Annotated in this window: 102 protein-coding genes (1 of these 102 cut by a window edge); 67 read left to right on the top strand and 35 right to left on the bottom strand. The window is 73.2% G+C overall.

Features of this window, described 5'->3' with window-relative positions; translation table 11 throughout:
- From ACGF13_RS14450 to ACGF13_RS14425, 6 genes are all read left to right on the top strand, one after another.
- Positions 1–281: the end of a DUF4190 domain-containing protein gene (locus ACGF13_RS14450; protein WP_392873683.1), read on the top strand. It extends 1,150 nt beyond the left edge of the window; only the last 281 of its 1,431 coding nucleotides appear in the window; the start codon falls outside the window, past its left edge; the stop codon is at positions 279–281.
- Between the two features lie 158 nt (positions 282–439).
- Positions 440–631 carry an SPOR domain-containing protein gene (locus tag ACGF13_RS14445; protein ID WP_392873680.1) on the top strand — a complete coding sequence of 64 codons (192 nt, stop codon included), beginning with the start codon at positions 440–442 and terminating at the stop codon, positions 629–631.
- A gap of 18 nt (positions 632–649) precedes the next feature.
- Complete coding sequence (locus ACGF13_RS14440; protein ID WP_392873677.1) at positions 650–1,150, top strand: NUDIX domain-containing protein; 501 nt, start codon at positions 650–652, stop codon at positions 1,148–1,150.
- A 139-nt stretch (positions 1,151–1,289) separates the two neighbouring features.
- Positions 1,290–4,052, top strand: a complete 2,763-nt coding sequence (locus ACGF13_RS14435; RefSeq protein ID WP_392873675.1) for a SpoIIE family protein phosphatase — start codon at positions 1,290–1,292, stop codon at positions 4,050–4,052.
- 228 nt (positions 4,053–4,280) lie between these two features.
- Positions 4,281–6,881, top strand: a complete 2,601-nt coding sequence (locus tag ACGF13_RS14430) for a SpoIIE family protein phosphatase (protein ID WP_392873672.1) — start codon at positions 4,281–4,283, stop codon at positions 6,879–6,881.
- 93 nt (positions 6,882–6,974) lie between these two features.
- Entirely contained in the window at positions 6,975–8,804 is a 1,830-nt protein-coding gene (locus ACGF13_RS14425) for an ABC transporter family substrate-binding protein (RefSeq protein ID WP_392873669.1), read from the top strand.
- Here the strand turns inward: ACGF13_RS14425 and ACGF13_RS14420 are convergent.
- The gene (locus ACGF13_RS14420; RefSeq protein WP_392873667.1) at positions 8,801–9,520 is read right to left on the bottom strand and encodes an alpha/beta fold hydrolase; all 720 of its coding nucleotides are present in this window, start codon (positions 9,518–9,520) and stop codon (positions 8,801–8,803) included. The genes ACGF13_RS14425 and ACGF13_RS14420 overlap by 4 nt on opposite strands.
- Positions 9,521–9,854: 334 nt before the next feature.
- Between ACGF13_RS14420 and typA the strand changes: the two genes are divergently transcribed.
- The 12 genes from typA (at position 9,855) to ACGF13_RS14360 (ending at position 25,197) form a co-directional block, all read left to right on the top strand.
- Complete coding sequence (gene typA / locus ACGF13_RS14415) at positions 9,855–11,762, top strand: translational GTPase TypA (RefSeq protein ID WP_392873664.1); 1,908 nt, start codon at positions 9,855–9,857, stop codon at positions 11,760–11,762.
- Between the two features lie 431 nt (positions 11,763–12,193).
- On the top strand, positions 12,194–13,828 hold the full coding sequence (locus ACGF13_RS14410; RefSeq protein WP_392873661.1) for an ABC transporter substrate-binding protein: 1,635 nt from the start codon (positions 12,194–12,196) through the stop codon (positions 13,826–13,828).
- Positions 13,829–13,968: 140 nt separating this feature from the next.
- Positions 13,969–14,895 carry an ABC transporter permease gene (locus ACGF13_RS14405; protein ID WP_392873658.1) on the top strand — a complete coding sequence of 309 codons (927 nt, stop codon included), beginning with the start codon at positions 13,969–13,971 and terminating at the stop codon, positions 14,893–14,895.
- Positions 14,888–15,832, top strand: coding sequence for an ABC transporter permease (locus tag ACGF13_RS14400; protein WP_392873655.1), 945 nt, complete (start codon positions 14,888–14,890; stop codon positions 15,830–15,832). Before ACGF13_RS14405 ends, ACGF13_RS14400 begins: the two co-directional genes overlap by 8 nt.
- A gap of 19 nt (positions 15,833–15,851) precedes the next feature.
- Positions 15,852–16,901, top strand: coding sequence for an ABC transporter ATP-binding protein (locus tag ACGF13_RS14395; RefSeq protein ID WP_392873652.1), 1,050 nt, complete (start codon positions 15,852–15,854; stop codon positions 16,899–16,901).
- Complete coding sequence (locus tag ACGF13_RS14390; RefSeq protein ID WP_392873649.1) at positions 16,894–17,913, top strand: ABC transporter ATP-binding protein; 1,020 nt, start codon at positions 16,894–16,896, stop codon at positions 17,911–17,913. The genes ACGF13_RS14395 and ACGF13_RS14390 overlap by 8 nt, the downstream gene beginning before the upstream one ends.
- A gap of 179 nt (positions 17,914–18,092) precedes the next feature.
- Complete coding sequence (locus ACGF13_RS14385; protein ID WP_392873646.1) at positions 18,093–19,718, top strand: ABC transporter substrate-binding protein; 1,626 nt, start codon at positions 18,093–18,095, stop codon at positions 19,716–19,718.
- 162 nt (positions 19,719–19,880) lie between these two features.
- Positions 19,881–20,807 carry an ABC transporter permease gene (locus tag ACGF13_RS14380; protein WP_392873644.1) on the top strand — a complete coding sequence of 309 codons (927 nt, stop codon included), beginning with the start codon at positions 19,881–19,883 and terminating at the stop codon, positions 20,805–20,807.
- Positions 20,800–21,804, top strand: a complete 1,005-nt coding sequence (locus tag ACGF13_RS14375; protein WP_392873641.1) for an ABC transporter permease — start codon at positions 20,800–20,802, stop codon at positions 21,802–21,804. The genes ACGF13_RS14380 and ACGF13_RS14375 overlap by 8 nt, the downstream gene beginning before the upstream one ends.
- Before the next feature lie 16 nt (positions 21,805–21,820).
- Positions 21,821–22,879: an ABC transporter ATP-binding protein gene (locus ACGF13_RS14370; RefSeq protein WP_392873638.1), complete on the top strand. Its 1,059-nt coding sequence runs from the start codon at positions 21,821–21,823 to the stop codon at positions 22,877–22,879.
- Complete coding sequence (locus tag ACGF13_RS14365; protein WP_392873635.1) at positions 22,863–23,990, top strand: ABC transporter ATP-binding protein; 1,128 nt, start codon at positions 22,863–22,865, stop codon at positions 23,988–23,990. The genes ACGF13_RS14370 and ACGF13_RS14365 overlap by 17 nt, the downstream gene beginning before the upstream one ends.
- A 157-nt stretch (positions 23,991–24,147) precedes the next feature.
- Positions 24,148–25,197 carry an ABC transporter ATP-binding protein gene (locus tag ACGF13_RS14360; protein WP_392873632.1) on the top strand — a complete coding sequence of 350 codons (1,050 nt, stop codon included), beginning with the start codon at positions 24,148–24,150 and terminating at the stop codon, positions 25,195–25,197.
- Positions 25,198–25,232: 35 nt separating this feature from the next.
- On the opposite strand, the gene ACGF13_RS14355 is transcribed toward ACGF13_RS14360, so the two are convergent.
- From ACGF13_RS14355 to ACGF13_RS14335, 5 genes are all read right to left on the bottom strand, one after another.
- Entirely contained in the window at positions 25,233–26,951 is a 1,719-nt protein-coding gene (locus ACGF13_RS14355) for an ABC transporter family substrate-binding protein (RefSeq protein ID WP_392873629.1), read from the bottom strand.
- A gap of 211 nt (positions 26,952–27,162) precedes the next feature.
- Positions 27,163–29,544, bottom strand: coding sequence for a peptidoglycan binding domain-containing protein (locus ACGF13_RS14350; RefSeq protein ID WP_392873626.1), 2,382 nt, complete (start codon positions 29,542–29,544; stop codon positions 27,163–27,165).
- 244 nt (positions 29,545–29,788) lie between these two features.
- Positions 29,789–30,247: a DUF6113 family protein gene (locus tag ACGF13_RS14345; RefSeq protein ID WP_392873623.1), complete on the bottom strand. Its 459-nt coding sequence runs from the start codon at positions 30,245–30,247 to the stop codon at positions 29,789–29,791.
- A complete protein-coding gene (gene mshB, locus ACGF13_RS14340) occupies positions 30,244–31,152 on the bottom strand; it encodes an N-acetyl-1-D-myo-inositol-2-amino-2-deoxy-alpha-D-glucopyranoside deacetylase (protein ID WP_392873621.1) in 909 nt (302 codons plus the stop codon). The genes ACGF13_RS14345 and mshB overlap by 4 nt, the downstream gene beginning before the upstream one ends.
- A gap of 30 nt (positions 31,153–31,182) precedes the next feature.
- A complete protein-coding gene (locus tag ACGF13_RS14335) occupies positions 31,183–31,377 on the bottom strand; it encodes a DUF2304 domain-containing protein (RefSeq protein ID WP_392873618.1) in 195 nt (64 codons plus the stop codon).
- 313 nt (positions 31,378–31,690) lie between these two features.
- Here ACGF13_RS14335 and ACGF13_RS14330 point away from each other — a divergent pair, with 313 nt between their 5' ends.
- The 4 genes from ACGF13_RS14330 to ACGF13_RS14315 all read left to right on the top strand — a co-directional run bounded on the left by ACGF13_RS14330 (position 31,691) and on the right by ACGF13_RS14315 (position 36,979).
- Positions 31,691–33,844, top strand: a complete 2,154-nt coding sequence (locus tag ACGF13_RS14330; RefSeq protein WP_392873615.1) for an alpha/beta fold hydrolase — start codon at positions 31,691–31,693, stop codon at positions 33,842–33,844.
- Between the two features lie 182 nt (positions 33,845–34,026).
- On the top strand, positions 34,027–35,001 hold the full coding sequence (locus tag ACGF13_RS14325; RefSeq protein ID WP_392873612.1) for an ABC transporter ATP-binding protein: 975 nt from the start codon (positions 34,027–34,029) through the stop codon (positions 34,999–35,001).
- The gene (locus ACGF13_RS14320) at positions 34,998–35,720 is read left to right on the top strand and encodes an ABC transporter permease (protein WP_392873609.1); all 723 of its coding nucleotides are present in this window, start codon (positions 34,998–35,000) and stop codon (positions 35,718–35,720) included. Before ACGF13_RS14325 ends, ACGF13_RS14320 begins: the two co-directional genes overlap by 4 nt.
- 8 nt (positions 35,721–35,728) lie before the next feature.
- Positions 35,729–36,979: a sensor histidine kinase gene (locus ACGF13_RS14315; RefSeq protein WP_392873606.1), complete on the top strand. Its 1,251-nt coding sequence runs from the start codon at positions 35,729–35,731 to the stop codon at positions 36,977–36,979.
- A gap of 85 nt (positions 36,980–37,064) precedes the next feature.
- On the opposite strand, the gene ACGF13_RS14310 is transcribed toward ACGF13_RS14315, so the two are convergent.
- Complete coding sequence (locus ACGF13_RS14310) at positions 37,065–37,556, bottom strand: GNAT family N-acetyltransferase (RefSeq protein WP_392873603.1); 492 nt, start codon at positions 37,554–37,556, stop codon at positions 37,065–37,067.
- A 193-nt stretch (positions 37,557–37,749) separates the two neighbouring features.
- On the opposite strand from ACGF13_RS14310, the gene ACGF13_RS14305 reads away from it, so the two are divergent.
- From ACGF13_RS14305 to ACGF13_RS14280, 6 genes are all read left to right on the top strand, one after another.
- The gene (locus ACGF13_RS14305) at positions 37,750–39,339 is read left to right on the top strand and encodes a recombinase family protein (protein ID WP_392873600.1); all 1,590 of its coding nucleotides are present in this window, start codon (positions 37,750–37,752) and stop codon (positions 39,337–39,339) included.
- Between the two features lie 481 nt (positions 39,340–39,820).
- A complete protein-coding gene (locus ACGF13_RS14300; protein WP_392873597.1) occupies positions 39,821–40,096 on the top strand; it encodes a hypothetical protein in 276 nt (91 codons plus the stop codon).
- A 90-nt stretch (positions 40,097–40,186) separates the two neighbouring features.
- A complete protein-coding gene (locus ACGF13_RS14295) occupies positions 40,187–40,435 on the top strand; it encodes a hypothetical protein (protein ID WP_392873594.1) in 249 nt (82 codons plus the stop codon).
- A gap of 2 nt (positions 40,436–40,437) precedes the next feature.
- Positions 40,438–40,935: a hypothetical protein gene (locus ACGF13_RS14290; protein ID WP_392873591.1), complete on the top strand. Its 498-nt coding sequence runs from the start codon at positions 40,438–40,440 to the stop codon at positions 40,933–40,935.
- Between the two features lies 1 nt (position 40,936).
- Complete coding sequence (locus ACGF13_RS14285; protein WP_392873588.1) at positions 40,937–41,194, top strand: hypothetical protein; 258 nt, start codon at positions 40,937–40,939, stop codon at positions 41,192–41,194.
- A gap of 336 nt (positions 41,195–41,530) precedes the next feature.
- The gene (locus ACGF13_RS14280; RefSeq protein ID WP_392873585.1) at positions 41,531–41,686 is read left to right on the top strand and encodes an HNH endonuclease; all 156 of its coding nucleotides are present in this window, start codon (positions 41,531–41,533) and stop codon (positions 41,684–41,686) included.
- Between the two features lie 11 nt (positions 41,687–41,697).
- Here ACGF13_RS14280 and ACGF13_RS14275 read toward each other — a convergent pair whose 3' ends face one another.
- From ACGF13_RS14275 to ACGF13_RS14265, 3 genes are all read right to left on the bottom strand, one after another.
- Entirely contained in the window at positions 41,698–41,952 is a 255-nt protein-coding gene (locus ACGF13_RS14275) for a hypothetical protein (RefSeq protein ID WP_392873581.1), read from the bottom strand.
- Positions 41,953–41,991: 39 nt separating this feature from the next.
- Entirely contained in the window at positions 41,992–42,675 is a 684-nt protein-coding gene (locus ACGF13_RS14270) for a hypothetical protein (RefSeq protein WP_392873578.1), read from the bottom strand.
- Positions 42,676–43,372: 697 nt separating this feature from the next.
- A complete protein-coding gene (locus ACGF13_RS14265) occupies positions 43,373–44,101 on the bottom strand; it encodes a GntR family transcriptional regulator (RefSeq protein WP_392873575.1) in 729 nt (242 codons plus the stop codon).
- A gap of 154 nt (positions 44,102–44,255) precedes the next feature.
- Between ACGF13_RS14265 and ACGF13_RS14260 the strand changes: the two genes are divergently transcribed.
- The 4 genes from ACGF13_RS14260 to ACGF13_RS14245 all read left to right on the top strand — a co-directional run bounded on the left by ACGF13_RS14260 (position 44,256) and on the right by ACGF13_RS14245 (position 46,418).
- Complete coding sequence (locus ACGF13_RS14260) at positions 44,256–44,468, top strand: hypothetical protein (RefSeq protein WP_392873572.1); 213 nt, start codon at positions 44,256–44,258, stop codon at positions 44,466–44,468.
- Between the two features lie 762 nt (positions 44,469–45,230).
- Positions 45,231–45,713, top strand: a complete 483-nt coding sequence (locus ACGF13_RS14255; RefSeq protein WP_392873569.1) for a hypothetical protein — start codon at positions 45,231–45,233, stop codon at positions 45,711–45,713.
- Positions 45,714–45,784: 71 nt separating this feature from the next.
- Entirely contained in the window at positions 45,785–46,051 is a 267-nt protein-coding gene (locus ACGF13_RS14250) for a hypothetical protein (RefSeq protein WP_392874262.1), read from the top strand.
- 169 nt (positions 46,052–46,220) lie between these two features.
- A complete protein-coding gene (locus ACGF13_RS14245; RefSeq protein ID WP_392873566.1) occupies positions 46,221–46,418 on the top strand; it encodes a hypothetical protein in 198 nt (65 codons plus the stop codon).
- A 1-nt stretch (position 46,419) separates the two neighbouring features.
- On the opposite strand, the gene ACGF13_RS14240 is transcribed toward ACGF13_RS14245, so the two are convergent.
- Complete coding sequence (locus ACGF13_RS14240) at positions 46,420–46,677, bottom strand: GntR family transcriptional regulator (RefSeq protein ID WP_392873563.1); 258 nt, start codon at positions 46,675–46,677, stop codon at positions 46,420–46,422.
- A gap of 168 nt (positions 46,678–46,845) precedes the next feature.
- Between ACGF13_RS14240 and ACGF13_RS14235 the strand changes: the two genes are divergently transcribed.
- Both ACGF13_RS14235 and ACGF13_RS14230 read left to right on the top strand, forming a co-directional pair.
- A complete protein-coding gene (locus ACGF13_RS14235; RefSeq protein ID WP_392873560.1) occupies positions 46,846–47,304 on the top strand; it encodes a hypothetical protein in 459 nt (152 codons plus the stop codon).
- A 315-nt stretch (positions 47,305–47,619) separates the two neighbouring features.
- A complete protein-coding gene (locus ACGF13_RS14230) occupies positions 47,620–48,258 on the top strand; it encodes a response regulator (RefSeq protein WP_392873557.1) in 639 nt (212 codons plus the stop codon).
- A 6-nt stretch (positions 48,259–48,264) separates the two neighbouring features.
- Here ACGF13_RS14230 and ACGF13_RS14225 read toward each other — a convergent pair whose 3' ends face one another.
- Together ACGF13_RS14225 and ACGF13_RS14220 are read right to left on the bottom strand one after the other, a co-directional pair.
- Positions 48,265–49,137 (bottom strand): transglutaminase family protein, encoded by an 873-nt coding sequence (locus ACGF13_RS14225; protein ID WP_392874259.1) that lies wholly within the window; start codon positions 49,135–49,137, stop codon positions 48,265–48,267.
- An 85-nt stretch (positions 49,138–49,222) separates the two neighbouring features.
- Positions 49,223–50,077, bottom strand: a complete 855-nt coding sequence (locus tag ACGF13_RS14220; protein ID WP_392873554.1) for a GNAT family N-acetyltransferase — start codon at positions 50,075–50,077, stop codon at positions 49,223–49,225.
- Between the two features lie 289 nt (positions 50,078–50,366).
- Here ACGF13_RS14220 and fdxA point away from each other — a divergent pair, with 289 nt between their 5' ends.
- Both fdxA and dapC read left to right on the top strand, forming a co-directional pair.
- Positions 50,367–50,693, top strand: coding sequence for a ferredoxin (gene fdxA / locus ACGF13_RS14215; protein WP_030061559.1), 327 nt, complete (start codon positions 50,367–50,369; stop codon positions 50,691–50,693).
- A gap of 20 nt (positions 50,694–50,713) precedes the next feature.
- Positions 50,714–51,862, top strand: a complete 1,149-nt coding sequence (gene dapC, locus ACGF13_RS14210) for a succinyldiaminopimelate transaminase (RefSeq protein WP_392873552.1) — start codon at positions 50,714–50,716, stop codon at positions 51,860–51,862.
- Between the two features lie 104 nt (positions 51,863–51,966).
- On the opposite strand, the gene ACGF13_RS14205 is transcribed toward dapC, so the two are convergent.
- Complete coding sequence (locus ACGF13_RS14205) at positions 51,967–52,770, bottom strand: hypothetical protein (protein ID WP_392873549.1); 804 nt, start codon at positions 52,768–52,770, stop codon at positions 51,967–51,969.
- A gap of 305 nt (positions 52,771–53,075) precedes the next feature.
- Complete coding sequence (locus ACGF13_RS14200) at positions 53,076–54,146, bottom strand: hypothetical protein (RefSeq protein WP_392873546.1); 1,071 nt, start codon at positions 54,144–54,146, stop codon at positions 53,076–53,078.
- A gap of 176 nt (positions 54,147–54,322) precedes the next feature.
- On the opposite strand from ACGF13_RS14200, the gene dapE reads away from it, so the two are divergent.
- Both dapE and ACGF13_RS14190 read left to right on the top strand, forming a co-directional pair.
- Positions 54,323–55,399: a succinyl-diaminopimelate desuccinylase gene (gene dapE / locus ACGF13_RS14195; RefSeq protein ID WP_392873544.1), complete on the top strand. Its 1,077-nt coding sequence runs from the start codon at positions 54,323–54,325 to the stop codon at positions 55,397–55,399.
- Between the two features lie 111 nt (positions 55,400–55,510).
- On the top strand, positions 55,511–56,320 hold the full coding sequence (locus tag ACGF13_RS14190) for a TIGR00730 family Rossman fold protein (protein WP_392873541.1): 810 nt from the start codon (positions 55,511–55,513) through the stop codon (positions 56,318–56,320).
- 40 nt (positions 56,321–56,360) lie between these two features.
- On the opposite strand, the gene folP is transcribed toward ACGF13_RS14190, so the two are convergent.
- Positions 56,361–57,173 carry a dihydropteroate synthase gene (gene folP / locus ACGF13_RS14185; protein WP_392874256.1) on the bottom strand — a complete coding sequence of 271 codons (813 nt, stop codon included), beginning with the start codon at positions 57,171–57,173 and terminating at the stop codon, positions 56,361–56,363.
- Positions 57,174–57,353: 180 nt separating this feature from the next.
- On the opposite strand from folP, the gene ACGF13_RS14180 reads away from it, so the two are divergent.
- The gene (locus ACGF13_RS14180; RefSeq protein WP_392873538.1) at positions 57,354–57,794 is read left to right on the top strand and encodes a DivIVA domain-containing protein; all 441 of its coding nucleotides are present in this window, start codon (positions 57,354–57,356) and stop codon (positions 57,792–57,794) included.
- On the top strand, positions 57,791–58,378 hold the full coding sequence (locus ACGF13_RS14175) for a DNA-3-methyladenine glycosylase I (RefSeq protein WP_392873535.1): 588 nt from the start codon (positions 57,791–57,793) through the stop codon (positions 58,376–58,378). The genes ACGF13_RS14180 and ACGF13_RS14175 overlap by 4 nt, the downstream gene beginning before the upstream one ends.
- Before the next feature lie 57 nt (positions 58,379–58,435).
- Here the strand turns inward: ACGF13_RS14175 and ACGF13_RS14170 are convergent, their stop codons facing one another.
- The gene (locus tag ACGF13_RS14170) at positions 58,436–59,236 is read right to left on the bottom strand and encodes an enoyl-CoA hydratase-related protein (RefSeq protein WP_392873532.1); all 801 of its coding nucleotides are present in this window, start codon (positions 59,234–59,236) and stop codon (positions 58,436–58,438) included.
- Positions 59,237–59,533: 297 nt separating this feature from the next.
- Between ACGF13_RS14170 and ACGF13_RS14165 the strand changes: the two genes are divergently transcribed.
- On the top strand, positions 59,534–59,701 hold the full coding sequence (locus tag ACGF13_RS14165; protein ID WP_380552276.1) for a DUF3117 domain-containing protein: 168 nt from the start codon (positions 59,534–59,536) through the stop codon (positions 59,699–59,701).
- A gap of 136 nt (positions 59,702–59,837) precedes the next feature.
- On the opposite strand, the gene ACGF13_RS14160 is transcribed toward ACGF13_RS14165, so the two are convergent.
- On the bottom strand, positions 59,838–60,470 hold the full coding sequence (locus ACGF13_RS14160; protein WP_392874254.1) for an O-methyltransferase: 633 nt from the start codon (positions 60,468–60,470) through the stop codon (positions 59,838–59,840).
- A gap of 288 nt (positions 60,471–60,758) precedes the next feature.
- Here ACGF13_RS14160 and sigE point away from each other — a divergent pair, with 288 nt between their 5' ends.
- The 4 genes from sigE to ACGF13_RS14140 all read left to right on the top strand — a co-directional run bounded on the left by sigE (position 60,759) and on the right by ACGF13_RS14140 (position 63,971).
- Entirely contained in the window at positions 60,759–61,496 is a 738-nt protein-coding gene (gene sigE / locus ACGF13_RS14155) for an RNA polymerase sigma factor SigE (protein WP_392874251.1), read from the top strand.
- Complete coding sequence (locus ACGF13_RS14150; RefSeq protein WP_392873528.1) at positions 61,493–62,500, top strand: zf-HC2 domain-containing protein; 1,008 nt, start codon at positions 61,493–61,495, stop codon at positions 62,498–62,500. The genes sigE and ACGF13_RS14150 overlap by 4 nt, the downstream gene beginning before the upstream one ends.
- A 146-nt stretch (positions 62,501–62,646) precedes the next feature.
- A complete protein-coding gene (locus ACGF13_RS14145) occupies positions 62,647–63,081 on the top strand; it encodes a sec-independent translocase (RefSeq protein WP_392873525.1) in 435 nt (144 codons plus the stop codon).
- A 221-nt stretch (positions 63,082–63,302) separates the two neighbouring features.
- Positions 63,303–63,971: a hypothetical protein gene (locus tag ACGF13_RS14140; RefSeq protein ID WP_392873523.1), complete on the top strand. Its 669-nt coding sequence runs from the start codon at positions 63,303–63,305 to the stop codon at positions 63,969–63,971.
- A 74-nt stretch (positions 63,972–64,045) separates the two neighbouring features.
- Here the strand turns inward: ACGF13_RS14140 and ACGF13_RS14135 are convergent, their stop codons facing one another.
- The 4 genes from ACGF13_RS14135 to ACGF13_RS14120 all read right to left on the bottom strand — a co-directional run bounded on the left by ACGF13_RS14135 (position 64,046) and on the right by ACGF13_RS14120 (position 67,854).
- Positions 64,046–65,206, bottom strand: coding sequence for an Mrp/NBP35 family ATP-binding protein (locus ACGF13_RS14135; RefSeq protein ID WP_392873521.1), 1,161 nt, complete (start codon positions 65,204–65,206; stop codon positions 64,046–64,048).
- 56 nt (positions 65,207–65,262) lie between these two features.
- Positions 65,263–65,811 (bottom strand): DUF1003 domain-containing protein, encoded by a 549-nt coding sequence (locus ACGF13_RS14130; RefSeq protein ID WP_392874248.1) that lies wholly within the window; start codon positions 65,809–65,811, stop codon positions 65,263–65,265.
- 76 nt (positions 65,812–65,887) lie between these two features.
- Positions 65,888–67,186, bottom strand: coding sequence for a magnesium transporter MgtE N-terminal domain-containing protein (locus ACGF13_RS14125; RefSeq protein WP_392873518.1), 1,299 nt, complete (start codon positions 67,184–67,186; stop codon positions 65,888–65,890).
- Positions 67,187–67,314: 128 nt separating this feature from the next.
- Positions 67,315–67,854 carry a hypothetical protein gene (locus tag ACGF13_RS14120; RefSeq protein ID WP_392873515.1) on the bottom strand — a complete coding sequence of 180 codons (540 nt, stop codon included), beginning with the start codon at positions 67,852–67,854 and terminating at the stop codon, positions 67,315–67,317.
- A gap of 142 nt (positions 67,855–67,996) precedes the next feature.
- On the opposite strand from ACGF13_RS14120, the gene ACGF13_RS14115 reads away from it, so the two are divergent.
- Complete coding sequence (locus ACGF13_RS14115; RefSeq protein ID WP_392873512.1) at positions 67,997–68,941, top strand: DMT family transporter; 945 nt, start codon at positions 67,997–67,999, stop codon at positions 68,939–68,941.
- Between the two features lie 3 nt (positions 68,942–68,944).
- Here ACGF13_RS14115 and corA read toward each other — a convergent pair whose 3' ends face one another.
- A complete protein-coding gene (gene corA, locus ACGF13_RS14110; protein WP_392873509.1) occupies positions 68,945–70,066 on the bottom strand; it encodes a magnesium/cobalt transporter CorA in 1,122 nt (373 codons plus the stop codon).
- A 473-nt stretch (positions 70,067–70,539) separates the two neighbouring features.
- Between corA and ACGF13_RS14105 the strand changes: the two genes are divergently transcribed.
- The gene (locus tag ACGF13_RS14105) at positions 70,540–71,181 is read left to right on the top strand and encodes a suppressor of fused domain protein (RefSeq protein ID WP_392873506.1); all 642 of its coding nucleotides are present in this window, start codon (positions 70,540–70,542) and stop codon (positions 71,179–71,181) included.
- 138 nt (positions 71,182–71,319) lie between these two features.
- On the opposite strand, the gene ACGF13_RS14100 is transcribed toward ACGF13_RS14105, so the two are convergent.
- The 5 genes from ACGF13_RS14100 to ACGF13_RS14080 form a co-directional block, all read right to left on the bottom strand.
- On the bottom strand, positions 71,320–72,180 hold the full coding sequence (locus ACGF13_RS14100; protein ID WP_392873503.1) for a PHP domain-containing protein: 861 nt from the start codon (positions 72,178–72,180) through the stop codon (positions 71,320–71,322).
- Positions 72,181–72,277: 97 nt separating this feature from the next.
- Positions 72,278–72,916: a DUF6758 family protein gene (locus ACGF13_RS14095; protein WP_392873500.1), complete on the bottom strand. Its 639-nt coding sequence runs from the start codon at positions 72,914–72,916 to the stop codon at positions 72,278–72,280.
- 307 nt (positions 72,917–73,223) lie between these two features.
- Positions 73,224–73,382 carry a hypothetical protein gene (locus tag ACGF13_RS14090; RefSeq protein ID WP_392874295.1) on the bottom strand — a complete coding sequence of 53 codons (159 nt, stop codon included), beginning with the start codon at positions 73,380–73,382 and terminating at the stop codon, positions 73,224–73,226.
- A gap of 425 nt (positions 73,383–73,807) precedes the next feature.
- Entirely contained in the window at positions 73,808–74,683 is an 876-nt protein-coding gene (locus ACGF13_RS14085; RefSeq protein ID WP_392873497.1) for an alpha/beta fold hydrolase, read from the bottom strand.
- 142 nt (positions 74,684–74,825) lie between these two features.
- On the bottom strand, positions 74,826–76,907 hold the full coding sequence (locus ACGF13_RS14080) for a DEAD/DEAH box helicase (RefSeq protein ID WP_392873494.1): 2,082 nt from the start codon (positions 76,905–76,907) through the stop codon (positions 74,826–74,828).
- 689 nt (positions 76,908–77,596) lie between these two features.
- Between ACGF13_RS14080 and ACGF13_RS14075 the strand changes: the two genes are divergently transcribed.
- Positions 77,597–78,325, top strand: a complete 729-nt coding sequence (locus ACGF13_RS14075; RefSeq protein WP_392873491.1) for a ferritin-like fold-containing protein — start codon at positions 77,597–77,599, stop codon at positions 78,323–78,325.
- 19 nt (positions 78,326–78,344) lie between these two features.
- Here the strand turns inward: ACGF13_RS14075 and ACGF13_RS14070 are convergent, their stop codons facing one another.
- The 3 genes from ACGF13_RS14070 to ACGF13_RS14060 all read right to left on the bottom strand — a co-directional run bounded on the left by ACGF13_RS14070 (position 78,345) and on the right by ACGF13_RS14060 (position 79,835).
- Positions 78,345–78,671 (bottom strand): hypothetical protein, encoded by a 327-nt coding sequence (locus ACGF13_RS14070; RefSeq protein ID WP_392873488.1) that lies wholly within the window; start codon positions 78,669–78,671, stop codon positions 78,345–78,347.
- Between the two features lie 142 nt (positions 78,672–78,813).
- Entirely contained in the window at positions 78,814–79,041 is a 228-nt protein-coding gene (locus ACGF13_RS14065; RefSeq protein ID WP_049660675.1) for a DUF3107 domain-containing protein, read from the bottom strand.
- Between the two features lie 131 nt (positions 79,042–79,172).
- Complete coding sequence (locus ACGF13_RS14060) at positions 79,173–79,835, bottom strand: TetR/AcrR family transcriptional regulator (RefSeq protein WP_392873485.1); 663 nt, start codon at positions 79,833–79,835, stop codon at positions 79,173–79,175.
- Positions 79,836–80,057: 222 nt separating this feature from the next.
- Between ACGF13_RS14060 and ACGF13_RS14055 the strand changes: the two genes are divergently transcribed.
- From ACGF13_RS14055 to moeZ, 5 genes are all read left to right on the top strand, one after another.
- Positions 80,058–80,960, top strand: coding sequence for an alpha/beta fold hydrolase (locus ACGF13_RS14055; RefSeq protein ID WP_392873482.1), 903 nt, complete (start codon positions 80,058–80,060; stop codon positions 80,958–80,960).
- Positions 80,961–81,490: 530 nt separating this feature from the next.
- A complete protein-coding gene (locus ACGF13_RS14050; RefSeq protein WP_392873479.1) occupies positions 81,491–83,131 on the top strand; it encodes a DUF3492 domain-containing protein in 1,641 nt (546 codons plus the stop codon).
- Positions 83,131–84,183 (top strand): hypothetical protein, encoded by a 1,053-nt coding sequence (locus tag ACGF13_RS14045; protein ID WP_392873477.1) that lies wholly within the window; start codon positions 83,131–83,133, stop codon positions 84,181–84,183. The genes ACGF13_RS14050 and ACGF13_RS14045 overlap by 1 nt, the downstream gene beginning before the upstream one ends.
- A gap of 162 nt (positions 84,184–84,345) precedes the next feature.
- A complete protein-coding gene (locus ACGF13_RS14040) occupies positions 84,346–85,335 on the top strand; it encodes an NAD-dependent epimerase/dehydratase family protein (RefSeq protein ID WP_392873474.1) in 990 nt (329 codons plus the stop codon).
- A gap of 228 nt (positions 85,336–85,563) precedes the next feature.
- Positions 85,564–86,742, top strand: coding sequence for an adenylyltransferase/sulfurtransferase MoeZ (gene moeZ / locus ACGF13_RS14035; RefSeq protein WP_392873471.1), 1,179 nt, complete (start codon positions 85,564–85,566; stop codon positions 86,740–86,742).
- 58 nt (positions 86,743–86,800) lie between these two features.
- Here moeZ and ACGF13_RS14030 read toward each other — a convergent pair whose 3' ends face one another.
- A complete protein-coding gene (locus ACGF13_RS14030) occupies positions 86,801–89,557 on the bottom strand; it encodes a flippase-like domain-containing protein (RefSeq protein ID WP_392873468.1) in 2,757 nt (918 codons plus the stop codon).
- A 136-nt stretch (positions 89,558–89,693) separates the two neighbouring features.
- Here ACGF13_RS14030 and ACGF13_RS14025 point away from each other — a divergent pair, with 136 nt between their 5' ends.
- The 4 genes from ACGF13_RS14025 (at position 89,694) to ACGF13_RS14010 (ending at position 98,295) form a co-directional block, all read left to right on the top strand.
- On the top strand, positions 89,694–90,047 hold the full coding sequence (locus ACGF13_RS14025) for an MGMT family protein (protein ID WP_392873465.1): 354 nt from the start codon (positions 89,694–89,696) through the stop codon (positions 90,045–90,047).
- Positions 90,048–90,156: 109 nt separating this feature from the next.
- Positions 90,157–93,489: an ATP-dependent helicase gene (locus ACGF13_RS14020; protein ID WP_392873463.1), complete on the top strand. Its 3,333-nt coding sequence runs from the start codon at positions 90,157–90,159 to the stop codon at positions 93,487–93,489.
- Between the two features lie 91 nt (positions 93,490–93,580).
- Positions 93,581–96,889, top strand: coding sequence for a UvrD-helicase domain-containing protein (locus tag ACGF13_RS14015; RefSeq protein WP_392873460.1), 3,309 nt, complete (start codon positions 93,581–93,583; stop codon positions 96,887–96,889).
- Between the two features lie 191 nt (positions 96,890–97,080).
- On the top strand, positions 97,081–98,295 hold the full coding sequence (locus tag ACGF13_RS14010) for a PP2C family protein-serine/threonine phosphatase (RefSeq protein WP_392873457.1): 1,215 nt from the start codon (positions 97,081–97,083) through the stop codon (positions 98,293–98,295).
- A 15-nt stretch (positions 98,296–98,310) separates the two neighbouring features.
- On the opposite strand, the gene ACGF13_RS14005 is transcribed toward ACGF13_RS14010, so the two are convergent.
- Entirely contained in the window at positions 98,311–99,282 is a 972-nt protein-coding gene (locus tag ACGF13_RS14005) for an endonuclease/exonuclease/phosphatase family protein (RefSeq protein ID WP_392873454.1), read from the bottom strand.
- A gap of 78 nt (positions 99,283–99,360) precedes the next feature.
- On the opposite strand from ACGF13_RS14005, the gene ACGF13_RS14000 reads away from it, so the two are divergent.
- The 6 genes from ACGF13_RS14000 to ACGF13_RS13975 all read left to right on the top strand — a co-directional run bounded on the left by ACGF13_RS14000 (position 99,361) and on the right by ACGF13_RS13975 (position 107,426).
- Positions 99,361–99,990, top strand: coding sequence for a PadR family transcriptional regulator (locus tag ACGF13_RS14000; protein ID WP_392873451.1), 630 nt, complete (start codon positions 99,361–99,363; stop codon positions 99,988–99,990).
- A 70-nt stretch (positions 99,991–100,060) separates the two neighbouring features.
- Complete coding sequence (locus tag ACGF13_RS13995; RefSeq protein WP_392873448.1) at positions 100,061–100,825, top strand: ABC transporter ATP-binding protein; 765 nt, start codon at positions 100,061–100,063, stop codon at positions 100,823–100,825.
- Positions 100,822–103,665, top strand: coding sequence for an FtsX-like permease family protein (locus tag ACGF13_RS13990; protein WP_392873445.1), 2,844 nt, complete (start codon positions 100,822–100,824; stop codon positions 103,663–103,665). The genes ACGF13_RS13995 and ACGF13_RS13990 overlap by 4 nt, the downstream gene beginning before the upstream one ends.
- A gap of 146 nt (positions 103,666–103,811) precedes the next feature.
- Positions 103,812–105,215 (top strand): dipeptidase, encoded by a 1,404-nt coding sequence (locus tag ACGF13_RS13985; protein ID WP_392873442.1) that lies wholly within the window; start codon positions 103,812–103,814, stop codon positions 105,213–105,215.
- A 151-nt stretch (positions 105,216–105,366) separates the two neighbouring features.
- The gene (gene nudC / locus ACGF13_RS13980) at positions 105,367–106,308 is read left to right on the top strand and encodes an NAD(+) diphosphatase (protein WP_392873439.1); all 942 of its coding nucleotides are present in this window, start codon (positions 105,367–105,369) and stop codon (positions 106,306–106,308) included.
- Positions 106,309–106,586: 278 nt separating this feature from the next.
- Positions 106,587–107,426, top strand: coding sequence for a GntR family transcriptional regulator (locus ACGF13_RS13975; RefSeq protein ID WP_392873436.1), 840 nt, complete (start codon positions 106,587–106,589; stop codon positions 107,424–107,426).
- A 96-nt stretch (positions 107,427–107,522) separates the two neighbouring features.
- Here ACGF13_RS13975 and ACGF13_RS13970 read toward each other — a convergent pair whose 3' ends face one another.
- On the bottom strand, positions 107,523–107,780 hold the full coding sequence (locus tag ACGF13_RS13970; RefSeq protein WP_355268016.1) for a mycoredoxin: 258 nt from the start codon (positions 107,778–107,780) through the stop codon (positions 107,523–107,525).
- Between the two features lie 164 nt (positions 107,781–107,944).
- Between ACGF13_RS13970 and ACGF13_RS13965 the strand changes: the two genes are divergently transcribed.
- From ACGF13_RS13965 to ACGF13_RS13950, 4 genes are all read left to right on the top strand, one after another.
- Positions 107,945–110,212: an ATP-dependent DNA helicase UvrD2 gene (locus tag ACGF13_RS13965; protein ID WP_392873432.1), complete on the top strand. Its 2,268-nt coding sequence runs from the start codon at positions 107,945–107,947 to the stop codon at positions 110,210–110,212.
- Positions 110,213–110,503: 291 nt separating this feature from the next.
- On the top strand, positions 110,504–110,950 hold the full coding sequence (locus ACGF13_RS13960) for a hypothetical protein (RefSeq protein WP_392873429.1): 447 nt from the start codon (positions 110,504–110,506) through the stop codon (positions 110,948–110,950).
- A gap of 171 nt (positions 110,951–111,121) precedes the next feature.
- Complete coding sequence (locus ACGF13_RS13955) at positions 111,122–111,490, top strand: WhiB family transcriptional regulator (protein WP_392873426.1); 369 nt, start codon at positions 111,122–111,124, stop codon at positions 111,488–111,490.
- Positions 111,487–111,885: a hypothetical protein gene (locus ACGF13_RS13950; RefSeq protein ID WP_392873423.1), complete on the top strand. Its 399-nt coding sequence runs from the start codon at positions 111,487–111,489 to the stop codon at positions 111,883–111,885. Before ACGF13_RS13955 ends, ACGF13_RS13950 begins: the two co-directional genes overlap by 4 nt.
- A 119-nt stretch (positions 111,886–112,004) precedes the next feature.
- Here ACGF13_RS13950 and ACGF13_RS13945 read toward each other — a convergent pair whose 3' ends face one another.
- Positions 112,005–113,489, bottom strand: coding sequence for an ABC1 kinase family protein (locus tag ACGF13_RS13945; protein ID WP_392873420.1), 1,485 nt, complete (start codon positions 113,487–113,489; stop codon positions 112,005–112,007).
- Between the last annotated feature and the right edge of the window lie 483 nt (positions 113,490–113,972).

Below are 113,972 nucleotides of genomic sequence, written 5' to 3'. Positions count from 1 at the left end.
CCTGGGCCCGCCGGGTGGCCTCCGCCTCCCGGACCCAGGCAGCGGTGCTGGGCCAGACGGGGGTGGCCTGGCCGCTCGACGTCCAGCCGATGATCGCCAAGCTGGCCGAGGCCAAGGCGCAGGCGGCCGCCGCCTGGGACGCCGCGGCCTCCGGCACCGACCTGGCGGGTGACCTCCGCCGGGCCAGGGCGGCAGAGGCCAGGTCGGCCCCGACGATCCTGGAGATCCGCCGCGGGCTGGGCCTGTCGACCGGCGAGCAGGTGCCCGACCTGCGGGTCTGAGCGGCCGCGCATCCGGTTACCGGGCGTTGACCTCGCCCGTACCTGCCGGTAACCCGCCGACCGTACGGTCGTGAGCGCGTCCACGGCGCGTCCCCGGCCCGACCCCCACGCGAGCCGGGGACCGTCCCGTCCCGGGATGGTCCCGGTACCCTCCCGCCATGGGCACCCACCGGGTCATGCGGCAGGACGACAACGGCAACCGCTTCGTGGTCGCCAAGGGCCTCGACCCGGCCGAGGCCCGACGGCTGGTCGCCGAGTTCGAGGCCCGCGGCCACAAGCAGATGTACTGGGTCGAAGCGGACGGGGAGGCCCGGCCGGAAGCGGCGGACGGGACGGTCCGCAACGCCTGAACCCGTAGGGTCGGGGCCATGGACGCGACCCACGCCAGTCACCCCGCCCCCGGCGGCTCCGACACCCCCGCCGCGCCCCGGATCGTGGTCGGCGGCGCGCTGGTGCGCGGCGGCCGGGTGCTCGCCGCCCGGCGCAGCGCGCCCGAGTCGGTGGCCGGCCGGTGGGAGTTCCCCGGCGGGAAGGCCGAGCCCGGCGAGACCGAGGCGCAGGCGCTGGAGCGGGAGCTGCTGGAGGAGCTCGGCGTCCGGGCGCGCGCGCTGACCCGGCTGCCGGGCGCGTGGGCCGTGCGCCCCGGCCTGGAGCTGCACTTCTGGGCCGCCGAATTGCTGGCCGGTGAGCCGAGCGCACTGGAGGACCACGACGCGCTGCGCTGGCTGGGCCCGGAGGAACTGGACGCCGTGGACTGGATCGACCACGACCGTGACGTGCTGCCGCACGTCGCACGGCTGCTCACGGGTGCCCCGGCGCGGGCCGTGGACGGCGTGTCGGCGGTCGGCGACGCGCCGTCCTCCGAGTAGGTCAATCGGACAAGACGACCTAGGCGCCGGGATAGCCTGGGTGCTGCTGGGTATGTCACTTTTCGGCACTATTCGTCACCATCGGTGAGCCGTCCCCAGCCGGCGACGCCGATCCCGACCAGAGCCGGAGGCCCCGTCGGTGTCGAGTTCCGGGAACGGCGGCGGGGGAGAGCGGCGGGCAGGCTCCGCGGGGAGCGCCGCCGCCCGCGCCCGACTGCGCCGCGCCGCCCGTCCTGCCGCCCCCCAGCCTCCGGCCGGCCGCCGCCGCGGCGGCACCGTCGAGGCCGCCGGCACCGCCACCCCCACCGCCGCGCGGCCCCACCAGCCGGCCCCGACCCTGGCGGTGGCCGAGCCGGCCCCCCGGCCCGGCGGCCTGCGCAGCCGTCCCGGACGGCCGTTCCCCGGCGGGTCCGCCGACGCCCCCGGGGGCTCCGGCACGCCGGCCGAGGGCCTGCTGGACATGCTCAAGGTCGCCATCGCGATCCTGGACACCGCGGGCCGGGTGGTGCTCTGGAGCCCGGCCGCCGAGGAACTGCTGGGCTGGCCGAACGAGCTGCTGGTCGGCCGCCGGATCGACGAGCTGATCCCCGACCGGGAGCAGGTCGCCCGGATCCGGGCCGCGATCCAGTCCACCCTGCGGGACGGCCGCTGGGCTGGCCACGCCGAACTGCTCGACCGGGACGGCCTGGCCGTCGCCATGGACGCCCGGATCTCCCTCCTGGTGGACGGCGACGGCACCCCGTTCCTCCAGGTCAACATGGCCGAGGTGGCCGCCGTCCAGGCCGTCGAGCGGGACCTCGCGGTGCGCGACGCGCTGTTCGAACAGTCCCCGCTGGGCATCGCCATCATGGACACCGACCTGCGCTACACCGCCGTCAACCGGACCCTCGCCGAGATGAACGGCGTCGCCCCGGACGGCCACGTCGGCCGGACCACCGGCGAGACCCTGCCGGAGCGGGCGGCCGACGAGATCACCGCCATCCAGCGCCAGGTGCTGGCCACCGGCGAGCCGGTCATCGACGTCACCCTGGCCTCCCCGGTCACCACCCGGGCCGGCTACCGCTCGATCTCCTACAGCCGGATGACCGACCGCTCCGGCCGGGTGCTCGGCATCTCCGGCACCGTGATGGACGTGACCGAGCGTTACCGGGCGGTGGCCAAGGTCGAGCACGCCCGGCGCCGGCTCTCGCTGCTCAACGAGTTCGGCTCCCGGGTCGGCGACCTGCTGGACGCCTCCCGGATCGCCCAGGAGCTGGCCGGCTCGGTCGTCCCCCGGCTGTCCGACCACTCGGCGGTGATCCTGCTCCAGGCCGTCGCGCACGGTGACGACCTGCCCCGGCACGGCCACGACCGGCGCACCTCGCTGCTCCAGCTCGGCACCGCCTCCGTCCAGGACGGCCCCGAGGTGGACGTGATGCTGCGCCGCGGCGCCCGGATCACCTTCGCCGAGGACTCCGTCTGCGGCCGGGTGCTGCGCACCGGCGTGCCCGAGCTGGTCTCCGGCGCCGACCAGTTGGACGACGTCACCTACCCGGGCGACCCGAAGATGCAGGCCGCCCGGGACCTCGGCGTGCACTCGATGCTGGTCGTGCCGCTGCGCGCCCGCGGCATCGTGATCGGCCTGCTGCTGGTCAGCCGGGCCGGCTACCGCGAGGGCTTCGACCGGGACGACCTGGCCTTCACCGTCGAGCTGGCCGACCGGGCCGGCAGCTCACTGGACAACGCCCGCCTCTACGCCCGCGAGCGCACCGCCGCGCTCACCCTCCAGCGCACCCTGCTCCCGCAGCAGGTCCCGCAGCCCACCGGCGTCGAGGTCGCCTACCGGTACGTGCCCGGCAGCAGCGGCACCGAGGTCGGCGGCGACTGGTTCGACGTCATCCCGCTGCCCGGCGACCGCACCGCGCTGGTGGTCGGCGACGTGATGGGCCACGGCCTGCGGGCCGCCGCCACGATGGGGCGGCTGCGCACCGCCGTCCGGGTGCTGGCCGCCCTCGACCTGCCGCCGGACGTCCTGCTGCGGCACGTCCACGAGCTGGCCGACGACCTCGCCCAGGGCCCGGACGAGGCGCTGCTGGCGACCTGCGTCTACGCGGTGTTCGACCCGGCGACGGCCCGGCTCACCGTCGCCAAGGCCGGCCACATCCCGCCGGTGCTGGTGGCGCCGGGCGGGGACGCCGCGGAGCCGACCCGCACCGGCGGCCCGCTGCCCGGCGGCGTCGGCCACATCCTCGACCTGCCCTCCGGCGCCCCGCTCGGGGTGGGTGGAGTCCCGTTCGAGTCGGTCGAACTGAAGATCCCCGAGGGCAGCCTGCTGGCGCTGTGCACCGACGGCCTGGTGGAGTCCCGGGACAAGGACCTGGACGTCGGCCTCGGCCGGCTGGTCACCGTGCTCCAGGAGCCGCACGCCTCCATCCAGGCCGCCTGCGAGGCGGTGCTGGACACCATGGAGCAGGGCCGGGAGCCGGACGACGTCGCCCTGCTGCTGGCCCGGCTCGGCCACGGCCAGGCCGGCACCCCGACGGCGGGCTGGACCCTCCCGGCCGAGCCCACCGCCGTCTCCCGGGCCCGCCGGCTGGTCCGCGCCACGCTCCTCGAGTGGGGCGTCGAGGAGCTCACCGACATCGCCGAGCTGCTGGTCAGCGAGCTGGTCACGAACGCCGTCCGGTACGCCAGCGCCCCCATCGGGGTGCGGCTGACGCTCGGTGAGACGCTGCTGGTCGAGATCTCCGACCCACTGCCCGACCCGCCCCGGGAGCGGCACGCGGCCGTCGCCGACGAGGGAGGACGCGGCATCGAACTGGTCCACCGGCTGGCACTGCGCTGGGGCGCCCGGGCCGAGGGCGTCGGCAAGGTGGTCTGGTTCGAGCAGGCGCTGCCGGGTAGTGAGCCGGATGGATCGTGATCGGAGCGAACAGCAGGGGAGCGGTGTCGAACATGCCATCGGGCGCCCGGGGGGAGCGCGCGCTCCGGAAGGGGGTGCGAGCGTGGCATTGTGGTTGCGCGGGCGGTAGGACAAAAACCTTCGCCCGATCTGATGTTGTGATGTTGAGGGCGTGTGAACGTACCCCTCGATGATGAATACTCGGTCTTCTCGACATCCGGACGGTCGCGGGTTGGAGGGGTCGGTCCGTTGAACAGCACTCCGGCGCGGAGCGCGTCGCCGAGCAGCAGCGGTCATGCCGCCGTGCCCGGACAGGCCGGGTCCGCGCACCTGCCCGTACGGGACGGCGCGGCCGCGGGCCGCGGCCACCGCCCCGCCGACCGGGACCGGTCCTGGGGCGGCAACGACCCCGGCTCGATCTACGACTACATCCGGGTCGCCACCTTCGCGATCGGCCCCGACGGGCGGATCAGCCAGTGGAGCGAGCGCGCCGCCGAGTTCTTCGGCGTCCCGGCCGCCGAGGCCGTCGGAGCCGACCCGATCGCCACCTTCGTCCCCCGCGAGCTCTGGCAGCGCGGTCGCGCCCGGCTGGAGCGCACCCTGGCGGGCGAGGAGTGGGTCGGCACCACCCCGTACCGGGACGCCGACGGCGGCGAGGGCCTCGCCGAGCTCTACCTGATGCCGGACAGCTCGCTGCCCACCGCGGGCGCCACCTGTCTGGCCGTCGACCTCGGGCGGCTGCGCCGGATCGAGACCGACCTGGCCGCCTCCGAGGCCGTCTTCGGGCAGACGCCCACCGGCTTCGTGCTGTTCGACGACCGGCTGCGGCTGCAGCGGGTCAACGACGCCTTCGCCTCCGGGATGGGCCTGGTCCCCACCGACCTGGAGGGCCTCACCCCGCACGACCTCTTCCCGCCGTCCGAGGCCGACCGGCTCACCGCCGCCCTGCGCAAGGTCCTGGCCACCGGTGAGCCCGTCTTCGACCTGCGCTTCCACGGCGCCGTCCCGACCCGCGAGGGCAACCGGCTCTGGGCCGTCTCGCTGTACCGCCTGAACGGCGTCGCCGGGCAGACCATGGGCGTCGCCGGGCAGGTCTCCGACGTCACCAGCCGGCACGTCGCCGAGCGCGAGGCCGACGGCGTGCGCCGCAACCTGGCCCTGCTCAACGAGGCCAGCGCGCACATCGGCTCCACGCTCGACCTGGAGACCACCGCCAAGGAGCTGCTGGACGTCGTCGTCCCGCCGTTCTGCGACCTCGCCACCGTCGACCTGTACACCGCGCTGCTCTCCGGCGAGACCGTGCCCAGCGCGGGCCGACTCGGCGACACCGTGCTCACCGACGGCAGCGGCGAACTGCGCCGGGTCGCCGTCTCCAGCGTGGTCGGCGGCGCCTCCTCGGTGCTCGGCTCGGTCACCGGCCTGCCGATCGCCGAGGCCGGCGGCACCCTCTGCTACCCGCGCCGCTCCCCGCACGCCCGGGCGCTGCGCACCGGCCGCAGCGTCGTCCCCGAGCCAGGGCGCGACCCGCTGCTGCGCTCCACCCTGATCGTCCCGCTGGTCGCCCGCGACCAGGTGCTCGGACTCGTCCAGCTCTCCCGGGCGATCGGCAGCGAGCCCTTCGACGCCCGCGACGTCGCGATCGCCGAGGAGCTGGTCGCCCGCGCCGCCGTCTGCATCGACAACGCCCGGCTCTACCGGCGCGAGCACGAGCGGGCGCTGATCCTCCAGCGCAGCCTGCTGCCCCCGGGCAACCCGGCCGCCAGCGGCCTGGAGATCGCCTGCCGCTACCTGCCCAGCAACAACAACACCGAGGTCGGCGGCGACTGGTTCGACGTCATCCCGCTGCCCGGCAACCGCACCGCGCTGGTCATCGGCGACGTGATGGGCCGCGGTCTGCGCGCCGCCGTCGCGATGGGCCAGCTGCGCACCGCCGTCCGCACCCTGGCGATGCTCGACCTCGACCCGGCCGAGGTGCTCACCGCCCTGGACGAGATCGCCCGCGGCCTCGGCGACGACTCGGTCCCGGCCGGCCCGCCCACCCCGTACGGGCGGCTCACCTCGACCGCCGACGAGGAGGCCCGTGAGGTCTACCTCGCGACCTGCGTCTACGCGGTCTACGACGCCGTCACCCGCCGCTGCCTCTTCGCCAACGCCGGCCACCTGCCGCCCGTGCTGCTCAGCCCCGGCGAGGGCTCCCGGATGCTCGACGTGCCGCCCGGCCTGCCGCTCGGCGTCGGCGGCGAGCCCTTCGAGGAGGTCGAGCTGACCCTCCCGGACGGCGCCGTGCTCGCCCTCTACACCGACGGCCTGGTGGAGAGCCGCAAGCACCAGCTGGACGAGGGCCTGCGGGCCTTCCGCTCCGCGCTCTCCGACGAGGGCAAGGGGCTGGAGGACCTCTGCGACCACGTGCTCGGCGAGCTCAACCCGCACCACGGCGAGGACGACATCGCCCTGCTGATGGCCAAGGTGCACGCCTTCCCCGACGACGCCGTCGGCAACTGGTTCCTGCCGCCCGAGCCCACCTCGGTGGCCAAGGCCCGGGAGCTGGCGTGCAGCTGGCTGCTCTCCCGGGGGCTGGAGGAGCTGGTCGACACCACCGAGCTGCTGGTCAGCGAGCTGGTCACCAACGCGCTCAAGCACGGCCGGGGCGAGATCCGGCTGCGGCTGCTGCGCGAGCGCAGCCTGGTCTGCGAGGTCTGGGACGACGGCTACGCCCAGCCCCGGCAGCGGCGCGCCCAGGAGACCGACGAGGGCGGGCGCGGCCTGCAGCTGGTCAGCCTGCTGGCCGAGCGCTGGGGCAGCCGGCGCACGCCCAAGGGCAAGATCGTCTGGTTCGAGCTGGCGCTGTAGTCATCGGAAACGGTGGGCCGGACGGGTGCAGTCGCCCGGCGGCCCGCCGTGTCGGCACGGTCCCGGGGCCCCGGGCGGCGTTCGATGGCCGCCATGCGCGTCCGCCAGCTCACCGCCGCAGCCGCCGCGCTGCTGCTCGCCGCCGGTCTCGGCGGCTGCTCCGACGACTCGGGGCCCGCCCACACACCCGCCCCCGTGCCCGTCCCGGCCGATCCCACCGCCACCACCGGGGACGTCGGGCCCGCCGACCGTGCCGCCGTCCGGGACGGCGGCACGCTGCGCTGGGCCGTGGACGGTGTCCCGGCCACGCTGAACGTCTACCAGGGCACGGCCAACGCCGACTCGGCGCTGCTCGCCCACGCCCTGTACCCCTCGCTGTTCCGGCCCGACGAGCACGGCCGGCTCGTCCCCGACCCGGACTACCTGGCCGGAGCCGAGTCCACCCCGCCCGGGCCGGGCCCGCAGGTGGTGACGTACCGGCTCAACCCGAACGCCGTCTGGAACGACGGCACCCCGGTCTCGGCCGCCGACCTCGACGCCCAGCGGACCGCGCTGTCCGGCCTGGACCCGGCGTACGGGGGCGCGCGGGCGGTCGGGTACGACGCCATCGACTCGGTCACCCAGGGCGCCGACCCGTCCGAGGTGCGGGTGACCTTCCGGCGGCCGTACGCCGACTGGCGCTCGCTGTTCGGCCCGCTCTACCCGGCCGCCGAGACGGCCACCCCGGCCGCGTTCGGCCGACCGCTGACCGGAGGCGGGCCGAGCGCCGGGCCGTACACCGTCGCCCGGTACGACGCCGAGGACGGGACGGTCAGTGTGGTGCGCAGCCCGCTCTGGTGGGGCGACCCGCCGAAGGCCGACCGGATCGACTTCCTCGCCGCGCCGCCCGAGCAGCGACTGGACGCGCTGGACCAGGACCGGCTGGACATCGCCCCGCTCACCGCGGCCGTGGACCGGGCGGTCCCGGTCCCGGCCGCCGACGCCACCGCCGCCGCCGCCGCCTCGGCCTCCCCCTCCGTCGCGCCGCCGCCTGCGGCCGCGCCCGAGGCGGCGGCACTGGCACTGCACCGGGCCGAATCGCTGCCCGGCGTCACCGTGCACCGGGCCGCCGCGGCCTCGCTCACCCAGCTCACCCTCAACGCCGCGCGCGGCCCGCTGACCGACCCGCTGGTGCGCCGTGCCCTCACCCGGGCCGTCGACCGGCAGCGGATCGCCGACGCCGCGCTCACCCCGCTCGGCCTGCCCGCCGCGCCGCTGGGCAGCCACCTGCTCGCGGGTGACCAGGAGGGCTACCGGGACAACAGCGGCGCGGCCGGTCCGGGGGACCCGGGCCGGCTGCTGGACGAGGCGGGCTGGAAGCGGCCCGGCGGCGGGGGCACCCGGACCAAGGGCGGCAAGCCGCTCTCCCTCTCGATGCTCGTCCCGGCCGGTTCGGCGACCGCCAAGCGCACCGCCGACGCGCTCACCGCCGGCCTCGCGGACGCCGGGATCGCGGTGCAGCAGGTGCCCGCGCCCGCCGACTCCTTCGTCGGGGAGCACCTGGCCGCCGGGGACTACGACCTCGCGCTGCTCACCTGGCCGGCCGGCCCCAGCCCGGCGATCGAACAGCGCCCCGCCTACGCCAAGCCCCGGCCCGACCCCGACGGGGTGCCCGAGCCGGGCGGCAACTTCGGCCGCAGCGGCACCGAGGAGATCGACCGACTGTTCGAACGGGCGGCCACCGAGTCGGACCAGGCGGCCCGGCTGGACCTGCTCCAGCAGGCGGACGTACGGATCTGGGAGCTCGGGCACTCGGTGCCGCTCTACCAGCGGCCGGAGCTGGTCGGGGTCAGGACCGGGGTGCTCGGCGCGGGCGCGTACGGCTTCGGGTGGCCGCGCTTCCAGGACGTGGGCTGGAGCGAACCGGACACCGGGCAGGACTAGGGCCGCAGCTCCCGGGCGAAGCGGCGCAGGGCGTCGGTGAAGGCCTCCGGGGCGTCGAAGTTGGCGAGGTGCCGGGCCCGGGGTACCAGCTCGATCCGGGCCCGCCCGTGCGAGTGGGCGGCGGCGAAGGCGCGCTCGCCGGAGCGGAAGGCCGAGTCCTTCTCCCCGTTCAGGATCAGCACCGGGGCCTCGACCCGGCGCAGGACGCCGGGCTCGAAGCGGCCCAGCACCGAGGCCCAGGCGGCGGGCAGGGCCTCGAAGCCGTACCCGGCGCGGATCGTCTCCGCGACCACCCGCGCCGGGTAGAGCCGGCGCAGCAGCCCGTCGTTCCACCGGGACAGCCGCGCGGCCGGGACGCGCGGCACCAGCGCGCCGACCGCCCGGTACGGGACCGCCCAGCGCCCCCGGGTGTCGGCGCTCGCGCCGGCCAGCACCAGCCCGCGCAGCAGTTCGGGCCTGCGCAGGGCGAACTCCAGCGCGACGTACCCGCCCAGCGAGTGCCCGACCACCAGCGCGGGCCCGCCGCCCAGCTCCTCCACCCCCGCGGCGACGCTCGCGCAGGCGGCCGTCAGGCTCCACGGCTCGCCGCGCCGGGTGCCGTGCCCCGGCAGGTCGACGGCCACCACCGGGAACTCCTCCCGCAGCGCCGCCAGCTGCGGGCTCCACTGCCCCGCGCTGAAGCGGGTGCCGTGCACCAGGACGATCGGGACACTCATCGGGCCACCTCCGCGGGCTCCGGCATGCGTTCGACATCGGAGATCCGGCGCAGCCGGGCCCCGGGCCGTCGGATCACGAACGGAAGACTGTCGGAGCACGGCCGGTCGGTGAAGGGTGTGTGACCCACCTGTGATCTTGATCCCGCCGGACCAGCTCGTTTCCGCCCACCTCCGCCCTTCCCCGTACGATAGGAGGAAGCCGCGGCATGGCCATGTGCCCGGCGGGTGGACCGGTAGTAGCAGGCGGAACGGGCGGCGGCGATCGACAGGGATCGCAAGTGCGCGTCACGCAGCCGGGCGCCGCAACCCACGATTCCGGGAGAATCCGCAAGGCATGCCCACGCGCAACGACATCCGTAACGTCGCCATCGTCGCCCACGTCGACCACGGCAAGACCACGCTGGTCGACGCCATGCTCAAGCAGGCCGGCGCCTTCGCCGCCCACCAGCAGCTCGATGACCGGATGATGGACTCCAACGACCTGGAGCGCGAGAAGGGCATCACCATTCTCGCGAAGAACACCGCGGTCAAGTACCACCCCAAGGATGGTGGCGCGCCGATCACCATCAACATCATCGACACCCCGGGCCACGCCGACTTCGGTGGCGAGGTCGAGCGCGGTCTGTCGATGGTGGACGCGGTCGTCCTGCTGGTCGACGCCTCCGAGGGCCCGCTGCCGCAGACCCGCTTCGTGCTGCGCAAGGCGCTCTCCCAGCGCCTGCCGGTCATCCTCTGCATCAACAAGACCGACCGTCCGGACTCCCGGATCGACGAGGTCATCAACGAGACCTACGACCTGTTCCTGGACCTGGACGCGGACGAGGAGCAGATCGAGTTCCCGATCGTCTACGCCTGCGCGCGTGACGGCGTCGCCTCGCTGACCAAGCCGGAGAACGGCACCGTTCCCGCGGACAGCACCAACCTGGAGCCGTTCTTCTCCACCCTGCTGGAGCACGTCCCGGCCCCCAGCTACGACGAGGACGCCCCGCTCCAGGCCCACGTCACCAACCTGGACGCCGACAACTTCCTCGGCCGCATCGCGCTGCTCCGCGTCGAGCAGGGCGAGCTGCGCAAGGGCCAGACCGTGGCCTGGATCAAGCGCGACGGCTCGATCCAGAACGTCCGCATCTCCGAGCTGCTGATGACCGAGGCGCTCACCCGCAAGCCGGCCGAGGTGGCCGGCCCCGGTGACATCTGCGCCGTCGCCGGTATCTCCGACATCATGATCGGCGAGACCCTGGCCGACCCGGAGAACCCGATCGCGCTGCCGCTGATCACGGTGGACGAGCCGGCCATCTCGATGACCATCGGCACCAACACCTCCCCGCTGGTCGGCCGTGGCGGCAGCGGCAAGGGCGCGGACGCCAAGTCCGGCGCGGGCAAGGTCGACCGCAAGGTCACCGCCCGCCAGGTGAAGGACCGCCTGGACCGCGAGCTGATCGGTAACGTCTCGCTGCGCGTGCTGGACACCGAGCGTCCGGACGCCTGGGAGGTGCAGGGCCGCGGTGAGCTGGCGCTGGCCATCCTGATCGAGACCATGCGCCGCGAGGGCTTCGAGCTGACCGTCGGCAAGCCGCAGGTGGTCACCAAGGAGGTCAACGGCAAGACCCACGAGCCGGTCGAGCGCCTCACCGTGGACGTGCCCGAGGAGCACATGGGTGCCGTCACCCAGCTCATGGGCGTCCGCAAGGGCCGCATGGACAACATGTCCAACCACGGCTCGGGCTGGGTCCGGATGGAGTTCGTCGTCCCGTCCCGCGGCCTGATCGGCTTCCGGACCGAGTTCCTCACCAACACCCGCGGCACCGGCATCGCCCACTCGATCCACGAGGGCCACGAGCCGTGGTTCGGCCAGCTGACCACCCGCAACAACGGCTCGCTGGTCGCCGACCGCTCCGGTGTGGTCACCGCCTTCGCGATGACCAACCTCCAGGAGCGCGGCGTGCTCTTCTGCGACCCGGGCACCGAGGTGTACGAGGGCATGATCGTCGGTGAGAACTCGCGCTCCGACGACATGGACGTGAACATCACCAAGGAGAAGAAGCTCACCAACATGCGTTCCTCGAACGCGGACGTGGCCGAGTCGATCGTCCCGCCGCGCAAGCTCTCGCTGGAGCAGTCGCTGGAGTTCTGCCGCGAGGACGAGTGCATCGAGGTGACCCCGGAGACGGTTCGCATCCGTAAGGTCGTTCTCGACGCGAAGGACCGCGGCCGCACCGCCTCGCGCGCCAAGAAGGTGTGATCCGGACGCACTGAACGGCCATTGGCCGGAATGATTCGCCCCCCTTTCCCATGGAGAGGGGGGCGAACTTTTTCAACTACTCCAAGTTGTCGGGGCCGCTATTCACGGAATAGCGCTCATCACACCCGGGTGTCCGCTGAGCGGACGTGACAGTTCGTCATCCGTGACGACTGTCCGTTTGGTGCCTGTCTGGCTATGTCTCAAATGTCCGGTTTTCGAAACTTACCGACTGTTCATGTGACCTAATTGAGATCGTCACTGGTCACTTTCGTGTCCGTGCGTGACGGATAGTGGGTGCAGTCAGGCTCGGGTCAAGGGTGAACGCGCAGGGGTGCGCGCCGAAACCACGAGCGCGGACGGCACAGCGGGCCCGGTGACCACCGTTCCGCGATGCCCTCCTCGTTGCAACGTCGAATTCAGGAGGCACACCGATGCGCGGTGCGAGCCAGGCCAAGTGGGTTGTCGCAGCTGTTGCTGTCGCCCTCGCTGCGACTGCGTGCAGCAGCAGCGACTCCTCCGGGGGTAGCTCCGAGGGCGGTGCGGTCAACGCCGCCGCCAGCTTCAGCTACCAGAGCGGTGAGCCGCAGCGTCCGCTCCAGCCGGCCAACGCCAATGAGAACATCGGCGGCCGTATCGTCAAGGAGCTCTTCAAGGGCCTCGTCGACTACGACCCCGCGACCGGTGCGCTGCGCAACCAGGTGGCCGACAAGATCGAGACCACCGACGCCAAGAACTACACCGTCACGCTGAAGTCCGGCTGGACCTTCCACGACGGCACCCCGGTCACCGCCGCGTCCTTCGTCAAGGCCTGGAACTGGTCGGCCAACACGAAGAACAACCAGATCAACTCGTCCTGGTTCTCCGACATCGTCGGCTACGACGCCGTCCACCCGGAGAAGGGCGACCCGACGGCCACCGAGATGTCCGGCCTGAAGATCGTCGACGACACCCACTTCACCATCGAACTGACCAGCCCCGTCTCGTACTTCACGTACAAGCTCGGCTACGCGGCCTTCTCCCCGCTGCCCGAGGGCTTCTTCTCCGACCCGGCCGGCTACGGCCAGAAGCCGGTCGGCAACGGCCCCTACAAGTTCGTCTCGTGGGAGCACAACAAGGCCATCACCGTCCAGACCTTCGACAAGTACGCGGGCACGGACAAGCCGAAGAACGGCGGAATCGTCTTCCGCAACTACAGCGCCGGTGAGGCCGCGTACAAGGACCTGATGTCCGACACCCTGGACGTCCTGGACCAGGTCGACTCGACCGACCTCCCGAAGTACAAGGACGACCTGGGCAAGCGCGCCGTCGACCAGGCTCAGGGCGCCATCCAGAACGTCGGCTTCGCGCTGTACCAGGGCGACTGGAACGCCCCGGGCAAGGAGAAGGTCCGTCAGGGCATCTCGATGGCGATCGACCGCGACACCATCACCAAGACCGTGCTGAACGGCAACCGCCTCCCCGCCGACTCGTGGGTCGCCCCGGGCGTCATGGGCTACAAGGCCGGCACCTGCGGTGAGTTCTGCAAGTTCAACCCGGAGAAGGCCAAGCAGCTGATCCAGGAGGGCGGCGGCGTCCCCGGCGGCAAGGTCACCATCCTGTACAACGCCGACGGCAGCCACAAGGAGTGGGTGGACGCGGTCTGCAACTCCATCCGCCAGTCGACCGGCGTGGACTGCACCGGTGACCCGAAGCCGGACTTCAAGACCGTGCGTGACGTCGTCACCAACAAGCAGGTCCAGAGCATGATGCGTACCGGCTGGGTGCAGGACTACCCGCTGAACGCCAACTTCCTGCGTGACGTCTACGGCACCGGCGCCTCGTCGAACGACAACCAGTACTCCAGCCCGGAGTTCGACCGCCTGGCCAAGGAGGCGGACGCCGCCACCTCGGTCGAGAAGACCGCCGAGCTGTACCAGCAGGCCGAGGCCCAGCTGGCCAAGGACATGCCGTCCATCCCGCTCTGGTACTACAAGACCAGCTCCGGCTACTCCAAGAACGTCCAGAACGTGAAGTTCGACTCCTTCGGCGACCCGGTCTTCACCGACGTCGAGGTCAAGAAGAAGTAATCGGTCGGCACCGCCTGACCCGGTGACAACGGCCGGTGCCCGTCCATCCCCACAAGGGCGAGGACTGGCACCGGCCGTTGGCACGCCGACTTATCTCTTGCCGGGTTGACGGGCCCGGCAGAGCCATACATGGAGGCACGATGGGGCGCTTTGTCGCGAGGCGACTGCTCCAGATGATCCCGGTCTTCTTCGGAACGACCTTGCTCATCTTTGTCATGGTGCACGCGCTGCCGGGTGATCCGGTGGCCGCGATGTGGGGCGACAAGGCGCCGGACCCGGCCCAGGTTGCCGCCCTGAAGCACCAAATGGGTTTCGACAAGCCGATGTTGCAGCAGTACTTCCACTACATGGGGGGCCTGCTCACCGGTGACTTCGGGACCACCCTGGCCAACCGGCCGGTGCTCGACGTGATCACCGAGGCGCTGCCGGTCACGCTCCGGCTGGCGCTGTTCGCGTTCGCCATCGAGATCGTGCTGGGCATCGGCATCGGCCTGTTCGCCGGCCTGCGCCGCGGCAAGGCGTTCGACAAGGGCGCCCTGATCTTCACCCTGCTGCTGATCTCGATCCCGGTCCCGGTGCTCGGCTTCATCTTCCAGACGATCTTCGCGGACGACCTGAAGTGGGTCACGCCGACCGTCCAGGACTCGAACGACATCACCCAGCTGGTGCTGCCGGCCATCGTGCTCGGCTCGGTGTCGCTGGCCTTCGTGGCGCGTCTCACCCGCACCTCCATAGCCGAGAACATCAAGGCCGACTACGTCCGCACCGCGGTGGCCAAGGGCCTGCCGCGGCGCAGGGTGATCGGCACCCACCTGCTGCGCAACTCGCTGATCCCGGTGGTCACGTTCCTCGGCACCGACCTGGGCGCCCTGATGGGTGGCGCGATCGTCACCGAAGGCATCTTCAACGTCAAGGGTGTCGGCAACGCGCTCTTCCACGCGATCAACCTGAAGGAGGGCTCGACGGTCTCCGGCTTCGTCGCCTTCCTGGTGATCGTGTACCTGGTTGCCGGCCTGATCGTCGACCTGCTTTACGCGGTCCTGGACCCGAGGATCCGTTATGCCTGACCTGACCGAGAAGAAGACGGCCGGGGAGACCCCGGCCCCGGCCGCTGCCGCCGCCGCGGTCGCCAAGCCGGAGAAGGCGCGCAGCCTCGGCTCCGACGCCTGGCACGACCTGCGCCGCAAGCCGATCTTCGTGATCTCCGCGCTGCTCATCGTGCTGCTGATCGTCATCGCGATCGCGCCGGGCCTGTTCACCTCGGTGGACCCGCGGGCCGGCGACCTGCGCAACCACTACCTGTCGAAGCCGAACTACAGTCACTTCTTCCAGCCCGACTGGTTCGGCTACGACCTCCAGGGCCGCAGCATCTACGCCCGCGTCATCTACGGCGCCCGCGCCTCGGTCGTGGTCGGCATCTGCGTCACCGTGGGTGTGACCGTCATCGGCGGCATCGCCGGTATGCTCGCCGGTTACTTCGGCGGCTGGATCGACACGATCATCTCCCGGGTCACCGACATCTTCTTCGGTATCCCGCTGCTGCTCGGCTCGCTGGTGGTCCTGAACGCCTTCACCTCGCGCACCGTGTGGAGCGTGGTCTTCGCGCTGGTCGCCCTGGGCTGGACCCAGATGACCCGTGTCATGCGCGGCTCGGTGATCACGGTGAAGCAGGCCGACTTCGTGACGGCGGCCAGGGCCCTCGGCGCCGGCACCACCCGGATCATGTTCAAGCACATCCTGCCGAACGCGATCGCCCCGGTGATCGTCGTCGCGACCATCGCCCTCGGCGGCTACATCGCCACCGAGGCGACGCTGAGCTTCCTCGGCATCGGTCTGCAGGACCCGACCATCTCCTGGGGTATCGACATCAACTCGGCCCAGAAGGTGATCCGTACGGCGCCGTTCGCCCTGTTCTTCCCCGCCGGCATGCTGAGCCTCACCGTGCTGGCGTTCATCATGCTCGGCGACGCGGTGCGCGACGCCCTCGACCCGAAGCTCCGCTGAGAGAAGAGGTGACGACCCGATGACCACCGTGATCGAGAACAACCAGAAGAACGATCGTCTCGAAGTTGGCACCCCTCTCCTGGAGGTGAAGGACCTCCACGTGGAGTTCCACACCCGGGACGGGATCGCCAAGGCCGTGAACGGCGTCAACTACTCCGTCGCGGCCGGCGAGACGCTCGCCGTGCTCGGCGAGTCCGGCTCCGGCAAGTCCGTGACGGCGCAGACCATCATGGGCATCCTGGACATGCCCCCGGGCAAGGTGACCCAGGGCGAGATCCTGTACCGCGGCCAGGACATGCTCAAGATGAGCAACGAGGAGCGGCGGCAGGTCCGCGGCCGGAAGATCGCGATGATCTTCCAGGACGCGCTGTCCGCGCTGAACCCGGTGCTCAGCGTCGGCTACCAGCTCGGCGAGATGTTCCGCGTGCACCAGGGCGCCTCCAAGAAGGAGGCGAGGGAGAAGTCCATCGAGCTGATGGACCGGGTGCGCATCCCCGCCGCCCGGCAGCGGGTGGACGACTACCCGCACCAGTTCTCCGGCGGTATGCGCCAGCGCATCATGATCGCCATGGCGCTGTCGCTCCAGCCCGACCTGATCATCGCGGACGAGCCCACCACCGCCCTGGACGTGACCGTCCAGGCCCAGGTGATGGACCTGCTCGCCGAGCTGCAGGCCGAGTACAACATGGGCCTGATCCTGATCACCCACGACCTCGGCGTGGTCGCCGACGTCGCGGACAAGATCGCCGTGATGTACGCGGGCCGGATCGTGGAGACCGCCCCGGTGCACGAGCTGTACGCGAACCCCGCGCACCCGTACACCAAGGGCCTGCTCCGCTCCATCCCGCGCCTGGACCAGAAGGGCCAGGAGCTGTACGCGATCAAGGGCCTGCCCCCGAACCTGCTGAAGGTCCCGACCGGCTGCGCGTTCAACCCCCGCTGCGACGTCGCCACCGACCTGTGCCGCACCGAGATCCCGGCGCTGCACCACGTGACGGACAAGGACGGCAAGGAGCTCGCCGGCCGCCGCAGCGCGTGCCACCTCTGGAAGGAGACCCTCCATGGCTGAGAACATCCTGGAGGTCAAGGACCTGCACAAGCACTACCCGCTGACCCAGGGCATCCTCTTCAAGAAGCAGGTCGGTGCGGTCAAGGCGGTCGACGGCATCTCCTTCGAGCTGAAGAAGGGCGAGACCCTCGGCATCGTCGGTGAGTCCGGCTGTGGCAAGTCCACGCTGGCCAAGGTGCTGATGAACCTGGAGCGGGCCACCTCCGGCCAGGTGCTGTTCAAGGGCGAGGACATCTCCCGGCTGTCCGGCGCGGCGCTCAAGTCCGTCCGCCGCAACATCCAGATGGTGTTCCAGGACCCGTACACCTCGCTCAACCCGCGCATGACGGTCGGCGACATCATCGGCGAGCCGTTCGAGATCCACCCCGAGGTGGCGCCCAAGGGCGACCGCCGCAAGGCCGTCCAGGACCTGCTGGACGTCGTGGGTCTGAACCCGGAGTACATCAACCGGTACCCGCACCAGTTCTCCGGCGGCCAGCGTCAGCGCATCGGCATCGCCCGCGGCCTCGCGCTCAAGCCCGAGATCATCATCTGCGACGAGCCGGTCTCCGCCCTGGACGTGTCCGTCCAGGCGCAGGTGATCAACCTGCTGGAGCAGCTGCAGGGCGAGTTCGGCCTCTCCTACATGTTCATCGCGCACGACCTCTCCATCGTCCGGCACATCTCCGACCGCGTCGGCGTGATGTATCTGGGCAAGATGGTCGAGATCGGCTCGGACGAGGAGATCTACGAGAACGCCACCCACCCGTACACCCAGGCGCTGCTCTCCGCGGTGCCGGTGCCGGACCCGACGGCGCGCGAGTCCCGCGAGCGGATCATCCTCAGCGGTGACATCCCCTCGCCGGCCAACCCGCCGTCCGGCTGCCGCTTCCGCACCCGCTGCTGGAAGGCGGAGGAGAAGTGCTCCGAGGAGATCCCGCTGCTCGCGGTCCCCTCGCTGCTGAAGGGCCCGGCCGCGCACGAGTCGGCCTGCCACTTCCCCGAGGTCCGGGAGCAGGCCGCAGCGGCCTGATCCCCCGGTGGTCCCAGGAAGGGCCCGTGGCGTTCGCGCCGCGGGCCCTTCCGGCGTTCCGGCGCCGCGTCAACTCGACGGGAGGTCACCGCACCCGTCCGGGTGCTCCTGACTCGCGCCGTCGCCGGGGCGCGCTTCTCATGGGGTGTGATGCGACAACACCCTGAGGAGGAACCTCCATGCCCGTAGCCGCCCGTGCTCGCTGGGTCCTCGCCGTCGCGACGTCCGTGGTCCTGGTGGCCACCGGGTGCAGCAACAACGACGGCGGAGGAGGCAGCGGCTCGTCGGACGCCAGCAAGTCCTTCAGCTACCAGAGCAACGAGCCGCAGAACCCGTTGCAGCCCGCCAACGCGAACGAGGTCGGCGGCGGTCGCATCATCCAGAACCTCTTCAAGGGGCTGGTCGACTACGACCCGGGCAACGCCCAGATCCGGATGCAGGTCGCCGAGAAGATCGACACCAGTGACTCGCAGACCTTCGAGATCACGCTGAAGGACGGCTGGAAGTTCCACGACGGCACCCCGGTGCACGCCCGGAACTTCGTCGACGCCTGGAACTGGGGGGCCAACCCCGCCAACAACCAGATCAACAGCTCCTGGTTCTCCGACATCGAGGGCTACGAGGACGTCCACCCGGCCTCCGGCCAGCCCACCTCGGACAAGATGTCCGGGCTGACCGTCACCGACGACCTCCACTTCACCGCCAAGCTCAGCCACAAGGTCTCGTACTTCGAGTACAAGCTCGGCTACATCGCCTTCTCGCCACTGCCCGAGGGCTTCTACTCCGACCCGGCCGGGTACGGGCAGAAGCCGGTGGGCAACGGCCCGTACCAGTTCGTCAGCTGGTCGCACAACAGCAACGTGACGACCAAGGCCTTCCCCGACTACCAGGGCGTGGACAAGCCGAAGAACGGCGGCATCGTCTTCAAGATGTACACCACGTCCGAGGCCGCCTACGCCGACCTCCAGTCCAACAACCTGGACGTGATGGACCAGGTGCCGCCGTCCGCGCTGGCCACGTACAAGAGCGACCTCGGCGACCGCGCGGTGGACGAGCCGCAGGGCGCCATCCAGAACATCGGCTTCACGCTCTACCAGGCCGACTGGGCCCCGCCGGAGAAGGCCAAGGTGCGCCAGGGCCTGTCGATGGCGATCGACCGCGCCACCATCACCAAGACGGTGCTCCAGGGCTCCCGCAAGCCCGCCACCGCCTGGGTGGCCGAGGGCGTCGAGGGCTACAAGTCCGGTACCTGCGGCGACTTCTGCACGTTCGACGCGGCCAAGGCCAAGCAGCTGATCCAGGATGGCGGCGGCGTCCCCGGCAACAAACTGATGATCACCTACAACGCGGACGGCGGCCACAAGGAGTGGGTCGACGCGGTCTGCAACTCGATCCGGCAGAGCACCGGGGTCGACTGCCTGGGCGACCCGAAGCCCGACTTCAAGACCGCGCGGGCCGCGATCACCGGGCACACCGTCAACGGCGCCTTCCGCACCGGCTGGGTGCAGGACTACCCGCTGAACGCCAACTTCCTGGCCGACGTGTACCGCACCGGCGCCGCGTCCAACGACTTCGGCTACAGCAGCCCCCAGTTCGACGAGGCGGCCACCCGGGCCGACGAGGCCGCCAGCGTCGCCGACACGGTGACCGGCTACCAGCAGGCCGAAGCGGTGCTGCCGAGCGGGATGCCGGCCATCCCGCTCTGGTACTACCGCACCAACTCGGGCTACTCGACCAAGGTGCAGAACGTGAAGTTCGACTCCTTCGGCAACCCGGCCTGGACCCAGGTCGAGGTCAAGGGCTGAGCCCCGACTCCTCGCACCGGCCCCGCCCTCCCCGCACGGAGGGCGGGGCGCGGTCTCTCGGCCGACCGGCCCGGTCGGCCGGGCACCCCGACCGGACAGCCGGCCGGACACCCGGTCGGAACCCGGCCGGAACCCGCTCGGACACCTAGGAAGGAGGCTCGGATGGGCAGTTACGTGCTGCGGCGGGTGCTGCAGATGATCCCGGTGTTCTTCGGCACCACGCTGCTGATCTTCCTGATGGTCTACACGCTGCCGGGCGACCCGGTCGCGGCGCTGTTCGGCGAGAAGGCCGCCGACCCGGCCGTGGTCGCCAGCATCAAGCACACGTACTACCTGGACCAGCCGATCTGGAAGCAGTACCTGCACTACATGGGGAACCTCTTCCAGGGGGACTTCGGCACCAGCTTCACCGGCCGTCCGGTCACCGACATCATGGCGGACGCCTTCCCGGTCACCATCCGGCTCGCCCTGATGGCGTTCGTCTTCGAGATGGTCGTGGGCCTCGCCCTGGGCCTGGTCTCCGGACTGCGGCGCGGCAGCATCCCGGACACCCTGGTGCTGATCCTGACCCTGGTGGTCATCTCGATCCCGGTCTTCGTGCTGGCCTACATCGCGCAGACGGTGTTCGCCACCAACCTGGGCTGGGTCACGCCGACGGTGCAGGACAGCTACGACCTGACCCAGCTGATCCTGCCGGCGATCGTGCTGGGCTCGCTCTCGCTCGCGTACGTCGCCCGGCTCACCCGGACGTCGATCGGCGAGAACCTGCGGGCCGACTACATGCGCACCGCGGTCGCCAAGGGCCTGCCCCGGCGCACCATCACCTCCCGCCACCTGCTGCGCAACTCGCTGATCCCGGTGGTCACCTTCCTCGGCACCGACCTCGGCGCGCTGATGGGCGGGGCCATCGTCACCGAGGGCATCTTCAACGTGCAGGGCATCGGCAACGTCCTGTACCGGGCGATCAACCAGAAGGAGGGCCCTACCGTGGTCGGCATCGTGACCGTCCTGGTGATCGTCTACCTGGTCGCCAGCCTGCTCGTCGACCTGCTCTACGCGGTCCTGGACCCGAGGATCCGCTATGCCTGAGCCCGACATCCACGACGAGGAGTCGTACGAACCGCACCCCAAGCCGGGGGTCGTGCGCCTCGACTACGCGGGCGAGCAGGGCATGGCCGTCGAGCAGGAGACTTTAGTCGAACCCGACGTGGAGAAGCGCGAGGCGGCCCGCAGCCTGTGGGGCGACGCCTGGCGGGACCTGCGCCGGCGGCCGATCTTCCTGCTCTCGGCGCTGCTGATCCTGCTGCTGGTGATCATGGCGATCTTCCCCGGGGCGTTCACCGACGCGGACCCGCGCGCGGCCGACCTGGTGAACAACTACCTCAGGCGGCCGGACTGGAGCGACTTCTTCGGGGCCGGCTGGTTCGGCTACGACGCGCAGGGCCGCTCCATCTACGCCCGGGTGGTGTACGGCGCCAGGGCCTCGATCACCGTCGGCATCTTCGTGACCGCCGCCGTCACCCTGCTCGGCGGGCTGACCGGGATGGCGGCCGGCTACTTCGGCGGCTGGATCGACGCGCTGCTCTCCCGGATCACCGACATCTTCTTCGGTATCCCGCTGCTGCTCGGCGCGCTGGTGCTGCTGAACGCCTTCGCCACCCGCACGGTGTGGACCGTGGTCGTCGCGCTGGGCGTGCTCGGCTGGACCCAGATCGCCCGCGTCATGCGCGGGGCGGTGCTGACCGTCAAGCAGTCCGACTACGTGGTGGCCGGCCGGGCGCTCGGGGCCGGGACGGGCCGGCTGATGTTCCGGCACATCCTGCCGAACGCGATCGCCCCGGTGATCGTGGTGGCGACCATCGCCCTCGGCGGCTACATCGCCACCGAGGCGACGCTGAGCTTCCTCGGCATCGGTCTGCAGGACCCGACCATCTCCTGGGGCATCGACATCGCCTCCGCCCAGAAGGTGATCCGGACCGCGCCGTACGTGCTGTTCTTCCCGGCCACGGCGCTCTCGATCACCGTGCTGGCCTTCATCATGCTGGGCGACGCGGTGCGCGACGCCCTCGATCCGAAGCTTCGCTGAGCGAGGGGAGCGCATCGTGAGTACAGCGGTGGACACCGCCGGGCGCGAGCAGGAGGCGCCGTACCAGGGGCCGCTGCTCGACGTCCGCGACCTGCACGTCGAGTTCGTCACCCGGGACGGCGTCGCCCGGGCGGTGAACGGCGTCAACTACTCCGTCGCGGCGGGGGAGACGCTGGCGGTGCTGGGGGAGTCCGGTTCGGGCAAGTCGGTGACGGCGCAGGCGATCATGGGCATCCTGGACATGCCGCCCGCCCGGATCCCGCGCGGCGAGATCCTCTACCGGGGCCGGGACATGCTCAAGCTGGGCAAGGAGGAGCGGCGGCGGATCCGCGGCCAGAAGATCGCGATGATCTTCCAGGACGCGCTGTCCGCGCTGAACCCGGTGCTCAGCGTGGGCTACCAGCTGGGCGAGATGTTCCGCTCGCACCGGAAGGTCTCCCGCAAGGAGGCCAAGGAGAAGGCCGTCGAGCTGATGGAGCGGGTGCGCATCCCCGCCGCCCGGCAGCGGGTGAACGACTACCCGCACCAGTTCTCCGGCGGCATGCGGCAGCGGATCATGATCGCGATGGCGTTGGCCCTGGAGCCGGACCTGATCATCGCGGACGAGCCCACCACGGCCCTGGACGTGACGGTGCAGGCGCAGGTGATGGACCTGCTGGCGGAGCTGCAGGCCGAGTTCAACATGGGGCTGATCCTGATCACCCACGACCTGGGCGTGGTCGCGGACGTCGCGGACAAGATCGCCGTGATGTACGCGGGGCGGATCGTGGAGACCGCCCCGGTGCACGAGCTGTACGCGCGGCCCGCGCACCCGTACACCAGGGGACTGCTGGACTCGATCCCCCGGCTGGACCAGAAGGGCCAGGAGCTCTACGCCATCAAGGGGTTGCCGCCCAACCTGCTGCGCATCCCCAAGGGCTGTGCCTTCAACCCGCGGTGCCCGCGCGCCCAGGACGTCTGCCGGGTCGAGGTGCCGGAGCTGTTCCCGGTCACCGAGGAGGACGGGACGCCGCTGGAGGGGCGCGGCAGCGCCTGCTTCTTCTGGAAGGAGACGCTCCATGACCACGACCGCTGACGGGGCCGGCGCGCTGGGTGGCGCGGCGCTGCCGGAGGAGGTCGTCTTCGCGCAGGAGGTGCCGCGCGGCGAGCCGATCCTCGAAGTCCGGGACCTGGTCAAGCACTTCCCGCTCACCAGGGGCGTCCTGTTCAGGAAGCAGGTCGGCGCGGTGAAGGCGGTCGACGGGGTCAGCTTCGACCTGATGCAGGGCGAGACGCTCGGCGTCGTCGGCGAGTCCGGCTGCGGGAAGTCCACGCTGGCCAAGGTGCTGATGAACCTGGAGCCGGCCACCTCGGGATCGGTCCGCTACAAGGGGGAGGAGATCTCCCGGCTGTCCGGGGCGGGGCTGAGGGCCGTCCGGCGGAACATCCAGATGGTGTTCCAGGATCCGTACACCTCGCTCAACCCGCGCATGACGGTCGGCGACATCATCGGCGAGCCGTTCGAGATCCACCCCGAGGTGGCGCCCAGGGGCGAGCGCCGCAAGGCCGTCCAGGACCTGCTGGACGTGGTCGGGCTCAACCCCGAGTACATCAACCGCTATCCGCACCAGTTCTCCGGCGGCCAGCGCCAACGCATCGGCATCGCCCGGGGGTTGGCGCTCAAGCCGGAGATCATCATCTGCGACGAGCCGGTCTCCGCCCTGGACGTCTCGGTGCAGGCGCAGGTGATCAACCTGCTGGAGCAGCTGCAGGGCGAGTTCAACCTGTCGTACATGTTCATCGCGCACGACCTCTCGATCGTCCGGCACATCTCCGACCGGGTCGGGGTGATGTACCTGGGGAAGATGGTCGAGATCGGCAGCGACGCGGAGATCTACGACCACGCGACGCACCCGTACACCCAGGCGCTGCTCTCGGCGGTGCCGGTGCCGGACCCGAGGGCGCGGGAGACGCGCGACCGGATCGTGCTCACCGGCGACGTGCCCTCGCCGGCCAACCCGCCGTCCGGCTGCCGGTTCCGCACCCGCTGCTGGAAGGCGCAGCAGCGGTGCGAGGTCGAGGAGCCGCTGCTGGCCGCGCCGTCCTGGCTGGACGGGGCGGCGCGGCACGACTCGGCGTGCCACTTCGCGGCGGAGAGGGGGGCCGATCAGGCGGAGGCGGGGGCGGACGGGCAGGGCTCCGGCTGACCCGGGTCCGATGTCAGGGCGCGTCCCCGCAGGTGGGGGCGCGCCCTTTCCCGTGACGGAAAAGAGATCTGCCGCAGGCTCGCCAAGTGCGGCCCGTTCCTTGATAGTTGCTCTGCGCCCGGCGGTGGACGCGGGGACGCCGAGGAGGGCTGCGCAGATGGACGCGGTGGAGGTGATCGGCGGCGGTCGGGGGAGCCTGGAGCCCGGGACGCCGCTGCTGGAGGTCGAGGACCTGCACGTGGAGTTCCACACCCGGGACGGCGTCGCCAAGGCCGTCAACGGGGTGAGCTACTCCGTCGCGGCGGGGGAGACGCTGGCGGTGCTGGGGGAGTCCGGTTCGGGCAAGTCGGTGACGGCGCAGGCGATCATGGGCATTTTGGACATGCCGCCGGGGCGGATCGCCTCGGGGCGGATCCTGTTCCGCGGCGAGGACCTGCTGACCATGGGCGGCGATGCCCGGCGGTCCATCCGGGGCCGGCACATCGCGATGATCTTCCAGGACGCGCTGTCCGCGCTGAACCCGGTGCTCAGCGTGGGCTACCAGCTGGGCGAGATGTTCCGCTCGCACCGGGGCGTCTCCCGCAGGGAGGCCCGGGAGAAGGCCGTCGAGCTGATGGAGCGGGTGCGCATCCCGGCCGCGAAGCAGCGCGTCGGGGACTTCCCGCACCAGTTCTCCGGCGGCATGCGGCAGCGGATCATGATCGCGATGGCGCTGGCCCTGGAGCCGGACCTGATCATCGCGGACGAGCCCACCACGGCCCTGGACGTGACGGTGCAGGCGCAGGTGATGGACCTGCTGGCGGAACTGCAGGCCGAGTTCAACATGGGGCTGATCCTGATCACCCACGACCTGGGCGTGGTCGCGGACGTCGCGGACAAGATCGCCGTGATGTACGCGGGGAGGATCGTGGAGACCGCCCCGGTGCACGAGCTGTACGCGCGGCCCGCGCACCCGTACACCAGGGGACTGCTGGACTCGATCCCCCGGCTGGACCAGAAGGGCCAGGACCTGCACGCCATCAAGGGGCTGCCGCCGAGCCTGCTGAGCCTCCCGGAGGGCTGCGCGTTCAACCCGCGCTGCAACCGCGCCCAGGACCGCTGCCGTACCGAACTCCCGCCGCTGACACCGGTCACCGGCGAGCACGGGACGGAGTTGGCGGGCCGGCGCAGCGCCTGCCACTACTGGCGCGAGACGCTGCACGGCTGAGGCCCGCCCCGGACCCGCCCCGCGCCGGCGGGCGGCTACTTCACGAAGCCGACGTTCTCCCAGACGATGTCGGACAGGCCCGGCGCGCCGATGTTGGCGAGGTCGGCGCGGGCCCCGAACAGCTGCGGGCGCTGGTAGAGCGGCAGGACGCCGGCCACCTTCCAGAGCTCGCCGTCGGCCTGGTTGATCGCCTCGGAGGCGGTGGCGGCGTCGCTCGCGGCGGCGGCCCGGTCGAGCGCGGCGTCCACCGCCGGGCTGCCCGCGCCGACGTGGTTGGTGCCGCCGCTCTGGACGAAGTTGGCGCGGTTGCCGCTGGCCGGGAAGGGGGTGCCGATCAGCGAGTAGGCGGCGATGTCGAAGTCGTTGCGGTTGACGTACTTCTCGAAGAACTCGTTGGCGGGGGCGGTCACCGTGGTGACCTTGATGCCGACGTCCTTGAGCATCCTGGTGGTGTTGGCGGCCTCGGCCTGGGCCGGGGTGACGCCGGCCGGGACGACCATCCGCAGGTTCAGCTCCCGGCCGTCCTTCTTCCGTACGTCGCCGTCCGGCTTCCAGCCCGCGGAGTCCAGCTTGCGGGCGGCCTCGGCGGGGTCGTAGCGGGCCAGGCCGAGGGAGTTGTCGCGGTAGCCGTTCTGGTTGGTGACCAGCAGGTGGTTGTTGAGGGGGACGGCCGGCCAGTCCAGGCCGCTGAGGTCGGAGCGGATCACCACGTCCCGGTTGATCGCCTGGAAGACGGCCTGACGGACGGTCGCGTCGCTGAGCGCGGGGGTGCGGGCGTTCAGGGTGAGCTGGCGGAAGTCGGGCCCGCCGGCGCGGCGCACCACGGCGCCCCTGGTGTTCTTGACGGCCTGGTAACCGGCCACGTCCGGGCCGATGTTGACGAGGTCGATCCCGCCCTTGGCGAAGGTGGCGGCCATCGCGTCGGGCAGCATCGCGTGGAAGACGATCCGGTCCAGCATGGGCTTGTCGCCCCACCAGGCGGGATCGGCGACCAGGGTGACGGTCTGGGCGGCGCGGTCCAGCTGCTCGACCTTGAACGGGCCGGCGGTGACCGGGAACCCGTCCAGGTAGGAGGTGTTGAAGAGCTCCGGGGTGGAGATCCGGCTCGCGGGCAGCAGCGGGGCGTTGCCGGCGCTGTTGAACATCGACTGCCACTCGGAGAACGGGCGGTCGAAGGTCATCACGGCCTGGTAGTCGTCCTTGCCGCGCTCGACCGCGGAGACCAGCTCGAAACCGGTGCTGCTGGAGGACTTGTAGGCCGGGTCCTTCCCGTTCAGGGCGCGCCAGTTGGCCTCGATGTCGCGCCAGGTGATCGGGGTGCCGTCGGACCAGTGGGCCTTCGGGTTGAGCGTCCAGGTGACCACCTGCCGGCCGTCCCTGAACTCGGCGTGCGCCTCCTGAAGGTAGGCGGGGTTGGGGGTCTGGGTGCCGGCCGCGTCCGAGCGGAAGAAGGTCGGCAGCAGCGGCTTGCTGACCATGACGGTCGAGGAGTCGCTGCCGTCGGCGTGGATCGGCGACCACTGGCGGGAGAACTGGGCGGCCGCCAGGTTGAGGGTGCCGCCCTGGCGCAGCTGGGCCCGGTCGTGGGGGTTGATGTCGATCGAGGTCAGCTTGGGCGAGGCGAGGGCGGACGGCAGGGCGTCGGCGGCGGTGTCGTCCTGGCCCGAGGTGCACGAGCAGAGTGCCAGCGAGAGCGTGAGGGCGGTGAGACCGGCGAGCAGGGCCGTCCCGTGGTGCTGGAGGCGGCGGCGCATCGGCGTGCTCCCCGGGGTGGATGTGGCGGATGGTGTGGCGTCACATCTTGCTGACCGGGAGGGGCGTTGTCGAGGGGCGGGCCCGGATGGGGCCCGCCCCTCGGGGCGCGGGTTCGTCGGACGCCACGGCGTCCGGCCGCTACGGCGTCCGACCGCGACGGGTTCCGACCGCGACGGGTTCCGACCGCGACGGGTTCCGACCGTGAACGTGTCAGACCGCGAACTTGAAGGTGCGGTCCTTGTCGCCGGTCTTGTCGAACACCGAGGTGATGCCGTCCGCGACGTCCTGCGGGGTGATCGCGGCGAGCTGGCCGTTCTTCTTGACCTTCACCTTGTCGAACGCGGTGCCCAGCTGGCCGGTGAGCGCGTCGAGGTCCCACTTGGGCACGATCTTGCCGGAGGCGTCCGGGACGAGGGTGAGCGCCTTGGCGGCGGTCTTCGGGCCGAAGTCCCAGGTCTTGGCGCCGGCCGTGACGTGCACCTTGCCGGAGGCCACCTGCTTGCCGAGGCTGTCGGCGGCGGCCTGGAGGGCCTGGGTGGAGATCTTCGGCTGGGCGGCTGTGACGGCCAGGGCGATCGGCTGGTCGGGCTTGCCGTCGGCGCGGCCGCGGTAGGCCTCCTCGATCGCGTCCAGGGCGCTCGCCGAGTCCACCGCCTGGCCGGCCCGGCCGGGCACGACGATCGGCTCGCCGTTGACGTCGCCGAACTTGACGTAGCCCTCCTGGAGGCCCTGGCCGGAGCCGGCCGCGAGGGAGTCGAGGGCGGCCTTGAGCTTGGCCCGGTCGACCTTGACCTCCGGGGCGACGGCCTTGGTGCCGCCCTTGAGCGACTTGATGACGTCGACCGGGTTGTAGCTGTGCTGGGCCAGGCCGTCCACGGTGGCGGTGGTGTCGAAGCTCAGCCCGGCGACCGCCGGGTCGAGGTCCACGGTCTGGTCGCCGATCTTCAGCTTGAGCGGCTGCTGGCCGGCCTTGCCGACGGACTCGTCCAGCTGGTGGATCGCCTGGTCACGGCTGCTGCCGCCGATCTCGGCGCCGAGCACCACGGTGCCCTTGGGGACGTCCGACTGGTTGAGCATCAGGCCGGTGCCGTAGGCGGCGGCGCCGAGGAAGAGCACCGCGGTGACGCCGTAGACGCCCAGCTTGACCAGCTTCTTGCCGGCTCCGCCGCGCTTGGCCTTGGCGGGGGCGGCCGGCTCGGCCTTCGCGGGGGCGGGGGCCGGAGCGGGCGCCGGGGTGGGGGCCGGAGCAGGGGCCGGGGCGGCCTTGTCGCCCTTGGCACCCTTGGGGCCCTTGTCGCCCTTGGGGGTCTTGCCCCCCTTGGCGTTCTTGGCGCCCTCGGGCCTCGGGCCGGGGGCCGGGGCCGGCAGCGGGGTGAGCGCGGTGGCCTCGGGGTCGCCGCCGGGCTGCGGGGCGGCACCGGGCGCGCCCGGGAAGAGGGCGCCGGGGCCCGCCGGGGTGGCCGCGTCCTGGCCGGGAGCGGCCGGGCGCTGGGCGGCGAACGGGTCGGTGCCGGTCGGGGCCGAGGCGAACAGGCCCGGCTGCGGACCGCCGTCGGCGCCGAGCGGGGCGCCGTTCAGGGGCAGACCGGGTATCGGGGCGGGCGGCGGGGTGTTGTCGCGGATCGGCGCGAAGCCGTCGACCGAGGTGTCCTCCGGGCTCGGCTCGGCGCCCGGCCCGGCCTGCGGGTGCGGCGCGGCGGCCGGGTGGCCGTTCGCCCGGAAGCCGTTCTGCGGGCCGGACTGCGGCCGGCCACCGGCCTGCTGCCCGCCCCGCTTCCCGCGGTTGCGCTGGGGGAGGCCGTTCTGCGCGTCGGCGTCGGGGACGGAGGTGCCGAACGGGTCGGCGACCGGGGCGAACGGGTCGGCGACCGGAGCGAAGGGGTCGGCGGGCTCGTACACGCCGGGCTCCTCCACCGGGGCCTCGGCGTGGAACGGCGCGGCGGGCGCGGTCGCGGCCTGCTGCTTGCCCTGGGCGGGCACCGGACGGCCGTTCGGGGCGCCGCCCCCACGGGCCGCCGGACGGGCACCCTGCGGGCGCGGTTCGGCGGTGGCGGGCGCGGCCGGGGCCTGCGTCGCGGCACCGGCCGGCACGGCGGCCGGGGCGGGCTCCGCGACCGGGGCCTTCTTCTGCCGCGGCCGGAACCAGGCGCCGGTGGACTCCGACTCGGAGGTGGCCGGCGGGATCGGCGGGATCTGCCACTCCGGCGGCAGGTTCGGCGGGGAGGCCTGGTGGCCGCCGTCCTCCATCACACCGAGCACGGGCGAGGCCGGCGCGGAGCGGTGCCGCGGGGCGTCCGGGGCGGCGGCCGGGGCGTCATCGCCCGGGCCGTCCTCGTTCTTGACGGTGCTGCGGACGACGACCGGCGGGATCGGGCGCGAGCCGGGGATGTTGATCCGGACCCGGGTGGTCAGGGTGGTCTCGGTCTTCGGACCGTCGTCCTCGCCGCCCGACGCGGCGCCCGGTCCCGCGTCGGCCCGGTCGCCGCCGGGGAGCCCCGCCGGTGTGCCGTAGGGCGGCGTGCCCGACGGGTAGGCGTCCGGACCCGTGCGCCGGGGCGTCGGGTGGGCGTTGTCAGATTCGCGGCTGCTCAATGCTGCTCTGCTCCGGGTTCGCGGGCGGGCCGTGCGGCGCGACCGCGGTTCGTGGTCGCCGGGCCTTGACTGGGGCGGGCGGCGGTCGGGTACGGCGTTCTGCGGGACCACCATACTGGGAAGAACAGAGCGGCGAACGGCTTCGGACAGATCCTGATACGTCCGGTTCCTCCGGTATGAGAGTAAGGCCGTTCGCTCCTGACTGCGCGTCGTACGCGGTACGGTACGCCGTGCACGACCGGGGTCAGCGCGGGGGGCCGGGCACTCCGGGGAACCAGCTGGCGCGGGTGGGCAGGGTGGCGCAGATCACGCCCAGCACCGAGCCGGCGAACAGCCAGGCCAGCGAGGTGGCGTTGGACCACAGCACGTTGTCGCCCTCGGGACGGGGCACGATCAGCAGCAGCATCGCCAGGAACCAGCCGGCCGCGGGCGCGCCCGCGCCGAGCCGGGTGCCGGTGACCCGCAGGCCGGCGTAGAAGGTCGCGGCGGTCGCGGCGAGCGCCAGCAGGACCCCCACCGGTGGCCACAGGGCCTGCACAAAGGATCCGCAGACCGACACCGCGACGCCCAGCAGGAAGAACAGGACATAGGCCACGATCCGGGCGATGCGCGGGGGCTGGGACTCGGCCAGCCGCTCCTCGCGGGTGCCGAGGACGGCGGCGGCGAGCGGGCGGCGGGCCGGCCCGGCGGCGGGCTTGCTCATCGGGTGCCCTCCTCGGCGTGCGCGGCGTCCGGCCCGAGGCCGGCGAACAGGTCGTCCTCCGGCTCGCCCGGCCCGGCCTGGCCGTGCACCAACTGGTAGTACTCGGTGGCGAACAGCGGCTGGGCGAGGTCGTTGGAGAGCGCGAAGAACGCGCCGTCCACGGTGATCTGGGTGGCGTGGGCGGCCATCGCGGCGGCCTTGCGCCCCGCGTACGCGGAGCCGTCCAGCACGGTGGTGACCAGCTCGTCGTCGACCACGCCGGGGACGTCGGCGGGCTGCGCGACGCCCGGGAAGGACGCCTTGACGGCGGCCTCGGCGAGCCCGGCCTCGATCACCGAGCGGGGCATCCGGTTCCAGTACACCTTGGCGATCCGCCAGGCCGGGCCCAGCTCCGGCCGGTGCGCCGGGTCGGCGGCCAGCTCGTACGCGCGCGTCGCGACCCGGTGCGCCTGGATGTGGTCCGGGTGCCCGTAGCCGCCGTCCGGGTCGTACGTGACCAGCACCTGCGGGCGCTCCTCGCGGATCACCGCGACCAGGTGGCCGGCCGCCTCCTCGACGTCCGCCCGCCAGAAGCAGCCGGGCACGTCGTTCTCGGGCACACCCATCATCCCGGAGTCGCGGTAGCGCCCCGGGCCGCCGAGGAAGCGGAAGTCGGCCACGCCGAGGGCGCGCATCGCCTCGGTCAGCTCGCCGATCCGGTACGCGCCGAGGGTGTCCTCCCGATCGGCCGTCAGGTGGGCCAGCTCCGGGGGGATCACCTCGCCGCCCTCGCCGAGGGTGCAGGTCACCAGCGTGACCCGGGCGCCCTCGGAGGCGTACCGGGCCATGGTGGCGCCGTTGCCGATCGACTCGTCGTCGGGGTGCGCGTGGACCAGGAGGAGGCGGCGGCCGGTAGTCGCGGTCATGGGAGGAAGCCTACGGCCGCCGCGGCGGGGTCAGAGCTTCAGGCCGTTGATCATCCCGGCGAGGTTGCTGGTGACCTGGCTGATCGACGGGGCGATCGAGCTGGAGGCCAGGTAGAAGCCGAGCAGCGCGCAGACGATCGCGTGCGCCAGCTTCAGGCCGGACCGGCGGATCAGGATCACCACGATGACCAGCATCAGCACGGCGGCGGAGATGTTCATGGCCATGTCGGCTCACACCCCTTCTCGGGCACGCCGCCCCCGGGGAGGGCGGCGAGGGACGGTGCGGGACTGGGGGCTGCGGGCGACCGCGGTCCGGGACGGGCCCGACGATCACTCGCCGGACAAGTCATACCCGATGAGTGAGGGGGTCATTACCCTCGGTGAGTCCACGTGCGCCGGGGCATCGCGGCATCCGAGGGGCGCATAGGCCGGTCGGAGGCGGTTTGGACCTCTTTGGGGCGTACTTGGTGACGATGCTCCGAACGAGTGATCAGCACACGTCCGGGTGCGGTGGCTCGGCGTCATAAGGTCTGGTGCCATGACCTCCCACACCTCTGCCGACACCTTTCCCCGGCAGTACGCGCGGACCCTGCGCTACACCGTCGGCGCGCCCCGCTCCTTCTCCGTCGCGCCGGACGGCTCGCGGGTCGTCTTCCTCCGCTCGCCCTCCGGCCGCGACCGGGCCAACCTGCTCTGGACCCTCGACACCGCCACCGGCGAGGAGCGGATCGCCGCCGACCCGGCCGCGCTGCTCGGCGGCGGCGAGGAGGACCTCTCGCCGGCCGAGAAGGCCCGCCGCGAGCGCAGCCGCGAGGGCTCGGCCGGCATCGTCGGCTACGCCCTGGACGCGGCCGGCACCCTGGCCGCCTTCGCCCTCTCCGGCCGCCTGTTCACCGCCGACCTGGCCACCGGCGCCACCACCGAACTGCCCGCCGAGGGGCCGCTGTTGGACCCGCGGCCGTCCCCGGACGGCACCCACGTCGCGTACGCCAACACCGCCGGCGAGCTGCGGCTGACCCGCGCCGACGGCAGCGGCGACCGGGTGCTCGCCGAACCGGACGGCCCGAACGTCACCTGGGGCCAGGCCGAGTTCATCGCGCAGGAGGAGATGGACCGCAACCGCGGCTTCTGGTGGTCCCCGGAGAGCGACCGGCTGCTGGTCGAGCGCGCCGACGACAGCCCGGTGCGCCGCTGGTGGATCGCCGACCCGGCGAACCCGGACCGCGAGCCCGCCGAGGTCGCCTACCCGGCGGCCGGCAGCGCCAACGCCGAGGTCGGACTCTGGCTGCTCGACCTGCACGGCGGGCGCACCGAGGTGGCCTGGGACCGCGCCGCGTTCCCCTACCTGGGCCGGGTGCACTGGTCGAAGGGCGGCGTCCCGCTGCTCCAGGTCCAGTCCCGCGACCAGCGCCACCAGCGGATCCTCGGCCTGGACGTCGCCACCGGCACCACCGAGGTGCTGCACGAGGAGAAGGACGGCGCCTGGCTGGAGCTGTTCGCGGGCGCGCCGGCCTGGACCCCGGACGGCAAGCTGGTCCGGATCTCCGACGAGGGAGGGATGCGGGCGCTGGTGATCGGCGACCGCACCGTGACCGGCGCCGACCTGCACGTCCGCTCGGTCGTCGCGGTCACCGAGGAGGAGGTGTTCTTCAGCGCCTCCGGCGGCGTCGGCGAGACCGACCCCGAGCCGGGCTGGATCGCCGTCGGCCGGATCAGCCACGACGGCAAGCGGCTGGGCTGGGAGTCCGCCAACGGGCGGCCGTTCACCTCCGTCACCAGCGCGGTGCACGGCGGCGGCATCACCGTCCGGGCCACCGCCGAGCCCGACCTGCCCGGCACGCTCGTCCAGGTCGCCCGGGACCTGCCCGAGGGCGTGGCGGTCGACGACGTCGCCACCATCGCCTCCCACGCCGAGACCCCGGTCATCACCGCCCGTCCGGTCTTCCGCTTCGCCGGCGAGCGCCGCATCCCCGCTGCCGTCTTCCTGCCCACCGGCTACGACCGCGAGCGGGACGGCCTGCTGCCCGTCCTGATGGACCCGTACGGCGGCCCCGGCGGCCAGCGCGTCTACCAGGCGCACAACCCGCACCTCCAGTCGCAGTGGTTCGCCGACCAGGGGTTCGCGGTGGTCGTCGCCGACGGCCGCGGCACCCCCGGGCGCGGGCCGGCCTGGGAGAAGTCGATCGCCTTCGACTTCGCCGGGGCCACCCTGGACGACCAGGCGGACGCGCTGCGGGCGCTCGCCGGGGAGTTCCCGCTGGACCTCGACCGGGTCGCCATCCGCGGCTGGTCGTACGGCGGCTACCTCTCCGCGCTCGCCGTGCTGCGCCGTCCGGATGTCTTCCACGCGGCGGTGGCCGGGGCGCCGGTGACCGACTGGGAGCTGTACGACACCCACTACACCGAGCGCTACCTGGGCGACCCGGCCGAGCGGCCCGAGGTGTACGCCGCCAACTCGCTGAGCGGGTACGCGGCCGGCCTGGAGCGCCCGCTGATGATCATCCACGGGCTGGCGGACGACAACGTGGTGGCCGCGCACACCCTGCGGCTGTCCTCGGCGCTGCTCGCCGCCGGGCGCCCGCACACCGTGCTTCCGCTGTCCGGCGTCACCCACATGACCCCGCAGGAGGAGGTCGCGGAGAACCTGCTGCTGCTCCAGGTCGACTTCGTGAAGCGCTCGCTGGGCCTGTGACACCCCGCTGACCAGCGCCTTCCGCGGCCGGTGCCCCTGACGGGGGTACCGGCCGCCGGCATGACATCCGTCATGCCGAAGGCACGACGGCGGACACTGCCGCCGCCACCCGCCCGCGCGGGACTCTGAGGTGGTGCGAACAGCACCGGACGTGAAGACCATCAGGGGAGAGGAGCGGGGCGATGGGTACCGAGGTGGCCGCCTTCCGCGGCGTCGGCAAGAGCTACGGGCGGGTGCGCGCCGTGGACGGACTGGACCTCGTGCTGAGGCCGGGCGAGACCGTCGCCCTGCTCGGGCCGAACGGCGCAGGGAAGTCCACCAGTCTGGACCTGCTGCTCGGCCTGCGCGAGCCCGACCGGGGCAGCGTGACCCTGTTCGGCGGCGCCCCGCGGGCGGCGATCGAGGCCGGCCGGGTCGGCGCGATGCTGCAGAGCGGTGGGCTGATGTCCGACGTCAAGGTGCGCGAGCTGGTCCGGCTCGCCTGCGACGTGCACCCGCGCGGTCGGTCGGTCACGGGGGTGCTGACCGACGCCGGGATCACGGAGCTGGCGGAACGGCGGGTCGACAAGCTGTCCGGCGGCCAGGAGCAGCGGGTCCGCTTCGCCCTGGCCATCGCCGGCGACAACGACCTGATCGTGCTGGACGAGCCCACCACCGGCATGGACGTCAGCGTGCGGCAGTCGTTCTGGGCGAGCATGCGCGCCCAGGCCGACGCCGGGCGCACGGTGCTGTTCGCCACCCACTACCTGGAGGAGGCCGACTCGATCGCCGACCGCGTCCTGGTGCTCCACCGGGGCCGGCTGATCGCCGACGGCAGCTCGGCGGAGATCAAGGCCAGGGCCGGCGCCCGCCGGATCGCCTTCGAACTCCACGACACGGACGGCGGGTTCGACGAGTCCGTGCTGCGCGCCCTGCCGGGCGTGCAGTCGCTGGACGTCACCGCGAGGGTCCCCGGGGTGCGGACGGTGCGGATCCGCACCGCGGACGCCGACGCCACCGTGGCCGGGGCCTACCGGGCGGGCCTGTACCCGCGCGGGCTGGAGGTCACCGGCGTGGGCCTGGAACAGGCCTTCCTGACCATCACCGGGGAACTGGACCGCGAGGACGGCGCCCGGGGCGCCGACACCGGGAGCACCGAGAAGGAGAGCGTGCGATGACCACCCTGATCAGGCTGGAGATCCTGCGGACCCTCCGCAACCGGCGCTACCTGCTCTTCACCATCGCCTACCCGGCGCTGATGTACTTCTTCTTCATCAACGCCTACGGCTCCACCCAGCTGGCCGGCGGCCTGTCGGTGAAGACGTACTTCATGGTCTCGATGGCCACCTTCGGCGCGGTCGGCGCGGTGCTGACCGGCAACGCGCAGCGGATCTCGCTGGAGCGCAAGAGCGGCTGGGTGCGCCAGCTGAGGCTGACCGCGCTGCCCGGCCGGGCGTACACCGTCGGCAAGATCGCGGCGACCGCGGTCACCACGCTGCCGGCGATCCTGGTGGTCTTCGCGGTCGGCGCGAGCCAGGGCGTCTCGCTGGGCGCGGCGCAGTGGATCGCGCTGGCGGCCGCGCTCTGGCTGGGCAGCTTCGTCTTCGCCGCGCTCGGGGTGGCACTCGGGTACGCGGCGGCGCCGGACGCGGTGCAGCCGATCGTGATGATCACCTACATGGCGATGGCGCTGCTCGGCGGCACCTGGTTCCCGGTGAGCGGCTCGCTGGAGAAGTTCGCCCGGTTCAACCCGGTGTTCCTGTACAACAAGCTGGCCGCCTTCATCCAGCCCGGGCACTCCCTGGACACCGTCGCCGTCGCCGGTCTGGCCGGCTTCCTGGTGGTGTTCGCGGCCGCCGCCGCCGCGCTGTACCGCCGCGACACCCGCCAGGCATGATGATCGACATGAGTGACGCGCGCCAGGCCCACCGCCCCGACGAATCGCCGGAGGTGGGCGTGGCGCGCACGTCCTTCATGAACGTCCCCGGTTCCCCGGTGGAGACCAGGCGGCAGCTGCTGGTCAAGGTCGCCTGGATGATGCTGTGGATGCTCTACCTGGCCTACCCGGCCGGGGACCTGCTGCGCGGCGGCCACAGCACGACCGGGACGGTGCTCGGCTGGTGCTGCCTGGCCGCGTTCATGGTCGCGTACGTGCTGCTGGTGATCTTCCGCTCGCAGGCCGGGATGCGGCCGCGGGCCTGCCTGGCGATCGTCACGACGATGGTCGGGCTCGCGATCGCCGCCTCCGTCGGGCTCGGTGACGCGTTCCTGACGCTGTTCATCTACGCCTCGGTGTGCGTCGCGATCATCACCCCGGCCCGCTACGGGCTGCGCGCGCTGGTCGCCATGGCCGCGCTCACCGCCGTCGTCGGCGTGGGCATCGGAGCCGATGTCGACAACGTCTCCACCTTCGCGCTCAGCGCCTTCCTCTCCGGCGTCGCGATGACCGGCCTGCAGCGGCTGGTCGCCACCATGAAGGAGCTGCGCGAGGCCCGGGCCGCGGTCGCGCACCTGGCCGCCTCGGAGGAGCGGCTGCGGCTGGCCCGCGACCTGCACGACCTGCTCGGGCACTCGCTGTCGCTGATCACCCTGAAGAGCGAGCTGGCCGGACGGTTCATGGACGCCGGCAAGGACGAGGCCGCGCGGGCGCAGGTCGCCGACATCGAACAGGTCGCCCGGCAGTCGCTGATCGACGTCCGGGAGGCGGTCACCGGCTTCCGCCGCCCGACCCTGCCGGTCGAACTGGCCGCCGCCCGGACCGCGCTGGCCGCCGCCCAGGTCCGGCTGGAGGCCGCGCCGGAGCTGGTGGACGCCTGGCCGGCGCTGTCCGACGAGGAGCGGGGCGCGCTGGCCTGGGCGCTGCGCGAGGCCGTGACCAACGTCGTCCGGCACGGCGAGGACGCCACCGTCTGCACGGTCACGGCGGACGAGAGCTGGGAGGCGGGCGGCGAGCACTACGCCGTCCTGGAGGTCACCGACAACGGGCGCGGGCCGGGCAAGTCCCATCCGGGCAACGGCCTGTCCGGTCTGGAGGAGCGGCTGGCGCTGGTCGGCGGGCGGCTGGAGACCGGGTCGGGGGAGCGCGGGCGGGGCTTCCGGCTGCGCGCCTCGGTGCCGCTGCGCACGGTGTCGGCCCCGGCCTCCGAGCCGCGTTAGGGCCTGGCCGCCCACCCGGCACGGGCCCTTCGCCCGGTCGTCAGGCCCGCCGTCCCGCCGGTTCCGCCCGCCGGGGCCCCGGCTTTCAGCCGAGGCCGGCGAGGGAGCGGCGGTAGGCGAGGGCGGGGCGGCCGTCGAGGAGGAACTCGTACCGGGGCTTGAAGCCGTTGTGGGCGAGGACGGCCTGCGAGGCGGGGTTGTCGAGGGTGGTGACGGCGGTGAGGGAGCGCAGGCCGTAGGCGGTGGCGGCGAGTCGGCAGGCCTCGGCCACGGCGGCGGTGGCGACGCCTCGGCCGGCGGCGGATTCGGCGACGCGGTAGCCGAGTTCGGCGCTGCCGTCGACGAGGTCGAGGAGGTTGACGCGGCCGACCAGGTCGCCGGCCGCGTCGCGGACGACGTGGAACCTGCAGATGCCCTCGGCCTGTTCGGCGAGGAGGGCGGCGTGGCGGTCCGCGAACCGGGCGAAGTACGCGTCGCCGCGGTCCGGGACGGTGCGGGCGAAGTACGCGCGGTTGGCGCGCTCGAAGGCCAGTACGGCGTCGGCGTGGTCGGGGCGCAGGAGTTCGAGGGTCAGCACCGGGACAGTCTCGTCCGCAGGGCCTCGGCGAACCACTGGAATACGTCGGCCGGGTCCCCGGAGGCAGGCCCTAAGGTCGTGGCCATGAACGACACTGACAACGGGGCCTCGATCCGCGTGCTGCTCGCCGAGGAGGCGTGGACACATGCATAACATGCGGTGACCAGCGGAAACGGTCAGCGGGAGCACCACCATGCAAGACAGCGACACCTACATATGCGTCCTGTGCGGTAAGCCGGAGGCGCAGAGCATCGACCTGTACTGCCGTAAGTCGAAGCTGGTTCGGGGGCATCGGCAGGAGCTGAGCACGGACGCCCAGGAGGAGCAGGGGCACCGCCGCGCGCACCGCGAGGGTTACGCCGTGCGGAAGGTCTGGAAGGACATTGCGAGCGGCTTCAAGGACGTGGAACGGGCGGACTTCGACCGGGCGTTGAAGGCGCTTGCGGGCGGGGCCGTACCGGCGCTGTGGGCATACGCGGTCGACCGGTTCAGCCGTAAGGGAGCCGAGGATCTGTTGAAGGTCATCGGCAAGGCCCGGGTGATCTTCGACATGGATGGGCTCGACTCCAACGAGCCGCGGGACCGGCGCTGGATCATCAACCGGGCCGAGGAGGCTCGCGAGTACAGCGAGAACCTGTCGCGCCGGGTGAAGGACACGAAAGAGGAACAGCGGGACGGCGGTCTGTGGGTCGCCGGTCGCGCCCCGTGGGGTTACCAGGTCTCGCCGGACCGCTTCCTCAGCCCGGACGAGACACCGGCGGCCAAGGCGATGCCGTCGCGTGCTGACGTGGTGCGCGAGATCTTCCGGCGAGTGGCCGAGGACAGTGCCTCCACTCGTGACATCTGCCGGTGGTTGGACGGCGCGGGAGTGCCCTCGCCGGGTGGGTCGTTCTGGCGGCATAACTACGTTCACCGGATGCTCCGGCACCCTGCCTACGTCGGGTGGCAGGTGGTCCAGATCCGGGCCGGGCACCCCGAGGCCTACCGGGACGCCAAGGGGCGGCGCGTGGCGCTCAAGAGTGCCGGTGGCCCGCCTGTCGGCCTGGTGGACGAGAAGACCGCTCAGGCCGCGCAGACGGCGCTGAGCCAGCAGACCCGGGTGCCGGTGGACAACAAGCGGGACACCCGCCCGAAGCATCTGCTGACCGGGCTCCTGCGTTGCGGAGGGTGCGGCCGGTCCATGCCCTTCGGTGGCACGTCCTACGTCTGCGGGGCGGCGAACGGCGGAAGGGGCTGCCCGGGCCGGGCGTCTGTGCGGGCCGACCGGGCAGAAGCGTTCATCTTCGAGGCGTGGCTGAGCCGACTCACGGCCGCCGACGTGGAAGACCCGATCCTGCACGCGGCCTCGGAGCGGTGGGCGGCGCGGATACGGCCGGAGGAGACGGAGGAGGAGAAGGCGGCGCGGACCGCTCTGCGGGCGGCCGAAGCCAGCCTCAAGAGGTTGCTGAACGACCGGCAGAACGGTGTCTACGACGGGCCCGCTGCTCGGTACTTCGCTCCACTGCTGAGGGACGCCACGGAAGCGGTCGAGAGCGCCCGGTCGGAGGTGGAGCGCTACAACGCGCCGGGCAGGCTCGCACTGCCCTTCCTGTCGGTGGAGAAGGACATCCTGACCGCATCGTGGGAAGCAGCAGACCTGCCCATGAGGCGCGATCTGCTCCGGCTGGTCATCGACCGAATCACCGTCGCGAAGGCCCCTCACCAGGGAGCGAAGTTTGACGGGATGAAGCGGTTCACGATCGAGTGGGCCCAGCCGGAGACGGCCGAGGACGACGCCGAGTAGCCCGTACAGCTCCCGAGAAGCCCCGGTTGGTCCAACGGAGGCCACCGGGGCTCCTTCGTGCCCGCAGAGGGCCGTTCAGAGGCGTTCCGGCTGCTCGGGCCCCGCCCTCCCCAGCGGCAGGCGGGCCGTCACGGGTGACGGGGTGACGTTCGAGGGGTTTGTTCTAGGTTCTTCTCTGCGTGCGAGTGTCTAAGAGAAATCAGATCTTGGCCGTTGAACGTCACCTCGTCACCCTGCTGCGAGGCAGCCGACCCGGTGGGCGGGCGCGCCGAGCGGGCAGCGACGCGCCGGGGTACCCATGGCTTCCCCAAGGCGACGAGGCATGGGAACCACCGGTCGGGAATTCCTTGCGCTCTCATCACACCAGGGGGGACCTCGTCCCCCTCTTCCTTTCCTAGGAGCGGAATTCCTCCCCCTCCTCTACGGGTAGGCCCGTAAGTCCCCACCCGTACACCACACCGAGAGCCATGGAGGTATCAAGATGAACACCGACCACGCCCGCGCGCTGGAGCTGATCCGCAGCGCCGAGAAGACCACTCTGCGGGCCCTGTCCGGCGACACAGCGGCAGCCGGCGAAGCACACCACCAGGCCGCCGAAGCGGCGCGCCTGCTGGAACCGGTTACGGAGAGCGGCCCGTGCCAGCGAGAGGGCTGTGTTAACACGGTCAAGCGTCGCGCAACCGGACGCCCCCGGAAGTACTGCGGTACGGCGTGCCAGCAAGCCGCCTACTGGGCTCGCAAGGCAGAGGCCGCGTAGCGCGAGCAGCCGACGCTCACCGACCCCTCCCGGGTACCGGGCAGGGGCCTTTTCATGCCCGCCGACAGGCGGCTCAACGGAGGCAGCACCGTGACCAACCCGAACAGTTCTCGCTACTCGTACGAGGACCCCGAGACCAAGAAGCTCCGTTCTCACGCCGACGCATTCCGGTATAGCGGCGCCATGGAGCAACTGGCCGAGATGAAGCTCAACCGTCCCGAGCAGTACGACCAGATGGGCCCCCTCGCCCACATGTCGCTCGGCCACTACGAGACCGCGAAGGCCGCCGCGGTACAGCTCGGCCGCAACGTTTCCGCCCCTACCGATCGTGAGGCCTGAGAATGAGCAACGATGTGACCCGAGCCGCCGACAAGCTCACCAAGCTCCGCGCCCAGGCCGATAAGTTCGCTGCCCCGCTCGCCGAAGCCGAGGCCGCCCTGGCAACCGCGCAGGGGGCCGAGCAAGCCCGCCGTGCCGAGCGCGCCGCCGACTACGACCGCGCGTTCGTCAAGACGTGGGCGGAGCAGGCTGCCGAGCGGTCCGAGCAGGGCAACGAACTGCACACCGAGTTCCTTGAACTCCTCTCCGCCGAGCCCTGGTTCCGGGCCTACGTGGCGCACCGCGCCGAACGGTACAAGCGCGAGAAGATCCTGGTTGCCGCGCAGAATGCACAGTCCCACCTTGGCATCGTGCGGACTGTCCCCGAGCAGCGCTGGTACGACGTGCGAATCATCGAGGACGTGATCAACGCGGTCGAGCAGGCCGCCGAGGCCGTCGGCGCGGCCTATGGGGAGGAACTGGAGGCAAAGCGGGACGCTTACATCGAAGCGGCGGACTGACATGGTCGTTGACGCACTCGACCCCGGCCCGGACGGCACCTATCCGTACTTCCCCCGGGACGCGAAGGGGCGGCCCATCTGGTCGGACGCGCCCACCGGACTGCCACCAGTCAACGGTGGGGCGCCGATGCCGCGCGGAGTCCAGTACATGCGCGACCCCCGCCGTCCCGGCCGGCTGCTGGCCATCGACGTGACCCCGAGGAAGCCGGACGGCAGCCCGATCAACCCGCCGGTCATCCCTCCGGGCACCGCCCGATGAGGCGCCAGGCAGACGTCCGTCCGGAGATTCCGCGGGCGGCGTTCAAGGCCGCCGGAAGTCGGGAGTGGGCTGCCATCCGCAGAGCATTCCTGAACATGAAGCCGCTGTGCGGGGTGTGCGGTGAGGAACGGGCCGAACTGGTCCAGCACTTCCCCCACACCCGAGAGCAGTTGATCGCAAACGGGACGCAGTTCCCAGATGCGCCCGCTCACCTGCGGGGAATTTGAGCATTCTGCTACTACACGGCGTGACATCGATGCCGCTCCATGTCTGGTCATCCAACAGTGGAGCGGCACCGATCGCCTTCGCCGACGGATCGACCGAGCGGGTTCCGCGGTGTGCGGGCTGTGCGGCGAGGGTGTGCCCGCCGAGCTGGTCGACGTCGACCACCGGACCCCGCTCGCCCTCGGCGGCGAGGACACCGACGACAACGTGTGGTCTCTGTGCCGTGAGTGCCACAAGGGCAAGACCGCGCGGGAGTTCGCTGGATGAGTGGCGGTTACTCAGGATGGAGGAGCAGGCTGCCGGGCGGCGTCCCGTTGTTGCGTCCGCCGGGCTTCCCGAAGGGCCCTCTGCTTCTCCGCTTCCTTGCGGCGGCGGGTCTTCTCGCGCTGCCTTTCCAGCAGTACCGCCTTCCGATCGGCAGAGTTCTGCGGCCAGAAATGACGCATGAACCGGTTGAACCCGATGATGAGGAGTCCGACCAGCACCACAAATACGGCAGCCCACCACGGGGCCGATGCCGGGAGATTGAACATGGCTACGAGCCTTCCGACCGAAAGCGGTCGGCGGGTCACCTACGCAGCTACTACGACGTTCCCCAACGCGCTGCTACGGAGCCCGCCCCGGTGAGTAATCACGGGGAAGGCGGAGTTCGGACCACGGGGCGTGATCTGTGGTGTCAAGTCGATTGGTACGGGCTTGTGCGTGGGTGCGCTATTTGCGTTTGCACACCCGAGAGAGCGAGACAAAAGAGCCAACAGTGCGCGGACCAGGAAGCGCAAGAGGCAGAGGACCAGCTCGGCTACTGCCTGTAGGAATGCGCGGGCAGAAGCTCGCTTTTCTTCAATAGAAGCGGCCAGCCGCATGCAGTTTGCGGCTTCCTTAACGCGCTCTCGGGTGGAACCTAGCGCGCCGCCGTAATCGTTCTGGTTATCATACGGCCATGCCTGAAACTCGGGACTTGCCTTGCCGATATCGTGGATCGAAACGGCTTTTCGGTTGATTTCCCTGAATATGACAACGAGATCATGCGGGCTAGCCTCGGCAGCCTCATCGACATATTGAAGTAGCTTTTCAAGCTCCGATGCCATATCTGCGAGGGCGTTCGTGTCGAAGAGCAGATTTTTATTGGCCTGGAAGGAAAAGACAGAGTCATCGGTACATGCGCTATCGAAGTGCCTTTTCCGTCGGATCCTTTCATCGAGAACGGCGGATGTGTACTCATCACGCTCCGCCAGGCTTCGCTGTAGCGGCTCCATGATCACCTCCTCTCTTCTGACTGGACGTCAAGCATAGCGATCCGTCGAGACGCTACGGCCCGCACGCACCTGACGGAGGTACCCCCATGCCGCGAAGACCCCGCCTCCCGTGCAGCGTCCCGGGGTGCCCCGAGCTGACCGTCCGTGGTGGCCGCTGCCCGCAGTACCAGCGCGAGGCAGAGCAGCAGCGAGGCAGTGCGGCAGTGCGAGGCTACGACTCCCGCCGTTGGGCCCGGGTCCGGCGTGCGTACATCTACGCGCACCCCTGGTGCCTGCTGTGCGGACGGGCCGCCGTGGTCGCCGACCACCACCCGGAGTCGCGCCGCTCGCTACTCGCCCGAGGTGTCGAAGACCCGGACGCGTGGCACAGGCTCAGGCCGTTGTGCACGCAGTGTCACAACCGCGAGGCCGCCGCCCACCAGCCGGGCGGATGGGCTGCCGAGCGGGTCAAGCCCGTCACAGGGCTCTGACCTGCGGTTTTACCCAGGGGGTGACTCCCTCTCCTCCTGACCTTGACCGGCAGGGAGGGAAAGAACTCCGATGGCTAATGCAACCATTCTTGCGGGGGCTGTCGAGGTCAGGCTAGCCCGTGCGCGCAGACCGGTGCCCCCGGGCGTGATGGCGGATGCCTGGCAGGCGACCCACTTGAAAGGCCCCAGCGGGTTCCCGCTGGGGCCTTTCTGAGTTCTGGGCCAGCCTACGGTGTGTACTCGTAGCCGATGGTGAACCGGGCGGGCAAGCAGGACTCCGTGTACTCGATCACCCCTTCGTCGTCTGACCAGCGGTGGACGAGTGCCAGGATCGAACTACCGACCGGCACCGCCAGGGCGGCAGCTTCTCGTTGGTCCGCGGTTCGTGCGTGCATGTCATCGCGTGCCGCTGTGATGGTTCGGCCCGTCGCTTCGAGGACCCTTGCCGTGATTCCGTCGTTTCGCCCCGGTGCCGTGTTGAGCAAATCGGGTACCAGTGCAGCGAAGTGCGCGGGGTACCAGGACACCGCGAAGAGGGTTCGCGACTTGCCGCGCCCAGCGATGTACTCGCGACGCACCAGCTGGGCCCCGTGTTCCAGGTCGAACAGATCCGCTACGTAGAGCGGCGGGGTGACGATCTCGGCGGCTGTCACGCGGCTGGTCTCGCCGTCCATGAGATTGGACTGCACCCTCTGCACCCGGGCAAGGCGGTCGCGACTGCTGGCACTCACGCGTGGGTCGTCCGCGACGAACGTTCCACGCGGTGACGTGCGCACATAGCCCTCCACCTGGAGGTGCTGGAGTGCTCGGCTGACCGTGGCCACGGCAACGTTCCAGCGGCCGGCGATCTCCTTGTTGCTGGGCAGCTTTTCACCCGGTTCCAGCTCCCCCGAGAGGATTCGCTGGCGGTAGTGATCCGCGATCACAGACCACGTCTTCGGCGTCTTGCTCGGCACGTTCGCTCGCTTCCGCTCGGTGGACGACTCCCCGTCCGAGCAGACTAGTTCACTCGGAACCGTAGCGGCTGAACTAGGCCACTCGTCATGCTGGACTAGTTCGCTGACTGGCCGTCGGTTGATCGGTGACCAGCCCTGTTCCGAGGGAGTGCATATGCAGGACACGGAGCCCGACCGGTGTCCGACCGGCGAGAAGATCCGCCCCGACCCGCCTGGGCCGGACGCCATTGCCACGTGGAGGTGCCCGTGCGGGTACTTCGGCTACGTGTTGCCGGAGGACTACCTGAAGGCGCACCCGGAGGAGGTGCGCGTTCAAGTCTGCGGCCGGAAGCGACTCAGTAGCGTGCCCGCGCCGGTTGTGGCGTGAAGGCCCGTTCCTGGTGCCGACTGTGGCTCCATCGGGTCACCCACCCGGTGACCAACATCCAGATGCTCTGGGGGCTGCACCTCCAATTCATTTGGCCTGTAACGATGTTCAGCCCGCGGCGGCGTCAGATCATCCGCGCCGAACGCGCCCACGTGGCCCCCCGGCACGTGGAACTTCGGGCGGAACTCGATCACCGCCGCCTGGGGCTGCCGTCGGCTCCCGAGTAGCACCTACAGACCCCCGTCTCGACCGGACGCTTCCGTGAACCCAGGCCGGGACGGGTCTCAACTCCCGCACCCCCGCCGCATCCTGTCGGCGGATACGCCCGGTGCGGGAACGGTGGCCCCGTCCGTACGCGACCCCCGCTGTGGATGGGCGGGGCCACCACCTGAAGACCCCCGTCTTGGGGTCGGCTTCCTTCCGTGCGTAGCCGCCCCTGAGACGGGTCAGCACCCGATACGTGGTCACGGAGCCGCCGGACCGTGTCGGGGCGCCCCCGGAACGCGTGGCGAACCGGCTTGGCGCGTGCTGAGTCCCCTGTCCGGCCTGTGTTGGTCGTGCTCCATGCCGGGCAGGGGACACCCCCGAACTCCCGGCAAGCGGTCCGTAGTCGATCCGGACCCTGCCGGGGCGCACGCCGGTCCCCCAAGGGTGTTCTGACTAAACAACTGGGGGGACCGGCCCTTAGGCTCCCGGCCCTCACGGGCTGGGTCACGGTCGGCAGTTCTGCCGACCGCCCTTCGAGCAAGGGAGAACGGCACTATGACCGAAACCGCGATCCGCTCGCGCGGGTCCGAGCTGCTGCACGGCGAGTTCGCCGAGTACGCCGCCGACATCGCGTGCGACGTGGCGAAGGAGAACCCCGGCTTCTCGCCGGAGTACGTCGGCAAGTTGATCACGGCGTGGGGCGACTGGGCCACGCTGGTGGCCGACCAGCCGAACGCCGAGTTCGCGCTCACCGTGGACATGGACGAGGTGTGGCACGCCAGCGTGCTGCGGACCCGCAAGTACGTCGCGTTCATGGGCGCGCTCACCGGTGGGCGGTTCATCCACCACGACCCGGAGCCCGACTACGGGAAGCCGGGGCAGGTGCGGCGCACCGTGGCCGCCCTGGAGTCCGCCGGCTTCGAGGTGGACCACGAGGTGTGGGGCGAGACGGTTGCCGCCACGTGCAACGGCGGGAACGACTGCAAGCCCGCCGCGCCCTGCCCGGACGGCGTGAGCCCCATCTCGCTGGTCGCGTAACCGTCACCAACTAGCCTCCTCCGGGCCGTCCGGAAGGCCTGGAGGAGGCGTGACACACTGGCCGAGTGACCATGCCGCAAGAGGAACTGAACGAAGCCGCTCGAACGGCCTTCCTGGCCACGAAGGCGACGTTCATGGACGCGTTGACTCAGCTCTGCGAACTGACCGGTGCCGACATCAAGGATCTTGCTCGCGCGCTGGAACTGGATGATCGCATCGGCACCATGAACGTCGACCGCAGCGCGTACGAGTCCGAGACGCTGCGAAGGTTCCTGGCACAGCTCGAAGACGAAGAGATCACAGCCCCCCTTCGGTTCCTACGGCTCATGGACAGTTAAGCCGCAACCTAGCTGAGCTGGCCCCGTCCGGAATCACCTGGACGGGGCTCCGCCATGTCTAGGGATACCTCGAATGACTGACCGAACGAACTGGGCGCTCGGTGTACTCCGGAGCGATCGGAACGGCGACATAACTGCGCTGCGCTGCCCGAATGCGTGGTGCGGCCGGATGATCGAGGTGGAACGCGGGAGGCTGGAAGACCATGACGACACTGTGTTCGGCATGGACGCCAAACCGTGCCCGTTGTCCGGCGTCGAAGTCCGGGACGAAGCCCACCCGGATGGTGTGCAGCGCCGCCAGCGGGCCCAACCGAAGGGGCGCAGCAAGGCGGCTGAAGCCCGGTGGTTCATGGAGCGGCTGAGCTGACCTACTCCGGTGTCGGGGCAGGGAGCGGGTCAACTACGTACGTGCCCCGGTGCGGAATCGTGAAAATCAGCCCGTCCTCACGAAGACAGTCGAGTGCGCGGCGGAGCGTTTCCCGGGCAACCCCGAAGCGCTCGCACAAGGCCTTTTCTGTGCTGAGCCGCTTTCCCGGTTCCCAGAGCCCCGCCCGAATCTCAGTCCGCAGCGTGGTCGCGATCTGACGGTATGGCCACTCAGGGGCGTCGGGGTCGATCTCCGGCATGCGAGAAGGGTAGCCGGGAGGCACCACAGACGAGAAAGGTAGGCAAGTATCGACAAGACTAGACGTGGGTAGACATAGGTGGGTAGCGTCGTCCCCACAACAACAAAGATCCCCGGCGACCGCGCCAACGGTCCCGGGGCATGACCGAAGCCTCTGGAGGGCTCCGACATGACCCAGCTTATCGTTCTCGCGTTCCTCTGGGCGCTGCGTCTGCTATTCCCGGCTCGCGGAAAGCACCGCTGCCCCGTCCTGGTGATCTGCGTCCCGATCGAGCCAATCCGGCTCACGGTGCCGAAGCGCACCATCTGCGCCCCCACCCGGCCAATCTCGGTGCTCTCCCTGCGCGAGACCGTGCAGCACCAGCCGGGCCCCCTGGTCCGCCCGCACGTGATCGCATGGGAACGCATGACTCCGGCACAGCAGGAAGTGATTCGGCAGGGCAAGGCCGAAGAGGCGGAACAGAAGTGGGCCGCCATCATCACGGCAGAGCTGGCGCGGGACACGGACGACCAGCGGAAGCGTAGGGCCGCACTCTTCGCGGCTGCGCTTGATCTTCCCGACCCCTCGCACTGGTGCGACAGCATCACGACCGGTGTACCTCACACTCTCGCTGGGGCGGTGGTGTGATGACCCCAGCAACCACCGCGAGCCCAACGTGCGGCGCCCTGCGTCGCGCCCGGACTTCCCCCTGCGTGCTCGACCCGTTCCACCGGAACAACCACGCGAACGCCCTCGGCGAAGACTGGCCGCGCGTCGGCCCGATCTACTGCACCCGGTGCAAGCGGGAAGCCACCAGCCCAGCCCTGGTGAGCTACCGCGAAGTCGCGAGCGGCCCCGGGTGCTCCGTGTGGGCGTGCTCGCCGAGCTGCCCCGAGTAAGACCCCCACGAAGCCCCGTCCGGACTCGATCCGGGCGGGGCTTCGTGCTGTCTAGGCTGGCCATATGGACGACGATGCGTCAAAGACGCCCGTACAATGTGTAAGAGTCCTCCTCGCCGAGGATCAGGGGATGGTCCGGGAGGCGCTGGCCGCGCTGCTCGGGCTGGAGGGGGACATCGACGTCGTCGCGCAGGTCGGCCGCGGGGACGAGGTGGTGGCGGCGGTGCTCGCGAACGACGTGCAGGTCGCGGTGCTGGACATCGAGATGCCGGGGATGACGGGCATCGAGGCGGCCGCCGAGCTGCACCGCCGGGCGCCGCGGACGAAGGTGGTCATCGCGACGACCTTCGGCCGGCCCGGCTACCTGCGCCGGGCGATGGAGTCGGGTGCGGACGCCTTCCTGGTGAAGGACGCGCCGGCCGCCGAGCTGGCGGAGGCGATCCGCCGGGTGCTGCGCGGCGAGCGGGTGATCGACCCGACGCTGGCCGCCGCCGCGCTGGTCGAGGGCGCCAACCCGCTGACCGCGCGCGAGCGGGACGTGCTGGACGCGGCGGCCGACGGCGCGGTGAACGCGGACATCGCCAGGCGGCTGCACCTGTCCGAGGGGACGGTGCGCAACTACCTGTCGATGGCGATCCAGAAGACCGAGGCGCGCAACCGCACCGAGGCGGTCCGGATCGCCCGTGAGAAGGGCTGGCTCTGACGGAGGTCAGTTGAGCCGGTGCCGGGCCGCCCGGGCCTCCTGCCGGACCTTGGCGGCGGTGTCCGGGTCGAAGGCGTCCAGGATCTGCGCGTAGGCGTCCATTTCCGCCGAGCCGCCGAGGAAGTCCCCGGTGCGGACGAGGAGTTCGGCCCGTTCCAGGCGCAGCTGGGCCGGGTGCCGGGGCAGCAGCAGGGCGAGTTCGGTGGCCCAGAGCTGGGTGCGGGCGTGCTCGGGGCGGTCGGCGGCCCAGAGCCGGATGTTGCCGAGGACCCGCAGCACGATCTCCAGCGGCTGGGCCGGGGTGAGCAGGGCGGGGGTGAACTCGTGTCCGGCGGCGGCGACCAGCTGCTCGACGTCCTCCGGGTCGAGCAGCCGCCCGCCGTGGAACGGGTCGGCCAGGACGTAGTCCTCGCCGCCCGCCGGGCCGCCGACCGCGACGATGAAGTGGCCGGGCAGCGCGATGCCGTGGACGGTCAGCCCGGCCCGCCGTCCGACCGCCATCCACACCAGGGAGAGCATGATCGGCAGCCCGCGCCGCCGCCGCAGTACCTCGGGCAGCAGCGAGGACTCCAGCCGCCGGTAGTCCGACTGCCGCCCGTGGAAGCGCTCCCGCCCGCCGAGCACCGCGGCGAGCAGGGCGGCGGTCTCCTCCGGTCCGGTGGGCGCCCGCTCGGCGACCGCCGTCCGGACCTCCGCCGCGTGCCGCTCCAGCGCGGCCTCGCAGGCGGCGAGCAGCGCGTCCACGCCGGGCGGCTCGCCGGGGTCGCCGGGGTCGGGCACCATGCCGTGCTCGGCGGCGGCGAGCAGGCACAGCAGCACCGGGTCGGGCTGCTCGGCGCGGGCGGCGGTCCGGAAGCGGTCTCTGCTCTGCTCGGTCACGGTGACGGCGACGGCTTTCGTACGGCGGACGGACAAGGCGGCGATCGGACAAGCGGGTGATCGGACGGACGGTACGGCCTGGCGGCTACCCCTGGGGGAGGAGCGCGTAGTGGTAAGTGTGACTGGTCGTGAAGCCGAGTCCGTCATAGAGCGCGATAGCCCCCGCGTTCTCCGCCTCGACCTGGAGGTAGGCGCCGCTCGCCCCCTCCTCGGCCGCGCGCGAGGCGAGCACCGCCATGACCGCCGTCGCCAGCCCGGCCCGCCGGGCGTACGGCTGGACCTCGATCGCGCCGAAGCAGGCCCAGGCCCCGTCGATGACGCAGCGCCCGATCGCCGGCGGCGGCTGTCCGGGGGCGCCCGGCACGGTCGCGAACCAGACCGACGGCCCGCCGTTCAGCACCTGTCGGGCCGCCTCCTCCACCGCCGGGTCGCCGCCGACCCGCCGGTACACCGACAGCCACCCGTCGTCCGCCGTGCGCGCCAGCCGCACCCTCTCGTGCCCGGCGCCGCCCCGGGCGAGCCCGGCCAACGGGGCGGTGCGGACCAGGGTGGGCGCGTACCCGGCCCCGAGCCGGTCGAGCTCGGCGACCAGCGTCGGAGGCGAGCCGGGGGAGAGCACCTCGACGTACGCGGGCAGCCCGCGCGCCGCGTACCAGTCGCGGACGGCCGCCAGCGCCTGAGGCAGCGGCAGACCCGGCTCCCCGAGGGCCTGGACGGAGTTGGCCCGCCGGGTGAACCCGGCCGAGGCGCGCAGCGTCCACTCGCCGAGCGACTCCTGTTCGACGGCCGGCCAGCCGCGCCCCGCGATCCGCTGCAGTTCGACCGGCCCGGTGACCGGCAAGGGGGCGCGCCGGGCCGGAAACGGCGGCACGACCTTGCCTGCGACCAGCAGCTTCTCCGGCAAGAACACCGGATCGCCGGTGCGCGGGACGACCGTCAACCCATGATCGTCCCACGATGTGAGCACCCCGATCGAATCCCGGAACACCGGACGGTCGTCCACGAACTCCGCAAGCCGGCGGACGGACACGCGTCGTCCCACGTCAGAGCGGTCTATCCGGACCTCCGGACGGTCGCCGACCGGGTTGACCGAGGCCATCTGGCCACCTCCTGTGCATTTGCGGTCTCCGACCCGCGATACTAGGGGCGGGCATCGACGACGCCGCGCTCACCGCGCACGGCAGCAGAACAGAACGGGCCACCAGGCCCTTCCGAGGAGGAACGACAGCGTGACCTACGTCATCGCGCAGCCTTGTGTCGACGTGAAGGACAAGGCGTGCATCGAAGAATGCCCGGTTGACTGCATCTACGAGGGCGAGCGATCGCTCTACATCCACCCGGATGAGTGTGTCGACTGCGGCGCTTGCGAGCCGGTCTGCCCGGTCGAGGCGATCTTCTACGAAGACGACACCCCGGAGGAGTGGAAGGACTACTACAAGGCGAACGTCGAGTTCTTCGACGACCTGGGTTCGCCCGGCGGCGCCTCCAAGCTCGGCCTGATCGAGCGTGACCACCCGTTCATCGCCGCTCTGCCGCCGCAGAACGCCGACCACTGACGATCGGTGGCACAACAGCTGTGAGCACCAACAGCACGCACGCGCCGTTCCCGGGCCACCCGGGGGCGGCGCGCCGCGTTTCGGACAAGCTGCCGGTCTTCCCCTGGGACAAGCTGGAGCCGTACAAGGCGACCGCGCTGGCCCACCCCGGCGGCCTCTGTGACTTCTCCGTCGGCACCCCGGTGGACCCGGTCCCCGAGGTGATCCAGAAGGCGCTGGCCGCGCACACCGACACCCCCGGCTACCCGACCGTCTGGGGCCCGCTGGAGCTGCGCGAGGCGATCGCCGGCTGGCTGCACCGCCGCGTGGGCGCGCGGATCGGCCCGCAGGCCGTGCTGCCGACCGTCGGCTCCAAGGAGCTGGTGGCCTGGCTGCCGACCCAGCTCGGCCTCGGCCCCGGCGACCAGGTCGCCTACCCGCGCCTGGCCTACCCGACCTACGAGGTGGGCGCCCGGCTGTGCGGCGCCGAGCCGGTCGAGTACGACTCGGTGGACGAGCTGGACGGCTCCCGGGTGCGCCTGCTCTGGGTGAACTCGCCGTCCAACCCGACCGGCCGGGTGCTGGGCGCGGACGAGCTGCGCCGCGCCGTCGAGTGGGCCCGGGAGCACCGGGCGCTGCTGGTCAGCGACGAGTGCTACCTGGAGCTGGGCTGGGAGGCCGACCCGGTGTCGGTCCTGCACCCGGACGTCTGCGGCGACGACCACGAGGGCCTGCTGGCCGTCCACTCGCTCTCCAAGCGCTCCAACCTGGCCGGCTACCGCGCCTCCTTCGTGGCGGGTGACCCGGTGGTGGTCAGGGAGCTGCTGGAGGTGCGCAAGCACGGCGGCATGATCGTGCCGGCGCCCGTCCAGGCGGCGACCGTCGCCGCGCTCGCGGACGACGCGCACGTGGCCGAGCAGCGCGAGCGGTACGCGGCCCGGCGCTCGGCGCTGCGGGCGGCGCTGGAGGCGTACGGCTTCCGGATCGAGCACTCCGAGGCCAGCCTCTACCTGTGGGCGACCCAGGACCGCCCGTGCTGGGAGACGGTGGCCGAACTGGCCGGGCTGGGCATCCTGGTGGCGCCCGGCGACTTCTACGGGCCGGCCGGCGACCGCTTCGTGCGGGTCGCGTTCACGGCGACCGACGAGCGGGTCGCCGCGGCCGTGGAGCGGCTGGGCGCGGCGCGCTGACCGCACCCGGGGAGCGCACCCCGGGACCGTACGGCGAAGGGGGCCGGTGTCACGGACACCGGCCCCCTTCGGGGTCCTCCCCGGAGGAACGGGGTGCGGACGGACTACAGCGGCAGGCCGCCGAGGCCGCCGCCGTTGAGGCTGCCCAGCAGGCCGCCGAGCGGGCCGAGCGCGCCGGTCAGGCCGGACAGCGGGCTGTTCTTGCCGAGGTCGGCACCGCCGAGGCGGTTGGCCGAGCCGTGCTCGGCCAGGCCCAGCACGTCGGTGGCGGGCAGCTCGGCCGGCAGGGCCTGCTCGACCGGGCCGAGCGGCAGCGCGCGCTGCACCGCGCCCACCGGCAGCGCGTCGGCGACGGCGGTGCCGCCGGGGACGGCGCCGGTGAGCGTCTCGGCGCCGGGCACGGCCTGGGTGACCGAGCCGGCCTGGGTCAGGCCGCCGAGCGGGCCGGTGCCGGCGGTGGCGCCGCGGGTCTCCGCGCTCTTGCCGGTGACGGCCTCGCCGAGCTTGCCGGCCAGGGCCGAGGCGACCTTCGGGGTGACGGTGGAGAGCTGGCCGGCGGTCGCGGCGGTCTGGTCGACCGGCGCGGTCAGCGAGCCGGCCTTCTCGTTGGCCTCGGGCAGCTGCTGGGCGACGATGTTGCCGGCGGCGTCGGTGGAGGCCGGTACGCCGGCGGCGACGGTGGCCGCCCCGGTGGTGCCGGCGGCCTGGCCGAGCTGGTGGGTGGTGTGCTGGAGCGTCGAGCCGGCGTCGGAGTTGGTCAGCTGGCCCAGCGGTGCCGCGAGGTCGCTCTTGGGCAGCAGGGCGTCCCCGCCCAGAGCGGACGCGGAGCCGGCCGCGAGCAGCGGGGTCGCTCCGGCGGCCACGACGAGCGCGGCCTGGGCGATCCGGCGCGTGAGGGGGTGAGACATGGGGCTCCTCGAAGGGGTCTGGGTCCGTCCCGTCCGCCCTGGGGAGCCGGGCGTTGCCGACCGGGCGGACGACATTGTTACCGCTTGAGAAGCCAGAAGGTTTCGGCCGGTGCAAGGAAGAGTCCTGACCGACCATCGGATCGTACGACTGCAGCAGGGCCGCTTGCCGGGCCCGGTCGGACGCCGCCGAACCGGCCCCGGACAAGGGGAGTGACGGTTCTTCACCCCGGTTCGCCGGAACGGGCGGTCGGTCCACCGGGGTTGACCGGAATCACTCGTCCGGCGGCAACCCGAACACCAGTGCGTCAGCTCTTCGTGGGCGGGGCCAGGGTGACCTGGACGAGCTTGGTCGAGGTGCCCGAGGTCTGGGTCTGCCAGCCGTCCTCGGACTTGGACTTGCGCCAGATCTTCCCGTCGTAGGCGACCGTCGCGATGCCCAGCTGCTGGGCCTGGGCGACCGCCCAGTGGGCGACCTCCCAGCCGCTCGCCCGCTCGGCGCTCACCCCGCCGTCCGCCCCCGCGTCCGGTCCCGAGGTCAGCGCGGTGGTGGCCGGGTCCGGGGTCAGCGCGACGGCGTTCTCGGCGCCCTTGATGGTCGAGGTGTAGCCGGTCGCCGGGGTCACCGTGCGGCCGAACTCCCGGCGCACCCGGTCGGACAGCACCTGGGCCCGGTCCGGCGCCGCGGCCGGGGTCGCGGTGGCGCCCGGGGCGGTCCCCGCGGTGGGGGAGTCGGAGTCCGCCGGGTCCGGCTTGGCGTAGTCGTGCACCACGCAGGAGAACGAGGCGGGCTCGCGGCCGGCCAGCGCCGAGGTGAGCAGGGTCGCCTTCGTCTCGTGCTTGGCGTAGGCCTGCGGGTAGCCGCTCTTCTGCACCGTCTGGGCGGCGTCGGTCAGCGGCATCCGGGTGTAGCCGGGGACCTTGACCAGGCCGTCCAGGAACTTGTTGGTCGCGTACACCGGGTCCGCGATCTGCGTCGGGGTGCCCCAGCCCATCGACGGCCGCTGCTGGAAGAGGCCGATCGAGTCCCGGTCGCCGCCCGCGAGGTTGCGCAGCTTGGACTCCTGCATCGCCGTCGCCAGCGAGATCGTGGTGGCCCGGTCCGGCAGCCCGCGCGAGCGCGCCACCGCGGCGATCGTCGCGGCGTTGGCGGCCTGCGGCAGCTCCAGCGTGCCGTTGCCGGCCGCGGTCTTCACCGTGCACTCCTCCGACACACCCGGCTTGAAGCCGAACCACCAGATCCCGACCACGGCCAGTCCGGCGACCAGGGCCAGGCCGAGCAGCCCGACGATCACCATCAGCAGGGCGCGCAGCGGCCCGCGGCGGCGAGTGGGCTCCTCTTCGTCGCCCAGCTGCTCGCTGCTCCTTCTCCTGGCCACCGTCGCCCCTCTCGCGCCTGCTCCTTGATCCGACACCGTACCCACTCGGACGGATGTACGGCGCCCCCCGGTTGCCGTCGCCCGCCCACTCGCCACCGAGTCCGAACCGCGTCACGCGGCGGCCGCGCCGGGCGGACCGGACCGGACGAACCGGGCCGCGGACTAGGCTGACGCCCATGAGCAGCCCGAATCCGACGCCCCTGGACCTCACTCTCGACGGCGGGACGCTGACCGCCCGGCTCGTCGACTTCCCCTCGGTGAGCGGCGACGAGCAGGCGCTCGCCGACGCCGTGGAGGCCGCGCTGCGCGGCTACCCGCACCTCACCGTGGACCGCCACGGCAACAACGTGGTCGCCCGCACCGACCTGGGCCGCGCCGAGCGCGTCGTCCTGGCCGGCCACCTGGACACCGTGCCGATCGCCGACAACCTCCCCTCGTACGTCGAGGGCGACCTGCTCTACGGCTGCGGCACCTCGGACATGAAGTCCGGCGTGGCCGTCCAGCTGCGCCTCGCCGCCACGCTGCCCGAGCCCAACCGGGACCTCACCTTCGTCTTCTACGACTGCGAGGAGGTGGAGGCCCACCGCAACGGCCTGGGCCACCTCGCCAAGGACCACCCGGAGTGGCTGGCCGGCGACTTCGCGGTGCTGATGGAGCCCAGCGGCGCCATGGTCGAGGGCGGCTGCCAGGGCACCCTGCGGGCGCAGGTGCGGCTCACCGGCGTGCGCGCCCACGCGGCCCGCAGCTGGCTCGGCGACAACGCCATCCACCACGCCGCCGAGGTGCTCACCCGGCTCGAGCGGTACCAGCCGCGCCGGGTGGAGATCGACGGCCTGGAGTACCGCGAGGGCCTGAACGCGGTCCGGATCGACGGCGGCGTGGCCGGCAACGTGATCCCGGACGAGTGCGTCGTGACCGTCAACTTCCGCTACGCGCCGGACCGCAGCGAGGTCGAAGCGGAGAAGCACGTGCGCGAGGTCTTCGACGGCTTCGAGCTGACCGTCACCGACTTCGCCCCGGGCGCCCTGCCCGGACTCGCCCAGCCGGCCGCCCAGGCCTTCCTGGCGGCCACCGGCGGCCAGGCCCGGGCCAAGTTCGGCTGGACCGACGTCGCCCGGTTCAGCGCGCTCGGCGTCCCCGCGGTCAACTACGGCCCCGGCGACCCGAACCTGGCGCACAAGCGCGAGGAGCACTGCTCGCTGAGCGCCATCGCCGAGGTCGAGGAGCGGCTGCGCGCCTGGCTGACCAGCTGAGCCGCGCGCCGCGCCGACCGTCGGGGCGGCGGCCGAACGCCACCTTCCGGATGCTCAACCGACCTTCCCCCGTTGCCTGAAAACGGGGGAAGGCGGGCGTAGGGTTTCGTCATGACAGGCACAGGAGACGAGAAGCACTACGGTCACGGCCCCGAGCAGGTCGGGGTGCCGCGGAAGAAGAAGGCCTGGCCCGAGAAGCAGAAGGGCCCGGTGCTGGTGCGCCGGGACCAGGTCGGCACGAGCACCACGGACCAGCGCCTGCTGGACACCACCGGTCCCACCGACTGGCTGCACACCGACCCGTGGCGGGTGCTGCGGATCACCTCCGAGTTCGTCGAGGGCTTCGGCGCCCTCGCCGAACTCCCGCCCGCGATCAGCGTCTTCGGCTCCGCCCGTACCCCGGCCGACTCGCCCGAGTACGAGGCGGGCGTGGCCATCGGCCGGGCCCTCGCCGAGGCCGGCTACGCGGTGATCACCGGCGGCGGCCCGGGCGCGATGGAGGCCGCCAACCGCGGCGCCTCCGAGGCCGGCGGCCTCAGCGTCGGGCTCGGCATCGAGCTGCCCTTCGAGCAGGGCCTCAACGAGTTCGTGGACCTCGGACTGAACTTCCGCTACTTCTTCGTCCGCAAGACGATGTTCGTGAAGTACGCCCAGGGGTTCGTGGTCCTGCCCGGCGGCCTCGGCACGCTGGACGAGCTGTTCGAGGCGCTCACCCTGGTGCAGACGAAGAAGGTCACCCGCTTCCCGGTGATCCTCTACGGCAGCGCCTACTGGGGCGGCCTCTACGAGTGGCTGAAGAACACCCTGGTCGAGCAGGGCAAGGCGGCCCCGCACGACCTGGAGCTGTTCCACATCACCGACGAGATCGACGAGGTCATGAAGATCCTCGCCGACGCCCGCCGGCCCGCCGGCGAGATCTAGGAGCCCCGGACGGGTCCTCGGCGGGCCCGGGCCGAGGCGCTCACGCCAGCCCCCGGCGGGCGACCGCCGGGGGGCGGGTGCCCCGGATCGAGGCGACCATGTCCAGCACCTGGCGGGTCTCCGCGACCTGGTGCGCCCGGTAGACCCGCGCGCCCAGCCAGGCCGAGACCGCGGTGGTGGCCAGGGTGCCGAGCAGCCGCTCGTTCACCGGCCGGTCCAGGGTCTCGCCGACGAAGTCCTTGTTGGAGAGCGAGACCAGCACCGGGAAGCCGGTCGCGGTCATCTCCGGCAGCCGCCGGGTGGCCTCCAGCGAGTGCCGGGTGTTCTTGCCGAAGTCGTGCCCCGGGTCGATGATCAGCGCGTCCCGCCGCACGCCCAGTTCCACCGCGCGTTCGGCCAGTCCCACCGTCACCCGCAGGATGTCCGCCATCACGTCCTCGTACCCGGTCCGGTGCGGCCGGGTGCGGGGCTCGGCGCCGCCCGCGTGGGTGCAGACCAGCCCGACGTCGTACCGGGCGGCCACCTCGGCGAGCTTCGGATCCACCCCGCCCCAGGCGTCGTTCAGCAGGTCCGCGCCCACCTCGCAGACCGCCTCGCCGACCTCGTGCCGCCAGGTGTCCACGCTGATCACCGCCTCGGGGTGGCGCTTGCGCAGCTCCGCCACGAAGGGCACGGTGCGCCGCAGTTCCTCCTCGACCGTGACCTCGTCGCCCGGCCCGGCCTTCACCCCGCCGATGTCCAGGATCGCCGCGCCCTCGGCCATCGCCCGGTCCGCGGCGGCGAAGGCGGCCTCGTCGGCGAAGGTCGCACCCTTGTCGAAGAACGAGTCCGGCGTCCGGTTGACGATCGCCATGATCACCAGCTCGTCGTCACCGAATTCCCGCGGTCCCAGGCGCAGTGCCACCGATGTCTCCTCCACAGCTCCTGCGGGTGCGATGATGGCCCCCGGCCTCACTAAGGGACCATGCTGTCATGATCAGTGTGGTTACCTGCGCCACATAGCGGACCGGCCGGGAGTTCGGGAGGACAGCTCGTGTTCTGGGTGATCGTGGTCGCCATGGCCGTGGTGGTCGGCGGTGCCGCCCTGGTGGCGCTCGGCGGGGGAGGCTCGATGCCGGAGGCGGCACCGGACCGCATCTCCGCGCGGCTGCCGCAGGACCGCCCGCTGGGCAAGGCGGACGTGGACGAGCTGCGCCTGCCGATGGCCCTGCGCGGCTACCGGATGGACGAGGTGGACGACGTTCTGGACCGCCTCGGCGCCGAACTCGCCTACCGCGACGCGCGGATCGCCGAGCTGGAGGCCGCCGCCCACCTGCGCGGCGCGGTCGAGGCGGGCGGCGCCCCCGACCCGGCGGCCGAACCGCTGCCCGGCCTGGAGGAGTTCGCCCAGGTGGTCGAGCCGGCCGTGGCGCTCGCCAAGCAGCCGGCCAGGGAGCGGACCCCCGAGGACGCCGAGCCCGGGGCGGACAAGTGACGGACGACGGAGCTGTGCTCGGCGCGGACGGCCTGCGCCGCTGCGGCTGGGGCGACTCCACCGACGACTACCGGGTCTACCACGACACCGAGTGGGGCCGGCCGGTGCACGGCGACGACGCGCTGTTCGAGCGGGTCTGCCTGGAGGCCTTCCAGTCCGGGCTGTCCTGGCTGACCATCCTGCGCCGCCGCGAGGGCTTCCGGGCCGCGTTCGCGGGCTTCGAGATCGCCAGGGTCGCCGAGTTCGGCGAGGCGGACAAGGAGCGACTGCTCGCCGACACCGGCATCATCCGCAACCGGGCCAAGATCGAGGCGGCGGTCGCCAACGCGCGGGTCGCCCGCGACCTGGAGGGCGGACTGGACGCGCTGATCTGGCAGTTCGCCGGGGACCCGGACCGGCCGGCCCCCCGCACGACGGGCGAGGTGCCGGCCGTCACACCGGAGTCGACGGCGCTGGCGAAGGCGCTGAAGAAGGCGGGCTTCCGCTTCGTCGGCCCGACCACCGCCTACGCCCTGATGCAGGCCTGCGGCCTGGTCGACGACCACCTGGCGGACTGCCACGTCCGCACCGCCGCCGTCCGCTGACCGACCCGAGGGCCGGCCCGTCCGAGCGGACGGGCCGGCCCGTCGGCGTCGACTTCCCTAGCGGCCCAGGTACTTCGGCTTCTCCTTGGCGATGAAGGCGCGCACCGCGATCCGGTGGTCCTCGCTCTCGCCCGCCATCGTCTGCAACTCGTCCTCCTTGTCGAGGAGTTCGTCCAGCGAGTGGGAGGCGCCGTACGCCAGCGACTCCTTGACGGCGCCGTAGGCGACGGTCGGCCCCTCGGCCAGCTCGCGGGCGAAGGCCCGTGCGGTGGCGGCGAGTTCGTCGGCCGGCACCACCCTGGTGGCCAGGCCCAGCTCCATCGCCTCGGCGGCCTTGACCGTCCGGGGGAGCATCAGCAGCTCGGTGGCCTTGGCGTGCCCGACCAGTCGCGGCAGCGTCCAGGAGGCGCCCGAGTCGGCGGTCAGCGCGATCCCGGCGAAGGCGGTGTTGAAGCCGGCCCGGTCGGACAGGACGCGGAAGTCGCAGGCGAAGGCGAGCGAGGCGCCGGCCCCGGCCGCCACCCCGCCGACCGCGGCGACGGTCGGCTTGCGCATCCCGGCCAGCGCCCGCACCAGCGGGTTGTAGTGCTCGGCGACGGTCCGCAGCGCGCCCTCGCCGGTCTCCTCGGCCCGCTTCAGCAGCGCCAGGTGCTCGTTGAGGTCCTGCCCGACGCAGAACGCCCGCTCGCCCGCCCCGGTCAGCAGCACGGCCCGCACCGCCGGGTCGGCGGCCGCGGCGGCCACGGCGTCGCGCAGCGCGATCTTGGTGGCGACGTCGAGCGCGTTCATCGCCTCCGGGCGGTTGATGGTGATGACGGCCAGGCCGCCGTCCAGCTCGTACAGCACGGAATCGGACATGGGTGAGGGCTCCCGGGGTCGTGGCGGTGTCAGTCGTGTGTGTCAGGATGCCGGAGCACACGGGGGGCTGGGGAGTGTGAGGTATCGCACCTTCCCGCGGCGTCCGCACCGCCGCCACGCCGGGGCTTATGACGTGAATTGCGGTGGTTGGGGGCGGTCCGGCCGTGGTTGCACCGAGAGTGATGTTGGTCATCAGCCCGTGGCATGCGGGATAATGGCTTCCGATCAATGCGTTCGATACCGGCGGTGGACGGACTGCCGGTGCGTAGCTGAGCGGTTGCAGGAAGGGGAACGAGCATGGCGGCCATGAAGCCGCGGACGGGTGACGGCCCGCTCGAAGTCACCAAAGAGGGGCGGGGCATCATCATGCGCGTTCCGCTCGAAGGCGGCGGACGCCTTGTGGTGGAGCTCACGCCTGACGAGGCCGAGGCCCTCGGCGAGGCCCTGAAGAAGGCCTGCGGCTGACCGCAGCAGGTGCTCGCCATCTCCTGGAGATGTGCTGCCGGGCCCGGGTACGACGTCATGTCGGCCCGGGTCCGCACGTTTTCCGGGCCCGGGCCGCGGGGCCTGCGGGCCCCCGGCGCCCCGAGGGGCGCCGGGCTCAGCGCTTGATCGCGCAGAGCAGCCCGTCCGACACCGGCAGCAGCGCCGGCAGCAGGTCCTCGCTCTCCCGCACGTCCCGGACCAGGTCCCGGACGGCGCCGGTCTGCGGGTCCTGGAGTTCCGGCTCGGCCAGCCGGCCCTCCTGGAAGACCCCCTCGAAGCAGACCATCCCGCCCGGCCGCAGCAGCCGCAGCGCCTCGCGCAGGTACTCGCAGGACTCCGCCGGGTCGCCGTCGCAGAACACCAGGTCGTACTGCCCGTCGGCGAGCCGGGGCAGCACCTCCAGCGCCCGGCCCGGTATGAACCGGGAGCGGTTGGCCGCGAACCCGGCCGCCTGGTACGCCTCACGGGCCAGCTGCTGACGCACCGGCTCCGAGTCGACCGTGGTGAGCACGCCGTCCGGCCGCATACCGCGCAGCAGGTAGACCCCGGACACCCCGGTGCCGGTGCCGATCTCGGCCACCGCCTTGGCGTCCAGCGCGGCCGCCAGCAGCCGCAGGCAGGCCCCGCCGCTCGGTCCGATCGCCCGTATCCCGGTCCGCGCGGACTGTGCCCGGGCGTAGGTCAGCACGGCGTCCTCGCCCACGTAGGTGTCGGCGAGGGCCGCGTGCGCGGGCCCGAACTCGCTGATGGCTGCCTCTTTCGGAGCCCCGGGCGGCGGCCCGGTGCCGAGGGATGTCGATATTTCCTGGCACAGATTACTGGCCGACCGGGAACCGCGTACGGCGGCGGGCCGTTGTCATGTCGGACCGGGTGCGCAAGACCTCCCGGGCACTTTTATCCGGGCTTGACGGGTGAGGTGGATATGGTGGTGGCCCTGCTGGGCAGAAGAGCCGACCGAGGAGGTGTGGCCGAGGGCGACGTCCCTGTGCGGCGGCACTTCCGTGGCACTGCGTCGGCCCGTACGCCGAAGCCCGTGATGAACCAGCCTGCGCACTCCGACCTGGACCAGCCCGTGGCCGCGACGCCGGCCGCCGGCGCCACCGAGGCCCCCGCTCTCGCGACCTTCTCCGAGGGTCCCGACGCGCAGACCTGGACTCCGCCCACGTGGGAGGAGATCGTCGAGGCGCACAGCGCCCGGGTCTACCGGCTGGCCTACCGTCTGACGGGCAACCAGCACGACGCCGAGGACCTCACCCAGGAGGTCTTCGTCCGGGTGTTCCGATCGCTGTCCACCTACACCCCCGGCACGTTCGAGGGCTGGCTGCACCGGATCACCACCAACCTCTTCCTGGACATGGTCCGCCGCCGCCAGCGCATCCGCTTCGACGCGCTCGGCGAGGACGCGGCCGAGCGGCTCGCCTCCCGCGAGCCCAGCCCGGCCCAGCACTTCAGCGACACCCACTTCGACGCCGACGTGCAGCACGCCCTGGACACCCTCGCGCCGGAGTTCCGCGCCGCCGTGGTGCTCTGCGACATCGAGGGCCTGTCCTACGAGGAGATCGCCGCCACGCTGGGCGTCAAGCTCGGCACCGTCCGCAGCCGCATCCACCGCGGCCGCTCGCACCTGCGCGCCGCGCTCAAGCACCGCGCCCCCGGCTCGGCCCCCGGCCGTGAGCGCCGCGGCGGCTCGGAGGAGCCGGTGCCGGTGGCCGTCGGCGTGGGGGTGCTCGAGGCCGCGGCCGCGCCCGGTGGGCGCGGACGGAGGCGATCGTGAGCGGAACCAGCCGGTCCGGTTCGGACCGGTCGGACGCCTCCGACCGGTCTCCGAGCCGACGGGGCTGGGCCCTGCCGGGCCGTCGCGGAGGCGACGAACCCGGTGAGCCCGTGCTGCCCGGGGTGGCACTGCCCGCGGACACGGCGCTGCACGCGCTCCCCGTCCGTCCCGCCGCACCCGCCGTCGAGGAGCACCACCTCGGCGAGCGCCTCTCCGCCTTCCTGGACGGCGAACTCGGCCACGACTCGCGCGACCGCGTCCAGGCCCACCTGGCGACCTGCCCCCAGTGCCTCGCGGAGGCCGACGAGGGCCGCGCCGTCAAGCACATGCTGGCCCGCTCCGGCCCGCCCGGCCCGTCCTCCGCGCTGATGGCCCGCCTGATGGCCGTCGGCAACCTCCCCGAGGACGCCCCGGCGGACGGCGACTGGCGCTCCGGGCGGCGCGGGCGCCGCGATGACGACGACGACCTGCCCGGTGGCGGGGTCGCGGCCACCGGCACGCTCGGCGGCAGCCGGCTCGACGGCGGCTCCTTCGGCCGCGGCGCCGGGGCCTCCTTCGGCGCGGGCGCGCTGGGCGCCGACTCCCCGCTGCCCGGGGTCGACCCGCGGGCCTTCGGCCGCGGCACGGTGCTGCGGCCGCTGATGGGCCGGCGCTCCGCCCGCCCCGAGGCCGCCGCCGCCCCGGCCCGTCCGCAGCCCGCCGCGCCCGCCGCCGTCCGGTCCCCCGCGCGGGGCCGACGGCTGGTGTTCGCCGCCGCGGGAGCCTTCTCCGTCGCCGCGGTGACGCTCGGCGGCGTCGGCGGGCTCAGCACGCAGGGCGAGGAGCGCCACGGCACCACCGTCAGCCCGCCCGGCAGCGGCCGTGGCGGCCTCGTCCCGACGACCGCGCAGGTCCCGGTGGACTTCGCCGGCCGCCCGGTCGCCGCGACCCGCGACGCGACCCCGCCGGGCTCCCCGGAGCGCTACCCCGGGGGCTTCGCCGCGCTGCGCCAGCAGATTCGCTAGAACGGCCCCGAAGGACACCGGCGCTCCGGCCCGGACGCCCCGGCCACCGGCAGGTCTTTACCACGGCTTCATCACAGCGTGGGCCAAGGACTCGCCGGTGGCCATTACCCTGTAGGAACCGTCGTCCGACGAGTTAGGGAGCAAAGGTGTTCAGCGACGTCAGTGGGCTGGAGGTTCTGACCCTCGTCGTGATGGCGATCATCATCTTCGGCCCGGACAAGCTTCCCAAGCTGATCCAGGACACCATGGGCTTCATCCGGAAGATCCGATCCTTCGCCGACAACGCGAAGGAGGACATCCGCAGCGAGCTGGGCCCCGAGTTCAAGGACTTCGAGTTCGAGGACCTGAACCCCAAGACCTTCGTGCGCAAGCAGCTCATGGGCGACCAGGACGATCCGCTGGGCCTCAAGGACATGAAGGACACCCTGGACATCCGGTCCGTCCTGGACGACAAGCCCGCGGCGCCGGTCAACGGCCGCAGCGGCAGCGTCAGCTTCGAGAAGTCCGCCCCGGCGCCCGCCTCCACCGGAGCCCCGCTGGCGCCCGGCGAGCGGCCCCCGTTCGACCCCGACGCGACCTGACCGGTACCGCGTCCGGCGCCCCGGCGCCGCGCCACCGCCCCGCCCGGCCACCCGGCTGAGCGGGGCGGCGGCGCGTGCGCCGCTATTGTGCTGATTGTTCCGCTGAGCCGTCCGTCACACCGCGCCCCGTCGCGGTCCGGGAACGGCCCCGGGGAACGCCGCGGTACGCCACCATGGGAGCGCGCCACGGCAGGCAAACGTGTGTTTGAGGAGGCCCGGGGATGGACGCGACGAGTCAGGCGGGAGGGGCGACGGCCACGGCCGGCGGCCCGGTGGTCGGCGGACAGGCCGGCCCGGCGGACCCGCTGGTGCCCTACCTGTCCGCCGACTTCCCCTGGTACGGGCTGGACGAGGGCTGGACCGGCCGCCGTTTCCTGGTGCAGGCCGGCGCCGGCCCCCGCACCGCGGGCAGCGTCGACTACGGCTCGCTCGGCCACGGCGAGGAGCCGGCCAGGCAGTACGAGCCGCGCGACGTACGGAAGTTCGCCGTCGTGGTCACGGTGGCCCGCCGGGACAGCCGCCGCAGTGCCGACAACACGGGCACCCTGGAGGCGACCTCCGCCTCCTCCGCCGCCTGGCTGGCCGGCTCCGGCCTGCTCGCCGCGACCTGGCCCGGGCAGCTGGACCGGGCGCTGCGCCAGGACTGGCTGGACCAGCAGAGCAGCCTCGCCTGGGACCTCGCCGACGACCTGGCCGGCCCCGGCTGGTCCACCCTCAGCCTGCCGGTCAACGGCCTGCCGCAGCCCTTCCGCTACCGCGAGTCCGAGTACGGCTGGGTGCTGGCCGGTGAGGCCCCCGGGGTCATGCTGGGCGCCTACGGCCGGGGCGTCAGCGCCTACGGCATCGGCTTCTCCACCGTCCCGGACCTGACGGCCTACACCCGCCCGTAGGGCCCTCGGCAGGACACGGCCGTACGACGGAGGGCCGGGTGGTGCGCCCACCCGGCCCTCCGTCGGTCACGGCCTCAGAACTTGTTCTTGGGCGTCAGGCCCAGCGACATCCCGGACAGTCCGCGCTGGCGGCCGCCGAGCTTGCCGGCCACCGCGCGCAGGGCGGCGCCGGCCGGGGAGTCGGGCGCGGCGAGCACGACCGGGCGGCCGTCGTCGCCGCCCTCGCGCAGCCGCACGTCGATCGGGATCGAGCCGAGCACCGGGACGGTCGCGCCGACGGTGCGGGTGAGCGCGTCCGCGACGGTCTGGCCGCCGCCGGTGCCGAAGACGTCGATCATCTCGTCGCAGTGCGGGCACGGCATGCCGGACATGTTCTCGATCACGCCGACGATCTTCTGGTGGGTCTGCACCGCGATGGTGCCGGCCCGCTCGGCCACCTCGGCGGCGGCCATCTGCGGGGTGGTGACGATCAGGATCTCCGCGTTGGGGACCAGCTGGGCCACCGAGATCGCGATGTCGCCGGTGCCGGGCGGCAGGTCCAGCAGCAGCACGTCCAGGTCGCCCCAGTACACGTCGGCGAGGAACTGCTGGAGCGCGCGGTGCAGCATCGGGCCGCGCCAGACCACCGGGGCGTTGCCCGGGGTGAACATGCCGATCGAGATGACCTTCACGCCGTTCGCCTGCGGCGGCATGATCATGTCCTGGACCTGGGTCGGCCGGCCCTCGACGCCCAGCATGCGCGGCACGCTGTGGCCGTAGATGTCGGCGTCCACCACGGCGACCTTCAGGCCGTCGGCGGCCATCGCGGCCGCCAGGTTGACGGTCACCGAGGACTTGCCGACGCCGCCCTTGCCGGAGGCGACGGCGTAGACCCGGGTCAGGGTGCCCGGCTTGGCGAACGGGATCTCCCGCTCGGGGGCGCCGCCGCGCAGCAGCTGGGACAGTTCCTTGCGCTGCTCGTCGCTCATCACGTCGAGCTCGACCTCGACGCCGGTCACGCCGGGGACCTTCCCGACCGCCTCGCGCACCCGGGTGACGATGGTGTCGCGCATCGGGCAGCCGGAGACCGTCAGGTAGACCGCGACGCGCACCGCGCCGTCCTCGGCGATCCCGACCGATTTCACCATGCCGATCTCGGTGATCGGGCGGTTGATCTCCGGGTCGTTGACGGTCGCCAGCGCCTGGCGTACGGACTCCTCCGTGACGCCGGCCGCGACCTCTGTCTCGTTGGCCATGCCTTGATGGTACGGCGCCCGGCGAAGTCGTTGACCCGTCGGTAGCGTGCCGAGGGTCACAGCGGTTCGGGGGCGTCCCGGCGCTCGTCGATCTCCTTGAGCAGGGACTGGAGTTCGGACCGGATGAAGTCCCGGGTGGCGACCTCGCCGAGCCCGTGCCGCAGGGCCGCGACCTCGCGGGTCAGGTACTCGGTGTCGGCGATGTTGCGGTCGCTGCGGGCCCGGTCCTGCTCCATGTTGACCCGGTCCCGGTTGTCCTGGCGGTTCTGCGCCAGGAGGATCAGCGGGGCCGCGTACGAGGCCTGCAGGGACAGCGCCAGGGTCAGGAAGATGAACGGGTACTCGTCGAAGCGCACGCTCGTCGGCAGCAGGGTGTTCCACGCTATCCAGACGACGACCACCACCGTCATCCAGACGATGAACCGCCCGGTGCCGAGGAAGCGTGCGATCCGCTCGGACAGGACGCCGAACGCCTCCGGATCGTAGGAGGGCAGCGTGATCAGGCCGGGGCGCGCGGTGCGCGGCTGGTCGAGCCGGGCGCGGCCGGTGCCGGTGATCGGCGCGGTGTCGGCGCGCCGGTCCCGGCCGCCCTCGCGGGTGCGCAGCTCGCGCAGCTGCCGCAGCCGGCGCAGTTCGCCCTGGAGGCGCCGGCGCGCGGAGTCGTCCGTCCGGCCGTTGCGGTCACCGTCCACCGGTCACCCCTTCCCTGTCGTCCTGGTGGGTGTCGTCGCCGGGGTGCGTCGCGGCGTCGCGCCAGTCCTCCGGCAGCAGGTGGTCGAGCACGTCGTCGACGGTCACCGCCCCGAGCAGGTGGTCGGCCTCGTCCACGACCGGCGCGGCGACCAGGTTGTAGGTCGCCAGGTAGCTGGTGATCAGCGACAGCGGGGTGTCCGGCGGCAGCGGGTCCAGGTCGTCGTCCACCAGCGAGCCGACCAGGACGTACGGGGGCTCGCGCAGCAGCCGCTGGAAGTGCACGGTGCCCAGGTAGCGGCCGGTCGGGGTCTCGTTCGGCGGACGGCAGACGAAGACCTGCGCGGCCAGGGCGGGCTTGTGGTCGCTGACCCGGACCCTCGCCAGCGCCTCGGCGACCGTGGCGTCCGGCTCCAGCACGATCGGCTCGGTGGTCATCAGACCACCGGCGGTGTCCTCCTCGTACGTCAGCAGGCGGCGCACCGGCGCGGCCTCGTCCGGCTCCATCAGCTGGAGCAGCCGCTCGGCCTCGTCGCCGGGCAGTTCGGAGAGCAGGTCGGCGGCGTCGTCCGGGTCCATCGCCTCCAGGACGTCGGCGGCGCGCTCCTCCTGGAGCTTGCCGATGATCTCGACCTGGTCGTCCTCGGGCAGCTCCTCCAGGACGTCGGCCAGCCGCTCGTCGTCGAGGGCGGCGGCCACCTCGGCGCGGCGCTTGGCGGACAGGTGGTGCAGCACGCTGGCGAGGTCGGCGGGGCGCAGCTGCTCGAAGGTGGCGAGCAGGTTGGCCGCGCCCTGGTCCTGCTCGGGCAGCGAGAAGCCGGTGACGTCCTGCCAGTCCAGGGTGAGCCGCTCGCCCTTGCCCTTGCGCAGCCGGCCGGCCCGGCCGACCTGCACGAAGACCTTGCTGATCTCCCACTCGCGCAGCCGGGTCTGCACCATGCCGACGTCCAGCACGGTGACGTCCTCGCCGGTCTTGGACCAGGTGACGGTGCGGTCCAGCAGCTCGGCGAGCACCAGGGTCTCGGACGGGCGCTGCTCGAAGCGGCGCAGGTTGATCACGCCGGTGGTGAGCACCTGGCCGGACTCCAGGCTGGTCACCCGGGTCATCGGCAGGAAGATCCGGCGCCGGCCGACCACCTCGACTACCAGGCCGAGGACGCGGGGCGGGCGGCCGCCGAGCCGCAGCGACACGACCACGTCCCGGACCCGGCCGACCTGGTCGCCGTTCGGGTCGAAGACCGCGATGGCGGACAGATGGGAGATGAAGACCCGGGTGCCTGGCCCTGCCATGGACTCCCTCGACTCGCTCGACGCCGTACCGGGGGCGCCGGGGGCGCACCCGCGGCCAAGGCTACCCGCGTGTTCCGGGCCCGGCCGGGAGGCACGGTAGCCGTCGGACGAGTCCTGGGCGTGAAGCTTTAACGGCGCTTGAACAGCAGTTTGGGCAGGCCGGCCGGGATCGGGCGGCGGGTGGTGGCCGGGGTGGGCAGCGGCTGCGCGACGTGCGAGCCGTCCGGCATCGCCCCGGGGCGCTCGGTGAGCGGGCCGACCGGCTCCAGTCGCAGCACCCGGCACTCGCGGGCCCAGCGGGCGGCGATGGCGTCGGTGTCGGGCGCGTTCAGCCGCTTGCCCTTGAGCTCCTCGACGGCGCCCAGCCAGGCCTCGCTGTCCGGGGCCGGCTCGACGACCCGGGCGCTCCAGCCGGTCAGCCGGCCGCCCTTGTCCTTGCTGCGGACGGTCACCACGGCACCGGCGCCGGGCTCCAGACCGTGCAGTGGCTGCTCGCCGCCCCCGCCGACCACCACGACCGCGCCGTCGTGCCAGGCGTGCCACAGCGGCCGGGCGTGCTCCTGCCCCTGCGCGCGCACCCAGAGCAGGCCCGACTTCTTCGCGGCCTCCTCCAGCAGGGCCTGGTCGAGGAAGTCGTCGGCGGTCGCGGCGGCGGGCGTACGGTCCATGGCGGACAGCGTACGGCCAGTGGGCCCGTCCCGTGGCGTGGCCGGGAGGCCCGGCCGTCTCAGCCCCCGGGCGACAGTTCCATTAAGCCGCCACGGGCCTTACCGTATGACGGCCCCACCCCCGCGACCAGCAAGGAGCGCCGTGCCCGCCGCCCGGCCCGCGACCGCCCCCGCCACCACCCCGACCGCCGCCCCCGCGACCGCCGACCCGGGCCCGGCGCACCCGCTCCCCACCCTCGACCTGTTGCTGCTCGCCGTCTCGATCGGCGGCATCTCGCTGTCCGGCCCGCTGATCAGCGCCACCGCCGCGCCCGCGCTGGCGATCGCCCTGTGGCGCAACGTCATGTCGGTCGGCGTCCTCGGCCCGTACGCGCTGCTGCGCCACCGCGCCGAGCTGCGCGGGATCGGCCGGCGGGCGCTGCTGCTCGCGGTGGCCGCCGGGGCGCTGCTCGCCGTGCACTTCGCGCTCTGGATGCCCAGCCTGCGGATGACCTCGGTGGCCTCGGCCACCGCCCTGGTCACCACCACCCCGCTGTGGACCATCCTGCTGATGCGGCTGATGGGCGTCCGGGCGCCGCGGCTGGTCTGGCTCGGCACCGTCGTCGCCTTCGCCGGGGTGCTGGTGCTGACCGGCGTGGACCTCTCGCTCTCCCCGCGCGCGCTGCTCGGCGACGCGCTCGCGCTCGCCGCCGGCCTGGCCGCGGCCGGGTACATGCTGCTGGGCGCCGAGGTCCGTAAGACCGTCAGCACCACCGCGTACACCCTGGTCTGCTACGCCACCACGGCGGCGGTGCTGCTGGGGATCTGCCTGGTCGCCGGGACGCCGCTGGCCGGGTGGCCGGCCGGGGTCTGGTGGCAGATCGTGCTGCTGATGGTCGCCGCCCAGCTGCTCGGCCACTCGCTGAGCAACCGCGTGGTGCGCAACCTCGGGCCGTCGATCACCTCCACCGCGATCCTGCTGGAGACCCCGGGCGCGGCGCTGATCGCCGCCCTCTGGCTGGGCCAGTGGCCCCCGGCGGCCGCCTACCCGGCGGTGGTGCTGATCCTGCTCGGCCTCGTCCTGGTCGCCCGCGGCGGGCGCAGGTAGCCGTCAGAGCCAGCCGTTGCGGCGGAAGCCCCGGTACATCCCGAAGCAGATCAGCACGATCGCGCCGAGCACCGTCGGATAGCCGTACTTGTGGTGCAGCTCGGGCATGTACTCGAAGTTCATGCCGTAGACGCCGGTGATCATGGTGGGCACCGCGAAGATCGCCGCCCAGGCGGTGATCTTGCGCATGTCCTCGTTCTGCGCCACCGAGACCTGCGCCAGGTTCGCCTGCAGCAGCGAGTTCAGCAGCTCGTCGAAGCCGTGCACCTGCTCGGCGACCCGCGCCAGGTGGTCGGCGACGTCCCGGAAGTACTTCTGGATGTCCGGGTCCACCAGCCGCTGGAGCGGCTCCGACAGCTGCTGCATCGGGCGCAGCAGCGGCACCACCGCGCGCTTGAACTCCAGTACCTCGCGCTTGAGTTGGTAGACCCGGCCGACGTCGGCGCTGCGCCCGCCCTTGGCCGAGAAGACGCCGTACTCGATCTCGTCCACGTCGTTCTGGAGCCGCTCGGCGACCAGCAGGTAGTTGTCCACGACGTGGTCGGCGATCGCGTGCAGCACCGCCGACGGGCCCTTGGCGAGCAGCCCCGCCTCGTCCGCGTCCGCCTCCAGCCGGTGGCGCAGCTCCTGCAGCGAGCCGTGGCCGCCGTGCCGGACGGTGATCACGAAGTCCCGGCCGGCGAAGACCATCAGCTCGCCCGTCTCCACCACCTCGCTGGTGGGCGTGAGCTGGTCGTGCTCCACGTAGCGGATGGTCTTGAAGACGGCGAACAACACGTCGTCGTAGCGCTCGACCTTCGGCCGCTGGTGCGCGTGCACCGCGTCCTCGACCGCGAGCGGGTGCAGGCCGAAGCGCTGGGCGATCCCCGCGAACTCGGCCTCGGTCGGCTCGTGCAGGCCGATCCAGCTGAACGAGCCCTCGCCCTCGGGGAGCAGGTGGGCGGCCCTGACCCGGTGGGCGGCCTCGCGCGGGCTGCACGTCTCGCCCCTGCGCTTGCCGTGCTGGTAGACCGCGCAGTCCACGACCGCCGAGGCGGCGTCCTCGGGCAGGACGCCGTAGACGCCGGCCGCGCCGCGGCGGCGGTTGGTGCGGACGGCGGCGCGCAGGCTGTTGATCATCGACATGACAGGCTCCCAGAGGCAGGAACCGTCGCGCGGCGGCACGGAAGGAGAAACGTTCGGCCGCGGTACGACGGCGGAGAACACCGGTGAAACGGGGGATGAGAGTGCTCTCCCGGCCGGTCCGTCCGTCGTGGGGCCCGCGCCCGGGGCTACCGCGGCTGATTCAGCCGATTGGGCCTGCGGGGCGAGGGGTACGGGGAAGTCGGGGCCGGGCAGAGCTGCCGGTACTGCATGGTCGGCCGGTATCCACCGCAACCACCTCCTTCGCGCCGCCGCCCCGGGACGAAACGATCCCGGTGGCCAGTCGCTCACCCTAACATCTGACCGGGCGTCGCAGCCGAGGGGTTCCCGGAGGTTTCCCAAGGCTTTACGGGACCCTGGCGCGGCCCCGACCGGGCGGGCCTCCACGCCGCCCACGGGCCCCTGCGGCCCGCCCCCGCGCGGCCCGCGAACCCCCGGGGGTTACGCTCACCGGCATGGCGCACGACTTCCCGCTCTTCGGCGACCCCCACGGCGGCAACTCCCCGGAGCTCTCCCGGGAGGCGGTGCTGGCCGCCGTCGAGGCCCGGCTGATCTCCACCTTCGGCGAGCCGGGCGGCCGCGCCGCCGTCACCTTCCTCGGCGCCGACCGGATCGAGGTGCTGCGCTTCGGACCGGACGCCGCGGGCCTGGTGCGGTACGCGACGCTCGGCATGTCCGCCGCGCCGATGGCCGACCCGACCGCGCCGGTCGCCGACCAACTGCGCGGCCCGCGCGCCGAACTGGTGCTGACCGTCCGCGGCGGGCAGGACAGCGTGCTGCGTACCCTGGCCACCTTCGCCGCCACCCCCCAGGTCGAGGGCCTGGTGGTGGCCCCGGGCGGCTCGCTGGACCTCGGCTCCCCGCTCTGGGACGGCGCGCCCTTCACCTCGGTGCTCGCGGCCGAACCGGGCGGCCTGGTCGAGGACCTGGAACTGGCCGACCCGGCCGACCCGGTGCGCTTCCTGCCGCTGCTGCCGATGACGCCCAACGAGGCGGGCTGGAAGCGGGTACACGGCGCGGCCGCGCTCCAGGAGCGCTGGCTCGACCAGGGCACCGACCTGCGCGACCCGCAGCGGCGCGGCGTCCGGCTGGACTGACCAGCTGGCTGACGCCCGGTCAGGCGGGGCGTGCGGGCCGGTCCGTACGCCCGCTCGGCACTCCGAAACGCCGGAACGCGGGACCAGGGGACTCATGATCCCCTGGTCCCGCGTTCGTCGGGCGAGGCCCGCGCCGGCTCAGCGCCCGATCGGCTTCGCGCCGGTGGCCTGCGCCAGCAGCGCCTCGTACACCTGCGGGTCGGTGGTGTGCTCGCCGAGCCGGACGGTCTTGCGGGAGCCGTGGTAGTCGCTGGAGCCGGTGACCAGCAGGCCGAGCTCGCCGGCCAGGCCGCGCAGCCGCACCCTGGTCTCCTCGTCGTGGTCGGTGTGGTCGACCTCCAGCCCGGCCAGCCCGGCCGCCGCGAGGTCGGCGATCACCTGGTCGGAGACCGTCCGGCCGCGCTTGACCGCGCCCGGGTGGGCGAACACCGGCACCCCGCCGGCGCCCCGGACCAGCCGGACCGCCGCGACCGGGTCGGTCTCGTGCTTGCGGACGTCCGCCCGCCCGCCGTTGGCCAGCCAGTCGGCGGTGAAGGCGTCCGAGACGGTGGCCACCACGCCCGCCTCGACCAGCGCGCTGGCGATGTGCGGCCGCCCGACCGAGCCGGACCCGGCGATCCGCTCCACCTGCTCCCAGCTGATGTCCGCGCCGAGTTCCCGGCAGCGCTCCACGATCGCCCGCCCGCGCCGGAACCGGTCGGTGCGCACCAGGTCCCGCTCGCGCGCGAACTCCGGCTCCGCGGGGTCGAACAGGTACGCCAGCAGGTGCATGCTGATGCCGTCCACGACGCAGGACAGCTCGGCGCCCGGGACGACGGTCAGCCGGGTGCCCTCGGGCAGCGCGCGCACCGCCCCGGCGGCCTCGGCGTGGCCGGCCACGGTGTCGTGGTCGGTCAGCGCCACCACGTCGAGGTCCGCGGCGACGGCCGCCGCGACCAGCTCGGCCGGGCTGTCGGTGCCGTCGGAGGCGTTGCTGTGGGCGTGCAGGTCGATGCGCACGGATCGGACTCCCGGGGGCTCGTGGGTGCCGCCCAGGATAGGCCAGCGGACGGCGCCGTCCCATGGGTCCGGACGGACCCGGCCCGCGGGACGGCCGTCAGCCGAGCAGCCGGGGCGTGAGCGCCCCGCAGGGCAGCAGGTCCAGTTCGGCGCCGGCCTCGCGCAGGTCGGTGAGCACCAGTTCGTCGTACATGACCAGCGCGGACTGCTCGGGCCAGGCGACCGCCCACAGCCAGAGCCCGCGGGCCTCGCCGACGAACACCGCGCGGTCGGCCGGGGCGTCCGGGACGTGGAACATCGGGGTGGGCCGCCCGGCGGCCATCAGCTTGGCGTCGGCGGGCTTGTAGAGGCCGACGGAGTCGCCCGGGTCCGGCCCTGGCAGGCCCGCGTAGCGGGCGCCGAGACCGACCCCCAGCTCCTCGGCGACCAGCACCAGCTCGCCGAAGCCGCCGAGCGGGGCCGGCCCGGAGCAGGCGACGGCGGTGGCCCGGGCGCCCGAGACGTCGTCGCCGACGTGGGCGATGCCGGTGTAGAGCCAGCCGACCGGGAGCGGCCAGGGCAGCCAGACCGGGACCTGGGAGCGGGCGACGGCGACGCCGAGGGCCTCCACACTCGGGGGCAGCACCGGCTGCATCGGGTGCACCGCTCCGTGCCGGTCGCACTGCCAGGTGTCTGAGAACAGACCGGGGGCGCGGACCCGACCGGCGCACCTCGGGCAGCTTGGCTCGCCCCTCATAGCCGTCAACGCTCCTCCCTCCGGACCGCCGCGTCAAGGACGATCACCCGTACGGAGGGCTCGGCGGCACCTGTCGGTGGCGGACGCCCGGACCGGCACCGGGTGGGCGGTCGCGGGCGGTTCCCGTTGGGGGATGTCCCGTCCCGGGCGGCGGCAAACGTCCGGGGCTCCGGCCCCGGACACACTGACGCCCCGTCATCGGCGAATGCGGTGACGGGGCGTCAGTCGGGTATCGGGACGTCCGGATCGGACGCTCCCGGCTCGTCGGCGGCGGCTGGGGGCTCCGCGGAGCGGGCGCCGCGCTCGGTCAGACGGTCGGGCATGGGCGGATGAGCAGGCGCTCGCCGGTGCGGGCGGCGGCCTCGACGACCTCGCGCACGGTGGCGGCGTCGGCGATCAGGCGGTCGGCGGCGGAGCCGTTGATGTCGTCGAGTCGGACGATCTCGAAGCGCATGGTCTTCGTCATGGGCGTCTCCATTCCTGGCCCCGCGGGGCGGGGCGGTCGCGGCTGAGTGGGTATCAGCCCTTTCGGGGTCGTACGGATCCGGCGGTGCGGCCGGGCCGGGCGGTTCGTCGTCGCGCGTGCGGCGGTCTGCTGCGGCAAGGGCCCCCCTTGCTTGCCTGGTGCGTCCAGTGCCTCGTGAGCCACGGTGAGGTGGCGGTGCTACCGGGGCGTTGCCCGCCCGTGAAGTCCGGGTTTCGGGTGATCCGCGCCGAAGTGGAGGCCGGCGATGATTCCCGGACAGAATCAAAGATTACCGTAACTAACGAATTTTGTCCTCTGTTGAAGCCGATCGAAGTTGCGGAAGTGGTACAGACCACTATTGGCGGGGCGGCGGAACCGGCCCCGGCCGGCACGCGTCCGCGTGGGCGGCGTCAGGCCCGGAACCGTCAGGCCCAGAACGCGGCCAGCGCCTCGGCCGTGGCGGCCGGCCGCTCGGCGTTGGGGGAGTGGCCGGCGTCCGCGACCACCACCCGGCGGGCGCCCAGGCGCTCGGCCATCGCGGTCTGCTCCGGCACCGGCCAGGCGTAGTCCCGCACCCCGGACAGCACCAGAACCGGCAGCCCGGCGGTGGCGGCGGCCAGCTCCGCCACCCGGTCCGGCGCGGCCAGCAGGTGGCCGCCGGTGACGGACAGCGCCCGCGGCACGTTGGCCAGCCAACGCCGGTGCAGGAACTCCGCGACGGCCGGCTCCAGGCTCGGCCGCGGCTGCCCGCTCTCCGCCTCCAGCTGCCGCATCACCTGCCAGATCTGCTCCAGGTCCATCACCCGCAGGGCGTCCAGCAGCAGCTCGGTGCGGGCCGCCTCGGCCGGGTCGATCGCGCCCGGGCCGGTGGACACCAGCGTCAGCGACCGCCAGGGCAGCGGGCCCTCGGCCGCCGCGGCGAGCACCGCCTCGCGCACCACCTGGCCGCCGAAGGAGTGCCCCAGCAGGTGCGGCGGGGTGCCGTCGGCCGCCAGCGCCTCGGTGAGCGCCCGCACGTCCGCCCCGAGCGCCCCGACACCGTACGCCGCCGGGTCGTCCGGGCCGCCGGTCTGGTACTGCCCGCGCTGGTCCACGGCCGTCACCCGGTACCCGGCGGCCGCCAGCGGCTCCAGCAGCGCGATGAAGTCCTCCTTGCTGCCGGTGAAGCCCGGCACCAGCAGCGCCGAGCCGCGCACCGGCCCGGCCGGCTCCGCCCGCAGCGCCGCGAACTCCCCGCGCCCGGTCGCCACCCGCTCGGCCCGCGCGCACCCGGGCAGCGTCAGAAACGGCGGCGTGCTCATGGGCTGTACTCCCTGCTGTCCTGCCGGTGACCTGCTGTCCTTCGGGCGACTCCCCGACTCCCCGAGCTTAGGGCGTGGAACGCCCGAGGGGGCGCGCCGGCCGGGTGGCCTGGCGCGCCCCCTCGGGGGAGTCACGGAGGTGTCAGCTCTCCGGGGTGGCCTCCACGGGCGCGGCGGCCTTGCGGGCCCGGGTGCGCTTGCGCGGGGCCGGGACCTCGGCGGCGGCCTCGGCGGCCGGGGCCTCCGGGGCGGTCTCGGCGACGGCCTTCGGCTTGCGGGCCCGGGTGGCCTTCTTGGCCGGGGCCGGAGCCTCGACGGCCGGAGCCGCCTCGACGGCCTCCGCCACGGCCTCGGCCTTCGGCTTGCGGGTGCGGGTCGCCTTCTTCACCGGGGCCGGAGCCTCGGTGACCGCCTCGGCGGCGGCCTCGACGACCGCCTCGGCCTCGGCCACGACGGCCTCCGCCTTGGGCTTGCGGGTCCGGGCGCGGGTGGCCTTCTTGGCAGGGGCCGGAGCCTCGGCAGCGGCCTCGGTGGCCTCGACGACGGCGACGGCCTCGGCGGCCGGGGCCTCGGCCGCGACGGCCTCCGCCTTGGGCTTGCGGGTCCGGGTGCGGGTGGCCTTCTTGGCAGGGGCCGGAGCCTCGGTGACGGCCTCGGCGGCGGCCTCGACGACCGCCACGGCCTCGGCCACGACGGCCTCGGCGACCGGAGTCGCCTCGACCGCCACCGCGGCCTCGACCGCGGCCGAGGCGGCGCCACCGCGCGAGCGGCGGCGGCGACGGCGCGGCGCGGCCTCGCCCTCGGCGCCCTCGACGGCCGGAGCCGCCACGGCGGCCTCGGTCACGGCGGCAGCGGCCTCGCCCTCGGCGCCGACCGCCGCGCCCCGACGGGTGCGACGGCGCTCACGGGTGCGGCGCGGCTTCTGCTCCTCGGTCTCGGCCGGAGCGGCACCGGCGCCCGGACGGTCGGAGCCGCCCTGGCCGCCGCGCCCACCGCGACCGTTGCCGCGGCCCGAGCGGCCGCCGCGTCCACCGGTCTCGCCGAGGTCCTCGACCTCCTCCGCGCCCAGCCCGGCGCGGGTCCGCTCCGAGCGCGGCAGGATGCCCTTGGTGCCCGGCGCGATCTTCAGCAGCTCGTACAGGTGCGCCGAGGTGGAGTAGGTCTCCTCCGGGTCGTTGAACGGCAGGTCCAGCGCCTTGTTGATCAGCTGCCAGCGCGGGATGTCGTCCCAGTCGACCAGGGTGACGGCGGTGCCGGAGGCGCCGGCCCGGCCGGTGCGGCCGATCCGGTGCAGGTAGGTCTTCTCGTCCTCGGGGCACTGGTAGTTGATGACGTGCGTGACGCCCTCGACGTCGATGCCGCGGGCCGCGACGTCGGTGCAGACCAGCACGTCGACCTTGCCGTTGCGGAAGGCCCGCAGGGCCTGCTCGCGGGCGCCCTGGCCGAGGTCGCCGTGGACCGCGCCGGCCGCGAAGCCGCGCTGGGTCAGCTGGTCGGAGACGTCGGCGGCGGTGCGCTTGGTGCGGCAGAAGATCATCGCCAGCCCGCGGCCCTCGGCCTGCAGGATGCGCGAGACCATCTCGACCTTGTCGAGCGAGTGCGCACGGAAGATGTGCTGCTCGATGTTGGCGACGGTCGCGCCGGTGTCGTCCGGGGCGGCGGCCCGGATGTGGGTCGGCTGGCTCATGTACCGGCGGGCGAGGCTGATGACCTGGCCCGGCATGGTGGCCGAGAACAGCAGGGTCTGCCGCTTGGCCGGCAGCATGGTGATGATCTTCTCGACGTCGGGCAGGAAGCCGAGGTCGAGCATCTCGTCGGCCTCGTCCAGGACCAGCGCGCGGACCTTGGACAGGTTCAGCTTCTTCTGCCCGGCGAGGTCCAGCAGTCGGCCCGGGGTGCCGACCACGATGTCGACGCCCTTGGTGAGCGCCTCGACCTGCGGCTCGTACGCCCGGCCGCCGTAGACGGCGAGGACACGTACGTTGCGCACCTTGCCGGCGGTCTGCAGGTCGTTGGTGACCTGGGTGCACAGCTCGCGGGTCGGGACGACGATCAGCGCCTGCGGGAAGTCGGAGAGCTGGTCCTCGGTGGCCCGGCCGGCGTCCACGTCGGCGCGCACGATGGCCCGCTCGATCAGCGGGAGGCCGAAGCCGAGGGTCTTGCCGGTGCCGGTCTTGGCCTGGCCGATGACGTCGTGGCCGGTCAGCGCGACCGGGAGGGTCATCTCCTGGATGGGGAAGGGGTGGACGATGCCGACGGACTCGAGCGCCTCGGCGGTCTCCGGGAGGATCCCCAGGTCCCGGAAGGTCGTCTTGATGGGTTCAGCGGTGGTGGACAGGGTGCTGCCTCTTCCGTTTTCGAAGGGGCCGAGAGCGAGCGGCGGGCGGGCAGCCGCGCGGCTGCCTACGGGCCTGGGCGGCCCTGATACAGCTGCGTGGACGCACAACCGCGCCGGTCCCTGCGGCCGGCCGGTGCGCGCTGCCCTGGTGCGGGGCGCGTCGCCGGCGGCGTCGGGGAGGATTCCCGTGAGGGACCTGCGCGGGACCTCCGCCTCGGGGCGTGGTCTCGGCGGCCCTCGCTCGGCCACTGATGCGGTGCCAAGGCTTGAAGTCCAAGCCATGGTCGGAGCCGATCGGCTCTCCGACCGGGCATCCGCGTACGTGAGTACCCGTGCCACCGGTGCGGACACGTCCGGCTGGACGGTGCCGCTACGGAGGGTTCGCGCGGGGTACCGAGACGGCGGTGACACCATGCGAACACGACGGGCTCCGTACCACCATACAGTCAGGCGACGAGTCGAACACGTGACGCGTCTGACATTGCCCCCGGCAACTGCCACCGGAGCGGCCGGTACGGCCGGTCACCAGGCGCGCCCGGGCACGGGGCGGCGGGGCGGGACTAAAGTTGCGGGTCATGGACACCAGTGGTGAGACGCAGGACGCGGCGGCCGGCTCGATCGGGGACTGGGCCGCGTGCTCGGCCGACCCCGGCTACCGGGCGGCCGTACTGGACCTGCTCGGCGCGCTCGCGTACGGCGAGCTGAGCGCCTTCGAGCGGCTCGCCGAGGACGCCAAGCTGGCACCCGACCTCGCCGACAAGGCGGCGCTGGCCAGGATGGCCTCCGCCGAGTTCCAGCACTACCAGCGGCTGCACGACCGGCTCGCCGAGATCGGCGCCGACCCGCAGGAGGCGATGCGGCCCTTCGTCGAGCCGCTGGAGCTGTTCCACCGGATGACGGCGCCCTCGGACTGGCTGGAGGGCCTGGTCAAGGCCTACGTCGGCGACGCCATCGCGACCGACTTCTACCGCGAGGTGGCCGTCCGGCTGGACGACGACACCCGCGACCTGGTGCTGAGCGTCATGTCCGACACCGGCCACGCGCAGTTCGCGGTCGACAAGGTCCGCCAGGCGATCGAGGCCGACCCGCGGTCCGGCGGCCGGCTCGCCCTGTGGGGCCGGCGGCTGATGGGCGAGGCGCTCAGCCAGGCCCAGCGGGTGGTCGCCGAGCGCGACGCGCTGTCCAACCTGCTGGTCGGCGGCGTCCAGGTGCAGGGCTTCGACCTGGTCGAGGTCGGCAAGATGTTCAACCGGATCACCGAGGCGCACACCCGGCGGATGGCCGCCCTCGGTCTGGCGTCCTAGCCGTTCCGGGCCCGCCCGCTCAGGCCGCCCGGTGCCGCCGCGACGTGCGGTGGGCGCCGGAGTGGTGCGGGTGGTGCCGGTGCGCCGGGGCGCGCCCGGCGGCGAGGTCCGGCCGGGCCAGCAGCGAGGTGAGCACGCCCGCGGCCACCGCCGCGGCCACGACGGACACCGCGGGCTGGCGCCCGTCCACGCCGAAGTGCGCGACGACCCCGCCGACCAGCGCCGCCGCCAGCGCGGTGCCCAGCGTCAGGGCGCGGGGGCCCCGGAAGTACGCCGGCAGGGCCAGCAGGGCGGCGCCGCCCGTGACCAGGCCGACGAGGGCGAAGGCGATCGACTCGACCAGCAAGGCTGCCTCCCGGGGGGAACGGGCGGGGTACGGCGGAGGGTGCCGCACCCTCCGCCGTACCCCGCCCGACCTGCCCGTACACGCGACGGTGCCCCGCTCCCTGGTGGGAACGGGGCACCGGACGATCCTGTGCGGTGGCGCCTCAGGCGGTGCCGAAGCCGACCTTGCGGGCGGCCGACTCGCCGATCTCCACGTACGCCAGGCGCTCGGCCGGAACGATGATGCGACGGCCGTGCTCGTCGGACAGCGCGAAGATCTTCTCCGAGCCCTCCAGCGCCTTCGCGACCGCGCTCTGGACCTCATCGGCAGTCTGCGAGCTCTCGATCACGATCTCGCGCGGCGCGTTCTGCACGCCGATCTTGACCTCCACGGCTTCCGTCCCTCCGGGGTTGCAGCCTCCACGCACGGGCACCGGACCGCCTGGGACAAGCGTTCGCGGCGACCGTGCCGTACGGCTTCACCATAGAGCACCGGATCCCCGGCCCGACGAAGGTCGGCGGATCAGCCCTGGTGGGCGGTGCCCTCGCCGGGCTGCTCGCCCGCGTGCATCGGGAAGCCCTTCAGGCCGCGCCAGGACAGGCTGGCGACCAGCCGGACCGCCTCGTCGCGCGGGATCTCCAGGCCCTGCGAGAGCCAGTACCGGGCGGTGATCTGGGCCAGGCCGCAGACGCCGGCGGCGAGCAGCTTGGACTCCGCCTCGGGCAGGTCGGTGTCCTCCTGGATCACCTTGCTGACCAGCGTCGCGCTCGCCTCGGAGGCCCGCTCGACCCGCTCGCGCACGGCCGGCTCGTTGGTCAGGTCCGACTCGAAGACCAGCCGGAAGGCACCGGACTCGCTGGAGACGTAGTTGAAGTACGCCTCCATGGTGTTGGCCACCCGCTGCTTGTTGTCGTTGGTCGTCGACAGCGCCTCGCGGGTCGACTCGACCAGGGCGTCGCAGTGCTTGTCCAGCAGCGCCAGGTACAGCTCCAGCTTCCCGGGGAAGTGCTGGTAGAGCACCGGCTTGCTCACCCCGGCGCGGTCGGCGATGTCGTCCATGGCGGCCGCGTGGTAGCCCTGCGCGACGAACACCTCCTGGGCGGCACCGAGCAGTTGTTCACGGCGGGCGCTTCGCGGCAGGCGGGCACCGCGCGGGCGCTCCTGCGCCTCCTGGATGGCCGTCACGGCGCTCCTCACTTCGGGGTCTGTTCGCGGCTGGCAAGATGGCCGATTCTACTTTTCGGTAACCGCGCCCGCGTTCGGCGAGGGCGTGAAAAGACGGTCGGCCTTGTTGTCAGGAGCCCACAATACGGCGCTGACCTCGGCCTCGGCAGTGGTGGGACGCGGCCGTCCGGCGGCCGGACCGCCCCGGCGCCTGCGGGGGGAGGCTCACTACCATCGTCCACCATGAGCAGCGCTGAGCAGCAGGTACGTACGGTCGAGGTCCCCGGCGCGGTGCTCGCGGTGCACCGCCCCGCCGCCGACGGCGCCGCCGACGGGCGCGAGCCCGGGCTCTTCGTACACGGCCTCGGCGGCTCGGCCGCCAACTGGGGGGCCCTGATGGACCGGCTCTCTGGGCACGTCGACGGCGAGGCCGTGGACCTGCCCGGCTTCGGCCGCTCCCACCCGCCCACCGACGGCAACCTCACCGTCTCCGGCCACGTCCGCGCGGTGATCGGCTACCTGGAGGCCTCCGGCCGCGGCCCGGTCCACCTGTTCGGCAACTCGCTGGGCGGGGCGGTCGCCGTCCGGCTCGCGGCCCTGCGCCCGGACCTGGTGCGCAGCCTCACGCTGGTCTCCCCGGCGCTGCCCGAACTGCCCCCGCAGCGCTCCGCCCTGCCGACCGGCCTGCTCGCGGTGCCCGGGGTGCCGGCGCTGCTGCGCCGGCTGTCCGCGGGCGGGCGCGACGCCGAGGCCGCCACCGAGGACCTGCTGCGGCTGGTCTACGGCGACCCGGACGGTCTGAGCCCGGCGACCCGCGCCGAGGCGGTGGCCGAGTACCGGCGCCGGCTGGAGGTGCCGCACGCGATGCAGGCGCTCGTCGGCTCGGCCCGCGGCATCGTCTCGGCGTACACCGAGCGCGGCGACCAGGCGCTGTGGCGGCAGGCCGAGCAGGTCGCGGCGCCGGTGCTGCTGGTGTACGGGCTGCGCGACAAGCTGGTCTCCTACCGCTCGGCCCGCCGCGCCTGCGCGGCGTTCGCGGACGCCCGGCTGCTGGTGCTGCCCGAGTCCGGGCACGTGGCGATGATGGAGCACCCCGAGGAGGTCGCCCGGGCGGTGCGGGAGCTGATCGCCCACGCCGAGGGCTGAGCCCGGGGCTCGCCCGCGGGGCCGGGCACCCGCCCGGGGTCGGGCGCGCGCCGCGGCGGTCCGACCGCGCGCCCGGGCGGGCGCCACGCGGGCGGCCGCGCATACCGCCCGGTAACGCCCCGGTTCCGGTCGAGGTCACGTCAGTTCACTCGATCAGGTGGCAGGCAGGCAGGTGACCGATGGATCGGCCCGGGCCGGTCCTACCTTTCTGCTGTCGGACCGAACAGGTGTGGGGGCCCGCGGCCGCCGGAGGAACCGGAGGGCGGCCGCGGCCGAGGGGTCCCGGCGGGTCGGGCCCGACCCGCCGGAGCGAGCGGGCACCCGGGGGAACGGAACGCGGCGCGTCCGCGACCGGACCGCCGGCGGGCCGCACGGAGGCACCGCGGCGCCGGCCGGGGCCGACCGGACTCCCCGGCCCGACCCGTCCCCGCCACCCCGCGGGGCCCCGGGCCACTGCCCGGGCCACCCGGAAATCCGTCGATCCGTCCGTGATCCCGCCCAGCGAATCCGCTCTGCCCCGGAGGTCTCCCGTGCGCGTTGCCCTGCTCACCGAGGGTGCCCGTCCGCATTCCCGGCGTGGTACCGGGGACTGGTGCGACCGGCTCGCCGAGGGCCTGCCGGAGCACGGGTTCGAGCGCTACCTGCTCGCCGGCCCGCAGGCCCCGGGCGCCGCGGAGCGGCCGTCGCCCGTGTGGCGCGGCACGTACGAGCTGGCGCCGTGGGGGCGCCGGCCGGGCGGACGGGCGGCGGGGCGCCTGCGCCGCCCGTCCGCGCCGCGCAGACGCCGGTACGCCGGGGCGTACGAACAAATGGTGCGGGCCCTGGTGCTGCCCGCCGAGCGGGCCGGCTTCGGGCCCGGGCTGTACCGGCTGGCGGCACTCGCCCGGGAGGACGGCGCGCTGCCCGCCTTCCTGGCCTCCGCGCACGCCCGCCGGCTGCTGGAACGGACCTGGCGGCTGCCCGGCGCGGACACCTCGGCCGGGCGGCCGCCGGTGTGCGACGTGCTGGTCGCCGCGGACCTGCTGGAGCAGTGCCTGCGCCCGCTGTCCGCGCCCTGGTACGGCACCGGCCCCGGCGGCCTCGGCGCGGCCGACCTGTGCCACGTGGTCGGCGGCGGTCCGGCCGCGCTGCCCGCCCTGGTGGCCCGGCACCTGCACGGGGTGCCGTTCGTGGTCACCGAGCACGGCCCGCACCTGCGTGAGCAGTACCTCCGCCACCGCGAGGCGCCGTACCGGTGGCCGGTGCGCGCGCTGCTGCTGTCCTTCTTCCGGGCGCTCACCGAGGAGACGTACCGGCAGGCCGCGATACTCACCCCCGGCAGTGCCCACGACCAGCAGTGGCAGCGCCGCTGCGGCGCCGACCCGGCCCGTACCCGGGTGGTGCACGAGGGCACGCCGGCGGTGGACCGCCCGGCCGCCGGGCCCGAGCCCGCGACGCCGACCCTGGTGTGGGCCGACGCGCTGGAGCCGGGCCGGGACCCGGAGCTCGCGCTGCACGCCTTCGCCCGGGTCCGCGCCGAGCTGCCCGGCGCCCGGCTGGTGGTGTACGGCGAGGAGACGGCGCCCGGCCACCGGGCGCACTGTGCGGCGCTGGCCGAGCGGCTGGGGGCGGCCCCGGCGGTGGACTTCGCCGGCCGGCCCGGCTCGCTCGCCGAGGCCTGGGAGTCGGGCACGGTGGCGGTCTTCTTGGGACGGTCCCAGCGCAGCCCCCGGCTGCTGGCGGACGCGATGCTCAGCGGCCGGGCGGTGGTCTCCACGGACGTCGGGGTGGCCCGTGAGGTGGTCGGGCCGACCGGGCTGCTGGTGCCCGCCCGCGATCCGCGCGCCCTGGCCGGCGCCTGCCTGGCGCTGCTGCGCGACGAGGAGCGGCGCGGCCGGCTCGGGCTGGCCGGGCGGCTGCGGGCGCAGGAACGCTTCGCCGTGGAGCCGGTGATCGGCGCCTTCCGGGAGATCTACCTGGAGCTGGTCTCGCAGTACCCGGCCTTCCCCGACGGCGGGGGCGGCGGCGAGGGCGGGCCGGCGCCGCGCCCCTTCGCCCGCCCCGCCGAGTACTGGCTGGCCGACGGACCGCGCGGCGCCGGGCCGGCCTCCGCGCCGGGCGGGAGCGTGGACCCCGGCGGCCCGCGGGAGCCGGCCGGGCGGCGGTCGGCCGAACTCGCCGAGGCCGTCTGATGTCCGGCGCCACCCTGCTCGGCGGCAGCGCGGACCCGGTGCGCGAGGTGATGGCGGAGCACCGCGAGCTGTGCGAGCGCGCCGTCGACCCGCTGGAGATCGCCGCCGGGCTGGAGGAGGCCGGGCTCGGCCGGGACGCCGCCGCCCGCTGCCGGCACGCCGACCTGTTCTCGCTGGCCGAGGAACTGTACGCCCGGGTGCCCCGCCGCCCGCCGGTGCCCGGGCCGGTGGAGCCGCCGCGGACGGGCGGGGCCGCCGCCAGGGCCGCGCTGACCGCGGCCGCGCTGGCCGCGCCGCCCTGCGCGGGGGCGGCCGCGCTCGGCCCGCGCTGGCCGGTGCTGCTGTGCGCCGCCGTCCCGCTGGTGCTGCTGCCCGCGCTGACCGCGCCGCCCCCGGCCGAGCCGGCCCCGCCGGGCGCCGGGCCCGGTCGCCCCGGCGCCCGGCTCCGTCCGGCGGCGCTGGGCCACGGGCTGGGCCTGGCCGCGCTGCTGCTGCTCCCGCCGGCCGCGCCGGGCGGGGACCGCCCGTCGGCCGTCGCGCTGGCGGTGGCGGCGGCGGTGTCGGTCGGGGCGGCCGAGCGGACGGCCCGCTGGTACCGGCAGGTCGGCCGCGGCCACCTGGGCGCGGCGGGCACCCTGGCCGGGTTCCGGGCCCGGATGCGGCCGGTGCTCCCGGTCGCGCTGGCCCTGCACCTGGCGGTGCTCGGGGTGCTGAGCTTCGCCGCGCTGGCCGTGCTGGCCGTCGTCGCGCCGCGCCCCGGACCCGGCCACGGCGGCGGGCTGCTGCACCTGGCGGCCGAGCGGGCCGGCCCCGCCCAGTGGGCGGGGCCGGGCGTGCTGGGCCTGCTGCTGGTGCTGCCGGTGCTGCTGGCGCGGTGCGGCCGGGCGACGGCCGCCGCGGCGGGGGCGTCGGCCGGGGCCGCCGCGGTGCTCGGCCCGCTCGCCCTGGGGCGCTCGGCCCCGGAGGCGTGGCTGCTCGGCGGCGGCACCGTCGCGGTGGCGCTGCTGGCGTACGCCGGGGCAGTGCTCGGCCGGGCCGGCTCGTACCGCTGAGCGCCGTCCGCGAGCGCCGTCCGCCGGGCACGGCCGCCGAGGGCCGTCCGCCCGTTCCTTCGATCCACTCCGGGATCCACCGCGTGATCCCCGGTTTCGTCCCGTTCGTTGAACTCAGTCCGCCAGGTCGTCCCGAGCTGGCTTCGTGGAAGGACACCCCCGATGAGGGTGCTGCTGCTGGGCGCCGACGGCTTCATCGGCCGCCGGGTCACCGATCGTCTGCTGATGGACCAGGAGTTGCAGGTGACGGTGCTCGGCCGGCGCGACTCGGCCGACATCCGCTTCGACCTGACCACCGGGAGCCCGGGCGCGCTGGCCCGGTTCCTGGACGCGGTCGCGCCGCAGGTGGTGATCAACTGCGCGGGCGCCACCTACGGCAGCTCGCGCACCCTGATCCGGTCGAACACGCTGGCCGTCGCGACCGTCTGCGAGGCCATCCGGCGCAGCCGGGAGCCGGCCCGGCTGGTGCACGTCGGCTCGGCCGCCGAGTACGGGCCGGTGCCCGGCGGGGTGCCGGTGTCCGAGCAGGCCGAGCCGCGGCCGGTCGGCCCGTACGGGGTGTCCAAGCTGGCCGGGACGGAGCTGGTGCTGGCGTCCGGGCTGGACGCGGCGGTGCTGCGGGTGTTCGACGTGGTGGGCCCGGGGGCGCCGACCGCCTCGCTGTTCGGGCGGCTGGCCGAGGGCCTGCGGCGGGCGCTGGAGCGGGACGAGCACCAGGTGCGGATGCCGGACCTGTCCGGATACCGGGATTTCGTGGACGTGCGGGACGTCGCGCGGGCCATCCAGGCGGCCGCGGTGTCGGCCGCCACGGGGGTGGTCAACATCGGCAGCGGGCACGCCGTCCGGGCCCGGGACGCGGCCCAGCTGCTGGTGCGGGCCTCGGGCTTCGAGGGGCAGATCGTCGAGGAGAACCGGCAGGTCCTGCTGCCGGCGCAGGCCGTCGGGGCGGGCGGCGACCACCTGCCGGGCCACCACCTGCCCGGGCACCGGCCGGAGGGGCACCGGCCGGAGGGGCGGCCGGTGCCGGGTGAGCCGGTGCCGTGGCGGCAGGCGGACGTGCGCACCGCCCGGGACCGTCTCGGATGGCGGACGCAGGTGCCGCTGGAGGAGTCGCTGGGCGACGTCTGGCTGGAGACGGCCTGTCGGGTGTGAGCGTGCGGGGCAGTGCCCCGAGCCCGTCAACCACGGGCTCGGGGCGCCTTCCGGGGCCCTGGCGCGGGTTCCACGATCCGACGTGGCCCGTCTCGCCCATCGGACGGGCTGTCTCGGAATAGTGTCGGGGCGTGACACTGTTGGCCTAGACAGCCACCCGCGTGGCGGAGCGACAACCCCGCACCGAGGTTGGCCCTGGCCACCCGAACACGACCCATCGGAGTCCCCGTGTCGCTGCCACCCCTGGTCGAGCCGGCCGACGAGCTCACCGTCGACGAGGTCCGCCGGTACTCCCGCCACCTGATCATCCCGGACGTGGGCATGGCGGGGCAGAAGCGGCTGAAGAACGCCAAGGTGCTGTGCGTCGGCGCCGGCGGTCTCGGCTCGCCGGCCCTGCTGTACCTGGCCGCCGCCGGTGTCGGCACGCTGGGCATCGTCGAGTTCGACGTGGTCGACGAGTCGAACCTGCAGCGCCAGGTGATCCACGGCCAGTCGGACGTCGGCCGTTCCAAGGCGGAGTCGGCCCGCGACTCGGTCAAGGAGATCAACCCGTACGTGAACGTGGTGCTCCACGAGGAGCGCCTCGACAACTCCAACGTCATGGAGATCTTCTCCGGCTACGACCTGATCGTGGACGGCACCGACAACTTCGCCACCCGCTACCTGGTGAACGACGCCGCGGTGCTGCTCGGCAAGCCGTACGTGTGGGGCTCGATCTACCGCTTCGACGGCCAGGCCAGCGTGTTCTGGGCCGAGCACGGCCCGTGCTACCGCTGCCTCTACCCGGAGGCCCCGCCGCCGGGCATGGTCCCGTCCTGCGCCGAGGGCGGCGTGCTGGGCGTGCTGTGCGCGTCCATCGGCTCGATCCAGGTCAACGAGGCGATCAAGCTGCTGGCCGGCATCGGTGAGCCGCTGCTCGGCCGGCTGATGATCTATGACGCCCTGGAGATGAACTACCGCCAGGTGAAGGTCCGCAAGGACCCGAACTGCGCCGTCTGCGGTGAGAACCCGACGGTCACCGAGCTGATCGACTACGAGGCCTTCTGCGGCGTCGTGTCGGAGGAGGCGCAGGCCGCCGCCGCCGGTTCGACCATCACCTCGCAGCAGCTCAAGCAGTGGCAGGACGACAAGGAGGACATCTTCCTCATCGACGTCCGCGAGCCCGGCGAGTACGAGATCGTCAACATCCCCGGCGCGGTGCTGATCCCGAAGAACGAGTTCCTGATGGGCGACGCGCTGGAGAAGCTGCCGCAGGACAGGAAGATCGTGCTGCACTGCAAGTCGGGCGTGCGCTCGGCCGAGGTGCTGGCCGTGGTGAAGGCCGCCGGCTTCGGCAACGCCGTGCACCTGGGCGGCGGCGTGCTCGGCTGGGTGAACCAGATCGAGCCGCACAAGCCGGTCTACTAGGAGCGCAACGGAGAAGGGCCCGCCGGACGGCGGGCCCTTTCCCGTGTTCCGGGGCGGCTCAGAGCGCGTTCTTGCGCTGGAGCACGTTGTAGGCGATCCAGCCGGGTATCACCGGCAGCCAGAAGGTGAGTGCCCGGTAGAGGAAGACCGCCGGGGTGGCGACCGCGGGGGAGACGTCGGCGACGGTCAGGGCGCCGATCAGGGCGACCTCGACCGGGCCGATGCCGCCGGGGGTGGGGATCGCCGAGCCGGCCGCGTTGGCGGTCAGGAAGACCACCGCGACGGCCGAGAAGCTGATGTCCCCGCCGAAGGCCTGCACCGAGAAGTCCAGGCAGGCGGTGAAGGAGAGGGTCAGCAGCAGGATGCCGCCGAAGCCGGTGACCAGCTTGCTGGGCGTCTGCATCAGGTCCAGCATCCGCGGCACCACGCCGAAGAACAGCGAGCGCAGCCGGCCCAGCACGAACCGGCGCAGCGGCGCGACGGCGGCCACCACCAGGGCGAGCACGGCGGCGGACAGCACGCCGATGATCACCGCGCGGGAGGCGGAGAGGTCCCCGTTGGTCTGGCTGCCGGTGATCAGACCGAAGCTGAACAGCAGCAGCAGGTGCCCGGCCAGGCCCGCCAGCTGGGAGGCGCCGACCGAGGCGACCGCCTGGCCGGAGCGGATGCCGGCCTTCTGCAGGTAGCGGGTGTTGAGCGCGATGCCGCCGATCGCGGCGGGGGCGACCAGCTTGACGAAGGAGCCGGCCAGCTGGGCGGCGACGGTGCGCCGGAACGGCAGCCGCTCGGGGACGAAGCCGGTCAGGCTCATCGAGGCGGCCACGTAGCTGAAGGCGGCGGCGAGCAGCGCGGCCGCGGCCCAGGCCCAGTTCATCTGGGAGAGCTTCAGCTGGGCCGGCTTGATGGTGGTCAGCGCCAGGTAGGCGGCGAAGGTGAGCGCGATGACCATGATCAGGGTCTTCGGCTTCAGCCGTTCCAGCTTGGCCGGGGCCATCGGGGCCTCGGGGGCGATCTGGAGGATCTGGCCGCGGATGCGGCTCAGCAGGTCCTCGCCGGCCGCCGCGATGTCCTCCTCCGCCTGCTGCTGGGTGCGCTCGCCGGCCGCGACCTGCTCCAGCGCCCTGGCCCGGGCGGCGGTCTTGCGCTCCTTGGTGAGCTTGGCGAGGTCGACCCGGGTGGAGCGGCTCATCCCGACCGGCTGGAGCAGCGGCAGCGCCTGCGCCACCCGGTCGGCGCCGAGCACCGCGTTGGCGGTGGCGACGGCCCGCTCCGGGCCGATCCGCAGCGCGAAGGTGGTGAGCAGCTGGGCGACGTCGATCCGCAGCGTCAGGTCGGTGGCGGCGATGTCGCCGCCGGAGAGGTTGACCAGGCAGCCGGACCGCTCGTCCACCACCAGCAGCGACTCGCCGGTGAGCCGGCGGTGGGCGATCCGGCGCTCGTGCAGGGCGGCCACCGACTGCCAGATCGAGGCCATCACCCGGTCGGTGACCTCCTCGTCGGCCAGCTCGTCCAGGGTGCGGCCCTCGACGTTCTCGTACACCAGGATCGCGGCGTCCGGGCCGAGCTCGGAGGTGGCGACCAGCTGCGGCGCGCGGGCGCCCGAGGCGGCCGCCGCGTACGCGATCAGGGCCTCCTGCTCCAGCGCCTGGCGCAGCGACTGGGGGCTGCGGCGCACCGCGACCGAGCGCAGCCGCAGCCGCCGCCAGGCCCGGTAGAAGAAGCCGGAGGCCTGCTGCTCGCGGTCGATGATGTGGACGTCCAGCTGGGGCCCGGCCTGCTGGGTGACGTGGTAGCGGCGGGTGCCGCCGGGGGCGTCGGGGGCGCGCACGGCGCCGGCCGGGGTGAAGCCGACCTTGCGCAGGCCGATCATCAGGTGCTGGCCGGTGGGCCGGATGTTGGGGGAGCCGATCGCGTACAGCGTGCCGTAGGCGACGGACCAGCCGATCAGCACGGTGAGCAGCAGCGACATCGGGGTGGTGTAGCCGCCGAGCAGCTCGGTGACGCCACTGAAGACGACCACCACCCACAGGGCGACCCGCCAGCGCGGTCTGCTCGACATGCCGACGGCGGTCATGTAGGCGATCACCGGGGCGAGGTAGCCGTGCACCGGGTCGGTGAGGGTGCCGTTGCTGTCCATCGGCAGCCGGGTCAGCGCGTCCCGGATGTGCTCGGAGGCGCCCTCGGCCACCCACCAGTCGATGCCGAGCGAGACGCCGTACGCCAGCACCGAGGCGAGCACGCCGTCGGCGACCCGCAGGCCGTCGCGTTTGATCAGCCGCTCGACGGCGAAGGCCAGCGGCACGGCGAGCACCGCGACGCTGGAGAGCAGGCCGGTGATGGTGGAGAACACCGCGGAGAAGTGCGGCGCGTTGGAGGCGATGTCCTGCTCGATGCCGGTGGTGGTCGAGGTGGCGATGCCGGCCAGCACGAAGACGGCGACTATCCCGAGGACGCCGGCCAGGAAGCGGATCAGGTCGGACGGGCGGTGCGCACGGGCGGCGAGCAGCGGCTCGTCGACGTCCAGGTGCGGGGCGTCGTCCAGGGCCTCGTGGTCCTCGGGCGGGGTGGCGGGGGCCTGCGGGCCCCGCGCGGCCGCCGGCTCCGGGGCCGCGGTGGTCTCGACCGGGGGCGGGCCGGGCTGTCCGGGGGCCTTCGCTGGTGCGGGGGTCTTGATCGTCCGGTCCTTGATCAGGGAGACTTCCGGCGTCGGCCCCGGTTCGGGCCGGCCCTTGTTCTCGCTCCCGGGCGGCGACGGCACGGCGGCGGTGGACTCGTCGGAGTCCTTGTCCACGCCCACGTCAGCCGTCCCGGTCATCTGGTCTTGTCCTCGTATCACCACTCACCGCCCCGGAAGATGGTGGCATGCCCCGGCGCCCCGTGCGGGACAGGGGGCGGATCGGGCGCGGCGCATCCTTCCTTGCGGGGCCGCGGGTGCGCCCCCGTAGGGAAGGATGCCGCAGGTGACGGACGCAACACACGAAAGCCTTCCGGATGCCCTGCCACCCTTCGTCGAACTGGTGCTCGACCTGACCGAGCGGATTCCACCCGGCAGGGTGATGACCTACGGCGACGTCGCCGAATACCTCGGCCAGGGCGGCCCCCGACAGGTCGGCCGGGTGATGGCCCTGTACGGCGGCTCGGTGCCCTGGTGGCGGGTCATCCGCGCGGACGGCCGCCTGCTGCCCGGCCACGAGCAACGCGCCCTCGCCCACTACGGCGACGAGGGCACCCCGCTGCGCGAACTCGCCGACCCGCCCCGGGTCGACCTCGAACGGGCCCGCTGGGACGGCCGGGAAAGTCGCTGAAACCGCCGCACGGATCGGATTGACGGGGCAGGATCGTAGGCTCGATGCGGGCGGACCCACCACGGGCCCGCCCCGCCGTGCCCCACCGCCCGACCCCAGGACCAAGTACGTGAGCTCCCCCTACCGGCTCGTGCGCAGCCCGCTCGTCCAGCCCGACCCACCCGTGCTGGACGCCTACCAGCGCGCCGTGGTCGAGCACGCCGGCGGGCCGCTGCTCGTCCTGGCCGGGCCGGGCACCGGCAAGACCACCACACTCGTCGAAGCCGTCGCCCGGCGGATCGAGGACGGCACCGACCCCGAGCGGATCCTCGTCCTCACCTTCAGCCGCAAGGCCGCCACGGAACTGCGCGACCGGATGTCCGGCCGCCTCGGCGGCTCGGCCGCCGCCCCGCAGGCCACCACCTTCCACTCCTTCTGCTACGCCCTGCTGCGCGCCCACCAGGACCCGCAGGACTACGCCGAGCCGCTGCGGCTGCTCTCCGGCCCCGAGCAGGACGTCATGGTCCGCGAACTGCTGGCCGGCGGCGCCGAGGACGCCAGGCTCGGCAACTCCCGCATCCGGTGGCCGCTGGACCTGCGGGCCTGCCTCACCACCCGCGGCTTCGCCGACGAGGTCCGCGCCGTCCTCGCCCGCAGCCGCGAACTCGGCCTCGGCGAAGCCGAACTGGAACGCTTCGCCCAGGGCGTCCAGCGCCCCGACTGGGCCGCCGCCGCGCACTTCCTGGCCGACTACCTCGACGTCCTCGACCTGCGCGGCGTCCTCGACTACGCCGAACTCGTCCACCGCGCCGTCCTCCTCGCCGAACGCCCCGACGTCGGCGAGGAACTGCGGCGGCGCTACGACGTCGTCTTCGTCGACGAGTACCAGGACACCGACCCCTCCCAGGTCCGGCTGCTGCGCCGGCTGGCCGGCGGCGGACGCGACCTCGTCGCCGTCGGTGACCCGGACCAGTCGATCTACGCCTTCCGCGGCGCCGACATCAACGGCATCCTCGACTTCCCGCAGACCTTCCGGCAGGCCGACGGCAGCCCCGCCGAGGTCAAGGTGCTCAGGGTCTCCCGCCGCTCCGGCGCCGTCCTGCTCGCCGCCTCCCGGGAACTCGCCCGCCGGATGCCGATGGGCCGGCTGCCCGCCGACAAGCTCGCCCAGCACCGCGCCCTGCTGCCCTCCCGCGAGGGCGGCCGGGTCGAGGTCTACACCTACCCGACCCCCGGCGCCGAACTCGACTCGATCGCCGACCTGCTGCGCCGCGCCCACCTGGAGGACGGCGTCCCCTGGGGCGAGATGGCCGTGCTCGTCCGGGCCGGTGCCCGCTCCATCCCCGGCGTACGGCGGGCACTCGGGGCGGCCGGCGTCCCGCTGGAGATCGACGGCGACGACCTGCCGCTGCGCGAGGAACCCGCCGTCGCCCAGCTGCTGCTCGCCCTGCGGGTCTGCGCCGAGCAGGCCGCCCGGGACAAGCAGGGCGACCCCGACGCCCCCGACCCGCTCACCACCGAACTGGCACACGCCCTGCTCATCGGCCCGCTCGGCGGCCTCGACGGCTCCGACCTGCGCCGCCTCGGCCGCGCCCTGCGCGAGGAGGAACGCGCCGCGCTGCGCGCCGACGCCGAGGCCCGCCCCGGCCCCGCCGCCGCCCCGCGCCCGGCCGCCGAGCTGATCCGCGAGGCCCTCGCCGAACCCGAGCGCCTCGTCGCCCTCGACCCCGCGCACGCCCGCCGCGCCCGCGACCTCGGCACCCTGCTGCGCAAGGTCCGCGAACAGCTGGCCGGCGGCTGCACCGCCGAGGAGGCCCTGTGGGAACTGTGGGACGGCAGCCGCCGCTGGCGCGAGCGCCTGGAACGCGCCGCCCTGCGCGGCGGCGCGGCCGGCCGCAACGCCGACCGCGACCTGGACGCGCTGTGCGCCCTGTTCGAGACCGCCGCCCGCGCCGAGGAACAGGTCACCGGCCACCGCAGCGCCCTGGACCTGCTCGCCGAACTCGAAGCCCAGGACATCGCCGCCGACACCCTCACCGTCCGGGCCGTGCGCCCCGAGGCCGTACGGCTGATGACCGCCCACCGCTCCAAGGGCCTGGAGTGGCGCCTGGTCGTCGTCGCCGGCGTCCAGGACGGCCTCTGGCCCGACCTGCGCCGCCGCGGCTCCCTGCTGGAGGCCGACCGGATCGGCCGCGACGGCCTCGCCGAACCGCTCTCCCCGGGCGCCCTGCTCGGCGAGGAGCGCCGCCTCTTCTACGTCGCCGCGACCCGCGCCAGGGAACGGCTGATCGTCACCGCCGTCAAGGCCCCCGCCGACGACGGCGACGAGCCCTCCCGCTTCCTGCGCGAGCTCTACCGCGAGGACGTCGACCCCAGGACCGGCAAGGTGGTCCGCCGCACCCCGCCCGCCACCGTCGAGGACGTCACCCACCGCCCCCGCCGCCCGCTGTCCGTCGCCGCCCTCGTCGCCGAACTGCGCGCCGTCACCGTCGACCCCGCCCGCTCGCCCGAACTGCGCCGCGCCGCCGCCGAACGGCTCGCCACCCTCGCCGCCGCCACCGACGAGGACGGGCTGCCGCTGGTGCCCGCCGCCCACCCCGAACGCTGGTGGGGCCTGGACGACCCGACCTCCGCGCCCGAACCGCTGCGCAGCGCCGACGCTCCCGTCCGGCTGTCCGGCAGCGGACTGGAACAGCTGGAGAGCTGCTCCCTGCAGTGGTTCCTGGACAAGGAGGTCAAGGCGCGCGGCGCGGGCTCGGCCGCCCAGGGCTTCGGCAACGTGGTGCACGCCCTCGCCGACGAGGTCGGCTCCGGCCGCACCCCCGCCGACCTCGCCGTGCTCATGGAACGGCTGGACACCGTCTGGGACGCCCTGGCCTTCGACGCGCCCTGGAAGTCCCAGCAGGAGAAGACCGAGGCCCGCGCCGCCCTGGAGCGCTTCCTCAACTGGCACGTCCTGGAACGCGGCCGCGACCTCGTCGCCACCGAGCACGGCTTCGACGTCACCCTCGACGTCGGCGGCGTCGCGGTGCGCATCCGCGGCTCGATGGACCGGGTCGAGAAGGACTCGGCCGGACGCGCCTACGTCGTCGACTTCAAGACCGGCAAGCAGATACCCACCGACAAGTCGCTGCCCGAGCACAAGCAGCTCGCCGTCTACCAGCTCGCCGTCCGGGCCGGCGCCCTGAACGAGCTGCCCGGCTTCACCGCGCACCCGCCCGACACCGGCGGCGCCGAACTCGTCCACCTGCGCGAGCCCGCCGCCAAGGCCGCCCAGGACGCCCCCAAGGTGCAGCGCCAGGAGCCGCCCCAGGGCGAGCCCTGGATCGAGAACCTGCTCGCCGAGGCCGCCGGGAAGGTCCTCGCCGAGCGCTTCGTCCCGCAGACCGGCGGCGGCTGCGACCGCTGCGCCTTCCGCCGCAGCTGCTCCGCCCAGCGCGACGGCACCCAGCTGGTCGAGTAGCCGGTCGGGCACCGGCGACACCGCCGGTCGGGCAGCGCACCCGGGCACCGGCGAGGCGAAGCTTGTCCGTCGCTCCGGTTACGGTTGCGGGGTGACCGCCGTGCTCAGCCATCCCGACCAGCTCAAGGAGCTGCTGGGGATCCCGTTCAACCGGGAACAGATGGCGGCCATCGCGGCCCCCCTCGAACCGGCCGTGATCGTGGCCGGCGCCGGCTCCGGCAAGACCACGGTGATGGCCGCCCGGGTGGTCTGGCTGGTCGGCTCCGGCGCCGTACGGCCCGAGGAGGTGCTCGGCCTCACCTTCACCAACAAGGCCGCCGCCGAACTCTCCGAACGGGTCCGCGCCTCGCTGCGTCTCGGCGCGCTGGGGGTACCCCCGGCCGGAGGCTGGGGGAGCATCGCCGACCGGGACGCCGCCGAGCCGCTCGGAGACCCGGAGATCTCCACCTACCACGCCTTCGCCGGCCGCCTGCTCAAGGAGCACGGCCTGCGGATCGGCGTCGAACCGGACGTCCGGCTGCTCGCCGACGCCACCCGCTTCCAGCTCGCCGCCAAGGTGCTGCGCAGCGCCCGCGGCCCCTTCCCCGCGCTCACCGGCACCTTCGCCAACCTGGTCGCCGACCTCACCGCACTGGACGGCGAACTCGCCGAGCACCTGGTCGAACCGCAGACCCTGCGCGAGTACGACGAGGGTCTGCTGGACACCCTCGCCACCGTCAAGCTGACCAACGACGACCTGCGGGCCGTCCCGGCCGCCGCCCGGGCCCGGCTGGAGCTGCTGCGCCTGGTCGAGGACTACCGGCGCCGCAAGCGCTCCGCCGGGCTGATGGACTTCGGCGACCAGATCGCCGCCGCCGCCCGCCTCGCCCAGCAGCGCCCCGAGGTCGGCGAGCTGCTGCGCGGCCAGTTCAAGGTGGTGCTGCTGGACGAGTACCAGGACACCTCCGTCGCCCAGCGGCTGATGCTCGCCGGCCTGTTCGGCGCCGGCCCCGCCGCCTCCCCCACGGGCGGCGGCAGCGGCCACCCGGTGACCGCCGTCGGCGACCCCTGCCAGGCGATCTACGGCTGGCGCGGCGCCTCGGTGGCCAACCTCGACGAGTTCCCCCGGCACTTCCCGAAGGCCGACGGCCGCCCCGCCGACCGCTACGCGCTCAGCGAGAACCGCCGCAGCGGCGGCCGGCTGCTCGCCTTCGCCAACGAACTCGCCGCCCCGCTGCGGGAGATGCACGAGGGCGTCGAGGCGCTGCGCCCCGCCCCCGGCGCCGAGCAGGACGGCTTCGTGCGCGCGGCGCTGCTGCCCACCCACGCCGAGGAGATCGACTGGCTGGCCGACTCGGTCGCCCACCTGGTGCGCACCGGTACCGCGCCCGGCCGGATCGCCGTGCTGTGCCGCGGCGGCGCGGCCTTCCCGGACATCCACGCCGCGCTGGTCGCCCGGGAGGTGCCGGTCGAGGTGGTCGGCCTCGGCGGGCTGCTGCAGCTGCCCGAGGTGGCCGACCTGGTCGCGGTCTGCGAGGTGCTGCAGGACCCGACCGCCAACGCCGCGCTGGTGCGCCTGCTGATCGGCCCGCGCTGGCGGATCGGCCCGCGCGACCTCGCCCTGCTCGGCCGCCGGGCCGCCGACCTGGTGCGCACCGACCGGCCCGAGGGCGTCGAGGCGCTGGCCGCCGCCGTCGCCGAGGCCGACCCGACCGAGGTGGTCTCGCTGGCCGACGCGGTGGAGACCTTCCTCGAAGCCCCGTCCGGTGAGCAGGGGAAGACCGACGAGCTGCCGTTCTCCGCCGAGGCGCGGGTGCGCTTCGCCCGGCTCGCCGTCGAGCTGCGCGACCTGCGCCGCTCGCTCGCCGACCCGCTGATGGACGTGCTGCACCGGGTGCTGTCCGTCACCGGCCTGGAGGTCGAACTCGCCGCCTCCCCGCAGGCCCTGGCCGCCCGGCGGCGGGAGACCCTGCACGCCTTCCTGGACGTCGCCGCCTCCTTCGCCGACCTCGACGGCGACCCGGGCCTCGCCGCCTTCCTCGGCTTCCTGCGCGCCGCCCAGGAGTACGAGCGCGGCCTGGACAGCAGCCTGCCCGGCGGCGAGGACACCGTGAAGGTGCTCACCGCCCACAAGTCCAAGGGCCTGGAGTGGGACGTGGTCGCCGTCCCCGGCCTGGTACGGGGCGCATTCCCGTCATCGAGCCCGCGCGAACGCTGGACGAGCACCAAGCGGGTGCTTCCGCACGCCCTGCGCGGCGACGCCGAAACCCTGCCCGACGTGCGCGGCGGCTGGAACGGGAAGTCGATGACGGCGTTCCGCAAGGAGCTCGCCGAGCACTCCGCCGTCGAGGAACTGCGCCTGGGCTACGTGGCGTTCACCCGGCCCCGGTCGCTGCTGCTGGCCTCCGGGCACTGGTGGGGGCCGAGCCAGAAGACCGTCCGCGGCCCGTCCGCCTTCCTGGAGCAGCTGCGCGAGCACTGCGAGCGGCCCGGCGCCGGCGAGGTCGAGCACTGGGCCGAGCAGCCGGAGAAGGGCGCCGAGAACCCGGCGCTCGCCGCCCCCGTCGAACACCCCTGGCCGCTGCCGCTGGACCCGGCCGCCCAGCACGCCCGCCGCCGCGTCGCCGAGGTGGTGCGCTCGCGCGTGGCCGGGGCGGTGACCCGCCCGCTCGCCTCCGGGCCCTCGGGCCAGGCGCAGGGCGGGCCGGAGGAGATGGCCCCCGAGGACCAGCGCCAGGTCGCCTCCTGGGACCGCGATCTGACCGCGCTGCTGGGCGAGTTGGAGCGCTCCCGGCGCACCGCCCGGGACGTGCCGCTGCCCGCCGCGCTGTCCGCCACCCAGCTGCTGCGCCTGGCCGCCGACCCGGACGGCTTCGCCCACGAGCTGGCCCGCCCGATGCCGCGCCCGCCGCAGCCGGCGGCCCGGCGCGGCACCCGCTTCCACGCCTGGGTGCAGTCCCGGATCGAGCCGCTGCTGCTGGTCGAGCCCGGCGCGCTGCCCGGCGCCGACGACGACGGCATCGAGGACGAGCAGGACCTGGAGCGGCTCAAGGAGGCGTTCCTGCGCACCCCGTACGCGCAGCGCAAGCCCCACCGGGTGGAGGCGCCGTTCCAGCTGGTGCTGGCGGGCCGGGTGGTGCGGGGCCGGATCGACGCCGTCTACCGGGAAGATGACGGGTTGTCGGAATCCGGTGGTGCGTCACGCTACGAAGTGGTGGACTGGAAGACCCATCGGGAGGAGACCGCCGACCCGTTGCAGCTCGCGGTCTACCGGCTGGCCTGGGCCGAGCACGCGGGCGTCGATCCCGAGCAGGTCACGGCTTCGTTCCTGTACGTCCGCAGCGGCCGGATCGTCCGTCCGACAGGACTTCCCGGCCGAAAAGAGTTGGAACGGCTCCTGATCGGGAACAGTGACTATTGAGTCACGCAGAGCATCCAAGTCATCACGCCAGTGCCCGAAACCTGTGCGTCGTGCACGTTTCGCGCCTATTGTGGGGTCGGTAACCGGTCAACCCCCGTGCTCCGGCCGCCAGCGAGGCCCGCATTCCCTGACCCTCAGTCATCACCGCAGGTGCCCCCGGGCATCGGCGTCTTCTGCTGGAGAGACCGAAGTTGAGCGCGACCGGATGGATCAGAGAGCGGTTCACCGGGCCGACACCGGGGCCCGCTCCGGGCGCGACCGGCACCTGGCCGAGGACGGCGCTGTCGCTGCCGTTCATCGGCATGGTGCTGATCGTCGCCCTCGACTACCTCAGCGGCACCGAGGTGACGGTCGAACCGGCCCTCACCGCCGTGCCCGCGCTGGCCGCCGTGGTCAGCCGCCGAACCTGGTACCCGCTCGCCATCGGTCTGGGCACCGAGGCGGCGGCCTTCCTGATGGCCTTCCGCAGCGACACGCTCGGCGAGTCCGTGCACGCCGCCAGCGTCTTCGCGATCCTGCTCGTCGCCGCGATCGGCTGGGTCAGCGCCACCCTGAGGCTGCGCCAGGAGCAGGCGCTCGCCGACGCCCAGCTGGTCGCCTCGATCGCCCGCCGGGTGCTGCTGCGGCCCGTCCCCGAGCGGGTCGGCACCGTCCGGGCCGCCGTCCACTACGAGGCCGCCGCCGCGCACGCCCGGATCGGCGGCGACCTCTACGAGGTGGTCAACACCCGGCACGGGGTGCGGGCCGTGGTCGGTGACGTCCGCGGCAAGGGCCTCGGCGCGGTGGAGACGGCCGCCGCCGTGCTCGGCGCCTTCCGCGAGGCCGCCCACCAGGAGGCCGCCCTGGACCGGGTGGCCGGCTGGCTGGCCGTCAGCCTCGACCGCGCCCTGCACGAGAACGACCACCCGGGCGTGGAGGAGGAGTTCGTCACCCTGGTGCTGATCGGCGTCGGGCCCGACGGCACCGCGGAGATCGTCAACTGCGGCCACCCCGCCCCGCTGCTGCTGCGCGGCGGCGAGGTCAGCGCGCTCGAACTCGCCGAGACCGTACCGCCCCTGGGCGTCCTCGACCCGGCCGACGTCCGCCCACCGGTGCACCGGCTGCTGCTCCAGGGCGACGACCGGGTGCTGCTGTTCACCGACGGGGTGATCGAGGCCCGCGACCGCGCGGGCGTCTTCTACCCGCTCGCCGAACGCTTCCCGCGCTGCGCCGACGGCCGCCCGGCCGACGTCCTGCGGCGCCTGCACGAGGACGTGGTGCGCCACGTCGGGCGCCAGCTCGGCGACGACGCGGCCATGCTGCTGCTCCAGTTCGACCCCCCGCCCGCGCTCGGGCCGGCGGTTCCCAGGGCCGCCGCCACCGCCGTCCAACTCCCCCAGCAGGCCGGGATCCTGACGCCCCAGTAGGGAACCGGCCCCGTCCTACAGCGACACCTCGACCAGCAGCGGGCGGTGGTCCGACACCGCCGCCCGCGGCGCCGCCGCCGGGCCGACCGCCGCACGCGGCACCCCGATCGCCAGCACGTGGTCGAACTGCACCGCCGGCCGGTGCGAGGGGTAGGTCGGCGTACGCGCCAGGTCGTACCAGCCCTGCAGGCGCGGCCGCGGCTCGCGCACCCGGCGCCGGCGCGGCTCGGCCAGCGAGGGCCGGGCCCGCCGGGCCGCCCGCAGCTCCCGCACCCGGGCCCGCGGTGCGCTGCGCTCCAGCGCCGTCGCCCCGCCGAGCACCGTGCGCGGCACCGCGCCGACCAGGTTGAAGTCGCCCAGTACCAGGTACGGCTGGGGCAGGTCGGCGATCCAGCGCCGGATGCCGGCCAGCTGCGCCATGTTCCAGCCGGGGACGAACGACAGGTGCGCCGCCACCACGGTGAACGGCCCGCGCTCGCCCTCCAGGACGGCCGCCAGCGCCGCCCGCGGCTCGTCCAGCACCGGGGTCAGGCCGCGCCGCCCGGCCACCCGCAGCGGCAGCCCGAACGGCGCCGGGGCGAACCGCCGGGCCCGCCAGTGCCGCACCGGAAGCCTCGTCAGCAGCGCCGTCCCGTAGGAGGGCGGGGCGCCGTCGCCCGCCTCGTCCGGCCCGTACACCCGCAGGGCGCCCGGCTCGGACGGCTCCCTGACCCAGCCCGCCACCGGCGCCGGGCGGCCGTGCAGCGCGGCGGCGAAGCGCCAGTCCTTGGCACCCATCGCCGCGGCCGCCACCGCCGCCTGGTCGGTGCCGCCGGAGCGTGCCTGGTGCCGGTCCACCTCCTGGAGGGCCAGTACGTCGGCGTCCAGGGCGGCCACCGCCTCGGCCAACGGCCCGCCGGCGTCGGACGGGTAGGGCCGTGGTCCGCCGTCCGGGGCGAGCGGCTGGCCGTGCAGGAGGTTGAAGGTGGCGATGCGCAACTGGCTCACACCGCACGACGGTACCCGCTCCCCGGGGCGGCGGACCCGGCTTGAGGCGGTGGGGCATACCGGGTATACATACTCGGTATGTCCATCCGTCACGGTCTGCTCGCCCTGCTCGACCAGGGCCCGCGCTACGGCTACCAGCTGCGCACCGAGTTCGAGGCGCGCACCGGCGCCACCTGGCCGCTCAACGTCGGGCAGGTCTACACCACACTGTCGCGGCTGGAACGCGACGGACTGGTCGAGCCCGCGGGGGAGGACGACGAGGGCCACCAGTTCTACGCCGCTACCGACGCCGGCCGGGAGGAACTGCGCACCTGGTTCGACACCCCGGTGCCCAGGACCAACCCGCCGCGCGACGAACTGGCGATCAAGCTCGCCATGGCGGTGACCGTCCCCGGGGTGGACGTCTCCGCCGTCGTCCAGGGCCAGCGCCGGCACAGCATCAAGGCGCTCCAGGACTACACCCGCCTCAAGGGCCGCGCCCTCGCGGGGGAGACGCGCCCCGGCGCGGTGCCCTCCACCGGCAACGACCTGGCCTGGCTGCTGGTCCTCGACCAGCTCATCTTCCAGACCGAAGCGGAGATCCGCTGGCTCGACCACTGCGAGACCCGGCTCGCCCAGCAGGCCGAACTCCTGCAGACCCGCACCGCCGAGGCGGCCGACGACGGTGCCGCGCCCGCCAGGCGCGGCCGCCGTCGCCTGCGCACCTGAGCCCCCGCGGTACCGAACCACCAGGCTCGGACCCGACTCCGAGCGCACACCCAGCACAAGGGGGGAATTCGTGTCCCACACCGAAGAGGCCCGGCAGACGCCGGTGCTCCACCTGGAGAACGTCACCCGCGTCCACGGCCAGGGCGCCGCCGAGGTCCAGGCCCTGCGCGGCGTCGACCTCAAGGTCCACCCCGGCGAGTTCGTCGCCGTCATGGGCCCCTCCGGCTCCGGCAAGTCGACCCTGCTCACCCTGGCCGGCGGCCTGGACACCCCCAGCGGCGGCCGGGTCCTCGTCGAGGGCGTCGCCCTGGGCGAACTCAACCGCAAGAAGCTCGCCCAGGTCCGCCGCCGCTCCGTCGGCTACGTCTTCCAGGACTACAACCTGATCCCGGCGCTCACCGCCGCCGAGAACATCTCGCTGCCGCGCGAACTCGACGGGCTGTCCGCCCGCGCCGCCCGCCGCGAGGCCCTCACCGCCCTGGAGGAACTCGGCATCCCCGAACTCGCCGACCGCTTCCCCGACGACATGTCCGGCGGCCAGCAGCAGCGCGTCGCCATCGCCCGCGCCCTGATCGGCGACCGCCGCCTCGTCCTCGCCGACGAACCCACCGGCGCCCTCGACTCCACCACCGGCGAAGCCGTCCTCGCCGTCCTGCGCGCCCGCTGCGACGCCGGCGCCGCCGCCATGATGGTCACCCACGAGGCCCGGCACGCCGCCTGGGCCGACCGCGTCGTCTTCCTGCGCGACGGCCGCATGGTCGACGAGTCCACCAGCCAGGACGCCGCCAGCCTGCTCGTCAGCGCCGCCGGCAACAGCCTGAAGGTGGACGAGTGAAGCTCAGCGCCTGGCGGGTGGCCCTGCGCATAGCCCGCCGCGACGCCCTGCGCGCCAAGGGCCGCAGCGCCCTCGTCATCGCCATGGTCGCCCTGCCCGTCCTCGGCGTCACCGGCGCCGACGTGGTCTTCCGCAGCGCCGAACTCACGCCCGCCGAACACTCCGTCCGGGTCATGGGCCAGGCCGCCGCCGAAGTGCACATGGTCGAACGCGGCTCCTCCGTCCTGCAGGCCCCCGACCCCGAGCAGGGCTTCACGATCAAGGACCCCAAGGACGAGGCCAAGGGCGGCGCGGCCCCCACGTACACCCCCGCGCAGCAGCGCGCCCTCGACACCGCACCCGCCGAACTGGCCCGCCAACTGATCCCGGGCGCCACCCTGGTGCCCGAGCTCAGCGGCCCGTTCACCGCGGCGAGCAGCGCCGAGGGCCTGCTCAGCACCCGGGTCGGCGAGGCCGACCTGGCCGACCCGGTCTGGCGCGGCCGGATCGACCTGATCAGCGGCCGGGCCCCCACCGCCGACACCGAGGCCGCCGTCACCCAGGACTTCCTCAAGCGCTCCGGACTCAGGATCGGCGACCGGACCGCCGTCCGCGGCCTGGAGTCCAGCCCCTTCACCATCACCGGCGCCTACGAGTACCCCGGCGACCTGCGGGCCACCGAACTCATCACCCGCCCCGGCACCGTGCTCCACAAGCTCCCCGAGGACCCCGACGACCCCGGCAAGGGAGGCCCCACCCGCTGGCTGGTCAAGCTCCCGGCCGGCGCCACCGTCGACTGGCAGAAGGTCAAGGAACTCAACGAGTACGGCTTCCAGGTCACCTCGCGCGCCGTCCTGATCGACCCGCCGGCCCGCGGCGACGTCCCGTACTACGTCCAGCAGAGGCAGTACGCCGGCGGCACCGACTACTTCAACCGGACCGACGTCGTCATCCTCGCCACCGTCGCCGGCATGGCCCTGCTGGAGATCGTCCTCCTCGCGGGCCCCGCCTTCGCCGTCGGCGCCCGGCGCTCCCGGCGCCAGCTCGGACTGCTCGCCGCCGCCGGCGGTGAGCGCGCCAACGTCCGCGCGGTCGTGCTCGGCGGCGGCATCGTCCTCGGCATCACCGGCGCCGTGGTCGGCCTGGGCCTCGGCATCGGCCTGGTCGCCCTGCTGCAGACCACCGCCGAGGAGCGCTCCGGCCGGCGCTTCGGCCACTTCGCCCTGCCGCCGCTCGACCTGCTCGGCATCCTCCTCGTCGGACTCGTCACCGGCCTGCTCGCCGCCGTCGTGCCCGCCGTCCAGGCCTCCCGGCAGGACGTCGTCGCCGCGCTCACCGGCCGCGACACCCTCAAGCCGCCGAGCCCCAAGCTCGCCGTCTTCGGCCTGCTGATGCTCGCCGGCGGCGCCGCCCTCGCCCTGTCCGGCGCCACCGGCGGCATCGGCAACCGCAGCTTCGCCGTCCTCGGCGGCTCGGCCGTCGCCGAACTCGGCATGGTCGCCCTCGTGCCCTACCTCGTCGGCCTGTTCGGCCGGCTCGGCCGCTGGCTCAGCCTCGGCCCCCGGCTCGCCCTGCGCGACTCCGTACGCCACCGCGGCCGCACCGCGCCCGCCGTCGCCGCCGTGATGGCCGCCGTCGCCGGCTCCGTCGCCGTCAGCGTCTACATCGCCAGCTTCGAGGAGCAGTACCGGCGCGAGTACGTCGCCTCCGGCCCGTCCGGGGCGGTCATCCTCGGCAGCGGCTGGCTGTCCGACGACAAGCTGCTGCCGCAGATGCGCGAAGCCGTCGAACGCAGCATCCCCGACCTCGGCCCGCGCGCCGACGTCCAGCGCGTCGAACCCAAGGCCGACTGCGGCCCCGGCAGCTACTGCGGCTACGTCAGCGTCGAGCTGCCCAAGGAAGCCCGCTGCCCGCTCATGGACTCGGAGGAGACCCTCTCCGACGCCGAGCGCGAGCGGATCCTCAGCACCGACAAGCGCTGCCAGTCGACCCGCCACCGGGGCAACTCCTACGGCCCGGTCACGGTCGGCGACGCCGCCCTGCTGCGCAACCTCTACGGGATCACCGACCCGGCCGCCGGCCAGGCCCTCGCACGCGGCAAGGCCGTCGTCTTCGACGCCCGCTACGTCAAGGACGGCAAGACGATCGTCCGGATCACCGGGCCGAACCCCACCACGAACGACGGGAGCCGCGCGAGCAAGCCCACCCAGACCGAGGTCGCCCTGGACGCCGTCCTCGCCCCCTCCTCCCCGGACGCCCCGGCCCAGGTCGTGATCGGCCAGGACGCCGTCACCCGACTCGGCCTCAGCACCCGGCCGGCCGGCTCGGTCTGGCTGCCCGCCGCCATGCCCACGGACGGCGCCCAGCAGAAGGCCGACGGCGCGCTGGCCAAGCTCAGCGACCACGACGTGCTCAAGATCGAACGCGGCTACGAGTCCCCGGCCGGACCGATCCAGTACGGGCTGAACATCTTCGCGGCCATCGTCGCCCTCGGCGCGGCCGGCATCGCCACCGGACTGGCCGCCGCCGACTCCCAGCGCGACCTGACCACCCTCGCCGCCGTCGGCGCCGAGCCCCGCATCCGGCGCTCGCTCTCCGGCTTCCAGTGCGGGGTGATCGCCGCCATGGGCACCCTGCTCGGCGTGGTCTGCGGCGTGGTGCCCGGGGTGGCGCTGCGCAAGGTCGAGGCCGCGGCGAGCAACTTCCCGGGGATGAGCCCCGAGGAGCTCGCCAACAAGGAGGCCCTGGTCTTCCCGTGGCCCGTCATCGCCGCCACCGTGCTGCTGCTGCCGGTGATCGCTGCCGCGCTCGCCGCCCTGATGACCCGCTCGCGGATCACCCTGCTGCGCCGCTCCGGCTGAGCCCCCGGGGCGCGGGCCCGCGCCCGCTCCCGTCACCCCTGCCACGGCACCGCCGCGGCGGGGGTGACGGAGGTTACAGCTCCGACGGTGCCCGGCAGCCGGACGGTCGGGGCGGGCACCCGCACGGGCGAACTACAGTCGTCGGTATGACGAGAACCCCGGACAGCGTCGTCCGCTCCTACATCGATCAGCACCAGGCCGCCTTCCTCGCCGACCTCGCCGAGTGGCTGGCCATCCCCTCGGTCTCCGCCGACCCGGAGCGGGCCGGCGACGTGCGGCGCTCGGCCGAGTGGCTGGCCGCCAAGCTGGGCGAGACCGGCTTCCCGGTGACCGAGGTGTGGGAGACCGACGGACTGCCGGCGGTGTTCGCCGAGTGGCCCTCCGGGGACCCGTCCGCGCCGACCGTCCTGGTCTACGGGCACCACGACGTCCAGCCCGCGGCCAAGGAGGACGGCTGGGAGACCGAGCCGTTCACCCCGACCGTGGTCGACGGCCAGCTGTACGCGCGCGGCGCCGCCGACGACAAGGGCCAGGTGTTCTTCCACACCCTGGGCGTGCGCGCCCACCTCGCCGCCACCGGCCGCACCGCGCCGGCCGTCAACCTCAAGCTGCTGATCGAGGGCGAGGAGGAGTCCGGCTCGCCGAACTTCGCCGACCTGGTCCGGCGCGAGGCCGCGCGGCTGGCCGCCGACGTGGTCGTCATCTCGGACACCGGCATGTGGTCCGCGACCACGCCGACCGTCTGCACCGGCATGCGCGGCCTGGCCGACGCCCAGATCGACCTGTACGGGCCGGACACCGACATCCACTCCGGCTCGTTCGGCGGCGCCGTCCCCAACCCGGCCCAGGTCGCCGCGGAGCTGGCCGCCGCCCTGCACGACACCGACCGCAAGGTCGCGATCCCGGGCTTCTACGACGGCGTCGTCGAGCTGACCGAGACCGAGCGCGAGCTGTTCGCCGAGCTGCCCTTCGACGAGGAGCAGTGGCTGAAGGTCGCCAAGTCGTACGGCACCCGCGGCGAGGCCGGCTACTCCACCCTGGAGCGGATCTGGGCCCGCCCGACCGCCGAGGTCAACGGCATCTGGGGCGGCTACACCGGCCCCGGTGGCAAGACCATCGTCCCCGCCTCGGCGCACCTCAAGCTGTCCTTCCGGCTGGTCGCCGGACAGGAGGTGGAGAAGGTCCGCGAGGCGGTGCGGGCCTGGGTGGCCGGGCAGGTGCCCGAGGGCATCCGCCACGAGCTGGTCTTCCCCGGCGCGACCCGGCCCTGCCTGACTCCGCTGGACCACCCGGCGCTGCAGTCCACCGTCCGCGCGATGGGACGGGCCTTCGAGCAGAAGATCCTCTTCACCCGCGAGGGCGGCTCCGGCCCCGCCGCCGACCTCCAGGACGTGCTGGGCGCGCCGGTGCTGTTCCTCGGCATCTCGGTGCCCTCGGACGGCTGGCACTCGGTCAACGAGAAGGTCGAGCTGGACCTGCTGGCCAAGGGCGTGGAGACCGCCGCGTACCTCTGGGGCGACCTGGCCGAGAACTTCCGGCCGGGGGCATGACCCCCACCGCGAGCATCGGGGGCGTGACCTCCGCAGCGCGCGCCGAGGGCGTGAGCACCACCGCGCGCACCGGGGGGACGGCCCCTGGTGCGCGCACCGAGGCAGCCAGATCACTCATCCGGATGATTCACCACGTGGGGATGGAACAGACGTGAGCACCGTGCCTGAGACCGAGCGCCCGCTGCACCTGGCACTGGCCCGGTCCGGGGTGGACCGGGCGGCCGAGCACCGTTTCGACGAGCCCTGGCTGGCGGCCGCCTGGAGCCACCCGAGCACCCGGGTCCTGCCGATCGCCGGCGGCGAGGCGTTCGTGGTCGACACCGCGCAGGGCACCGAACTCGTGCTGCTGCCCTCCTTCGAGGCGCCGCAGACCGGCGACCGGTACTTCCTCGGCACCGACGAGGACGGGGTCTCGTACTTCGCGCTGGCCGGCGAGAGCCTGCCCGGGCGCCTGGACGGCGACGCCCGCCCGGCCGGGCTGCGCGAGGTCGGCGGGCTGCTGTCCGACCGGGACGCCGGGCTGCTGGTGCACGCCGTGGCGCTGGAGCACTGGCACCGGCTGCACAGCTTCTGCTCGCGCTGCGGGCACCCGACCGAGAAGGCCGGCGCCGGGCACGTGCGGCGCTGCACCTCCTGCGCGGCCGAGCACTACCCGCGCACCGACCCGGCGGTGATCATGGTGATCACCGACGAGCAGGACCGCTGCCTGCTCGGCCGCCAGGCGCTGTGGCCGGAGGGCCGCTGGTCGACGCTGGCCGGCTTCGTCGAGCCGGGGGAGTCGATCGAGCAGGCGGTGGCCCGCGAGGTGCACGAGGAGGCGGGCGTACGGGTCGGCGAGGTGCGCTACGTCGCCAGCCAGCCCTGGCCGTTCCCGTCCAGCCTGATGCTCGGCTTCCTGGGCAAGGCGCTGCCCGGCGGCACCGAGATCACCGTGGACGGCGAGGAGCTGGCCGAGGCGCGCTGGTTCTCCCGCGAGGAGCTGCGGGCCGGGATGGAGGCGGGGGAGATCCTGCCGCCGTCGGGCATCTCGATCGCCCGGCACCTGGTCGAGCTCTGGTACGGGGAGCCGCTGCCGTCGGCGGCGCGCTGGTAGCCCCGTAGGGTCCCGTAGGACGCGTCGGCGGTCCCGCCGGTTCCACGGAAAGGGCGCCGGCGCGAAAGGGCCGCACGAAAGGGGGGCGCGTGGACAATTCCATGCGCCCCCGTTTTTCTCTCCAATCCCGTCCCGCATTCACCACGACCAGCTGTTCGTATCCGGACGGGCCAGTTCTGCTACCGGGAGGGTGGCGCGCGGGCCCGTTGTCAACCCGCTCGGACGATATTGCCGGAAACCGCTGAAACCGGCTCGCCCCGCTCGCTACATTCACGAGGGTGACAATCCCCCGGGGCACCGCCCAATCCCCCAAATACCAGCGCCTCGCCGCCGACCTGCGCCGCCGGATCGCCGAAGGCGAGTTCACCGCCGACGCCGCCCTGCCGGTCGAGAGCGAACTGGAGCGCCAGTACGGCGTCGCCCGCAACACCGTCCGGCTCGCCGTCGACGTCCTGGTCAACGAGGGCCGCCTGGTCCGCCTCCAGGGCAAGGGCACCTACCTGCGCGAACACCCCGTCCTGGACCACCGCGCCTACGGGCCCAGCCCGACCCCCGCACCGCGCGACTGCCTCGCCGCGCCCTCCGCCGTCTACCTCGGCGAAGCCGCCGAAGCCGGACGGGAACTCGGCACCGACTTCGAGATGATGATCGTCCGGGCCCGGGTGGACATCGCCGAACGCCTCGGACTGCGCCCCGGCGAGGCCATCGTGGTCCGCCGCCAGCTGCGGCTGCTCGACCGCGAGCCGTACTCCATCGAGGAGAGCCACTACCGGGCCGGCCTCGCCGCCGGCACCCCGCTGATGGAACCCGACCCCGTCGAGGGCGGCGACGAAGCGGTGCTCGCCGTCCTCGGGCGCACCGAGATCGGCGCCGTGGACCACCTGGTCGCGCGGATGCCGGGCCCCGAGGAGGCCCAGTGGTTCCAGGGCGGCCCCGGCGTGCCGCTGCTGGTGCAGACCCGCGTCACCTACGACCGGCGCGGGCCGGTACGAGTCATCGAGACCCGCTACTCGGCCGACCGCAGCCGGCTCGTCTACGGCGTCGGCGACCTCAGCGCCCGCACCACCCTGCCCGCCCCCGCCACGCCCGTCGACCCGGCCAGGGCCGACGCGCAGTGACGCGCGCCGGCCCCGCCGGCCCCGGCGGTCCCGTCCCCGGCCCGGCGGGGTCGGGGGCCGGCCCCGGCCGGGTCGACGGGTCCGGGGCCGCGGGGCTCAGGCCGCCAGGGCCTTCTTGACCTGCAGCAGGCTCGGGTTCGTCATCACGACCTGCTCGCCGCCGCCGGCCGGCGTCACCAGCACCGTCGGAACGGTCTGGTTGCCGTTGTTCACCGACTCGACGAAGGACGCCGACGCCGGGTCCTCCTCGATGTTGATCTCGGTGTAGCCGATGCCTTCACGGTCCAGCTGGCTCTTGAGTCGGTTGCAGTACCCACACCAGGTCGTGCTGTACATCGTCACGGTGCCGGACATCGAGGGGGCTCCTTCGAAAGAGAGGTGCGAACGGTCTCCGGAGGGAACGTCCACCGGACGGCGGGCATTCCGGCACGTCGTCGACCACCGCGCGGAGCGATCATCCTGCGATCGCACCGGCCCTGTGGACAACTCCGTCCGCAATGTCCCCCCGGGCTGAGAGGATGGAACGCATGCAGGAAGACCTCTTGAGCGGCAGCCCCTACGACGGCCCCCACGGCTCCCCCTGGGCCGACCCCGGCGCCGCCACGGGCCCGGACGCCGTGCTCGCCGGGCTCGACCCCGAGCAGCGCGCCGTCGCCACCGCCCTGCACGGTCCCGTCTGCGTCCTGGCCGGCGCCGGCACCGGCAAGACCCGCGCCATCACCCACCGGATCGCCTACGGCGTGCGCAGCGGCGTCTACCACCCCCAGCAGGTCCTCGCCGTCACCTTCACCGCCCGCGCCGCCGGCGAGATGCGCGGCCGCCTGCGCCAGCTCGGCGCCGACGGCGTCCAGGCCCGCACCTTCCACGCCGCCGCCCTGCGCCAGCTCCAGTACTTCTGGCCGCGCGCCGTCGGCGGCCCCGTCCCCCAACTCCTGGAACGCAAGGTCCAACTCGTCGCCGAAGCCGCCGGCCGCTGCGGCCTGCGCGTCCAGCGCACCGAACTGCGCGACCTCACCGCCGAGATCGAATGGGCCAAGGTCACCCAGATCGCCCCCGAGGACTACCCCTCCGCCGTCGCCAAGTCCGGCCGCGACGCCCCCCGCGACCCGGCCGAGACCGCCCAGGTCTACCGCGTCTACGAGGAGACCAAGAGCCGCCGCGGCAACATCGACTTCGAGGACGTCCTGCTGCTCACCGCCGCCATCCTGGAGGACCGCCCGGACATCGCCGACCAGGTCCGCTCCCAGTACCGGCACTTCACCGTCGACGAGTACCAGGACGTCTCCCCGCTCCAGCAGCGCCTGCTCGACCAGTGGACCGGCCCCGACGGCGGCGCCAGCCTCTGCGTCGTCGGCGACGCCAGCCAGACCATCTACTCCTTCACCGGCGCCACCCCCGACTACCTCCTCAACTTCCGCAGCCGCCACCCCGGGGCGACGGTGGTCAAGCTCGTCCGCGACTACCGCTCCACCCCCCAGGTCGTCCACCTCGCCAACGGACTGCTCGCCCAGGCCCGCGGCGAGGCCGCCCGGCACCGCCTGGAACTCGTCTCCCAGCGCGAGGCCGGCCCCGAACCCGTCTACACCGAGTACGAGGACGAACCCACGGAGGCCGAGACCACCGCCCGCCGGATCAAGGACCTGCTCGCCACCGGCGTGCGCGCCAGCGAGATCGCCGTGCTGTTCCGCACCAACGGCCAGTCCGAGGTCTACGAACAGGCCCTCGCCGACCTCGGCGTCCCCTACCAGCTCAAGGGCGCGGAACGCTTCTTCGAACGCCCCGAGGTCCGGGACGCCGGCGTCCTGCTGCGCGGCGCCGCCCGCGCCGCCTCCGACCCGCTCACCGACGGAGCCCCCGACCTGGCCGGCCAGGTCCGCGCGGTCCTCGCCACCCGGGGCTTCACCGCCGAGCCGCCGGCCGGCTCCGGCGCCGTCCGGGACCGCTGGGAGTCACTGGCCGCCCTCGTCCGACTGGCCGAGGAGTTCGAACGCACCCGCACCGCGGCCGGCCAGGACACCGACCTCGCCGCCTACGTCGCCGAACTGGACGCCCGCGCCGCGGCCCAGCACGCCCCCGCCGTCGAGGGCGTCACGCTCGCCTCGCTGCACGCCGCCAAGGGCCTCGAATGGGACGCCGTCTTCCTGGTCGGCCTCACCGAGGGCACCCTGCCGATCATCTACGCCAAGACCGACGAACAGGTCGAGGAGGAACGCCGCCTCCTCTACGTCGGCGTCACCCGCGCCCGCAAGCACCTCACCCTCTCCTGGGCGCTCTCCCGCTCCCCGGGCGGGCGAGCCAGCCGCAAGCCCAGCCGCTTCCTGGACGGGCTGCGCCCCGGCTCCTCCGCCCCCGGCGCGCGCACCGGCGCACGCGGCGGGCGAGGGGGCGTCGAGCCCGGCGAGCGCTCCGCCGCTCGGCGGGTCCGCGGGCCGGTCAAGTGCCGGGTCTGCGACAAGGTGCTCACCGAGGCCGTCGAGCGCAAGCTGCGCCGCTGCGAGAGCTGCCCGTCCACGATGGACGAGGGGCTCTACGAACGGCTGCGCGAGTGGCGGGCCCGGCAGGCGAAGAAGCAGGGCGCGCCGGCCTACGTGGTGTTCACCGACGCCACGCTGATGGCGATCGCCGAGGACGTGCCCGCCGGCCGCGGGGAACTGGCCGCCATCTCCGGGGTCGGTGCCATGAAGCTGGACAAGTACGGGGCGGCCGTGCTGTCGTTGTGTGCGGGGGAGGAGCCCGAAGAGGATCCGGACGACGTCGAGGACGGCGGTCCGGCCGATCCGGCCTGAGCCGGTACGGGCGCGGTCCACGGGGCCGCTTCGAGGGCTTCGCAACCCGTCGTGTGTCGTGCCGAAGAACTCGCGTGAAAAATAGTTTGCGCCGCGTACCGGGAGCGCAATAGCCTGCCGGAGCGGTCAAGGGGACGCGGTCGCACGGGGTGAAACCTGTGCCGGTGCCCCTCGCCCGAGAGCTTCACAACGCTTTACCGAGCTTCACCGAGACAGACATCCGAACATTCGGAGCCAGGGAGACCAGGCTCCGCGAGACGCCGAGAGGAGGCGAAGACAGTGGGAAACATCATGATCACCAAAATGACTGGCCAGACCGTTGTCGCTGCCTCCCTGCGTGCCGCCCGCCTGCGGGCGTTCGCCGAGCTCGGTGGAACCGGTCTGGGTCTCGACACCACCGGTGTCCTCGCCGTCCCCGCTGTCAGTGGTCTTGGACACACTGATCTGTGCCTCACGGGCAGCAGGAGCGTCGACGGGACCTTTGTCGAGACCGGTCTGTCCCGTGACCGGGCGTCGTTCGGCACGTCGTGCTCCCTGCGCGACGAGCGACCGACCCAGGCACCGAAGGCGGCAGTAGCCGCCGCCATGCATGGCGGCTATGCGCAGGTCATCGGTGCCGGAAACACCCAGAAGCAGAACGAGCAGCAGATTAACCAGGCCGCGGTCGCCCCCATGGGCGCCAAGGCCGTCCGGATGTGGGCCTTCCGCGGCCCTGAACCCTGGAGAGAACGAACCTGAGCCAGCCTCAGGTCGGCACCTCCAGGGCCGCGGAACCCGTCACCACCGGGATCCGCGGCCCTTCTGTTTTGTCCGGTACGCAAGACCACCCAGGCCCTCCGGGGCCTCCGGCCCAGCACCACCAGTCCCCTGGGTCGGAACCACTGAGAAAAGACGAGGAAGACGCCAACAGTGTCCACGGTCATCACGCCGCCCACCCCGTCCGTACCGCAGACAAGCCAGATCACCAAGGCCGACCAGGCCGACCCCCCGGAGGTTCCTTCCATGCAGCTCAGCTCGATCGAGCAGGCCGAGTCCCTCGGTCTCCCCATCCCCTGCCGCGCCTTCGACCCCGAGGTCTTCTTCGCCGAGACGCCGGCCGACGTCGAGTACGCGAAGTCCCTCTGCGGCACCTGCCCGGTGAAGGACGTCTGCCTGGCCGGCGCCCTGGAGCGGCGTGAGCCGTGGGGCGTCTGGGGTGGCGAGCTGTTCGTCCAGGGCGTCGTGGTGGCGCGCAAGCGTCCCCGTGGCCGTCCGCGCAAGACCGAGGTCATGGCGTGAACCCCGCCCACGAGGCCAGGGCCGTCCGCCGGGGAGAGCAGCCCCCGCTGGACAGCGCCCTCCGCCGATCCGTGCGGATCGCCGCCGCCAAGGCCGACGCCGCAGCCCGCATCCCGTTCCCGAGCAAGCACCACGAGCAGGACCACGACATGAACCCCGCCGCCGTCGATCCCACCGCCCGCGCCGAGCAGGCCACCGAACTTCAGACCCAGAACAGGATCCTCGAGATGCAACTCCTCCACGAATCCCTGGCCCGTGCCCATATGCAAGACAGGCGGCACGAGGCCGAGAACCAACGGCTCGTCAGCCGGGTCGTGCGGGCCCACAAGCTCAGGCAGCGGGCCGAGCGCGCTTCGATGCGCGCCCGCAAGGCGCTCGCCGTCGCGCTGATGTAGGGCCCCGGCCCGAGGGCCCGTCCGCCGCAGGCCCTCCCGGACTCCGGTCCACCCCCGTCGTGTCGCAGGCCGCTCCCCGTCGTCGGGGAGCGGCCTGCGGCCGTTGTCGCGGTGCCGGGTCAGTCCTTGCGGACCCGGGCCCGCTCGGCGTCCTCGCGGGCCGGACGGGCCTGCCGCGCGGGGCCGGTGAGCTTGCCGGGCTTCGCGTGGCTCCCGGGCTTCTCGTGGCTCCCGGGCGTTGCGGAGTTTCCGAGCCCCGCGGGGCCCGCCGACCGCTGGTGGGCGAACTCGGGCAGCCACTCCAGCATCTCCGCGCGGAACGGCGCCTTGGCGCCCAGCTGGCAGAGCACCCCGATGGTGCTCAGCGTCACCCGGTGGATCAGCAGGTACGCCGGGGGCAGGTTCAGCTGCTTGCCCAGGTTGTAGGCGGGCGAGCGCGGGTCGGCGATCCGGGCCGCCTGGGCGCGCATCCAGGTCCGGGTGAAGTGGAAGTTCTCCACCGCGGCCGGCTCGATGATCGGCAGCAGGTAGTCGAGCACCGCGTCCGGGTCCAGCCGGATCGAGGGCTTCACGAAGCCCTCCTCGCGCAGCATCCGGAGCACGCCCGCCGCGTCCCCGGCCAGCGCCATCCGCAGCGAGGCCCCGATCGGCGCGGGCAGCCCGCCGGGCAGCCGGTCCACGGTGCCGAAGTCCAGCACGCCCAGCCGCCAGCCCGACACCGGGCCGTCGTCCTTCAGCAGCCGGAAGTTGCCCGGGTGCGGGTCCGCGTGCAGCAGCCCGGTCCGGGACGGGCCCGCGAACAGGAACCGGGCCAGCAACTGCCCGGCGCGGTCGCGCTCCTCCTGGGTGCCGCCCGTGATCACCTCGGCCAGCGGGGTGCCGCCCATCCACTCGGTGACCAGCACCTGGTCGGCCTGGGCCACCACGCCCGGCACCACGATGTCCGGGTCGTCCGTGAACTCCTCGGCGTGCCGGTGCTGGGCCTGCGCCTCCAGCTCGTAGTCCAGCTCCTCCGAGACGCGCTCGCGCAGCTCGGTGATCAGCGGCTTGACGTCCAGCCCGGGGATCAGCGGGCCCAGCAGCCAGGCCACCCGGCTCAGCTGCGAGAGGTCCGCGAGCAGCGCGTCACCCGCGCCCGGGTACTGCACCTTGACGGCGACCGTACGGCCGTCGTGCCACACCGCCTTGTGCACCTGGCCGATCGAGGCGGCGGCCGCGGGGCGGTCGTCGAACTCCCGGAACAGCTCGCGCCAGTCCTCGCCGAGCCGCTGGGCGAGCGCGGTGTGCACCTTGGCGGCGGGCATCGGGGGAGCGGCGTCCTGGAGCTTGGTGAGCGCCGCCCGGTACGGCCCGGCGACCTCCTCGGGCAGCGCGGCCTCGAAGACGGACAGCACCTGCCCGAACTTCATCGCCCCGCCCTTGAGTTCGCCGAGGACCTTGAACAGCTGGTCGGCGGTGGCCTGTTGGAGCTCGGCGGTGACCACCTCGGCGGAGCGGCCGCCGATCCGCTTGCCCAGGCCGAGCGTGGCGCGACCGGCTATCCCCAGCGGCAGGGCGGCGAGCCGTGCCGTGCGGGTCACTGCCTTGCGCGGAAGATCGCTCACCCCGGGCCTCCAATCCCTGGCCGCCCGGTTCCGGGCGGCCGACCATCTCTACGCCATTGTGCCCGCTCCCTGTCGCCCGCCCCGCGGAATTCCGCGGGGCGGGGCGGGGAGTGGCTTCCCTTTGTGGGGAGTTGGGCGGCTTGGGGTGGTGGGGTGGGGGGGGGGGTGGTGGTTCTGCGCAGGAAGTCGGCTCGGCCGACTTCCTGCGCAGGGGTGTGATGTCGCCTTTCCCCGGGGCCCCCTCCCCCCTCCCCCACCCCACCCACCCTCGCCACCCGCCCACCGCACCCACCATCCACTGCCCTGCGCCCACCGCCCGCCCGCCTCGTGCCCCGTGCGGTGGCTCCCCGCCCTCCTACGGCCCGGGGCCCGCCCCCGGGCGGGGGGGGGGCGGGGGGGGGGGGGGGCCCGCCCCCGGGGGGGGGGGCCCCCGCCCGGGGGGGGGGGGGGGGCGCCGGGGCCCCAGGGCGGCGGGGGGGTCCG

The sequence above is a fragment of the Kitasatospora sp. NPDC048286 genome (assembly GCF_043201735.1).
GTDB lineage: Bacteria > Actinomycetota > Actinomycetes > Streptomycetales > Streptomycetaceae > Kitasatospora.
This window is presented reverse-complemented; position numbering and strand designations above follow the sequence as displayed.

What these genes read in the sequence shown, in the direction of transcription:
- ACGF13_RS14405 (WP_392873658.1), top strand. Translation starts at nt 13,969, where the DNA reads ATGGGGCGCTTTGTCGCGAGGCGACTGCTCCAGATGATCCCGGTCTTC.
- ACGF13_RS14410 (WP_392873661.1), top strand. Translation starts at nt 12,194, where the DNA reads ATGCGCGGTGCGAGCCAGGCCAAGTGGGTTGTCGCAGCTGTTGCTGTC.
- ACGF13_RS13970 (WP_355268016.1), bottom strand. Translation starts at nt 107,780, where the DNA reads ATGTCCGGCACCGTGACGATGTACAGCACGACCTGGTGTGGGTACTGC.
- ACGF13_RS14205 (WP_392873549.1), bottom strand. Translation starts at nt 52,770, where the DNA reads ATGTCTCACCCCCTCACGCGCCGGATCGCCCAGGCCGCGCTCGTCGTG.
- folP (WP_392874256.1), bottom strand. Translation starts at nt 57,173, where the DNA reads ATGGCGATCGTCAACCGGACGCCGGACTCGTTCTTCGACAAGGGTGCG.
- typA (WP_392873664.1), top strand. Translation starts at nt 9,855, where the DNA reads ATGCCCACGCGCAACGACATCCGTAACGTCGCCATCGTCGCCCACGTC.
- ACGF13_RS14140 (WP_392873523.1), top strand. Translation starts at nt 63,303, where the DNA reads ATGGACGCGACGAGTCAGGCGGGAGGGGCGACGGCCACGGCCGGCGGC.
- ACGF13_RS14075 (WP_392873491.1), top strand. Translation starts at nt 77,597, where the DNA reads ATGGACACCAGTGGTGAGACGCAGGACGCGGCGGCCGGCTCGATCGGG.
- ACGF13_RS14250 (WP_392874262.1), top strand. Translation starts at nt 45,785, where the DNA reads ATGCCGCAAGAGGAACTGAACGAAGCCGCTCGAACGGCCTTCCTGGCC.
- ACGF13_RS13965 (WP_392873432.1), top strand. Translation starts at nt 107,945, where the DNA reads ATGGAACGCATGCAGGAAGACCTCTTGAGCGGCAGCCCCTACGACGGC.
- ACGF13_RS14235 (WP_392873560.1), top strand. Translation starts at nt 46,846, where the DNA reads ATGACCCAGCTTATCGTTCTCGCGTTCCTCTGGGCGCTGCGTCTGCTA.
- ACGF13_RS14165 (WP_380552276.1), top strand. Translation starts at nt 59,534, where the DNA reads ATGGCGGCCATGAAGCCGCGGACGGGTGACGGCCCGCTCGAAGTCACC.
- ACGF13_RS14025 (WP_392873465.1), top strand. Translation starts at nt 89,694, where the DNA reads ATGCCGCAGGTGACGGACGCAACACACGAAAGCCTTCCGGATGCCCTG.
- ACGF13_RS14440 (WP_392873677.1), top strand. Translation starts at nt 650, where the DNA reads ATGGACGCGACCCACGCCAGTCACCCCGCCCCCGGCGGCTCCGACACC.
- ACGF13_RS14105 (WP_392873506.1), top strand. Translation starts at nt 70,540, where the DNA reads ATGGCGCACGACTTCCCGCTCTTCGGCGACCCCCACGGCGGCAACTCC.
- ACGF13_RS14055 (WP_392873482.1), top strand. Translation starts at nt 80,058, where the DNA reads ATGAGCAGCGCTGAGCAGCAGGTACGTACGGTCGAGGTCCCCGGCGCG.
- ACGF13_RS14270 (WP_392873578.1), bottom strand. Translation starts at nt 42,675, where the DNA reads ATGGAGCCGCTACAGCGAAGCCTGGCGGAGCGTGATGAGTACACATCC.
- ACGF13_RS14360 (WP_392873632.1), top strand. Translation starts at nt 24,148, where the DNA reads ATGGACGCGGTGGAGGTGATCGGCGGCGGTCGGGGGAGCCTGGAGCCC.
- ACGF13_RS14300 (WP_392873597.1), top strand. Translation starts at nt 39,821, where the DNA reads ATGAACACCGACCACGCCCGCGCGCTGGAGCTGATCCGCAGCGCCGAG.
- ACGF13_RS14395 (WP_392873652.1), top strand. Translation starts at nt 15,852, where the DNA reads ATGACCACCGTGATCGAGAACAACCAGAAGAACGATCGTCTCGAAGTT.
- ACGF13_RS14080 (WP_392873494.1), bottom strand. Translation starts at nt 76,907, where the DNA reads ATGACCCTCCCGGTCGCGCTGACCGGCCACGACGTCATCGGCCAGGCC.
- ACGF13_RS14040 (WP_392873474.1), top strand. Translation starts at nt 84,346, where the DNA reads ATGAGGGTGCTGCTGCTGGGCGCCGACGGCTTCATCGGCCGCCGGGTC.
- ACGF13_RS14330 (WP_392873615.1), top strand. Translation starts at nt 31,691, where the DNA reads ATGACCTCCCACACCTCTGCCGACACCTTTCCCCGGCAGTACGCGCGG.
- ACGF13_RS14400 (WP_392873655.1), top strand. Translation starts at nt 14,888, where the DNA reads ATGCCTGACCTGACCGAGAAGAAGACGGCCGGGGAGACCCCGGCCCCG.
- ACGF13_RS14120 (WP_392873515.1), bottom strand. Translation starts at nt 67,854, where the DNA reads ATGGACCGTACGCCCGCCGCCGCGACCGCCGACGACTTCCTCGACCAG.
- ACGF13_RS14125 (WP_392873518.1), bottom strand. Translation starts at nt 67,186, where the DNA reads ATGGCAGGGCCAGGCACCCGGGTCTTCATCTCCCATCTGTCCGCCATC.
- ACGF13_RS14245 (WP_392873566.1), top strand. Translation starts at nt 46,221, where the DNA reads ATGATCGAGGTGGAACGCGGGAGGCTGGAAGACCATGACGACACTGTG.
- ACGF13_RS14425 (WP_392873669.1), top strand. Translation starts at nt 6,975, where the DNA reads ATGCGCGTCCGCCAGCTCACCGCCGCAGCCGCCGCGCTGCTGCTCGCC.
- ACGF13_RS14135 (WP_392873521.1), bottom strand. Translation starts at nt 65,206, where the DNA reads ATGGCCAACGAGACAGAGGTCGCGGCCGGCGTCACGGAGGAGTCCGTA.
- mshB (WP_392873621.1), bottom strand. Translation starts at nt 31,152, where the DNA reads ATGACCGCGACTACCGGCCGCCGCCTCCTCCTGGTCCACGCGCACCCC.
- ACGF13_RS14320 (WP_392873609.1), top strand. Translation starts at nt 34,998, where the DNA reads ATGACCACCCTGATCAGGCTGGAGATCCTGCGGACCCTCCGCAACCGG.
- ACGF13_RS14355 (WP_392873629.1), bottom strand. Translation starts at nt 26,951, where the DNA reads ATGCGCCGCCGCCTCCAGCACCACGGGACGGCCCTGCTCGCCGGTCTC.
- ACGF13_RS14030 (WP_392873468.1), bottom strand. Translation starts at nt 89,557, where the DNA reads ATGACCGGGACGGCTGACGTGGGCGTGGACAAGGACTCCGACGAGTCC.
- ACGF13_RS14230 (WP_392873557.1), top strand. Translation starts at nt 47,620, where the DNA reads ATGGACGACGATGCGTCAAAGACGCCCGTACAATGTGTAAGAGTCCTC.
- ACGF13_RS14085 (WP_392873497.1), bottom strand. Translation starts at nt 74,683, where the DNA reads ATGAGCACGCCGCCGTTTCTGACGCTGCCCGGGTGCGCGCGGGCCGAG.
- ACGF13_RS14305 (WP_392873600.1), top strand. Translation starts at nt 37,750, where the DNA reads ATGCAAGACAGCGACACCTACATATGCGTCCTGTGCGGTAAGCCGGAG.
- ACGF13_RS14190 (WP_392873541.1), top strand. Translation starts at nt 55,511, where the DNA reads ATGACAGGCACAGGAGACGAGAAGCACTACGGTCACGGCCCCGAGCAG.
- ACGF13_RS14095 (WP_392873500.1), bottom strand. Translation starts at nt 72,916, where the DNA reads ATGAGGGGCGAGCCAAGCTGCCCGAGGTGCGCCGGTCGGGTCCGCGCC.
- sigE (WP_392874251.1), top strand. Translation starts at nt 60,759, where the DNA reads ATGAACCAGCCTGCGCACTCCGACCTGGACCAGCCCGTGGCCGCGACG.
- ACGF13_RS14445 (WP_392873680.1), top strand. Translation starts at nt 440, where the DNA reads ATGGGCACCCACCGGGTCATGCGGCAGGACGACAACGGCAACCGCTTC.
- dapE (WP_392873544.1), top strand. Translation starts at nt 54,323, where the DNA reads ATGAGCAGCCCGAATCCGACGCCCCTGGACCTCACTCTCGACGGCGGG.
- ACGF13_RS14255 (WP_392873569.1), top strand. Translation starts at nt 45,231, where the DNA reads ATGACCGAAACCGCGATCCGCTCGCGCGGGTCCGAGCTGCTGCACGGC.
- ACGF13_RS14335 (WP_392873618.1), bottom strand. Translation starts at nt 31,377, where the DNA reads ATGGCCATGAACATCTCCGCCGCCGTGCTGATGCTGGTCATCGTGGTG.
- ACGF13_RS13960 (WP_392873429.1), top strand. Translation starts at nt 110,504, where the DNA reads ATGATCACCAAAATGACTGGCCAGACCGTTGTCGCTGCCTCCCTGCGT.
- ACGF13_RS14090 (WP_392874295.1), bottom strand. Translation starts at nt 73,382, where the DNA reads ATGACGAAGACCATGCGCTTCGAGATCGTCCGACTCGACGACATCAAC.
- ACGF13_RS14170 (WP_392873532.1), bottom strand. Translation starts at nt 59,236, where the DNA reads ATGTCCGATTCCGTGCTGTACGAGCTGGACGGCGGCCTGGCCGTCATC.
- ACGF13_RS14375 (WP_392873641.1), top strand. Translation starts at nt 20,800, where the DNA reads ATGCCTGAGCCCGACATCCACGACGAGGAGTCGTACGAACCGCACCCC.
- ACGF13_RS14380 (WP_392873644.1), top strand. Translation starts at nt 19,881, where the DNA reads ATGGGCAGTTACGTGCTGCGGCGGGTGCTGCAGATGATCCCGGTGTTC.
- ACGF13_RS14275 (WP_392873581.1), bottom strand. Translation starts at nt 41,952, where the DNA reads ATGTTCAATCTCCCGGCATCGGCCCCGTGGTGGGCTGCCGTATTTGTG.
- corA (WP_392873509.1), bottom strand. Translation starts at nt 70,066, where the DNA reads ATGTCGATGATCAACAGCCTGCGCGCCGCCGTCCGCACCAACCGCCGC.
- ACGF13_RS14045 (WP_392873477.1), top strand. Translation starts at nt 83,131, where the DNA reads ATGTCCGGCGCCACCCTGCTCGGCGGCAGCGCGGACCCGGTGCGCGAG.
- ACGF13_RS13985 (WP_392873442.1), top strand. Translation starts at nt 103,812, where the DNA reads ATGACGAGAACCCCGGACAGCGTCGTCCGCTCCTACATCGATCAGCAC.
- ACGF13_RS14315 (WP_392873606.1), top strand. Translation starts at nt 35,729, where the DNA reads ATGAGTGACGCGCGCCAGGCCCACCGCCCCGACGAATCGCCGGAGGTG.
- ACGF13_RS14285 (WP_392873588.1), top strand. Translation starts at nt 40,937, where the DNA reads ATGGTCGTTGACGCACTCGACCCCGGCCCGGACGGCACCTATCCGTAC.
- ACGF13_RS14290 (WP_392873591.1), top strand. Translation starts at nt 40,438, where the DNA reads ATGAGCAACGATGTGACCCGAGCCGCCGACAAGCTCACCAAGCTCCGC.
- ACGF13_RS14385 (WP_392873646.1), top strand. Translation starts at nt 18,093, where the DNA reads ATGCCCGTAGCCGCCCGTGCTCGCTGGGTCCTCGCCGTCGCGACGTCC.
- ACGF13_RS14420 (WP_392873667.1), bottom strand. Translation starts at nt 9,520, where the DNA reads ATGAGTGTCCCGATCGTCCTGGTGCACGGCACCCGCTTCAGCGCGGGG.
- ACGF13_RS14000 (WP_392873451.1), top strand. Translation starts at nt 99,361, where the DNA reads ATGTCCATCCGTCACGGTCTGCTCGCCCTGCTCGACCAGGGCCCGCGC.
- ACGF13_RS14365 (WP_392873635.1), top strand. Translation starts at nt 22,863, where the DNA reads ATGACCACGACCGCTGACGGGGCCGGCGCGCTGGGTGGCGCGGCGCTG.
- ACGF13_RS14240 (WP_392873563.1), bottom strand. Translation starts at nt 46,677, where the DNA reads ATGCCGGAGATCGACCCCGACGCCCCTGAGTGGCCATACCGTCAGATC.
- ACGF13_RS14325 (WP_392873612.1), top strand. Translation starts at nt 34,027, where the DNA reads ATGGGTACCGAGGTGGCCGCCTTCCGCGGCGTCGGCAAGAGCTACGGG.
- ACGF13_RS14260 (WP_392873572.1), top strand. Translation starts at nt 44,256, where the DNA reads ATGCAGGACACGGAGCCCGACCGGTGTCCGACCGGCGAGAAGATCCGC.
- ACGF13_RS14345 (WP_392873623.1), bottom strand. Translation starts at nt 30,247, where the DNA reads ATGAGCAAGCCCGCCGCCGGGCCGGCCCGCCGCCCGCTCGCCGCCGCC.
- ACGF13_RS14390 (WP_392873649.1), top strand. Translation starts at nt 16,894, where the DNA reads ATGGCTGAGAACATCCTGGAGGTCAAGGACCTGCACAAGCACTACCCG.